This window comes from Agrobacterium sp. 22-226-1, assembly GCF_053522345.1.
On sequence record NZ_JBNWCP010000010.1, the window covers coordinates 57672 to 173014 of the forward strand.

Consider the following 115343-nt stretch of genomic DNA (forward strand, 5'->3'; position numbering starts at 1 on the left):
CGCGGTGCTGGCGTTTCTCGCGCTGCTTTGTGCGCTGTCCGTCGCGATCGGCACGCGTGACGTCTCTTCTGCGGATATTCTGGGCGGGCTCAGCGGTCGCGTCGAGACGGTTGCCGAGGCGGCGGTTGCCGTACGCTTGCCGCGCACGCTGCTTGCCCTGCTTTCCGGGGCGGCACTGGGGCTGGCCGGTGCCATCATGCAGGGTGTCACCCGCAATCCGGTTGCAGATCCCGGCATTCTCGGTGTGAACATGGGGGCGTCGCTTGCCGTCGTCATCGGCATCGTCTGGTTCGGCATCGCCTCGGCTCAGGCCTTCGTCGTCGCGGCAATTGCCGGGGCGGGGGCATCTGCGGTTTTCGTTTATGTTGTCGGCTCGCTCGGGCGAGGCGGGGCGACTCCGCTGAAACTCGCACTTGCGGGTGCCGCCAGCTCCGTCGCCTTTTCCTCGCTCGTCATCGCCGTCGTTCTGCCGCGCAGCGATATTGCCGGCGGCATCCGCTCCTGGCAGATCGGCGGCGTCGGCGGGGCGACTTTCGAGCGCATCGAGACCGTGCTGCCCTTTCTGGCCGCCGGCTTCATCATCAGCCTGCTTTCGGCGCGCAAGCTGAATTCTCTGGCGCTCGGAGATGAACTCGCCGCCGGGCTTGGCGAAAATGTTGCGGTGGCCAGAGCCGTGGCCTCCTTCGGCGCCATTCTGCTCTGCGGTGCGGCCACCGCCATCTGCGGGCCGATCGGTTTTGTCGGGCTGGTGGTGCCGCATCTCTGCCGTCTGCTCGTCGGTGTGGACAATCGCTGGCTGCTGCCGTTCTCGGCGCTTGGCGGGGCGTGCCTGCTGCTTGCCGCCGATATTGTCGGGCGCATCGTGGCGCGGCCGTCGGAACTCGATGTCGGCATCGTCACCGCCCTTGTCGGCGCGCCTTTCTTCATCTGGATTGTCAGACGCCAGAGGGTGCGTGAATTGTGACCATGTACGCTCCCGTCATCGAAAATCTCGTTTTCAATCGCCATGCCCGCCAGCGCCGGCGTCGCCTTGTCATCGCTGCCCTGTCGGCGCTTCTGATTGCCGCTTTCGCAACGACGCTGATGCTCGGGCAATCCTTCACGCCGCCCGGCGATGTCGTTCGCGTTCTGCTGGGGCAGGACATTGCCGGCGTCACCTTCACCGTCGGGCAGTTGCGCCTGCCGCGCGCGCTGCTTTCGATTCTGGCAGGCCTGAGCTTCGGGCTTGGCGGCGTCGCCTTCCAGATCATGCTGCGCAACCCGCTCGCCAGCCCCGATATTATCGGCATCAGTTCGGGCGCGAGTGCGGCAGCCGTTTTTGCCATCGTCGTCCTGCAGATGAACGGGCCGCTGGTCTCGGTCTTCGCCGTCGCGGCCGGTCTTGGCGTCGCGCTTCTCGTCTATCTCCTGTCCTTCCGCAACGGCGTGGCCGGAACGCGGCTGATCCTCGTCGGCATCGGCGTTTCAGCCGTGCTGGAAAGCTTTATCGCCTATATCCTCTCCGTCGCGCCAGCATGGACGCTGCAGGAGGCGATGCGCTGGCTGACCGGCAGCGTCAATGGCGCGAAAATCGCGCAGCTGCTGCCGCTCATCATCGCCCTCATCCTTTTCGGCGGCCTGCTCCTTAGCCGTGCGCGCGATCTGGAAGCGTTGAGACTGGGGGACGATGCCGCCGCAGCGCTTGGTGTGCGGGTGGGGCGAACGCGGATCATCGTCATCATCGCCGCCGTCGGCATGATCGCCTTTGCAACGGCGGTCTCGGGTCCCATCGCGTTCGTCGCTTTCCTCTCCGGGCCGATTGCGGCGCGCATCGTCGGCAGCAACGGCTCGCTGCTCCTTCCTGCGGCGCTGGTTGGGGCGGCGCTGGTGCTGGCGGGCGATTATTGCGGTCAGTTCCTGTTGCCGGGCCGTTATCCGGTCGGCGTCGTTACCGGCGCGCTCGGTGCGCCCTATCTGATTTACCTGATCGTGCGGGTCAACCGCAGCGGAGGCTCGTTATGACCGGCCACTCCCTTTCCGTGAACGGCCTGTCGGCCGGCTACGGCGAAAACCTCATCATCGAGGGACTGGATCTCACCGTTCCGCGCGGGAAGATCACCGTCATCGTCGGCGCCAATGCCTGCGGCAAGTCCACCCTGCTGCGCAGCATGTCGCGGCTCATTGCGCCGCGCGCCGGTCAGGTTCTGCTCGATGGGAAATCGATCCATCGTCTTCCCTCACGCGATCTCGCGCGGCGCATGGGCCTTTTGCCGCAATCGCCGATAGCGCCGGAGGGCATCGTGGTTGCCGATCTCGTCAGCCGTGGCCGGCACCCGCATCACGGCCTGTTCGCCCGCTGGTCGCGACAGGACGACGAGGCCGTCGCCGCAGCCCTTGTCGCCACCGATACGGTGGAACTGGCCGAGCGGCCGGTGGACGAGCTTTCCGGCGGCCAGCGGCAACGCGTCTGGATCGCCATGGCGCTTGCCCAGCAGACAGACATATTGCTGCTGGATGAACCGACCACCTTCCTCGATATCAGCCACCAGGTAGAGGTGCTGGATCTTCTGACCGACCTCAACCACGCCCGCGAGACCACCATCGTCATGGTGCTGCACGATCTCAATCTCGCAGCCCGTTATGCCGATCACCTCGTCGCCATGAGGGACGGGAAGCTGCATGTCTTCGGCACGCCGGAGGACGTATTGACAGAGGAGAATGTCCGCCACGTCTTCGGCATCGAAAGCCGGGTCATCGAAGATCCGACCTCTGGCAAGCCGATGATGCTGCCGATAGGGCGGCATCGAACGGTGGCGCGGTGGCAATAGGCGTATCTCTTTAAGATACGGTTCTGTTGACTTCTGTGGGTATCTGTTTATGATACCAGCATCACGAGGCCAGCAATGATCCGTTCTTTCAAAAACAAGCTGACCGCATCGATTGACGACGGATCTGTGAAGAAGGGCTTTCCCGCCGATCTGGTACGCCGCACCCGGCAGCTGCTCACGATCCTGGATGCGGCGACCACGGTAGAAGACCTTCGCTCACCGCCCGGCAATCGTTTGGAAAAGCTGTCCGGCGATCGTGAGGGCCAATATTCGATCCGGATCAACAAGCAGTGGCGCATCTGCTTCGTCTGGACGGAAGCAGGGCCGGAAAGTGTGGAAATAACCGACTATCACTAGTCTGGAATTCTCGTGGAGAGGCTCTTGAAAAATCGGCCAAGGAGGGCCAGCGAGCATGACAATCAGTAAATCGCCTCCGATCCATCCGGGCGAAATCCTGCGGGAACTCTATCTTGAGCCGCTGGGGATGTCGGCATACGCTCTTGCGAGGCACCTCAATATTCCGCGCACCCGCATAGAACGGATTGCGGGAGAGAAACTCGGCATCACCGCCGACACCGCCTTGCGCCTGGCAAAATTTTTCAAGACCACCCCGGAATATTGGCTGAACTTGCAGAACGCCTTTGACATTAAGGCGGCTGCTGCGAGGCTGGAAGCGGACCTTGCCAATATCAAGGAACTGGAAGCGGCCTAATTCTCAGCCGCCTGTCAGGTCACGGCCATGCCGCATAAGATGGCGGCTGCACGTTCTGCATTCGCGTTGCCGTTCTCCTGAACCGGCCGGGAGACGTGCCCTCGTTGCGGGTGAAGAAGCGATTGAAATAGCCGGGGTCCTGAAATCCCAATCGAAACGCGATTTCAGCAACTTGCAGCGATGAGTTCAGAAGAAGGTCACGCGCTTCGGACAGCAGTTCCCGGTGAATATAGGCCTGTGGCGAAAGCCCTGTCGCCTTGCTCACCGCAAATCCAAGACGTTCGCGGTTGACGCCGAGTTGCCTTGCGTAGTCTTCCACGCCCCATTGATCGCGTTTGTGCTGGCTGACCAGCAGCACAAAGCGCTCGGTGAGACTGCCTGGAGTGGAGACGGCTGCGGCAATATCGGCGATGGCGTGCTGGCAGATGCGGATGAGGGTGACGGAGAGCAGGCTGGCGATGATCGTGTCCGAACCGGTCGTTGCGCGGACATTCTCGCTGGCGATGGTCTCCAGATAACCCGCCAGCTCCTGCCGGTCCTTTTCCGCCGGCACTTGCGTCAGGACACGCTGCAATATGTTGCGCACGGCGCTGGCGCTCGTGCCGGTGGGCATCCCATGGGCAAGCCCGATTTCGCTCGTCCTCAGCAGCGATCCACGGCTTCCGGCATTCAGCCGCAGGCGGCCGGCGGGGCCTATGGGCAGCCAGACGAGCCCCGGTGCCGCGACGGGCAGCGTCTTTTCACCTTGGAGAATTTCCGCTTCACCGGCGGAAAGGAGAAGCAGATGGGCGCTGTCCGATTCCAGCCGCAACTCCGATACGCGCAATGACGAGGAGAGGTTGCGTGCGGTTATCTCAGCGCGATTGCCGGCAATCTGGCTGTGCAGCGGCATTCAGCCTCCAAAAGTACAATAATGCGCTACACTAGTGCATTTTATATGCGACTGTCATTGCTAAACTTTGGTCAGCGCAGGGGAAAGCCTTGAGGAGAACGGCAATCCCGGTAAGGCGCTTTGGGAGGAACATCATGAATAGTCTGAAGCGCAGAACGCTGTTCTGCCTGCTCTCCGGTGCTGCCCTGTCGGCGGTATCTTTCGGTTTTGCCAGTGCGCAGGACCGTACCTCGGTGAAGATCGGTTATGCCGTCTCAAAAAGCGGCGCCAACGCCACGGGTGCCGGCATAACCACCATTCCGAACTACAAATTATGGGTGAAAGAGGTCAACGATGCCGGTGGCCTCACTTTGCCGGATGGCAAGCGCCTGCCGGTGGAAGTGGTGGAATATGACGACCGGTCCTCGGCCGAGGATGCGGTGCGGTTTACCGAACGTCTGGCCAGCCAGGACAAGGTCGATTTCATTCTGCCGCCATGGGGCACGGGCTTCAATCTGGCCGTCGCACCGCTTTATGAGCGCTTCGGTTATCCGCAGCTAGCGGTTACCGGCGTGACCGACAAGGCGCCCAAATTTGCCGCGCGCTGGAAAAAGAGCTTCTGGATGCTGGGCGGCGGTCATGACTATGCCAATGCGCTCGCCGATGTTTTGAAAGCCGCACGCGATGCCGGCCAGATCAACGACAAGGTCGCGGTGATTTCCGTGGCTGACGGTTTCGGCATCGATCTCATCAAGGCTGCGCGACCGGCGCTGAAGGAAGCGGGTTTCACACTCGCCTACGACAAGACCTATCCGGTTGGCACTTCGGATTTCGCAGCACTTGTGAACGAGGCGGCGGCCAGCGGTGCCGACAGCTTTATCGCCTTTTCCTATCCGCCCGACAGTTTCGCGGTGACGAAACAGGCACAGACGGCCCGGTTTAACCCGAAGGTTCTTTATGTCGGCGTCGGCGGTGCTTTCCCGATCTTCCCGAAGGTCTCCGATGGCAAGCAGGAAGGCGTGATCAGCATCGGCGGCGTTGATGGCAGCAGCGACAGGATCGAGGATTATTTCAAGCGCCACGAGGCCTTTATCGGCGCCAAGCCGGACAGCTGGGCAAGCGCCATCACCTATGCGAGCCTCGAAATGCTGGCCCAGTCCGTTCAACGCGTCGGCCTCGACAAGGCGGCGGTCGCAAATGAACTTTCGACGGGAAGCTTCGACACCGTCATCGGCCCGGTCAAGCTTGAAGACAACCAGCTTCGCCAGCTCTGGTGGGCGGGACAATGGCAGGGTGACCGCTTTGTGGCGATTGCACCGGCGGACCGTTCAGGCGCGGCAAAGCCGGTCATTCCGAAGCCGCAATGGTGAGCCTTTGCCGGCCGGGGCCATGAACCCCGGCCGGCAGGCTTCGGCCATGTTCCAGACTGGAGACATTCCCTTGTTTTTATCCACCCTCATCTTCGGCTTGATGCTGGGAGGGACCTATGCGCTGATCGCGCTTGGACTTTCGCTGCAATATGGCATTGCCCGCATCATGAACCTTGCTTATGGCGAAGTGCTGATTGCGGCTGCCTTCATCGCCTTCGTGCTGTTTTCCAGCTATGGCCTGTCGCCGCTCTGGTCGCTTTTCATCATCGTGCCGCTCGGTTACGGCCTGTCTTTCGTGATCTATCGGGTCATGATGCGGCCGCTGGTACGCCGTTCGGGCGGCTCCGGCCGTCTGGAAGTCGATTCCATTCTGGCGACCTTCGGGCTGCTCTTCGTTATCCAGGGCATCATGCTTGTTGCGTTTGGCGGCAACTACCATTCCTATTCCTATCTCGCCGAAGGCATCGACATCTTCGGCACGACCGTGGCACTCAACCGGCTGCTGTCCTTCGGCCTGTCGGTCGCAATCGGCGGCGGGCTTTATCTGGCGCTCACCCACAGCCGCTGGGGCCTCAACCTGCGGGCGGTGGCGCTGGCGCCCCGGTCGGCTCCGCTGGTCGGCATCGATGTGAACCGCGTGGCCTCGATCGGCTTTGCCCTTGGCGGCGCACTCGCCGTGGCAGGTGGGGTGATGATCTCGATGTACCAGACCTTTTCCGCTTCCTATGGCGTGGTTTTCACCATGAAGGCGCTTGTCGTCGTCATCATGGGCGGTGTCGGCAATCTGCTTGGCGCGCTGGTGGCCGGCCTGCTGCTCGGCCTCGTGGAAACCTTCGTGCTCGTGTATGTCGATCCCGGCCTCACGCTTGCCGCCACCTATCTGCTTTTCCTCGTGGTGCTGCTCTGGCGTCCGGAAGGCATTTTCGCAAGGAGGGGCAAATGATCCCACTTCTCATCGGCCTTGCCGCAGCTGCACTGCTGGCGCTTTCCCCCTTCTTTTTCGATGCCTATGGCGTCGGCGTCATCATCGGCCTTCTCGGTTATGCGACGCTCGCCTCCGCCTGGGCGATGTTTTCCGGCCCGACCCGCTATATTTCGCTCGCCACCGTCGCCTTCTTCGGTGTCGGGGCCTACACGGCCGCGGTGCTGAGCGAGGTTTTGCCATGGCCGCTCGTGCTTCTGTGCGCGGCCCTTGTCGGCGCGGCGCTGGCGCTTGTCGTCGGGCTTTCCACACTGCGCGTCGCCGGCATTTATTTCGTGATCTTTTCCTTTGGCCTTGCCGAACTTATCCGCCAGCTCATCACCTGGTATGAGGTGAATGTGACCGGCACGCTCGGGCGTTACATCTTCCTGCCGCTGGAGCCGCAGCATGTGCTCTGGCAATTGCTGGCGCTGGCTGTCATCACCCTCCTGCTGGCGATCCTGATCGACCGCAGCAAGCTCGGACTGGCATTGAAGGCAATCGGTGACGACGAGGTCGTGGCCGCCCATGCGGGTATCAACTTGGCCCGCACCAAGCTGACGCTCTTCGTGCTTTCCGCCACGATCATCACGCTGGTCGGCGCCATTCAAGCCCCGCGCTGGGTCTATATCGAGCCGGCCATCGTCTTTAATCCGCAGGTCTCGTTCCTCACCGTCATCATGGCGCTGCTAGGTGGAGCCACACGCCGCTGGGGACCCATTCTCGGTGCGGTGCCGCTGTTCCTGCTGTTCGAGTGGCTGGGCGCTAACTTCCCCAACCATTTTTCCATCATTCTCGGCGCTCTCTTCATCCTCATCGTCTTTGTTCTGCCGGATGGCGTGCTGGCGGCACTGGAGAAGCTGCGCAAAAAGGAGAAAGCCGCATGAGCGCCGTTCTCGAAATCACCGATATCCGCAAGACCTTCGGCGGGTTGAAGGCGGTGGATGGCCTTGGCCTCACAATCGAGGCCGGCGAGGTCGTCGGGCTGCTCGGGCCGAACGGCTCCGGCAAGACGACGCTGATGAACCTGATCTCCGGGGCGCTGAAGCCGACCGAAGGGTCTATCCGGCTCAAAGGGCAGGAGATTGCAGGCCGGCGGCCGGATGTGATTGCGCGCGCCGGCGTGGCGCGCACCTTCCAGCTGGTGCGGCTTTTGCCGTCGCTTTCCCTGCTTGAAAACGTTGCCGTATCGGCCATGTTCGGGCCGAAGCGGCTTTCGCGTCCCGATGCGGAGAAGGTCGCGCGGGCCTGCCTCGAAAGAATAGGCCTTGCCGGGCGGGAAACCATGCCGGCCGGCGATCTCACCTATCTCGACCAGAAACGCCTTGAACTGGCGCGTGCGCTGGCGGGCGAACCGAAGCTTCTGCTTCTCGACGAATGGCTTGCGGGCCTCAACCCCACGGAGCTGCAGGAAGGAATAGCGTTGATCCGGCGGCTGGCATCCGAGGGTACGACGATCCTGCTGGTGGAACATATCATGGCCGCCGTACGCGCACTCTGCCCGCGATCCGTGGTCATGGCGGCCGGTCGCAAGATCGCCGATGGGCCGACGGCTGTGGTGCTTGATGATCCGCAGGTCATTTCCGCCTATCTGGGAGCGGCACATGCTTGAAATAGACGCACTGACAATCCGCTACGGCAAACATCTCGCGGTTGACGGCATATCGCTCAATGTCGCCAAGGGCGAAACGGTGGTGCTGCTTGGTGCCAATGGCGCTGGCAAGTCATCACTGCTGAAAGCGGTCGGCGGCATGGTCGCTCCGGCCTCCGGAGACGTGCGCGTCAACGGTTCGTCGCTTGCCGCTGTTCCTGCCCATCAGATCGTGGAGCGTGGCGTGGCGCTGGTGCCGGAGGGGCGCGGAATTTTCGCGGCGCTGACGGTGGAGGACAATCTCCGTCTCGGGGCCAATCCCCGCCATGCCCGTTCAGCGGAAAAGGCGACACGAGAGCATATTTTTGCACTGTTTCCCCGCCTTGCGGAGCGGCGGCAGCAGCTTGCCGGCACCATGTCCGGCGGCGAACAGCAGATGGTCGCCATCGGGCGTGCGCTGATGTCAGCGCCGGATTATCTATTGCTGGACGAGCCGAGCCTTGGCCTTGCGCCCATCGTCACGCAGGAGCTTTTTGCCGCTTTGGCGGAGATCAAGAAGAGCGGCTTTTCCATTCTGCTCGTGGAGCAGAATGTGCGCGAAAGCCTCGCACTTGCCGATCGCGGATATTTGCTGGAAGCAGGGCGGATTGTTGGGGCAGGCACGGCTGAGGCCCTGTCCGCCGATCCCGCCGTGCAACGGGCGTTTCTCGGCGGCACCACCGCCGCCATTGTCTGAACTCAGGAGAAAGACCATGCAGACTGTCAATCTTTTCATCGGCGGCGACCATTGCCCGGCCACAAACGGCAAGCGTTTTGAACGCAGCAACCCCATCACCGGCGATGTGGCGACCAGCGCGGCGGCAGCAACGGTGGAGGACGCCACCCGTGCGGCCGATGCCGCGGCCGCTGCCTTTCCCGTCTGGTCGGCAACGCCGCCCGGTGAACGCCGCCGCCTGCTTCTGGCTGCCGCGCAGGCGCTTCTCGCCGCCGGGCCTGATATCACCCAGGCGATGAAGGAAGAAATTGGCGCGACCGATGCCTGGGCCGGGTTCAACGTCAAACTGGCGAGCGACATGCTGGTCGAGGCGGCAAGCCTGACCACCCAGATCAAGGGCGAGGTCATTCCTTCCAACCGTCCCGGAACCATGGCGATGGCACTGCGCCAGCCGGCGGGTGTCGTGCTGTCGATCGCGCCGTGGAATGCGCCGGTCATTCTCGGCGTGCGCTCCATCGCCACGCCGCTCGCCTGCGGCAATACGGTGGTGATGAAGACCTCGGAACTTTGCCCGCGCACCCATGCGCTGATCATCGAAGCCGTCGCTTCGGCGGGTCTGCCGAAGGGCGTGCTCAACGCCGTCTCCAATGCACCGGAAGATGCGGCGAAGATCGTCGATACGCTGATCGCACACCCCGCCGTCAGACGCGTGAATTTCACCGGCTCGACCCGCGTTGGCCGGGTGATTGCCGAAACGGCCGGCCGTTATCTGAAACCCGCTTTGCTGGAGCTTGGCGGCAAGGCGCCGTTCATCGTGCTTGATGACGCCGATATCGATGCGGCTGTCGCGGCTGCCGCTTTCGGTGCCTATATGAACCAGGGCCAGATCTGCATGTCGACGGAGCGCATCATCGTACTCGACAGCGTTGCCGATGCATTTGTGGAGGCCTTCGCCAAAAAAGCGTCGAGCCTCACGGCCGGCGATCCGCGTGAGGGCAAAACACCGCTCGGCTCGCTGGTCAGTGCGGAGGCGACATCTCGCATTCGGTCGTTGGTGGATGACGCTGTCTCCAAGGGCGCGCGGCTGGTCGCGGGTGGCGGCGGCAACGGCACGATGCTCGATGCGATTGCCGTCGATGGCGTCACGCCCGCCATGCGGCTTTATGCAGAGGAAAGCTTCGGTCCCGTCGTCTCCATCATCAGGGCCGGCAGCATCGATGAGGCCGTGAGCATCGCCAACGAAACCGAGTTCGGTCTTTCCGCGGCGATTTTTGGCAGGGATCAGGCAAGGGCGCTTGCCATTGCCGCCCGCATCGAAAGCGGCATTTGCCACATCAACGGCCCGACTGTTCACGATGAGGCGCAGATGCCTTTCGGCGGCGTCAAGGCCTCCGGCTACGGCCGTTTTGGCGGCACGGCGGGTATTGCGGAATTCACCGAGCTGCGCTGGGTCACGTTGCAGGATGGGCCGCTGCATTATCCCATCTGAGCCGCAAACGGTACAGGCTGGCGGGCGGCGTCATCGTCGCTCGTCGATCAGCCAGCCGGTGAGTTTTCTCACCGCGCTGTCGCTGCTTTTCGGCCGCATCAGCCAGTAGCCGCGTCCCGGTGCATCGAGGCTCGGGCCGGCCGTCACCAGCACGCCTGCCTCGAGCAACGGATCGACCAGCCCGGCCCAGCCGAGCGCGAAACCCTGTTCGCCGATGGTTGCCTGCACCACCATGGTGTAATTGTTGAAGCTGATATCGCCGCCATCATGCTCGGCACCACGATGCACGCCGAAATGCTTGAAATAGGCAGCCCAGTCGAACCAGTGCGCCTGCGAGGTATTTTCGAGGTGGATGAGTTTACGCCGCGAAAAATCCGCAACGGTTGCGGGTGCCGGTGTCTCGGCCAGCAGGGCAGGCGAGCAGACCGGCGTGACCTTTTCCGAGAGGAGCAGCACGGCACCGTCGCCCGCCTCCTGCCGCGTTCCGAAAATTATCATCACGTCGCTATCGTGTTTGCCCTGGCCCAGCGGGTCCTGCGTTGCGACGATCTGGATATTGATGTCAGGATTGAGCGCGCGAAAACCATGCATGCGCGGGATGAGCCATAAGGAGGAGAAGGCATAGTCCGTGTGCAGGCGGATGGTCTGGCGCTCCTCCGTCCGGCGAAGCTGCTGTGCGAGAAGGTCGATGGCATCGACATTGCGCGAGACAATCTCGAACAGCCTCTGGCCCTCCGTCGTCAGTTCGATGCCGCGATGTTTACGGCGGATAAGGGTTACACCCAGTTCCTCCTCCAGCCGGCGAATCTGATAGCTGACGGCTGGCTGGGTCAGACGCAGGGATGCCGCCGCCGCCGTCAGGCTGCCGCGGCGGGCAACCTCGGTGAAAATGCGCATCCATCCCAGGTCAAGTGGCCGGTCTGACATTAAAATTCCTTATATCAACCATCGAAAAATACCCGCTTCACAGGCAAAAGCAACGTGGTGTTCAATAAACTGGATTGATAAAAGGGGAGCCGCAATGAAAACCGTTTCTCATCTGCATCGCATCGCCGCCGGTCTCATTCTGTCCGTGGCGGCCTTCTCCACCCCGCTTCAGGCGGCCGATGACGCGGCCTGCAAGACGATCCGTCTCAGCGATCCCGGCTGGACCGACATTACCGCCACCAATGGCGTCGCTTCCGTTTTGCTCGATGCCTTGGGTTATGAAGCCGACGTCAAGACGCTGTCGGTGCCGATCGGTTATCAGGCGATGAAAAACGGCGAAATCGACGTTTTCCTTGGCAACTGGATGCCGGCGCAGAAATCCTTCGTGGACGATCTGAACGCCGCCAAGGCGGCCGAGGTGATGACGAAGAATCTTGAAGGCGCAAAGTTTACGCTGGCAGTGCCTTCTTACATGGCGGAAAAGGGCGTGAAGGATTTCGCCGATCTCGCCAAACATGCCGATGAATTCGAAAGCAAGATTTACGGCATCGAGCCCGGTGCGCCAGCCAACCAGAATATCCAGAAGATCATCGACGCCAATGATTTCGGCCTGAAGGGCTGGCAGCTCGTCGAATCCGGCGAGCAGGCGATGCTGGCGCAGGTGGAGCGGGCGGGCAGGGACAAGAAGGCCGTGGTCTTCCTCGCCTGGGCGCCGCATCCGATGAATGAGAAGATCGATATTGCCTATCTCTCCGGCGGCGACGCCTATTTCGGCCCGAATTTCGGCGGCGCGGAAGTCTATACGCTCGCCCGCACCGGCTGGCCGCAGCAATGCCCGAATGCGGCGACGCTGTTCAAGAACCTGAAATTCGATATCGGCATGGAAAATACCCTGATGGGCTCCATTCTCGGTGGTGAGGATTCGAAGGTGGCGGCAGCGGCCTGGCTGAAGGCCAATCCGCAGGCGCTGGATGGCTGGCTGCAGGGCGTTACCACGCTGGACGGCAAGCCGGGTGTGGACGCCGTCAAAGGCAAGCTTGGTCTCTAAGCCGGAAAGTGGAAATGCCGCGTCCCAATATCCTGATCCTGATGGCCGACCAGTTCAACGGGACGTTTTTTCCCGACGGCCCGGCCGATTTTCTTCACGCACCCCATCTCAAAACACTGGCGAAGCGGTCCGTCCGCTTCGCCAACACCTATACGGCAAGCCCGCTTTGCGCGCCGGCCCGCGCCTCCTTCATGTCCGGGCAATTGCCGAGCCGGACACGGGTTTACGATAATGCCGCCGAATTTGCTTCCGATATCCCGACCTATGCCCACCACCTGCGGGCGGCGGGTTATTACACTGGCCTTTCGGGAAAGATGCATTTCGTCGGCCCGGACCAGCTGCATGGCTTCGAGGAGCGCCTGACGACGGATATCTATCCGGCGGATTTCGGCTGGACGCCCGACTATACCAAGCCCGGCGAGCGCATCGACTGGTGGTATCACAATCTCGGCTCGGTGACCGGCGCAGGTGTCGCCGAAATCACCAATCAGATGGAATATGATGACGAGGTCGCCTATCACGCCACCCGCAAGCTCTACGATCTGTCGCGCCGCCTCGATGACCGGCCGTGGTGCCTGACGGTCAGCTTCACCCACCCGCACGACCCCTATGTGGCGCGGCGCAAATTCTGGGATCTTTACGAGGACTGCGCGGCGCTCGATCCACAGACATCGGCAATTGCCTTCGACGAGCAGGACCCGCATTCGAAACGGTTGCTGGAAGCCTGCGATCACGAAGCTTTCGAGATTTCGCCTGAGCAGATACGCCGCGCACGGCGCGGCTATTTCGCCAATATCTCCTATATCGACGAGAAGATCGGCGAAATTCTCGACGTGCTGAAGGCGACGCGGATGGAGGAGGACACGATCATCCTCTTCCTGTCCGACCATGGCGATATGTTGGGCGAGCGCGGGCTGTGGTTCAAGATGTGTTTCTTCGAAGGTTCCGCCCGCGTGCCGCTGATGATCACCGCGCCGGGCTGGCAGCCGGCCCTGATCGACACGCCGGTTTCGACGCTGGATGTGACGCCGACGCTCTGCGGTCTGGCGGGGCTCGATATCACCTCGCTCAAACGCTGGACGGACGGCGAAGATCTGGCGGCGCTGGCAGCGGGAACTGGCGAGCGCGGTCCGGTGCCGATGGAATATGCCGCCGAAGGCTCGATAGCACCGCTCGTCGCCCTTCGCGACGGGCGCTACAAGCTGTCGGTCTGCGATGCCGATCCGCCGTTGCTCTATGATATCGAGGCGGACCCTGAGGAGCGGACGAACCTTGCCGGCGACCCTGCTTTCAGCGCCGTCCTCTCATCGCTTTCTGCCGAGATTGGCCGGCGTTGGCAATTGCCGGTCTTCGACGCCGCCGTTCGCGAAAGTCAGGCGCGGCGCTGGGTGGTCTACAAAGCGCTACGCAACGGCGCCTATTATCCGTGGGATTACCAGCCCCTGCAGAAAGCCTCGGAACGCTACATGCGCAACCACATGGACCTCAACGTGCTGGAGGAAAACCAGCGGTATCCGCGCGGGGAATGAAGCGGTAGGGCGGATCGCGCCGCATTTTTAGGTTCGTCGCCAATGGAAACGACCTGCTTTTCATCGCAGCGACGCGAGAAGCCGGAGCCTGACCCAGTTCAGCGCTGCAAGTTTGAAGCGATCGTAGAATGAACGCGCGAAACGCACATAGCGCATGATCCATGCGAGCCAGGGATAGGTGAGGAGCTTTTCCCGGCCGGCGTGATAAATGCGCTCGACGATCAGGAATGTCGCGAGATGGGCAAGGACCGTCAGAACCAGCCCCGCTTTGACGGCGCCATGGGCAATGAGGACGAGACCGATGATCTTCATCGGTTCGGCGATGGCGAAGGGCACCGCAAGGCAAAAGAGAATGGCAAGACGCGGCAATCGCGCAATCCGGCTTTCCAGTCGCTTGATGAATGTCAGCCCGGATATGGCCCTGATGACGGGCCGGTAGAGCGGGCGAAAAATGCCGTCGAGGATCAGGGCGAAAACGATGATCGCCCGAAGCGGAAAGACGAGGATCGTCCGGATTATGCTCTTCACTTCGGCGGGTCTCCAAATAGGGCGCAAGGCCCATCCTTAATCGCCTGAAACATGTCAAAACGAAGTCGTTTTGTCGTTCAGCTCTGCCGCACGCTCGCATACATGCCAGTGGTGCGGAATTCGCTCGGATTGGTGCCGTAGAGCCTGCGAAAGACCTTGGAGAAATAGTTCGGATCCTCGAAACCGCACAGCACCGACACCTCCTTGATGGGAAGGTTGGCAGCCGAGGTGAGAAGCTTGGCCGCCCGGCGCAGGCGTCGCTGCAGCACGAATTCCGCTGGCGAAAGGCCTTCGCTTGCCGCGAAGATGCGGGAAAAATGCGCGCGGCTGAGGCCTGCCACCGCCGCAAGGTCGCTGACCGAAAGCCGTTCGCCGAGATGGCTGTCGATGTAGCTCAGCACCTGTTGCATGGTGCGATATTCACCGCCGAAAGAAGGATGAGAACCGAAGACATCGTCATAAAGCGTCATCGCCGCCTCATAAGCGACGGCGGAGGCTGCGCCTGGCGTTTCCGCGCCATTGACGAGGCGCGAGCAGCATTCGGCAAGATGATCCACGGTCTCGGGCTGGAGCTTGAGGATCGGGCCGGTGACGGAGAGGATATTGCGGTGAATGCGCAGGGCTTCCTCGCCATTCATGGAAATCCAGAAGAATTCCCACTCCTTGCCTTCTTCCAGCCAGTAGCGGTGATTGTGCGGTATGAGCAGCAGCAGGGTTTCGCCCGGCCTCACCACATAATGGCGGTTCTCGTAACGCAGGTTGCCCTGTCCGGCGATGCAATATTGCAGCACGGTAAAAGGCGTCTGGCCGCGTTTGCGCCCATCCCAGTCATAATTGCCGCCACGGCGGATTTCATAACCGCTGCTGGTCGGCATGGTGTGCAGCGTCTGGCGGCCGCGCGGCAGCGAGACTGTTCGCATGCCGGGTCCCTGATCGATCAAATCCTGCAGCACAAAATTACCCATGAAAGCATAATCCTTCTCTGGTCCTTACCGATATTATACGCATAATCCCGATCCGAGGAGACAGCCAGCGGGATATTGCTGCTGAAAAATTGGGAGTAAGGCCGGTTTTCCGGGATTCTTACGGGTATTTTTCTGTGGTGCCATATTTACGATCCTGCGGCCCGTTTCACCCGTTCGATTTGCAACAGAGGTGGCGTTATGAGTTTCAAAATCGCTATTATTGGCGCAGGCAGCGTCGGTTTCACGAAAAAACTGTTCACCGATCTCCTGTGTGTGCCGGAGTTTCGCGATATTGAAGTCGCGCTCACGGATATCAGCCAGCACAATCTGGATATGATCAGGGCGATCCTCGAGAAGATCGTCGAGGCCAATGGTTTCCCCGTCAAGGTGACGGCCGATACCGACCGCAGGCGGGCGCTGGAGGGCGCGAAATATATCATCAGCTGCGTGCGGGTCGGCGGGCTGGAAGCCTATGCGGACGATATCCGCATTCCGCTGAAATACGGCATCGACCAGTGCGTGGGCGATACGATCTGCGCCGGCGGCATTCTCTACGGTCAGCGCAACATTCCCGTCATTCTGGATTTCTGCAAGGATATCCGCGAAGTCGCGGCACCGGGTGCAAAATTCCTGAACTATGCCAACCCCATGGCCATGAATACCTGGGCGGCCATTGAATATGGCAAGGTGGATACGGTCGGTCTCTGCCACGGCGTTCAGCACGGCGCGGAACAGATCGCGGAAATTCTCGGTGCGAAAAGCGTGTCCGAGCTGGATTACATCTGCTCCGGCATCAACCACCAGACGTGGTTCATCGATCTGAGGCTCAACGGTCGCAAGATCGGCAAGGACGAGCTGGTCGCCGCCTTCGAGGCGCATCCGGTCTTCTCGCAGCAGGAGAAGCTGCGCATCGACGTGCTGAAGCGGTTCGGCGTCTATTCGACCGAAAGCAACGGCCATCTGTCCGAATATCTGCCATGGTATCGCAAGCGGCCGGAAGAGATTGCCCGCTGGATCGACATGTCCGACTGGATTCACGGCGAAACCGGCGGTTATCTCCGCCACTCCACCGAAACGCGCAACTGGTTCGAGACCGAGTTTCCGCAATTCCTGGCATCCGCCGCCAAGCCCATCGACCCGGCCAAGCGCTCCAATGAACATGCGAGCCACATTCTGGAAGCGCTGGAAACCGGGCGTGTCTATCGCGGCCATTTCAACGTCAAGAACAATGGTGTCATCAGCAATCTGCCAGCGGATGCCATCATCGAATCCCCCGGTTTCGTCGACCGTTTCGGCATCAACATGGTCTCGGGCGTAACGCTGCCGGAAGCCTGTGCGGCCACCTGCATGGCCTCCATCAACGTGCAGCGCATGTCTGTCCATGCGGCGGTGAGCGGCGATATCGATCTTCTGAAGCTGGCCGTGCTGCATGATCCGCTGGTCGGCGCCGTCGCCACACCGGAGGAGGTCTGGCAGATGGTGGACGAGATGGTCGTCGCGCAGGCCCGCTGGCTGCCGCAATATGCCCATGCCGTGCCGGCGGCGAAGGAGCGGCTTGCGAAATCCAGCGTCAAGACCCGCGACTGGGCCGGTGCCGCCCGCCGCAATGTGCGTTCCATCGAGGAATTGCGGGCCGAAAAATCGGCGCTGAAAAAGGCTGTTTGAAGGAAAAGGCATGGGAACAGGCCGGGCGGCGGAAGGGAGTTCGCCGCCACGGCCAGAACGATCACAAAGGGTGGGCGGTCGAAGAGCCGCCATTTGGGAGGAATGACGATGTTACTTCAACGCAGGATCGGTATCATCTCGGCACTGGGTCTCGGTGTTTCGATGATCGCACTCAATGCGAATGCCTTCGAGACCGCCACGCCGCCCGAGCCGCCGCAATTTCCGGCCGAAGGCAAGATCAATTATGTCGCGCGCGACTCGATCCTCGAATTCAAGGCGCTGCCGAGCTACAGCGAGCCTGACTGGGTCCGCGAGAAATTCGAAAAGACCGGCAAGCTGCCGCCCTTGAAAGAGCGCCTGCCGGAAGAACCGCTGGTCTACAAAACCGGCAATATGCCCGACGGTATGGGCGTTTACGGCGATACGATGCGCCATGTGGTGGGCGGCAGGCCCGAGGGCTGGAACTATATTGCCGGCCAGAGCCAGGGCTGGGGCGGCATTGATATCGCCCTTTCCGAATGCCTGACGCGCACCGCACCGCTATTTCAGGTGGATGCCAAGGATACCGAACCGCTGCCCAATCTTGCCAAAAGCTGGGAATGGTCCGAGGATGGCCACAAGCTGACGATGCATCTCGTCAAGGGCGCCAAGTGGTCGGACGGCGAGCCCTTCAATGCCGATGATGTGATGTTCTACTGGGAAGACGCGGTCGTCGACCCCAATGTTTCACCGCTTGGCGGCGGCGCATCGCCCGAGGCTTTCGGTGAGGGAACGACGCTCACGAAGATCGATGATTACACCGTCGAATGGACCTTCAAGGCAGCTTTTCCCAAGCAATATCTCTATACCATGGCCTATCCGAGCTTCTGCCCCGGGCCGTCGCATATCCTGAAACCGCAGCATCCGAAATATTCCAAGAACACCTACAATCAGTTCAAGAACGCTTTCCCGCCGGAATATATGAACATGCCGGTCATGGGGGCATGGGTGCCGGTGGCTTATCGTCCCGATGATATCATCGTGCTGCGGCGCAACCCCTATTACTGGAAGGTCGATGAGAAGGGCCAGCAGCTTCCTTATCTCAACGAGGTCCATTACAAGCTTTCCACCTGGGCCGACCGTGATGTGCAGGCCGTGGCGGGATCGGGCGATTTCTCCAACCTCGAACAGCCGGAGAATTTCGTCGCCTCGCTGAAACGCGCTGCCGACCCCAATGCGCCGGCCCGCCTTGCCTTCGGGCCGCGGCTCATCGGCTATAATCTGCAGATGAATTTCTCCGCCAATGGCTGGGGCAATCCGGACGAGCGCGGGCAGGCCATTCGTGAACTGAACCGCAACGAGGTCTTCCGTCAGGCCGTCACATCGGCCATCGACCGCAAGGCAGTCGGCGACTCGCTGGTGAAGGGGCCGTTCACGGCGATCTATCCGGGCGGCATTTCGTCTGGCACCAGCTTCTACGACCGCGCCTCCACGGTTTATTACCCCTTCAACCTCGAGGCCGCCAAGGCCGCACTCGCCTCGATAGGCCTGAAGGATACGGACGGCGATGGTTTTCTGAATTTCCCGAAGGAAACGCTGGGTGGCCGCAATGTCGAGATTACCCTTCTCGTCAATAACGGTTACGCGACGGACAAGAGCCTCGCGGAAGGTCTTGTTGGCCAGATGGCGAAACTCGGCCTGCGCGTCGTCATCAACAGCCTCGATTCCAACCAACGCGATGCCGCCCATTATGGCGGGCAGTTCGACTGGCTGGTGCGCCGCAACTCCACCGAGCTTTCATCCGTGGTGCAGAATACCGAGCAGCTTGCCCCTGTCGGCCCACGCACCAGCTGGAACCACCGCTCGCCCGAAGGCAAGGAACTCGATCTGATGCCGTTCGAGAAGGAGATGGCCGATCTCGTGCGCAAGTTCATCTCCTCGCAGGACAATGCCGAGCGGGCCGAGCTGATGAAGCAATATCAGAAGGTCTATACGCAGAACCTCTATACGATCGGTCTCACCGAATATCCCGGTGCGCTGATCGTCAACAAGCGGTTCTCGAATGTGCCGCAGGGCACGCCGATCTTCATGTTCAACTGGGCCGAAGACTCCATCATCCGCGAACGCCTTTGGGTCGCGGCCGACAAGCAGGGCAAATACGAACTCTTCCCGCAGCAGCTTCCCGGCAAGCCGGGTGAGGGCGGGCCGATTAACTAGAACTCCTCCCGGAGAAAACCCGGTACCGGTCGCGCGTGAAGCGCGGCCGGAGATACACGGCCCATCCAAACCGAGGAAGACCGTTCGATGCTGAGATTTCTGACGATACGCGTTGCATCCGCCATTCCGGTGCTGTTGATCCTGAGCGTGGTAACCTTCGCCATCATTCAGGCGCCGCCCGGCGATTATGCCGACTACATCCGCTCGCAGCTGATGAACCAGGGCGGCGCGTCCTACGAGCAGGCGGAAGCGCAGGCGCAGGCTTACCGCATCGAGCACGGCCTCGATAAGCCGCTCGTCATTCAATATTTCAACTGGATCGGCGGCATCGTCACCCGCGGCGATTTCGGCTACAGCTTCTATTACAACAAGCCGGTCGCCGATGTGGTTGGCGAACGCCTGCCGCGCACCATTGCGCTGGCGCTGGTCTGCCACATCCTCGCGTCCGTTCTCGGTATCGCCTTCGGCATCTGGGCGGCCACACGGCAATATTCCTGGGTCGACAATCTTCTGTCGACCATTGCCTTCCTCGGCATGACGATCCCGCGCTTCCTGATGGCGCTGATCCTTGTCTACCTCATGGTGTTTCATTTCGATGTGTCTGAGATTGGCAGCTTCTTTTCGCCGCAATATGGCGGTGCGCCGTGGTCGTGGGCCAAGTTCGTCGATCTCGTCAGCCATGTCTGGCCGGTGGTCGCCATCGCCGTCTTCGGCGGGCTGGCCTATAATATGCGGGTGATGCGCGGCAATCTGCTGGATACGCTGAACGCGCAATATGTCGAGACGGCGCGCGCCAAGGGGCTTTCGGAAGGTGCGGTCATCATGCGCCATGCGGTGCCGAATGCCGTGCACCCGCTCGTCATGTATCAGGGCGTGGTGCTGCCTTACATGCTGAGCGGTGAGATCGAGACCGCGATCATCTTCGCGCTGCCGACCGTCGGCCCGGCCATTGTCGGCTCCATGGCGGTGGGCGATGTCTATGTCACCGCGACCTTCATGATGGTGCTGGCCGCCACGCTGATCGTCGGCAACATCATCGCCGATATGCTGCTCGCCATGCTCGACCCGCGCGTCCGCGAATTCGGGAGGGCCTGAGATGATGGCGTTTGACGAGATGAAGACCGAAACCGCCGCAGCAAAGCCCGACCGTTCCGCCCATGGCAACGAGACCTATCTCGCGCTGGTCTGGCGGCGTCTCAGACGTTCCTTCACCGGCATGGTCGGGCTGGTGCTGGTGGCGCTGTTGATCCTGATCGCCATCTTTGCGGATTTCTTCGCGCCGATGAACCCGCTCGAAACCCATGGCAGTTTCTCGCCGCCACAGGTGGTCCGTTTCACCGACAAGGACGGCAATGTCAGCCTTGCACCGCGCGTCTATGCCATCGCCGAAACGGAAGAGCTTGATCCTGTCACCTTCCAACCTATCGTCGGGCCGGATTACGACAATCCCGTTTATCTCGGCTTCTTCGTCAAAGGTGCGGAATACAGGCTGCTGGGCCTCATCCCGATGAGCCGTCACTTCTTCGGCTCGACCGATCGCCAGCCGGTGCATTTTCTCGGCACCGACAAGTTCGGACGCGACGTGCTGTCGCGCGCCATCTATGGCTCGCGCATCTCGCTTGCCATCGCGCTCAGCGTCGTCGCCATCGTCACCGTCATCGGCACCAGTGTCGGGCTGATATCAGGCTATTTCGGCGGGCCGCTGGATGCCTGGGTGCAGCGTTTCGTGGAGGTGGTGCTGGCCTTCCCGCAATTGCCGCTCTATCTCGCACTGACGTCGCTCATTCCCGTCACCGCGCCGACCACCGTGTTTCTCGTTTTCGTCGTCGGTGTCATGTCGGCGCTCGGCTGGGCGCAGATGTCACGCGAGGTGCGCGGCAAGACGCTGGCGCTGGCGCGTATCGATTATGTGCGGGCGGCTATTGCCGTCGGGGCGACCGATCGGCGCATCATCTTCCAGCACATCCTGCCGAACGTAATGAGCCATGTGATCGTCGCCGTGACCTTGCATATTCCAAGCGTCGTGCTGCTCGAATCCTTCCTCGGTTTCCTCGGCTTTGCGGTGAAGCCGCCGCTCATCTCCTGGGGGCTGATGCTGCAGGATACGGCGACCTATTCCGTCATCGGTTCCTATCCCTGGATTCTCGCGCCGGTCGGCTTTGTGCTGGTCACAGTCTTCGCCTTCAACGCGCTGGGCGACGGCCTGCGCGATGCCGTCGATCCCTATTGAGAGGAGCGTAATATGGTTGCTGCTGCACAGAACAACACTTACGCGCCCGCCATCCGTTTCGATGCCGATAACCGAAACGACGACGCCATCATCGATGCCCGCAACATCGCCGTGACCTTCAGGGTGGAGCACGGCACGGTGGAGGCGGTGAAGGACATCTCATTCCAGCTTTACCGGGGCGAGACGATTGCCATCGTCGGCGAATCCGGTTCGGGAAAATCCGTCACGGCCCGCACGATCATGGGGCTTCTGACGAAGCGGGCTTCCGTTTCGAAATCCGCGACCGTGCGTTTCAACGGCGACGACATTCTGAAGTTTTCCAGCCGCCAGCGGCGGGCGCTGCGCGGCAACCGTATCTCGATGATCTTTCAGGAGCCGATGAGTTCGCTGAACCCGATCTATACGATCGGCAGCCAGATCGTCGAGGCGATCCGCGTTCATTCCAAACTCAGCCGCAAAGAGGCCGAGGCGAGGGCGCTCGATCTTCTGCGGCAGGTGCAGATACCCGAACCGGAAGCGCGGCTGAAGCAATATCCGCACCAGCTTTCCGGCGGCCAGCGGCAGCGTGTGATGATCGCCATGGCTCTCTCCAACGATCCTGACGTGCTGATTGCCGATGAGCCTACCACCGCGCTCGATGTGACGGTGCAGGCGCAGATCCTCAACCTCATCCGCGACCTGCAAAAGAAGCGCGGCATGGCCGTGGTTCTCATCACCCATGATCTCACGATCGTGAAGCAGTTTTCCGATTACGTCTATGTCATGCAGCATGGTGAGATGCGTGAGCACAACACCACGGAAAATCTCTTCGAAGCGCCGCAGCACCCCTATACGAAAAAGCTGCTTGCCTCCGAACCGCATGGCACGGCAAAGCCGCTGCCGGAAAATTCCGGCGTGCTGCTGACGGCAAGCGGCGTGCGGGTCTCTTTCATGATGCGTTACGGCGGGCTGTTTAAACCCGAACTGAAGGAACTGATCGCCGTCGACAGTCTGGGGCTTACCCTCAATCGGCACGAGACGTTGGGGCTCGTCGGTGAATCCGGTTCCGGCAAGACGACCTTCGGCCAATCCCTGCTGCGGCTGAACGAGCCGGTGGCCGGCGAGGTGATCTTTGGCGGGGAGAGGGTCGATGGCCGCTCCCGCGCTGAAATGCGGCCTTTGCGTTCGCGTATGCAGATCGTCTTTCAGGATCCCTTCGCCTCGCTCAATCCGCGCATGACCATCGGCCAGATCATCGAGGAAGGGTTGATCATCAACGGTCTCGGCAAAACGAAAGCCGAGCGGCTGGATCGGGTGCGTGATGCACTGGAAGCGGCGGGCATGCCCGGCAACATCCTCTCACGGTTCCCGCACGAATTTTCCGGCGGCCAGCGGCAGCGCATCGCCATTGCCCGTGCCGTGGCGCTGGAGCCGGAATTCATCCTGCTCGATGAGCCGACCTCGGCGCTCGATCTTTCCGTGCAGGCGCAGATCATCGATCTCCTGCGCAAGCTGCAGGATGAGCGGGGCCTGAGCTACCTGTTCATCTCGCACGACCTGAAAGTGGTCCGCGCGCTCTGCCACCGCGTCATCGTCATGCAGCGCGGGCAGATCGTTGAGCAAGGGCCCGTCGAGGATGTGCTGACAAATCCGAAAACCGAATATACTCAGCGGCTTGTACGGGCCGCCTTCGAAATCGCTTGAATTCCCAATGCTGGAGGTAGACATGGCAAGAGATCCCAAGATCACATTCATCGGCGCAGGCTCCACGGTGTTTATGAAGAACATCATCGGCGACGTACTGCAGCGTCCGGCGCTTTCGGGCGCCACCATCGCGCTGATGGATATCAACCGCGAGAGGCTGGAAGAAAGCGCCATCGTCGTCAACAAGCTTATTTCGACGCTTGGCGCAAAGGCGAAGGCCGAGACCTATACGGACCAGAAAAAGGCGCTCGCCGGTGCGGATTTCGTCGTCGTCGCCTTCCAGATCGGCGGCTATGAGCCCTGCACGGTCACCGATTTCGAGGTGCCGCGTAAATATGGCCTGCGCCAGACCATCGCCGATACGCTCGGCGTCGGCGGCATCATGCGCGGCCTTCGCACCGTGCCGCATCTGTGGAAGATCTGCGAGGACATGCTGGCCGTCTGCCCCAACGCCATCATGCTGCAATATGTGAACCCCATGGCGATCAACACCTGGGCGATTGCGGAGAAATACCCGACGATCCGGCAGGTCGGCCTTTGCCATTCGGTTCAGGGCACGGCGATGGAACTCGCTCATGATCTCGATATACCCTACGAGGACATCCGTTATCGCTCGGCCGGCATTAACCACATGGCGTTCTTCCTGGAATTCGAACATCGTCAGCCGGATGGGAGCTACAAGAATCTCTACCCCGATCTCTTGCGCGCCTATCGCGAAGGTCGCGCGCCAAAACCCGGCTGGAACCCGCGCTGCCCCAACAAGGTGCGTTACGAAATGTTGACGCGGCTTGGTTATTTCGTCACCGAAAGTTCGGAGCATTTTGCCGAATATACGCCCTATTTCATCAAGGAAGGACGCGAGGACCTGATCGAGAAATTCGGCATCCCCCTCGATGAATATCCCAAGCGCTGCATCGAGCAGATCGAACGCTGGAAGGGGCAGGCGTCGGCCTATCGCTCGGCCGAGAAGATCGAGGTCAAGCAGTCAAAGGAATATGCCTCCTCCATCATCAACTCAGTCTGGACCGGCGAACCTTCGGTGATTTACGGCAACCAGCGCAACAATGGCTGCATCACCTCGCTGCCATCGGATTGCGCGGCGGAAGTGCCCTGCCTTGTCGATCATAACGGCGTGCAGCCCACCTTCATCGGCGAATTGCCGCCGCAGCTCACCGCCCTTATGCGCACCAACATCAATGTGCAGGAACTGACGGTGCGGGCGCTGATGAGCGAAAACCGCGAGCACATCTTCCACGCGGCGATGATGGACCCGCATACGGCGGCGGAACTGGATCTCGACCAGATATGGTCGCTGGTGGACGATCTGCTGCTGGCCCATCGCGACTGGTTGCCGGAATGGACGCAGGTGGAGGTGAAGCGGGCGCGGGCGGTGTAAGGCGCGGTTGCTGCGAAAAATGCGAGGCGTAGGGTTTTCGTCTGCGGTCGAGTTCACCGACACGCCTCTCTCCATATTCGACGTCATCCTCGGGCTTGTCCCGAGGAACCAACCACGTAGCGAAAATTGACAGGGAGCAGATGCTCGGGACAGGCCCGAGCATGACGGACGGGGATTGTCATGCCGCCCATTAATTTCGGCGGTGAGTCTCCATGGTGCTTCCAGCTTTGCCCTAAACCTCCCGCGCACTTGACTTGTGTCAAAGCCGCAAAGCACCCCCTCACGTAAACAGCCCTTAACCCGGCTCGTTCTCCTCAACATGAGAAGTGTCGGGTACGAATACTAAACGCAAAGGTGGCTGGCTTCTTCGGTTTCATCGTATTAGGGTTGAAATTCGAAGGGTTCATGGGGAAGACGGATGTCTAAAAAAGGCTTACTCGTTGGTCTGGTGATTCTGGTTCTTGCCGGTGTCGCCTATTTCTCCTGGTCAATGCTGAAGGGTGAGGGACTTCCCGCCGGTTTCGTGGCCAGTAACGGCCGGATCGAGGCCGTCGAGATCGATATTTCCACCAAAACCGCCGGTCGCCTTCAGGACATCATGGTGCGTGAAGGCGATTTCGTGAAGGCCGGGCAGGTGCTTGCCCAGATGGATACGGCGCAACTGGAGGCGAAGAAACGTCAGGCGGAAGCACAGTTTCGCCGCGCGAAAATAGCAATCGATACGGCCCACAGCCTTGTCGCCCAGCGGGAGGCGGAAAAGACCTCGGCGCTGGCGGTGGTGGAACAGCGCAAGGCCCAGTTCGATTCCGCCTCCAAGACCTATGCACGCTCGAAACAGCTGCTGACCGGCAACGCCGTCTCGCAGCAGATCGTCGATGACAGCGAGGCCGCCGAGCAGTCCGCCCGTGCCACGCTCGCCTCCGCCGAGGCCTCGCTTGCCGCCTCCGATGCCGCAATCAACGCCGCCAAGGCGCAGATCGTCGATGCTGAGGCGGCGGTGGATGCCGCACAGGCCGATATTGAAAGCATCGAGACTGATATCGCCGATGCGACGCTGAAATCGCCCCGCGATGGCCGCGTGCAATATCGGATCGCCCAGCCCGGCGAGGTGTTGTCCGCCGGCGGACGGGTTCTGAATCTGGTCGATCTCGGCGATGTCTATATGACGTTCTTCCTGCCGACCGCCGAGGCCGGCCGCATGTCCATGGGCTCGGATGTGCGCCTGATATTGGATGCCGCCCCGCAATATACCATCCCCGCCACGGTTTCCTTCGTCGCCGATGTCGCGCAGTTCACACCGAAAACGGTCGAAACCGAAGAAGAACGCCAGAAGCTGACATTCCGGGTGAGGGCGCAAATCCCGCAGGAGCTGCTGCAGAAATATATCCAATATGTCAAAACCGGGCTGCCCGGCATGGCCTATGTCCGGCTTGATCCGCAGGCCGCCTGGCCGGAAAACCTCGAACGCAATCTCGTCAAGTGACGGTGGCCACCATGGTCGCGCGCCCCGCAACGAATGAAAGGCATGCACCGGTCGCGCGATTGGCCGATGTGCGGTTGACCTTCGGAAGCACCATTGCGCTGGCCGACATATCGGTCGAGATCCCCGCCGGGCGGATGATCGGGCTTATCGGGCCTGACGGCGTGGGCAAATCGAGCCTGTTGTCGCTCGTATCCGGCGCGCGCGCCATCCAGAAAGGCAAGGTGGAGGTTTTGGGCGGCGACATGTCCGATCCCCGCCACCGCGAGGATACCTGCCCGCGTATCGCCTATATGCCGCAGGGTCTTGGCAAGAACCTCTATCCCACCCTGTCCGTCTTCGAGAATATCGATTTCTTCGGCAGGCTGTTCGGACAGGGCAGCAGGGAGCGGCAGGCGCGCATCGCCGAATTGCTGAAAAGTACCGGCCTCGAGCCCTTCGCCGACCGCCCCGCGATGAAACTTTCCGGCGGCATGAAGCAGAAGCTGGGGCTCTGCTGCGCGCTGATCCACGATCCCGACCTGCTCATTCTCGATGAGCCGACCACGGGCGTCGATCCGCTGTCGCGGCGGCAATTCTGGGAACTGATCGATTCCATCCGGGCCGGGCGTCCGGGCATGAGCGTTATCGTTGCCACGGCCTATATGGAAGAGGCCGCCGGTTTCGACTGGCTGGTCGCCATGGATGGCGGCAAGATTTTAGCCACCGGCTCGCCTGCCGAACTTCTCGAGCGCACCTCCGCACCCAATCTCGACGCCGCCTTTATCGCGCTCCTGCCCGAAGAAAAGCGCAAAGGTTACCACGAAGTCCATATCGCGCCGCGCAAGGTGGCGGGTGAGGGCGATTATGCCATCGAGGCGTCGCATCTCAGCATGCGCTTCGGCGACTTTACCGCCGTCGACAATGTCAGCTTCAAGATTCCGCGTGGCGAGATTTTCGGCTTTCTCGGCTCGAACGGCTGCGGAAAATCCACCACCATGAAGATGCTGACGGGGCTTCTGGCGGCCAGCGAAGGCGAGGCCAAGCTTTTCGGGCACAGGGTGGATGCCAGCGACATGGCGATCCGTCACCGCGTCGGCTATATGAGCCAGGCCTTCTCGCTCTATTCCGAGCTGACGGTGCGGCAGAACCTCGATCTTCACGCGCGGCTGTTCAAGCTGCCGGAAGAGACCATTCAGCCGCGTATCGCCGAAATGGCCGAGCGTTTCGATCTCGGCGCGGTCATGGAGACACTGCCGGACGACCTGCCGCTCGGCATCCGGCAGAGGCTGTCGCTGGCGGTGGCGATGATCCATTCGCCTGACATTCTCATCCTCGATGAGCCGACCTCCGGTGTCGATCCGGTGGCGCGGGACGGGTTCTGGCAAATCCTTGCCGATCTCTCCCGCAACGACAATGTCACCATCTTCATCTCCACCCATTTCATGAACGAGGCGGAGCGCTGCGACCGGATTTCGCTGATGCATGCCGGCAAGGTGCTGATCAGCGATACGCCTGACGCGATTACCAAAAGCCGCAATGCCGCAACGCTCGAAGAGGCTTTCGTCGCCTATCTCGAGGATGCTTCGGGCGTCAAGAAGGCGGAGCCTGCGGCAGCGCCCGTCGCGACAGCGCAGGTGCCGGCGACGCAACATGCTGCACCCAGTCGTAAGCGGTTTTTCGATTTCAGGCGCATGTTCAGCTATACGCGCCGTGAGGCGCTGGAACTGCAGCGGGATCCCATTCGCGGCACGCTGGCGGTGCTCGGCAGCGTCATCCTGATGTTCGTCATCGGATACGGTATCAATCTCGATGTCGAGGACCTGACCTTCGCGGTGCTGGATCGTGACGATTCCACCATCAGCCGCGATTATGTGCTCGACATTGCCGGCTCCCGTTATTTCATCGAGAAGGAACCGATCCGCGATTATGCCGATATGGACCGGCGGATGCGTGACGGGGAACTCAGCCTTGCCATTGAAATTCCCCCCGGTTTCGGCCGCGACGTGTTGCGCGGCAAGACGGTGGAGGTGGGCGCCTGGATCGACGGCGCCATGCCGCAGCGGGCGGAGACCGTGCGCGGTTACGTGCAGGGCATGCACCAGACATGGCTGGCGCGCAAGGCCGCCGAGATTTACGGCAGCGCGGCCACGCAAAGCAGTTTCAGCATCGAAACGCGCTATCGATACAATCCGGACGTCAAGAGCCTTGTCGCCATGGTGCCGGCGGTTATTCCGCTGCTGCTCATGCTCATTCCCGCCATGCTGGCGGCGCTCAGCGTCGTCAGGGAAAAGGAACTCGGCTCCATCGTCAATCTATACGTGACGCCGACCACGCGGCTGGAGTTCCTGATCGGCAAGCAGCTTCCTTATGTCGCCCTCGGCATGCTCAATTTCCTGCTTCTGACGGCCTTCGCCATCTTCATCTTTCAGGTACCCTTCACCGGAAGTTATCTCGCCTATGCGACGGGAGCGCTGCTCTATGTCATCATCGCCACCTCCATCGGCCTTCTCATGTCGTCCTTCATGAAGAGCCAGATCGCGGCGATCTTCGGCACGGCCCTGCTGACGCTCATTCCGGCAACGCAATATTCGGGCATGATCGATCCCGTTTCGTCGCTACAGGGGGCGGGCGCCTTTATCGGCAACATTTATCCAGCCACCTATTTCATGACCATTTCGCGCGGCACCTTCTCCAAGGGGCTGGATTTCGCCGGGCTCTCCGACTCGTTCCTGCCCCTTCTCATTGCCATTCCGCTGCTTCTCATTGCCGGCGCCGCACTTTTGAGGAAACAGGCGTCATGAAGCTGTTTTCGTCCAACATCTTCCAGCTCGGCATCAAGGAGCTGCGCGGCCTTGCGCGTGACGGCATGTTGCTGCTGCTCATCGTCTACGCCTTCACGCTGCAGATTTACACCGGCTCCAGCGCGCTGCCGGAGACGCTGAACAATGCCGCCATCGCCATCGTTGACGAGGATCAGTCGCCGCTTTCAGGCCGCATCAGCACGGCTTTTTATCCGCCCTATTTCTCCCCGCCGAAGCAGATTTCCATTGCGGAAATGGACAAGCGCATGGATGCGGGCCTCGATACCTTCGCGCTCAACATCCCGCCGGATTTCCAGCGCCGGCTGATGGCCGGGCAACAGCCGGCCATCCAGCTCAACATCGACGCAACCCGCATGAGCCAGGCTTTCAGTGGCGGGGGTTATGTGCAGAGCATCGTAACGAGCGAAGTTCAGGAATATATCAACCGCTATCGCGGTGCGACGTCGGTGCCGGTGGACCTGACGCTACGCTCCCGTTTCAACCCGGAACTGGACAAGTCGTGGTTCGGGTCGATCAACAACATCATCACCGCCATCACCATGCTGTCGATCGTGCTGACGGGGGCGGCGCTCATTCGCGAGCGCGAGCATGGCACGGTCGAGCATCTGCTGGTCATGCCGGTCACGCCGCTGGAAATCATGCTCAGCAAGGTCTGGTCCATGGGCCTTGTCGTGCTTGTGGCCTCGGCATTTTCCCTGTTCGTCGTCGTCAGGGGCCTGCTCGCCATTCCAATCGAAGGCTCGCTCTTGCTCTTCCTGCTCGGAACGGCGTTGCAGCTCTTCGCCATGACGTCGATGGGCATCTTCCTTGCGACCGTTGCAGGCTCCATGCCGCAATTCGGCATGCTGCTGATCCTGTTCCTGCTGCCGTTGCAGGTGCTCTCCGGCGCCATGACGCCGCGTGAAAGCATGCCTGATATCATCCAGTACATCATGCTTCTCGCACCCAACACCCATTTCGTCATTCTGGCTCAATCGGTGCTTTTCAGGGGGGCGGGGCTGGATGTGGTCTGGCCGCAATTGCTGGCGCTGCTGGCCATCGGCTCCGCGCTTTTCGTTTTCGCGCTTCGCCGTTTCAGACGTTTCCTGCGCTGATTCCGCCTGTTTCCGCGCAAGTTGAATTAATTGTGTTCGGTAACGGTATGTTCGCCTTCCGTGAATATGCCTATGAGGACGGCTGGGTAAGCGGGCTTTGTTCAGGAGTAGCAAAATGAATATTGCAGCACGTCTGTCACTGGCAGCCATGATCGCACTGGCGGCAACGCCATCTCTTGCGTCAGAAGATATGACGTCGGAGACGAGCGAAGCGATATTCGGTTTCGGCGGCGTCCTGACGAAAGAGGACATGCTGAAAAGTGCAGCCCTCATTCCGGTGGAATATGAGCGCAATGCCATTCTGGGCGGCGGCTATCAGTTCTACCCCTACCACATCGGCAACGTGAAACTCGGCGGCGAAATCGGCGTCGCCGCCAGATTTGGCAAGGGCTTTACCGGTGAAGTCTGGGCGGGTCCGGTTGCACGTTACGAGCAGATCAGGCTCGGAGAACGGCTGTTTATCACGCCGAGCTTCACGGCGGGCCTCAGCCTCGTGACGGATGCGCAGCCTGGCCGCGAGCGGGAGCAGGAAATCAAGGACAACGGCAATGCCAATGTCCTGTTTTATCTGGGACCGGAAATCAACGTGTCCTTCAGCGAGGATTCTTCGACGGAATTCTTCTGGCGTCTTCACCACCGTTCCGGCGGTGGCAAAACACTGGGCAATATGAAAGGCGCCACAAACGCCAACGTATTCGGCGTCCGCTACAAGTTCTGAGTGGCGGGGACGGTTCCAAGCCCGGCGAACCGTCTGAATTTTAGTCACGTTTCTTTTTCGTCGCAAACCGTCATGGGGAATCCTTGCGTCTGGCGCATGGGTGCATTGCCTTATTCTACCTGTTAATTCGTCATCGAAAAGCGCATATAGGGGGCATCAAAGGACGCCGGAACGAAAAACGTTGCTGACGTCACCTAAACCTCAGAAAGGGTAATGTCATGAACGTAGCACGCAGCTTCAATAACTGGCGCAAATATCGTCAGACCATCAACGAACTCGGCCGTATGAGCACCCGTGAACTGCACGATCTCGGTATCGATCGTAGCCAGATCACCAGCGTCGCCCGCGCCGCCGTTGGCAGGTAATCAAGGCGACGTCGCCTCTTTTGAATGTTCAAACGCCCGCTCAGCGGGCGTTTTTGTTTTGCGGATATTGGATGCTTCTACCGCAAGTATACGCCAGATAATCCCGGCAATGTCGAAGTCCGAGCCGAAGGGTGGGGTTTTCTCGACGTCAGGCGATGAATATCGCCATGCAATGAATGCATATCTGTACTGCAAGCTTATGCCTGTCAAATACGCAGAAAAATGCTATCTTCCAATCATCGAAAGGGATGTACCTCCTCCCACATCCTTTTGGTAAAGCGGGTGATCCTACTCCTCCTCCCAAAGGATTGCCCCGGGGACAGCGGTTTTCCTCCTCCCATATCGCTGTTCATCTTTTCAAAAAGCCTGCCGCACCTCCTCCCGCGGCAGGCTTTTTTGTTTTCAGAATTTTGCCTTTGTCTTCAGGAAACATCTCAGTCGAAAGCCATCATGCCGATGGGCGTCACGGCGTGGGCGCCTGCACGTTTGGCAAGGGCATAGGCGAGGCACTGCTCCACGGCATCCTGCGGCACGGGTTTGGCGATCACGCCGGCGCCGATGCCGAGATTGACGACGACTTCGGGGTTTGCCGTCATGAAGATCACCACCACGCCATGATCTTCGGAAAGCCGCCGTCCGATTTCCGGGCCGGTCTGTCCGTCGGCAAGGTTGACGTCGACGAAGGCGATATCGGCGCGGCTGCCAAGCGCCACGGCGTCTTCCAGCCGGTTGGCGATACCGATGACATCTGCCTCTTCTTCCGCCTGCAAAATGGAATCCTCTATATCCATGGCGATGAGGAATTCGTCTTCCACGATCAGCACACGCGGCTGTTCCGTGCGGAAACCCGGTTCGTTTTGCAAGACGTCTGCCAACATATGCCTGCCTCCATTCTGTGTTTCAGAGCAACGGATTGAAAACTGTATCGCGGTTGCCGATCATCCGAGGCTTCAACTAAACCCGGAGCGGCGGAACCGGTTCCGTTTTATTTCCCGCCGCTCCAGCGCGGTCGGCATGCAAACACTTCTCGGCGCAACTCGTTCCAAAGTGAGATAAACATAGTGAATGGAGTGTAAACGGTGTGCCTTTTCGGCTATCACCTTTCAAGAGCGAAGCAGTTGATTCGGTTCGGTTTTCATCCGGGGAAGGGGTCGGAGAACGTCGCCGTGGAGCATCTTTCGCCTCCTGGAACACCGTTCTTTCGCCATTATGGGGTGAAAGGCCGGCATGAAAATTCAAAGCGTTACAGCCTCTTTCCCCGTGGGGGAGGAAGCGCTGGAACCTTGCCGATCATTCGCGTACCGCAGTCAAAGAACGGCGCGGACCCTATGAGTTTAGAAAGAGAATAAGACGATGACCCAGTCTCCGCGCGTCACCATTGCCCGCAACACGCCCAATATCGCCGTCGTCGGCGTCGGTGGCGGTGGCGGCAACGCGATCAACAACATGATTGCCGAGGGCATCGGCGGCGTCGATTTCATCGCCGCCAATACGGATGCGCAGGCGCTGAAGAAGACCAACGCGCCGCGGCTCGTGCAGCTCAGCTCCGAGCTGACCGGCGGACTTGGCGCAGGCGCCGATCCCGAGGTCGGCCGGCAGGCGGCGATCGATTCCCTCGACGAGATCATGGATCACCTGAGCGGCTACGACATGTGTTTCATCACCGCCGGCATGGGCGGTGGCACCGGCACGGGCGCTGCCCCCGTCATCGCCGAAGCCTGCCGGGCGAAGAACATCCTGACCGTTGGTGTCGTCACGCTTCCCTTCAGCTTCGAGGGTGCGCGCCGTATGCGGGCTGCCGCATATGGCTTCGCCAACCTGCTCAACACGGCAGATACCGTCATCGTCATCCCCAACCAGAACCTGCTGCGCATTGCCGATGCCGGCACGACCTTCGAAAATGCGCTGAAGACGGCTGACAAGGTTCTGTCGCTTGGCGTGCGCTGCATCACCGATCTCATCCTGCGCGAAGGCCTGGTCAATCTCGATTTCGCCGATGTGCGCTATGTCATGAAGAATGGCGGCCGGGCGCTGATGGGTACGGCGCAGGCCAAGGGTGAAAAGCGCGCCTCGGAAGCGGCGGCCGCAGCCATTGCCAACCCGCTGCTCGGCGAACCGTCGCTGAAGGAAGCGCGGGGCGCTCTTGTTTCCATTTCCGGTGGCAACGATCTGACGCTCTATGAAATCGATGAGGCAATGACGCTGGTGCGCGAGGCGGTCAGCGAAGAAACCGATGTGGTGATGGGCGCTTCCTTCGACCCGACGCTGGACGGCGCTTTCAAGATTTCGGTCGTTGCCACCGGCCTGCGCAACTAAGGCTTGCCTGAGGAGCGGCGTACTCTTCGCTTCCCAGGGAAATAGCCTTCCTTAGTCGGCGATGCCCTATAAACAGCGTCCACGCCACAAACTGAACGATCAAAAGCCGTCGCGGGCAATTTTCGCGACGGCTTTTTGTTGTTTTTGAACAATTATTCCGCCATTCGAAGAGGCTGCGGTGCTGCGCAGCGTTGATCGGAAAAAAATATAATAGTACTCTTTATGTCGACAAGAGGGATTTGATAATGACGGATGTAATTGCTTCTGCCGAGCGCAAGCGCGGCTCCGGCGTGAAGATGGTCTATGATCTGCTGCGCGACGAGATTCTCGATCTGGTTCTGCCGCCGGGCAGCCCCATCGACGAGGTGCAGCTTGCCGAAAGGTTCAAGATGTCGCGCACGCCGATCCGCGAGGCGCTGGTGCGGCTTTCGGGCGAGGGGCTGATCGATACGCTGCCAAACCGTTCGACCATGGTGTCGAATATCGATTTCCTCAACATGCACACCTATTTCGATGCGCTGGTGCTGATGTATCGGGTAACGACGCAGCTTGCCGCGCAATATCACCGTCCGGAAGATCTGGCCGGAATCCGCGCCCACAATGCGGAGTTCGCCATTGCGGTGGAGGAGCAGGATGCGCTGGCGATGATTTCCACCAATGCCGCCCTTCATCTCTCCATCGCCGAGGCCGGGCGCAATCCCTATTTTACCAGCCTGTTCAAGCGGCTGCTGGATGAGGGACGACGCATCCTCAGGCTTTATTACCAGTCCTATGACGATCGTTTGCCGAAGCGCTTCGTCGACGATCATGATGAGATCATCGCGGCGATCGCCGCGCGCGATACCGTTCTTTCCGAGAAACTGGCCCGCGAGCACGCCGAGCAGATCGTGCGGCAGGTGCAGAAACTGCTGGTGCGAAACGAGCGTCTGGAAATAAATCTGTAGCTTGTCGATTTCTTGTCGACAAATAAAATACAAGATTGTAATGTCCTTGTCGAAAGGGTGGCGCGGAGGTGCGTCCATTCCTGAAAAACATGTCCCTTAGGAGCTTGAAATGACGGCCAGCATTTTTTCCGGCGTGATTCCCGCCTTGATGACCCCCTGCAAGGATGATCGCACCCCTGATTTCGATGCGCTTGTTCGCAAGGGCAAGGAACTGATCGCCGATGGCATGTCGGCCGTCGTTTATTGCGGCTCCATGGGCGACTGGCCGCTCCTGACGGATGAGCAGCGCATGGAAGGCGTGGAGCGCCTGGTGAAAGCCGGCATTCCGGTTATCGTCGGCACCGGCGCGGTCAACACGGCATCTGCCGTTGCCCATGCCGCCCACGCCCAGAAGGTTGGCGCCAAGGGCCTGATGGTCATTCCGCGCGTCCTGTCGCGCGGTTCGGTCATCGCTGCCCAGAAGGCGCATTTCAAGGCCATCCTCTCGGCTGCACCGGAGATCCCGGCCGTCATCTACAACAGCCCCTATTACGGCTTCGCCACCCGCGCCGATCTCTTCTTCGCGCTGCGCGCCGAGCACAAGAACCTCGTCGGCTTCAAGGAATTCGGCGGCCCGGCCGATATGCGTTACGCCGCTGAAAACATCACCAGCCGCGATGACGAGGTGACCCTGATGATCGGTGTCGATACCGCCGTCTTCCACGGCTTCGTCAATTGCGGCGCCACCGGCGCCATCACTGGCATCGGCAATGTCCTGCCGAAGGAAGTCATTCATCTCTGCAAGCTGTCGCAGGCCGCCGCCACGGGCGATGCCGATGCCCGCGCCCGCGCGCTGGAGCTGGAACAGGCGCTCGCCGTTCTCTCGTCCTTCGATGAAGGCCCGGATCTGGTTCTCTATTTCAAACACATGATGGTGCTGAAGGGAGACAAGGAATACACGCTGCATTTCAACGAAACCGACGCCCTGACCGACAGCCAGCGCGGCTATGTCGAGGCGCAGTTCAAGCTGTTCAACAGCTGGTATGCCGACTGGAGCAAGCTTCCGGGCGCCGTGCAGGCCTGCAAGGCTGCCTGAGCAGTCGCTGACGTGAAGACAAAAGGCCCGCAACTGCGGGCCTTTTTTGCATTTATGAGGTTTGATGCCTCTCGTCCGTCATGCCGGACTAGATCCGGCATCCAGCCGCGGCGCGTCTGCGCCGTGAAAGGACTCTTCCGCGATCAAGGACTTGATCGCGCTGGACCCCGGATCTAGTCCGGGGTGACGGAGAGGGGATGCTATGCAGTCGCAAAGAAAGCTGAGTGACGCTGTCGTTATGAGAAAGCCCGCGATCGCGGGCTTTTTTTATTTCCACATCCAAACGCGGTCAGGAAACCGCGTCCAGCCCCTTTTTCAACAGCCGGTCGAGCCCGGCCATTTCGGCGGCGGTGAGGGTAATGCCTTCGCTTTCGGACTTCGCGCGTGCAGTGAAGCGGCGGCCCGAGGGAAGGCGGGCGCCCTGGCCGATGATAGCGTCGAACAGCACTTCCGCGCGCTGAAAAGGATCGCCGGGGCGGCCTTTGGCGAAGGCTTCGGGAGAGAAGGCGACGATCAGCTCGCCATGGGTGGGGGCAAGCGTGGTGGTGCCGAGAAATTCGAGCGCTTCGGGGCTGGTGAGATCGCCGATCATGATGCCGGCGAGAAGCTCGATCATCGTGCCGATGGCCGATCCCTTGTGGCCGCCAAAGGGCAGCATGGAGCCGGCAAGGGCCGCTTCCGGGTCAGTCGTCGGCTTGCCGTCGGCATCCAGAGCCCAGCCTTCCGGCAGGGGCTTTCCGGCCCGCCGGTGTAGTTCTATTTCACCGCGGGCGGCAACCGAGGTCGCGAAATCAAAGACATAAGGGGAGGTGTCCTTGCGCGGCCAGCCGAAGGCGAAGGGGTTGGTGCCAAGCAGAGGCTTGGTTCCGCCGGTGGGCGCAACGGTGGAATAGCTCGGGCACATGACCAGCCCGGCGAGACCATTCGAGGTAAGGCCCTCGACTTCCGGCCAGAGCGCCGAGAAATGCGTGCAGTCATTGATGACGAGTGCAGCGATTCCCGCACGTTTCGCTCGCTCCACCAGAACCGGCAGACCAAGTTCGAAGGCGGGGTTGGCGAAGCCGCCACGGGCATTGACCTTGACGATGGCCGTGCCGTCGTCTTCAGCCACTTCAGGTATGGCGTCGGGCTTCACCTTGCCGGCCTTGACGGTGCGGAGCGCGCCTTCGATACGGTAGATGCCGTGGGACTTGCAGGCGTCCCGCTCACCGGCAGTAATGACGCGCGCCAGCGCTCCCGACTGTACATCATTCACCCCGGCCCTCAAAAAAATCGACTCGACCCGCTGGAAAAGTGCCTCAATTGTCAAGGTGGTCGTGTCGCTCATCATAGTCCTCCGATAGGGCTCGCACATTTTGAATACATAAAGTATACAAAGGCGTGCGTATTGCAACGTGTCTTTTCGATGAAGCTCAGTCAGAGCAGAAGGCCACCCTCTCAAAACGCGAAGACGCCTTAAGCCTCCATTCCTGTGCTTGTCACAGAAATCCGGGTCGGCGCGTCTGCGCGTCGGAAAGCCTCTTTCAGCCCAAAGATTTGGGCTGGCCAGATTCCTGTGACAAGTACAGGAAGGAGGGATTCTGGATGTCTCGCCCATCTTGTCGCTCCCCCCGCGCTGGCTTGCGTAATCATCCGCGATACCTCATCAGTTCGCACATGAAAAAATTCTTTTTGTATACTCGTTGTATTTTTATATTGATTTATCGCCGCCATAGGGAAATAGTGACGGCGCCTTCAAGGGCAGACCAATTGTGGGAGCAAATAAAGAATGAAAAAATCGGTCATCGTCGCCGGCCTCTTGGCCGCCACTTTCGCTATTACGCCGGCCAAAGCCGACAAACTTGACGACATCATTTCGTCCGGCACGCTGCGTTGCGCCGTCGTGCTCGATTTCCCGCCCATGGGCGCGCGTGATGACGCCAACAACCCAATCGGCTTTGATGTCGATTATTGCAACGATCTTGCCAAGGCGCTTGGCGTCACCGCTGAAATCGTCGAAACGCCTTTCCCCGAGCGCATTCCGGCGCTGATGTCCGGCCGCGTTGATGTCGGCGTCGCTTCCACTTCGGATACGCTGGAGCGCGCCAAGACGGTCGGCATGACCGTGCCGTACTTCGCTTTCGAAATGGCCGTTACCGCCAACGACAAGTCTGGCATCAAGTCCTTCGAGGACATGAAGGGCAAGACGGTCGGCGCGACTGCCGGCACGTTCGAAGCCATCGCGCTCGAAAAGACGGTCAAGGAATGGGGCACTGGCGAATTCCGTCCTTACCAGACGCAGGCCGATGTGTTCCTCGCGCTCAGCCAGGGCCAGATCGACGCCACCGTCTCCACCTCGACGGTTGCGCAGTCCAACGTCAAGGGCGGCAAGTTCGCCGGCATCTCCGTGGTCGGCAAGGCGCCCTATGACATTGACTATGTCGCGCTCTTCACCAACCGTGACGAATACGGCTTCATCAACTACCTGAACCTCTTCATCAACCAGCAGGTTCGCACCGGCCGTTACGCCGAACTCTATGAAAAATGGGTTGGCGGCGAAGTTCCTTCGCTCACCGTCAACGGCGTTTATCGCTGATCAGGACTTTTCGTAAACGGCGCGGTCAAGATGATCGCGCCGTTGATCGTTTCTGAAAAGGCGGGACGCTTAATGTTCAATTATACATTCCACTGGAATCAGGCGCTGAAGGCTCTGCCGCAGCTTCTGGACGGTGCGGTGGTGACGCTGCAGATCGCCATTCTGTCGATGGTGATCGGTCTTTCCTGCGCCATCGTGCTGACGCTGTTCCGGCTCTCCGGCAACCGCATTCTCGGCGCTTTCGCCGCCGTCTGGGTGGAAGTCGCCCGCAACACGCCGGCGCTGTTCCAGATTTACATGGCCCATTTCGGCCTTGGCAATTTCGGCATTCACCTCAGCCCCTATACCGCGCTTCTGGTCGGTATCGCCTTCAACAATGCCGGTTATCTCGCGGAAAATTTCCGCGGCGCGCTAAAGGCCATTCCCGATACGCAGACGCGCTCCGGCCGTTCGCTCGGCATGACCTCGATGCAGACCTTCCGGCTGATCATCCTGCCGCAGATGCTGCGCGTTGCGTTCCTGCCTGCCACAAACCAGATGGTCTGGGCGATCCTGATGACCTCGCTCGGCGTCACGGTCGGCATGAATACGGATCTCGCCGGTGTCACCCAGGCGTTGAACGCCCGTTCGTTCCGCACCTTCGAATTCTTCGCGCTCGCCGCGGTCATCTATTACGTGATCGCCAAGATCGTCACGCTCGCCGCCCGTCTGCTGGCCGCGCGTCTGTTCCGTTATTGAGAGAGGTGAGCCATGTTTGAAACCGCTCTCACCTGGAGTGATCTCGCCTTCCTGGCCAAGGGTGCCGGCATGACGCTTGCCGTCACCGCTGTCGCCGTCACGGCAGGCACCATCATGGGGATCATCTTCGGTATCATCCGTTTCCAGTTCGGCCCCTATTGGTCGCTGCCGCTGACCTTCGTGCTGGATATTTTCCGTTCCGTGCCGCTGCTCATCCAGCTGGTCCTCGGCAATGCTTTCCAGTCGATCGCAAAGCTCGGCTGGCCGCCTTTCACCACCTCCTGCGTGGTGCTGTCGCTTTATACGGCGGCCTATTGCACCGAGATCGTGCGCGGCGGCATCGATGCCGTACCCTCGAACACCCGCCGCGCCTGCCGGTCGCTGGGCATGACCTGGTCGCAGGACATGCGCTACATTGTGCTGCCGCTCGCCACCCGCGTGTCGCTGCCCGCATGGATCGGGCTCACGCTCGGCGTCATGAAGGATTCGGCGCTCGTCCTTTGGCTCGGCCTCATCGAGCTTCTGCGTGCCTCGCAGATTCTCGTGACCCGCCTGCAGGAACCGCTGACGATCTTGATGATCTGCGGCGCCATCTACTTCCTTATCAGCTTCCCCATCGCCCGTTTCGGCGGGTATCTCGAAAGACGGTGGTCCCCCAATGATTGAGATCGAAAACGTCCGCAAATCCTTCGGCCCGCTGGAGGTTCTGAAAGGGATCAACCTCACCGTCAACAAGGGCGAGGTGGTCACCATCATCGGCGGTTCCGGTTCCGGCAAATCGACGCTGCTCACCTGCATCAACGGCCTGGAGCCGATCGACAGCGGCAAGATCGTCATCGACGGCACGGAAGTGCACGCCAAATCGACCGACCTCAACAAGCTGCGCCGCAAGGTCGGCATCGTCTTCCAGCAATGGAATGCTTTCCCGCATCTGACGGTGCTCGAAAACGTCATGCTCGCGCCCCGCAAGGTGCTCGGTATTTCCAAGGAGCAGGCCGAGGAAATCGCGGTGAAGCAACTGACCCATGTGGGCCTTGCCGAAAAGCTGAAGGTCTATCCGAACCGCATGTCGGGTGGTCAGCAGCAGCGTATGGCGATTGCCCGTGCGCTTGCCATGTCGCCGGAATATATGCTGTTCGACGAAGTCACCTCGGCGCTGGACCCGATGCTGGTGGGCGAAGTGCTCGATACGCTCAAGATGCTGGCGGATGAGGGCATGACGATGATCTGCGTCACCCATGAAATGGCCTTCGCGCGTGATGTCTCGAACCGCGTTGCCTTCTTCCATCAGGGTGTGATGGCGGAAATCGGCACGCCGGACCAGCTGTTCGGCGCGCCGCAGCACGCTGAAACGCAGAAATTCCTGGCGAGCGTGCGGTAATGCCAGCCAATGATGTCATCGTCATCGGGGCCGGCGTCGTCGGCCTCTCGGCGGCAATTGCGGCGCAGGGCCGTGGCCTTTCGGTCACGGTCATCGACCGCGAGGGACCGGCGGCGGGCGCGTCCGCCGGCAATGCCGGTGCCTTCGCCTTCACCGATATCCTGCCGCTGGCATCGCCAGGCATTCTATGGAAGGCGCCGAAGTGGCTTCTCGATCCGCTCGGTCCGCTCAGCGTGCCGCCTTCCTATGCACTGAAGATCGCGCCGTGGATGTTCCGGTTCTGGCGGGCCTGCGCCGCTTCGAAGGTGGAGCATTCCACCGCCGCCCAGACCGCGCTGATGGATCTCGCGAAGGCCGAGTTGGAGCCGTTCCTGAAAAAGACCGATACCATCGCCATGCTGCGCAAGGAGGGCAACCTCCAGGTCTATGAAAGCGAGGCGGAATTCGAAGCCTCGCTTCCCGGCTGGAAGGCGCGCGAGCGGCACGGCATTGAGTTCCGGCATCTCAATGCCGAACAGATGGCTGAGATACAGCCCGGCATCGCGCCGCGTTTCACCTGCGGCACGTTCACGCCCGGCTGGTATTCCATCGCCGATCCCAAGCTTTATACGCTGGCGCTGGCCGAGCATTTCCGCACCATTGGCGGCCGTATCGAATGCCTCGATATCGCTTCGCTCAGGCCGCTGGAAGACGGTGTGGAGGCGGTGAGCCATGATGGGCGCACCCGCAAGGCCGCCAGGGTGGTGCTGGCAGCCGGCGCCTTTTCGCATCGCATCGCCCGTTCGCTCGGGGAAAAAATTCCGCTGGAAACCGAACGGGGGTATAATACAACCCTGCCGTCCGGCGCTTTCGATCTGCGCACGCAGGTGACCTTCGGCGGCCATGGTTTCGTCGTCACGCGGCTTTCCTCCGGCATCCGCGTTGGTGGCGCGGTTGAATTGGGCGGGCTGGAGCTCCCTGCCAATTTCGCCCGTTCCGAAGCGCTGCTGACCAAGGCGAAAGCCTTCCTGCCGGGCCTGAAAACCGAAGGCGGCAAGCAGTGGATGGGCTTTCGCCCCTCGCTGCCGGACAGCCTGCCGGCCATCGGGCAAGCACGGCACACGGCGCGGGTGGTTTATGCTTTCGGCCACGGGCATCTGGGGTTGACGCAATCGGCGGGCACGGCCCGCATCGTCGCCGATCTTCTGACGGGGCAAAAACCCGCCATCGATACAAGGGCATTTTCGCCGCAACGTTTCTGACGGGGATTTCCGATGTCTTCTTCCCTCTCGACAGCAGCCGTTCCTGAAGCCCGCAGCATTTTGGCCGGTTCGGCCGAAGGTCCCGTGATTGCGACGACCGAAGCGCTGAGTTTCTGGGGCGGGGTCGATCCCGCCACCGGCAGGGTGATCGACGTGCACCACCCGTTGCATGGTATCTGTCTCACCGGCGGCGTGCTGTTCATGCCCACCAGCCGTGGCTCCTGTACCGGTTCGGGCGTCTTGCTCGATCTTATCCTGACGGGCCGCGCGCCCTCGGCGCTGGTCTTCTGCGAGGCCGAAGACGTGCTGACGCTGGGCGCGCTGGTCGCCGCCGAAATGTTCGGCAAGCCTTTGCCGGTGCTGCGCCTGGACGCGGAAAATTTCGCCCGGTTCTCCAAAGCCGTTCATGTCCGTATCGATGAGACGGCTATCGAAGCCGATGGCGTTTCCCTTGCCATCACGCCGCCGGCGACGGCGCATCTCGATCTTAGAGATGACGACCGGGCCATGCTCGAAGGGCGCGATGGCATCGCCGTGCAGCAGGCCATGCGCATCACCGTCGCCATGGCCGCCCAGCAGGGGGCATCGGCGCTTGTCGATGTGACGCAGGGCCACATTGACGGTTGCATCTATGCCAGCCCCGCCAATCTCACCTTCGCGGAAAAAATGGCGGAGATGGGCGCGAAGGTACGGGTGCCGACGACCATGAACGCCATTTCGGTGGACAAGGCGCATTGGCGTTCGCAGGGTATGCCGGAGGATTTCGGCGACCCGGCCGCAAGGCTGGCGGATGCCTATGTGCGCATGGGCTGTCGCCCGACTTTCACCTGTTCGCCTTACCTGCTCGACAGCGCGCCGCAGGCGGGCGACATGATCGCCTGGGCCGAATCGAACGCGGTGATCTTCGCCAATACGGTTCTTGGCGCGCGCACGGCCAAACATCCGGATTTTCTCGATCTCTGCATCGCGCTGACGGGCAGGGCGCCACTTGCCGGCGTCTATCTGGAGGAAAATCGCCGTCCTCAGCGCATCGTCAATGTGGAGCTGCCGCAGGGTGTGGATGATGCCTTCTGGCCGCTCGTCGGTTATCTGGCGGGCAAGGCCGCGCCGGATTGCATTCCGCTGCTGCGCGGCCTTGGCCCTGCAAAGCCGTCACGGGATGATCTAAAGGCGCTTTGCGCCGCTTTCGGCACCACATCCGCTGCGCCCATGCTTCATATAGAGGGCGTAACACCGGAAGCCGGTCTTCCGCCTCTCGAAACGGCCGATATCGTCACCGTCTCACTCTCCGATATGGCCGCCGGCTGGTCGCTTCTCAATGAGGGACCGGAAGAGGTGCAACTTGTCGCCATCGGCAGTCCGCATGCCTCGCTGGATGAGTGTCACGCGCTTGCGGCTGAATTTGCCGGCCGCCGGCGTCACGCGGATGTCGCCGTCATCGTTACAGCCGGCCAGCAGGTCATCGATGCGGCCGGGCAGGACGGCACCCTGCAAAGCCTGCACGACAGCGGTGTGCAGGTGCTGCCTGATCTTTGCTGGTGCTCCATTTCCGAACCGGTCTTCCCGACGAAGACCCGTGCCCTGATGACCAATTCCGGCAAATACGCCCATTACGGACCCGGCCTCAGCGGTCGCGCAGTGCGCTTCGGCAGCCTTGCCGATTGCGTGGAAAGCGCGCTGACCGGCCGTGCTCCATCCCTTCTTCCTTCATGGCTTTCCTAAGGAGTTTTGAATGCGCAGTATCAAGACCGTTCATGTGATTTCCGCCCATGCGGAAGGGGAAGTCGGTGACGTGATCGTCGGCGGTGTCAGGCCGCCGCCGGGCGAAACGATCTGGGAGCAGAGCCGCTTCATCGCCCGCGATGAGACCCTGCGCAATTTCGTGCTCAACGAGCCGCGTGGCGGCGTGTTCCGGCACGTCAACCTGCTGGTGCCGCCGAAACATCCCGATGCGGATGCCGCCTTCATCATCATGGAACCGGAAGATACGCCGCCCATGTCCGGCTCCAACTCCATCTGCGTTTCTACCGTACTTCTGGATGGCGGCATCGTACCGATGCAGGAGCCGGAAACCCATATGCTGCTGGAAGCGCCGGGCGGGCTGGTGAAGGTTCGCGCAGAATGCCGCAACGGCAAGGCCGAGCGCATTTTCGTGCAGAATCTGCCGAGCTTTGCCGCAAAGCTCGATGTCGAACTCGAGGTTGAAGGCCTCGGTACGCTGAAAGTGGACACCGCCTATGGCGGCGACAGCTTCGTCATCGTCGATGCCGAGGCGATGGGCTTTAGCCTGAAGCCGGAAGAGGCGCATGAGATTGCCCGCCTCGGCGTGCGCATCACAAATGCCGCCAACAAGGCTTTGGGCTTCGACCATCCCGAAAACCCGGACTGGCGGCATTTTTCCTTCTGCCTGTTCGCTGGCAAGGTAGAACGCACGGCCGAAGGCCTGCGGGCAGGGGCGGCCGTTGCCATCCAGCCGGGCAAGGTGGACCGTTCGCCGACCGGCACGGCACTTTCGGCCCGCATGGCGGTGCTGCATGCGCGTGGCGAAATGAAGGAGGGCGAAACCCTGACGGCGGTGTCGCTGATCGGCTCTACCTTCACCGGCCGTATTCTTGGAACGACAACGGTCGGCGACCGTCCAGCCATCCTGCCGGAAATCTCCGGTCGCGGCTGGATCACCGGTATCCACCAGCACATGCTCGACCCGTCCGATCCGTGGCCGGAAGGGTATCGCCTGACGGATACGTGGGGTGCGCGGTAAAGAGGACCCGTCTCGTCTCCCTCATCCCTGTGACAAGCACAGGAATGAGGGAAGAGAGTGGATCACCCACCCAGCCGCTTCGTCGTCTCCCGCACGATCAGCTCGAAGCCGACATCCACCCTTGCGCCCTCGGGAACAATGGCATCCTTTTCCGCCTCCAGTATCGAAAGCAGCAACTCGCCCGCCCTGCGGCCGATCATCTGGGCATCGACGCGGATCGTTGAAATTGCAGGGTAACATTGCCGGCCGATATCGAAGTCGCCGAAGCCGAGGATGGAAATGCGGTCAGGGACACTGATTCCCCGTCGATGACATTCCATCAGTGCGCCGACGGCGGAAATATCCGATACGGCGAAGATGGCCTCGACATCTCGGGCCTTGGCCAGTAGCGAGCCGAGGGTCTTTGCCCCGTGGTCATAGGAGACCGGGGCGCTGCCTTCGCGGATGATGAGATCGTCGGCAATGCCGGCTTCCCGCAGGGCCGCGCCGAAACCGAGCAGGCGGCTTTCACCGCGCCAGTCCTTCACATCGCCATCGGCCCTCGATCCGAGCGCACCGATTTTCTTGAAACCAAGCGATATCAGATGCTTGGCGGCGGTTCTTCCCACTTCGTAGTTGGAAAAACCGACCGCATGGTCAATGGGGTGTTCGGGAACGTCCCAGATTTCCACGATCGGGATACCGGCGCGCATCAGCACCTCGCTCGCCATCTTGGTATGCACTGTGCCGGCGACGACGATGGCATCGGGGCGGCGCTCCATCATGGTGCGGATGACGCGTTCTTCCTCCTGCAGATCGTACATGGTGTAGCCGATCAGCAACTGGTAATCGGCGGCGCGCAGCGCATTGGCAAGCCCCTGTGCGCTATCGGCGAAGTTGGAGTTGGTGAGCGTCGGCAGGATGGCGGTGATGAAATTGGTACGGCGGGAGGACAGCGAACCGGCGATCCGGTCTGGCACATAGCCAAGCTTCTCGATGGCTTTCATCACCTTCTGGCGGGTCTCTTCGGACACCAGGGCGGGATCGGCCAGCACCCGCGAAACGGTCATCTTGGAGACGCCCGCGAGTTTCGAGACATCGCTCATGGTAGCTTTTTTTGACGTGACTAACGCTGCGGCCAAGGGCGTGCGCTCCACCAAAGCATGTCTCCCTAAATTCGAACCGGTTCAGGACAAGACATACACGAAGACAATAAGGGAAAGCACGCCGTATGATTGCTGATCGATGCGGCGTGCACCGGATTTATGCGACGCGGCTATAGACCAGATGATAAAAACGTCCGTCGCACATGCTCATCATCTCATCCGTCAGCACCCGGCCTTCCAGCCGGACGGGGGAAACCAGCGCTTCCTCCACTGCTTCCATCGACGGATAGTCGATTTCCTGCACCATGATGATCGAGGCGGCGTCCGGGTCCGTGCGCTCGGTGCGCATCACCCGCACGGCCTGCGCATTCGGCATGCGTTTCCAGACCGGCAGCAATTTTTCCTCGACGATGCGGAAAAACTCCTCCTCCCGACCGGGGTGAATCCTGCCTTCGAAAATTGCCGAGCGTGTGTACATGTTTCCCTCCCGAATGAATGCCGACCAAAACAGTTCTGTAGATCGGACTTGCAATGATACCGATAACATGCATTATTGATCCTGCCAAGAACGTGAAGCGGTGTCGAATAGAGGAAAATCGATAACCAGCCGGAAACATTGAATTTCATGGGAAATTCATCTGGTTTTGTGCTTTCGCAGTTTCTTGGGAGGAGTTTTTAGTCAATCGCGTTAAAATGTTATCGAGAACATTTTCCGGTTTGCGCAAGGCCGCTGTTCCATTCTGGGCAGTCACTATAAGGTTGGAGGAGAAACCATGAGCATATCCAGATTTCTGAAGAACATGACCGTCGCCGTCGGTGTTGCAGCAGCAACGCTTGCCGCCACCACGTCTGCCCAAGCCCTCTCGCTCAGCGAGATCACCGCGCGCGGCAAGGTCAAAATTGGTGTTCTGACCGGTGCGCCGCCGATGGGCATGGTGGATGAGAAAGGCAATCCCTCTGGTTACGACGTCGATGTCGCCAATCTCATTGGTTCTTACCTGTCGCTGCCGGTGGAACTGGTGCCGCTGACGCCGCCTGCGCGTATTCCCGCACTTCAGACCGGCAAGGTCGATTTCCTTGTTGCCACGCTTGCGCCGACCGGCGAGCGCGCCAAGACCGTGATGTTCACGCAGCCTTACAGCGCCTTCAACATGGACATCATTTCCGGCAAGGACCAGAAGTTCGAAAATCTCGACAGCCTCAAGGGCAAGCGGGTTTCGGTCAATCGCGGTTCCTCGCAGGAAACCGCGCTGCGCAAGGCCAATGTCGAAGGTCTTGAAATCGTCGTTTACGAAGACGATTCCACCAGCGCCCAGGCACTGCTCGCCGGTCAGGTGGATGCTGTCGCCTTGCCGTCCACGGTTGGCGAAGCGATCATCAAGCAGCGTCCCGAAGCCGGTCTGCAGGTTGGTTTCACCTTCTTCCAGCAGGGCAATTCCATGGCGACCAAGCTTGAGGACTTCGAGCTGCGCCAGTGGCTGAACACCTCCATCTACCTCATGAAGATGTCCGGCGATCTCGACCGCATCTCGGTCAAGTGGACCGGCCGTCCGCTGCCGCAATTGCCAAGCTTCTGATTGAGCCTTTCAACGCGCCCGCCGGGAAGACTTCCGGCGGGCCCGGGAAATGTCAACGGAGTGACGCATGTCCTATACATTCCAATTCGGCGCGCTCGCCCAGTATCAGAACGAGATTCTGAACGGCATATGGCTGACGATCAAGCTGTCTGTCCTGTCCATCGTGCTCGGCTGCGCTTTCGGCATTCTTTTGGCCTCGCTGCGGTCCATCAATGGCGGCATCGTCCGCATCATCGTGGACGGTTATGTGGAAGTCATCCGCAATACGCCGTTTCTCGTGCAGCTTTTCATCGTCTATTTCGGCCTGCCGGGCCTCGGCTTCAGGGTAGGGGCGGATACGGCGGCGCTGATCGGCATGACGATCAATCTCGCCGCCTATTCGACGGAAATCATCCGCGCCGGCATCGAGGCGGTGCACAAGTCGCAGATCGAGGCGGGCGAGGCGCTGGGTTTCACCAAGTACCAGATCTATCGCCACGTCATCATCGTGCCGGCCATCGCCAAGGTCTATCCCTCGCTGTGCAGCCAGTTCGTGCTGATGATGCTGGCATCGAGCATATGTTCGGCCATTTCCACCCATGAGCTTGCGGCTGCCGCAGCCTTCGTGGAATCGCAGACCTATCGCTCCTTCGAGGTCTATATCGTCGTCACGCTCATCTATCTTGCGCTGGCGCTCAGCCTGCGGCTCATCCTTGCCCTCGTCGGCATGTGGCTGTTCGGCCGCCGCGTTGCCCGCAAGACGATGACCGCCATGCCGGAGGTGCAGTCATGACTCTTCGAACTTTCGGCTGGAACGAATTCGGCTTCCTGCTGACCGCCCTGCAATGGACCGTGCTTCTGACGATCATTGCGCTTATCGGCGGCGGCATCGTCGGCTTCTTCGTGGCGCTCGCCCGCACCTCGAATTTCAAGGCGCTGCGCATTGCCGCCGGCACCTATATCCAGGTGATCCAGGGCATTCCGGTGCTGATGATCCTGTTCCTGTCCTATTACGGCCTCAGCCTTGCCGGGCTGGAACTGCCGCCGCTTTTTGCCGCCGGCGCCTCGATGACGATCTATACATCGGGTTACCTCGCGGAAATCTGGCGCGGCTGCATCCAGGCGGTGCCGAAGCAGCAATGGGAAGCGTCGGAATCGCTGGCGCTGACCCGCGCCCAGCAATATCGCTACGTCATCCTGCCGCAGGCGATCCGCATTTCGCTACCGCCGACCGTCGGCTTCGCCGTTCAGGTCGTCAAGAATACGTCCATCGCATCGATCATCGGTTTCGTCGAACTGGCGAGAGCGGGGCAGCTCATCAACAATGCCACGTTCCAGCCGTTCCGCGTCTTCGTCGCCGTGGCCGTGCTTTATTTCATCGTCTGCTACCCGTTGTCCCAGCTGTCGCGTTGGCTGGAAAGGAGGCTTCATGCCGGAAGTAATCGTTGAAAACGTTCACAAGAGCTTTGGCGCTCTGGAAGTCCTCAAAGGCGTGTCGCTGACGGTCGGCCGCGGTGAAGTCTTCGCCCTCATCGGCCGCTCGGGTTCGGGCAAGAGCACGCTGCTGCGCTGCATGAACGGGCTGGAGAAGATCAATTCGGGCCGTATCGAAATCGCCGGTCACGCCATCGGGGAAGATGCCAAGGCGCTGCGCAAGCTGCGCACTGATGTCGGCATCGTGTTCCAGAGCTACAACCTTTTCCCGCATCTGACGGTCGGCGAAAACATCATGCTCGCGCCGCGTATCGTCAAGGATGTGGCGAAATCGGAAACGAAGGATATTGCCCGCGAAGTTCTGCAACTCGTCGGCCTGTCGGAGAAATTCGATTCCTATCCCGATCAGCTTTCCGGCGGCCAGCAGCAGCGCGTGGCGATTGCCCGCTCGCTCGCCATGCGGCCGAAGGTGATGCTGTTCGATGAGGTGACCTCGGCGCTCGACCCAGAACTCACCGAGGAAGTGCTGACTGTCATGGAAAACCTCGCCAAAGACGGCATGACCATGATCCTCGTCACCCATGAAATGGCCTTTGCGCGCCGCGTCGCGACCGAAACCATCTTCATGCACAAGGGCAAGATCTGGGAGCAGGGTCGTTCATCCGAACTCTTCGCCAACCCACAAACGCCGGAACTCCGGCAATTCGTCAAGGCCGATGTGAAGTAGTTCACCGGCGCAAAGGAAACTTCATGACCACTGAAATCGTGCAATTGTGCCCGCTCATCCCGGCACTGGAACAGGAACTTGCGGAGCGCTTCACCGTGCATCGGCTGTTCGAGACTGCTGACAAGGCGGCGTTCCTTGCTGAAAAGGGGGCTTCAATCCGCGGCGTTGTCACCGGCGGCCATATCGGCCTGCCGGCGGATATCAGCGCCGCACTTCCCAATCTTGAAATCGTCGCCATCAACGGTGTCGGTTTCGACAAGGTCGATCTCGCCGAAGCCAAGCGACGCGGTTTCCGCGTTTCCAACACGCCTGACGTGCTGACGGCCGATGTCGCCGACCTAGCGCTCGGTCTGGTTCTGGCGCAGGCGCGCAAGCTGCCGCAGGCCGACCAGCATGTGCGCACCGGCCAATGGCTGAAGGGCGATATGGGGCTTTCCACCCGCGTCGCCGGCCGCCGTTATGGAATTTTCGGCCTCGGCCGCATCGGTCAGGCAATCGCAAAGCGGCTGGAAGGTTTCGATGCGCGCATTTCCTACACCGCCAGAAACCGCCGCGATGTCGCCTATGATTATTATGACAGCATCGAGGCGCTTGCCGCCAATTGCGACGTACTGATCATCGCCGCCGCCGCAACCGCTGAAACCCGCCATATCGTCAATGCGGATGTGCTGAAGGCCCTCGGGCCCCAAGGTGTGCTCGTCAATGTGGCGCGCGGTTCGCTGGTGGATGAAAAGGCGCTTGTCGAGGCGCTTTCGAGCGGCACGATCGCAGGTGCGGCGCTGGATGTCTTCGAGGATGAGCCGCGCGTGCCGGAAGCGCTTTTCGCCTTCGACAACGTCACGCTCGCGCCGCATGTCGGCAGCGGCACGCACCAGACGCGGCGCGCCATGGCCGATCTCGTTCTCGCCAATCTCGATGCCCATTTTGCCGGCAAAGAACTGCCGACGCCGGTGGTGTGACCGTCAACGAATTGCCGCCTGTCGTTTTGACGGCGCAGCTTCGGCTGCGCCGTTTTGATTCAAGCCGGCAGGGCTTCGGGGAGGCTGCTGCAAAAGGCGGGTTTCCCGGCAATCTCACGTCGTTGTTCATATTTATATAAGACGTATAATCCTACTATTCTGCTTCCTTATAAAATGATGAGGCGGAGAGGTGCGTTCCAAAGGCCCGAAGACACCCGAAGAGAACCGGATGTCGCGAAAAGAGCGCGATCTCACCCCATCCGCCACTCGTGACATGAGCGAAAACAGCAATCCTTCCGACCGGCACGCGCTTCTGGAAGCGATGATCGACCACGTGCCGGATTTTATCTATGCCAAGGATCTGGAAGGGCGCTTTCTTTTTGCCAATCGCGCCATCGTCACCGAAAACGGCTTTGACACGGTCGAGCAACTGATCGGGCTCACCGACTACGATATTCACGGCGAAGCGGCGCGGCGTGCCGGCATTCCCGATACCGAGGCGCGGGTGATGCGCACCGGCGAACCGGATCTCGGTTACGAAGAGCGCGCCATGCGCGGCGATATTGACCGCTGGCTCATGATGTCGCGCGTGCCGCTGAAGGACAAGGCCGGTAACATCATCGGCGTGGTCGGCGCCTCGCGGGACATAACCCAGAAAAAGGCCTCGGAAAGACTGCTTCAGGCGCAGGCGCATATTCTGGAAATGATAGTCGCGGCAGCGCGTATCGAGGATTTTCTTGAGGAATTCGTCAAGGCCATCGAAAATCTCGCGACCGGACTGGCCTGCGCGGTGCGGGTGTTCGATGCGGCGGAAGGGGAACCTTCCGTTTACGCCTCGCCGGCGCTTGCGCAGCAGGAGGGGCTGGCCGCGCTGGTTTCCAGCGTCAGCGACCCTGAGAGCCTTATCCATCCGGCAGAACACATGGCCTTCAGTTTCGATATTCCCGCCAGCGAAGGCAAGGCGCACGGTTTCGTCTGGTGCATGCTGGCCGGCCGCCAGCCGGATGCGGCGCTGGTGGAATTCATAGGCGCGGCGGCGCGCATGGCGGGGCTGGCGATCGACCGCAAAAGGGCGGCGGAGCATATTGCCTTCCTGGCGGACCACGACATGCTGACCCGGCTGCCGAACCGCCGTTTCCTCGATACGAGGCTGCCGGAAATACTGGCGGCGGCGGCAAAGGCGAACCGAAGGGTCGGTATCGGTTTTCTCGATCTCGACAATTTCAAGCAGATCAACGATACGCTCGGCCACAGCATCGGCGACGCGTTGCTGTCAAAAACCGCCGAGCGCATTGCGAAAAGCCTCCGGAAGAACGATCTCGTTCTCAGGGTCGGCGGCGACGAGTTCGTTATCATTCTCGAAGAGCGCAGGGACGATGTCGAAAACCGCCTGCAGCGCATCCGCGCCGCTGTCTCGCAGCCCTTGCGTATCGGCAATTACGATATCAAGGTCACATGCAGCATCGGCATGGCCTTTTTCCCGGAGCATGGGGAAACCACGGCGGAAATCGTCGCGGCGGCCGATCTCGCCATGTATGAGGCCAAACATACCGGGCGCGACAGTATCGCCACCTTCACCCCCAATATGGCGGATGATCTGAGAAAGAAGTTCACCCGCATCGAGGAATTGCGAAAGGCAGTAAAGAGGGACGAGTTCGTCCTGCACTTCCAGCCGCAGGTCGATCTTGTCAGCGGCCGGATCAGCGGCGTGGAGGCGCTGGTGCGCTGGCAGCACCCCACGGAAGGTCTGCTCGGTCCCGCGGAGTTCATCGGGCTTGCGGAAGAGACCGGCCTGATCGTCGAACTCGGAGGAAGCATTCTCGAAAAGGCCTGTCGTCAGGCACAGGCATGGGCCGCCGCCGGCCTGTCGCCCGTCAAAATGGCGGTCAATATCTCTCCGCGGCAGTTTCAGGGCGGGCTGGTGCAGCAGATCAGGTCGGTGCTCAAGGAAACCGGCCTTGCGCCATCCCTGCTGGAAATCGAAATCACAGAGACGCTCATCATTCAGGATGTTGAAACATCGGTGCGGATCATGAGGGCCATCAAACAGATGGGTGTCAGCCTGGCGCTGGATGATTTCGGTATCGGTTATTCCTGCCTCGGCATGCTCAAGACATTCCCGCTCTCGTGCATGAAGATAGACCGCTCGTTCCTTACCCATCTGCCGGAAAAGACCAAAGACAGCGCCATCGTCTCGATCATGATCCAGCTTGCCGGGTCTCTGGGCATCGATGTCATTGCCGAAGGTGTGGAAGCCGGCGAGCAGGCGACATTTCTGCGGGATGCCGGCTGCCCCTACGGTCAGGGCTATTACTTCAGCCGCCCGGTGCCGGCAGAAGCGATCGAAGACATGCTGGCGAAGACGACGATATTCGCGACCGGCTTAACCGAAGGCCGCCTATAGGCTGCCTCGGGCGACCGGTTGTTTCAGATCGTCCAGATATGGTTCCCCGGGAGAGGCCGGGCGGACGTTTGGCCGCCTGCGTCCTTTCCTTTTCCTCGACGAAAACCATTTTGCTTCCCCATGCCCGCGAGTGCTGACGCCTCCCGATCCGGACGGGACGGGAGCGTTTGTTGTTTTGGTGTCTTGTAATTTAGTAATTGAAGACAATATTTAAAAGTAATAAATTCTATTATTTTTAAATGATAATAAGAAATATTATATTTTAAACTATTAAATTGTTGTAATTTTACTACGAAATTGAATTGAGTACTTTGTCTGTATTTGTATTCCGTCGATTTAAATTGCGAGTCTGCGGCAACTTCTGTCATTTGCTGAATCAGCGCAGGGAATCGGGTGGCAGGGAAAAACCAGCCCTCAAATTTGCGCATTCGTTCAAAAATTTTTGACTGGAGATTACAAATGAACATCAAGAGCCTTCTTATCGGCTCCGCTGCGGCTCTCGCAGCAGTATCCGGCGCACAGGCCGCTGACGCTATCGTCGCTGCCGAGCCGGAAGCCATGGAATATGTTCGCGTCTGCGACGCTTTCGGCACCGGCTTCTTCTACATCCCCGGCACCGAAACCTGCCTGAAGTTCGACGGTTACGTCCGCTTCCAGACGGACTTCGGTCGCAACCAGTCCGGCACTTCCGACTGGGATGCTACGACGCGCGGTCAGTTCAACATCGACACTCGCACCGACACTGAACTCGGCGCTCTGCGCGGCTACATCGGTCTGCGCGGCCAGGCCGACAACGACACCGACCGTAACATCGTTCTCGATCAGGCTTTCATCGAACTCAGCGGCCTGAAGGTCGGTTTTTACTACAACTGGTGGGATGACGGTCTCTCTGGTGAGTATGACCAGCTAAGCTCCAACCGCACCCGTCTGAACGCTGTCCGTTACACCTACGACGCCGGCTCCTTCTACGTTGGTGCCGCTGCTGAAGAGCTGGAAGGCTCGCGCAAGGGTACGTCAGAGCTTGGCGTTTCAAAGGGTGGCAAGTTCAAGACCAACACGAACGATGTCGGCGTCAGTGCTATCATCGGCGGCAAGTTCGGCGGCGTTAAGGCCAACCTGCTAGGCGCGTACGACACCGACCAGGAAAACGGTGCAATCCGTGCAATCCTCACGGCTGACATCGGTCCGGGCACTCTCGGCCTCTCCGGCGTATGGGCTTCCGGCGCCAACCACTACTACGAAGAATCCGAATGGTCCGTTGCAGCTGAATACGCCATCAAGGCAACCGACAAGCTGACAATCACCCCCGGCTTCCAGTATTTTGGCACGATCGACATCGGCGCAAACAACGACTTCGTGGGCAACCGCGATGCATGGCGTGCTGGCGTAGCTGCTGGCTACAAGATTACTTCCGGCCTCTCCACGAAGGTTGCGGTGACCTATCAGGACGTCGACGGCCGCGAAGGTCGCGACAGTGGTGCTGGCGACAGCTGGACCGGTTTCGTTCGTCTCGAGCGCGCGTTCTAATAGTCTACAAAAAGCATAGTAGGGTTAGACAACTCAGATCCACCCCGTTTCCGAACGGGTGAGTCACTAGCTCCAGTCAAAGTTCCTGACATGATGTCAGGTTTGCTCCCCGGACCCCTCCAGGCCGGGGAGTTTTTGCGCTTATAGTCGATGCGTGGATGGCGGCTCCGTCCATTTGGTTGGAGAATGCGTGCGGGCTTGCTGCTCCTCTGCTTCCAAATGTGATACAGCAAAATCGGCTATCCCGTGAGGAGAGTGATTGAGTAATTGTCTTCAATATGAAATATTATTGTATACAATAAATCAGGTACTCCCATGGAATTCGATTTTACCGCGCTTGAGCCGCAGAGCCGTTATCGTTTGCTGACCAATTTTATCGGTCCACGGCCGATAGCGCTTGTCACGACGCGCTCGGCCGCTGGTCACAACAATGCCGCGCCGATGAGCTTTTTCAATGTTTTCTCCCATGATCCGCCGATCGTTGTTCTCGGCATCCAGCCGCGTGTGACGGGCGAGGAGAAGGATACGATGGCCAATATTCGTCGCACCGGCGAATTCGTCATCAACATGGTCGATATGGCTCTGTCCGAACAGATGCTCGTCTGCGGCCTGGGTTTCGAGAGCGAGGTCGATGAACTTTCGATTGCCGGATTGACGGCCACGCCCTGCAGCAAGATCGATGCAAGCTTTGCGGCGGAATCGCCCTGCGCCTTCGAATGCCGTGTGGAGCGTTTGATCGATTATCCGCGCCGTACTCTGGTATTGGGCGAAGTCGTGCACATGCATGTCCACAAGGATTGCCTCGATGCGGAAGGGCGTTATGTCGATCCGGACCGATATCAGCCCATCGCGCGCCTGCATGCCGATAATTACATCAGCTCGGATCGCCAGTTCGTCCTCAAGGCGCCCGCGATGACCGACTTCATCAAGCCGGATGGCGAGTGAAGGTTCCAGCGACTGAAGCGCCGGATACCTTTTGCCTGCCGCCGCAAACTCGAGAAAATGAGAGGGCAGGGCATCGGGGCGGCGATGACGATTGGTTTCGTTTCCCGGCGTTGTGCGGCAGGTCAGGCGAAACGACGGATGGGTCAATGCCGCGATAAAGCTGCGTCCAGTGCGGTTGGAGTGGTTGACCGAACGTTGCGCCCATGACTGCCCGTGCCTGACGGAATCCAGTCTTGTCACCCGACACGGTTTTCAGGAAAACAACGGCATCCATTTGCGGGCTTCCCCGCCTCGTTCTAGTGTTCTCCTGCTCGCACCATCCGCAGGGTCGCGAGCGACGCGGGAGGACGCATGATCGACAAGCTGGAATTTTTCATTGCATTGGCGCGCGCAGGGCATTTTGGCCGCGCAGCGGAGGAGTGCGGCGTTTCCCAACCAAGTCTCTCGGCCGCGATCCGGCAGCTGGAGGACCAGCTTGGTGTCGTTCTTGTGGTGCGTGCGGCGCGTTATCAGGGGCTGACACCGGAAGGCCAGCGTGTTCTCGAATGGGCGCGTCGCATCGTCGCCGATACGCGCACCATGCGTGAGGAAATGCGGGCGGCGCGCAAGGGTCTGGCGGGCCACATCCGCCTTGCGGTCATTCCGACGGCGCTTGCGATGGTGCCGCGATTGACGGAATCCTTTCAGGCGCGGCATCCCGACGTGACCTTTTCCGTGACGTCACGCACCTCGCTTCAGGTCCTGAGCCAGATCGAAAACCTCGAGATCGACGCGGGAATCAGCTATCTCGACAATGAACCTCTTGGCCGAGTGACCACGGTACCGCTCTATTCGGAGCGATATCACCTGATTGCAGCAGCCGGAACGCCGCTCGCCGATCAGGAAAGCGTTACCTGGAAGCAGGTTTCCGGTCTTAGGTTATGCCTATTGACTTCGGATATGCAGAACCGCCGCATCATCAACAAGCATATGGCTGAAGCGGGCGTAGAGGTGAAGCCGACATTGGAGTCCAACTCCATGATTGTGCTGTTTTCGCATATCCGAACCGGACAATGGGCTTCAATAATGCCACGTAACATAGCGGAATCATTCGGTTTTCCAAAGCAGATCAGAATGATACCGATTACCGAGCCGGATGCGGAGCATCTGGTGGGGCTGATCGCGACCTATCGTGAACCGCACACGCCACTCGTTTCTGCGCTTCTTCATGAGGCGCGTCAGCGCGCAGCGGCGATGGCTTTTGATAGGAATTTCCTATCGGTTGACGAAAACACATTATTGACCTGATCCAGCCGACCTCGCCATTCTCCAGAACCATGCAGGGGCTGCGCCGGGACTGAAAAACATGTGCCGCTCGCCATACCTGCCCCCTGTCGGTTTGGGAGGACTGGCTTATGAATATCCGTGCGGTTGCCGCAGATGAGGCGGCTCGTGTTTCCGCCATCATTGACGAACTTCTCCACCTGGAGGGGCCATTGCTGCCCATTCTGCACGCGGTGCAGGAAGAATTCGGCTACATACCGGAAAGCGCCAAGCAGATCGTCGCATCCGCGCTGAATATTTCGCGCGCCGAGGTCCATGGCGTCGTGACCTTCTATCCCGATTTTCGAGATCATCCGTCCGGCCGGCATGTGCTGAAGCTCTGTCGCGCCGAGGCTTGCCAGTCGATGGGTGGCGAGCCTCTTGCGGAAGCCATCAAGAACCGGCTCGGCCTCGACTGGCACGAAACCGCAGGCGACGGTTCCGTCACGCTGGAGCCGGTCTTCTGTCTCGGGCTTTGCGCACAGGCGCCCGCGCTGATGCTGGATGGCGAGCTTCATGCGCGACTGGATGAGCACTGTCTTGGCGACATTCTGGCGGAGGCGCGCCGATGAGTGTCACCGTTTTTGTTCCAGGCGATTCCGCCGCGCTTGCCGTTGGCGCGGACCGTGTCGCCGAAGCAATCGGCCGCGAGGCGGCCAGCCGCAACCTCGAGGTTCATATTGTCCGCAATGGCTCGCGCGGCATGCTCTGGCTTGAAGTGCTGGTGGAAGTGCGCACCGAACATGGCCGTATTGCCTACGGGCCGGTCAAGGCCAGCGACGTTGCCTCGCTTTTCGATACGGGTTTTCTCACCGGCGGCGAGCATCGTCTCTGTCTCGGGCCGACGAAGGACATTCCGTTCCTGAAAAGCCAGACGCGCCTGACATTTGCCCGCTGCGGCGTTACCGATCCATTGTCGCTTGCGGATTACCGCGCCTATCAGGGCTTGAAAGGCCTCGAAAAAGCCGTCGCCATGGCGCCGGCCGATATCGTTGCGCAAGTGACCGAAAGCGGCCTGCGCGGACGCGGCGGTGCAGGTTTCCCGACCGGTATCAAATGGAAGACCGTCGCCGATGCGGTGGCCGACCAGAAATATATCGTCTGCAATGCCGATGAGGGCGATAGCGGCACCTTCGCCGACCGCATGATCATGGAAGGCGATCCCTTCGTGCTGATCGAAGGCATGGCGATTGCCGGCCTCGCCGTCGGCGCGACAAAAGGTTTCATCTATACGCGCTCGGAATATCCTTACGCCATCAAGGTCATGGAGCAGGCAATCGCAATCGCCCGCCGCGAAGGCATCATCGGCCCATCCGTGCTTGGTTCCGGGCGAGCCTTCGATCTCGAAGTGCGCATGGGTGCCGGCGCCTATGTCTGCGGCGAGGAAACCTCGCTTCTGAACAGTCTGGAAGGCAAGCGCGGCACCGTGCGCGCCAAGCCGCCGCTTCCTGCTTTGCAGGGCCTGTTCGGCAGGCCCACCGTCGTCAACAATGTGATTTCGCTCGCCTCTATTCCGGTCATCATGGATCGCGGCGCGGCGTTTTATCGCGATTTCGGCGTCGGCCGCTCGCATGGCACCATTCCCATCCAGCTTGCCGGAAACATCCGGCATGGCGGGCTTTATGAGACCGCCTTCGGCCTGCCGCTCGGGCAGCTGATCAATGATATCGGTGGCGGCACGATCACCGGCCGCCCGGTCAAGGCGGTGCAGGTGGGTGGTCCGCTCGGGGCCTATTTCCCGGTTTCGCTGTTCGACACGATCTTCGACTATGAAGCCTTCACCGCCGCCGGTGGCCTGATCGGCCATGCCGGCATCGTGGTTTTCGACGATACCGCCGATATGCTGCATCAGGCCCGGTTCGCGCTCGAATTCTGCGCCGTCGAAAGCTGCGGCAAGTGCACGCCCTGTCGCATCGGCTCCACACGCGGCGTCGAGACGGTGGACAGGATCGCGCTCGGCATCCAGCGGGAAAAAAATACGGCACTCCTCGCAGACCTCTGCGAAACCATGAAATTCGGTTCGCTCTGTGCGCTCGGCGGTTTCACGCCCTATCCCGTCATGAGCGCACTCCGGCATTTCCCTGATGATTTTGCCCCCACCCCACGTGTTGAAGCGGCGGAGTAAGACCATGGCCCTTGTAACAGAATTCGACTATGGAACCCCCAAATCCCACGCAACGGACATGGTGACGCTCACCATCGACGGCAGGCAGGTGACTGTGCCTGCGGGAACCTCGATCATGCGCGCCTCGCGCGAAGCGGGTATCGATGTTCCAAAACTCTGCGCCACCGACATGGTGGATGCCTTCGGTTCCTGCCGCCTCTGTCTGATCGAGGTGGAGGGCCGCAATGGCACCCCCGCCTCCTGCACCACGCCTGTCGCCCCCGGTCTCGTCGTGCACACGCAGACGGAGCGGCTGAAGCAGATCCGTAAGGGCGTGATGGAGCTTTATATCTCCGATCACCCGCTCGACTGTCTGACCTGCGCCGCCAATGGCGATTGCGAACTGCAGGATATGGCCGGCGCCGTGGGCCTGCGCGATGTTCGCTACGGTTACGAAGGCGACAACCACGTCAAGGCCCGCACTGGCGATGGCGATCTTAACGCGCGCTGGATACCGAAGGATGAAAGCAATCCCTATTTCACCTACGATCCTTCCAAATGCATCGTCTGCTCCCGTTGCGTGCGGGCCTGCGAGGAAGTGCAGGGCACTTTCGCGCTGACGATCGAAGGCCGCGGTTTTGAAAGCCGTGTGTCGCCCGGCGCGCATGAGACGTTCCTCGATTCCGACTGCGTTTCCTGCGGCGCCTGCGTGCAGGCCTGTCCGACGGCGACGCTGACGGAGAAATCGGTGATCGAGATCGGCCAGCCGGAACATTCGCTGGTCACGACCTGCGCCTATTGCGGCGTCGGCTGCTCCTTCAAGGCGGAAATGCGCGGTGAAGAGCTGGTGCGCATGGTACCGTGGAAGGACGGGCAGGCCAATCGCGGCCATTCCTGCGTCAAGGGCCGCTTCGCTTATGGTTATGCCACCCACAGGGACCGCATTCTCAACCCGATGATCCGCGAAAAGATCAGCGATCCATGGCGGGAAGTCACGTGGGAAGAAGCCTTCTCCCATGTCGCGTCGGAGTTCCGGCGTATCCAGGGTCAATATGGCCGGGAATCCATCGGCGGCATCACCTCGTCCCGCTGCACGAACGAAGAAACCTTCCTCGTCCAGAAACTCATCCGCGCCGGCTTCGGCAATAACAACGTCGATACCTGCGCCCGCGTCTGCCATTCGCCGACGGGCTACGGTCTCGGCCAGGCCTTCGGCACTTCCGCCGGCACGCAGAATTTCGATAGCGTCGAGCAGTCCGATGTGGTGCTGGTGATCGGCGCCAATCCGACCGATGGGCATCCTGTTTTCGGCTCGCGGCTGAAGAAGCGGCTGCGCCAGGGCGCGAAGCTGATCGTCATCGATCCGCGCCGTATCGATCTCGTCCGCACGCCGCATGTGGAGGCGTCCTTCCACCTGCCGCTGAAGCCCGGAACGAATGTTGCGGTGCTGACGGCGTTTGCGCATGTCATCGTCACGGAAGGTCTGTTCAACGAAGCCTTCATTCGCGAGCGCTGCGACTGGTCGGAATTCGAGGATTGGGCCGCTTTCGTCGCCGAGCCTCAGCATAGCCCGGAAGAAACCGAAAGCTTCACCGGTGTGCCGGCGGAAGAGGTGCGCGGCGCTGCACGTCTTTATGCCAGGGGTGGCAATGGCGCCATCTATTACGGGCTCGGTGTCACCGAACACAGCCAGGGGTCTACCACGGTGATGGCGATCGCCAATCTGGCCATGGCGACCGGCAATATCGGCCGCCCCGGTGTAGGCGTTAATCCGCTGCGTGGGCAGAACAACGTTCAGGGCTCCTGCGACATGGGGTCTTTCCCGCACGAGCTTCCGGGCTACCGGCATATTTCCGACGATGCCACGCGCGACATCTTCGAGAAACTCTGGGGCGTGAAGCTCAACAACGAGCCGGGGCTGCGTATTCCCAACATGCTCGATGCGGCCGTGGATGGCAGCTTCAAGGGCATCTATATTCAGGGCGAGGATATTCTCCAGTCCGATCCGGATACGAAGCACGTCTCGGCCGGTCTCGCCGCGATGGAATGTGTCGTGGTGCACGATCTCTTCCTGAACGAGACGGCAAATTACGCCCATGTCTTCCTGCCGGGGTCCACGTTCCTCGAAAAGGACGGCACCTTCACCAATGCCGAGCGCCGCATCAACCGCGCCCGCAAGGTCATGTCCCCGAAGAACGGTTATGCCGACTGGGAAGTGACGCAGAAGCTGGCGCAGGCCATGGGTCTTGCGTGGAATTACGCGCATCCGTCCGAGATCATGGACGAGATCGCGGCGACGACACCGAGCTTTGCCAGTGTTTCCTACGACTATCTGGAGGAGAAGGGCTCGGTGCAGTGGCCCTGCAACGAGAAATTCCCGGATGGTTCGCCGATCATGCATGTGGATGGTTTCGTGCGCGGCAAGGGCAAGTTCATCCGCACCGAATATGTGGCGACGGACGAACGCACCGGTCCGCGTTTCCCGCTGCTGCTCACCACCGGCCGCATCCTGTCGCAATACAATGTCGGCGCGCAGACACGGCGCACCGAAAACGTCGTCTGGCATGAGGAAGATCGTCTCGAAATCCATCCGCACGATGCCGAACAGCGCGGCGTGAAGGATGGCGACTGGATCAAGCTCGCCAGCCGGTCGGGCGATACGACGCTGCGGGCGCTGATCACCGACCGTGTGGCGCCCGGCGTGGTCTATACGACCTTCCACCATCCCGGCACGCAGGCGAATGTCATCACTACCGACTTCTCCGACTGGGCGACCAACTGTCCCGAATACAAGGTGACCGCCGTGCAGGTATCGCCTTCCAACGGGCCGACGGAATGGCAGGAGGAATATGATGCGCTTGGCCGCCGTTCGCGGCGGATCAGCGGCAAGCTCGAAGCGGCGGAATAAGGAGGCCGGGTGCGCCCGGCCTTGTCACACACACAGAGGCGTCGGCTGGCAGCCGGCGCGGGGGAAGAGGTCATGTTGCTCAACCACACCGATGAAAAGCTGGTGAGAATGGCGAACCAGATCGCGACGTTCTTTCTGTCGCAGCCGGAAGATATTCGCATCGAAGGTGTCGCCACCCACATCAACAAGTTCTGGGAACCGCGCATGCGACGCCGGTTCTTCGAGATGGTGGATGCCGGGGCAGGTGATTTTCTGCCGCTTGTGCTTGCCGCGTCGAAGAAGATCAAGCGGCCCGACGATCCGGCGGCCGATGCCGTGGGCCTCGCCGACGATGCCAAGGGCGCGTCGGGCGGCAAAGGACCAATTGCGGGTGAGTCTCTTTCGGAACCGAGCGTACCGGAAAGCACAGAGGCTTGAGCGGCGCGACCGCAAAATCACATTTTCGGCCGGACGGGGGACGTCCGGCGATATCGGTGTTCGCCCGGCGGGGCGAACGTGACATGTCCAGACATCCACGAGGGAGGTAATGTCAATGGCAGTAGCAGGTGCGACAGCGGGAGAGGCGGCGCAAGCCGGGTTTTTGGACCGCGAACGAATAATCGCAAGACCGGGTTTCAATCGCTGGCTGGTGCCGCCGGCGGCCCTTGCCATTCATCTATGCATCGGCATGGCCTATGGCTTCAGCGTGTTCTGGCTGCCGCTGTCGAAGGCGCTGCCGGCCACGGACCCCAGTTGCTCCAGCCTCACCCTTCTGGGTGCGCTGTTCACCACTGAGTGCAACTGGCGCGTGGCCGACCTTGGTTGGATCTATACGCTTTTCTTCGTTCTTCTCGGCTGCTCGGCGGCCATCTGGGGCGGCTGGCTGGAAAGAGTGGGGCCACGCAAGGCCGGCTTCGTTTCCGCCTGCTGCTGGTGCGGCGGCATTCTGGTGGCGGCAATCGGCGTCATCACGCATCAGCTGTGGCTGATGTGGCTGGGGGCCGGTGTCATCGGTGGTATCGGCCTCGGCCTTGGCTATATTTCGCCCGTATCGACGCTGATCAAATGGTTCCCGGACCGTCGCGGCATGGCGACGGGCATGGCGATCATGGGATTTGGCGGTGGTGCGATGATTGGCGCGCCGCTCGCCAATCTGTTGATGAACAACTTCAAGACGGATGTTTCGGTCGGCGTCTGGCAGACTTTCGTCGTCATGGCCATGATCTATTTCGTCTTCATGATGGCGGGCGCTTTTGGTTACCGCATTCCGCCATCGGGCTGGCGTCCGGAAGGCTGGACGGCGCCTTCTGCCAAAAGCGCCATGATAACCCATCGCCATGTGCATCTGCGCGATGCGCACAAGACGCCGCAGTTCTGGCTAATCTGGGCGGTGCTGTGCCTGAACGTTTCGGCGGGTATCGGCGTCATCGGCATGGCCTCGCCCATGCTGCAGGAAATCTTCGCAGGATCGCTGATCGGCTTACCCGGCGTGGGCTTTGCCGATCTCGATGCCGGGCAGAAGGCGCAGATCGCGGCGATTGCTGCCGGTTTCACCGGGCTGCTTTCTCTGTTTAACATCGGCGGCCGTTTCTTCTGGGCGTCGATGTCTGACAAGATCGGCCGCAAGAACACTTATTTTTGCTTCTTCATTCTCGGCATCATTCTTTATGCGCTGGCGCCGACGCTTGCGACGATGGGCAACAAGGCGCTCTTCGTTCTGGCCTTCGGTATCATCCTGTCGATGTATGGCGGTGGTTTTGCGACCATTCCCGCTTATCTTGCGGATATTTTCGGCACGCAGTTCGTCGGCGCAATCCACGGCCGCCTGCTGACGGCGTGGGCGACTGCGGGCATCGCCGGCCCGGTCGTCGTCAACTACATCCGTGAGGCGCAGATCGCGGCGGGCGTGGCGCCAGGACCCGCGCTCTACACCAGCACCATGTATATTCTGGCGGGCATGCTGGCGATCGGCCTCGTGGCTAATGCTTTCGTGCGGCCGCTTTCGGACAGGTGGTTCATGTCGGATGCGGAGGTCGCGACGCTGCAGGCAAAGACGGCGGCCGCCAATGCCGGTCCGACAGGCTCCTTCGGCATCGGTCGTGGCGGGCTGGACACCAAGGCGGCACTTGCCTGGGTTGCTGTCGGTATTCCGCTTCTGTGGGGCGTATGGGTCACCGTGAAAAGCAGCCTTGCACTGTTCGGCTGAGCATCCATCGGCCCGGAAAGCATATGCCGGCTCATGGCCGGCATATGATCTGATCAAAGCGAAAACGTGCAGCTTGCCGGCAAGGCGTCCATCAACGCCAGCTGGCAAGCAGTCCTTCGAGTGTTGCGCGGTCCTCTTTGTCCAGACGGGCAAGTCCCGGGGCGCGAACGGAGCCAACCTTCATCCCCAGAATTTCCATGGCTTCCTTCACCACGGTCACGTTTGCGCCGTTGCGATATCGTGTCCGCAGCCGTTCGAACAATTCGATCTTTTCGATGATCTTCCGTGCGGCCGGGAAATCGCCGGCCGTCAGGGCATCATGAACCTGCAGGGAAAATTGCGGCGCGGCATTGACGAGACCGGATGTGAAGCCGCGCGCGCCAACCGCCGCGAAGGCAGGCGCCCAGCTTTCGGCCAGTCCGCAGACATATAGAGCGCCGTTCGGATCGGAAGCGGCAATCGCGCGCGACAGAAGCATGATGTCGGTCGTCGCGAACTTGATTCCGGCGACATTCGGGTGGCTCGCAAGCCTTACCATGTCATCGACCGAAAAGCCGTCCGCCCGGACATAGGCGACCAGCGGCAATTCGCTGCCCTCCGCAAGACCGATAAAATAGTCGATCTGCGATTGCGGGGCTGCAAAAGGGTCGACCGGCTGATGCGACATGACGGCGGATGCGCCCATTTCTTTTGCCTGACGCGCCATGGAGAGCGCTTCGCGCTGCGAGCGTCCAATCGCCGCCGTAACCGGGGCTTTGCCGCTGACGCCTTTTATCGCGGCCTCATAAACCTTCAGAATTTCCGCGGGCGTCAAGGCGTAGAATTCGCCCGTATTGCCCGCCGCGACGATATTATGGATGCCCGCTTTTGCGACACGGGCGTAAACCTCGGCGGTAACACCGGTCTCCACTTCGCCGCTTGCATCGTAAGCCGTTACCGGAACGCCGGAGATGCCCTGCAGGGCCTGGTGAAAATCGAATGTCGTCATCAACTGGGTTCCTTAGGATCAAAAGTCATCTTCAGATGGAGAATTTGTGAACGGGCGTGCCGGCGACCGGGGCATCGAATGCGGCAACCGTGCCTGCGGTGGTTATTCCGTCCGTCTCGGTGACGAGACTTGTGAGGTATATCGTCTTGAGGTCGGGACCGCCGAAACACGGCATGGTCGGCCCCTTGAACGGCAGCCTGTAGACCTCGAACAATTCGCCGTCCGGTGAAAAGCGGTTGAGACGTCCCGCCTGAACGCCGGCGCTCCAGTAACAGCCTTCGCAATCGGTCGCAGCACCGTCCGGCCTGCCTTCATCCGGTGCGAAATCGTGAAGGCGTTCGGCCGGGCCGATCCTGCCGGTCGCGGGGTCAAAATCGAATACCTGATACATGAGACCACTGCTGTCGGAATGGTACATGCGTCTGCCGTCCGGGCTCCAGGCAAGCCCGTTCGATGTGAACATGTCGCCATCGATGATGCATTCGATGCCGCCATCCGGGGCGACGCGATAGAGGCGTGCATTGCCTGTCTGTATCGCGGCCTCGTCGCGGGTCCCCACCCAGAAATGCCCGTCCGGACCGACCTTCCCGTCGTTGAGGCGGCTGTCGGGACGCCCGTCGTCCGGGTCGCAGAGAAGGTCGAGCTTGCCGCTCGCGGGATCGAGAAGATGCACGCCGGTCTTGAGGCCGGCCACGATCAAGCCATTGTCGCAAAGGCCGAGACAGCCCACCTGGGCGGGCATGTCGTATCTGTCGAGTTTTCCGCCGGGATGCAGGCGGAAAATGGCGGGCGCGAGAATATCGACGAACCACAGATCGCCGGTTCGCTCGTCCCAGGCAGGCGATTCACCCACCTTCAGCGGGGTATCGATCAGGGAACGGAGCTTCGGTTCTATGATGTGCGGCTGGCTCACTGGTTCCTCTCCCTCATCCGCCCTTTATGATTCTGTTTTCGACATTGCAGGGTGCGGCCTAGCTGCCGACGCCCTGAAACATGCGGGCGCGCGCCTTCAATATGTGGTCTTTCATCGCGTCATGCGCGGCCTGCTCCCGTCGCGCAAAAATCGCCTCCACGATGGCCGTGTGCTCGTTCTGGACTTCGCGCACATGCTGCGGCGTCCGCTTGAGGCTGAGGCTGCGTGTCACCGACTGGCCGATGGCGAAATGGGGCTTGAACCAGATCCGCACCGTGATGTGGAACTGGTTATGGCTCGCCTTCGCGATGGCTTCGTGCAGGGCGAAGTCTTCCTCAGCACCGAGATCGTTGCGCTCGAGACACTGTTCCAGCGCGGCAATCGCCTGCTCGATCCGCACCCTGTCAGCGGCCTGCCAGTTGCGCGCCGCAAGCTCAGCCGCGGAAGCCTCCAAGCCGGCCCTGAACTCAAAAAAACGCTGCACGTCGGCCAGCGAGCCGACCGGCACCTGTTGCAACACGGAAGAATCCGGCTGCTGGCGTACATAGGAGCCGGATCCCTTTTGCGAAACGATAAGCTCGTCGTTCCGAAGCCGCTCCAGCGCTTCCCGCACAACCGGCCGCGACGCGCCGAACAGCGACGCCAGATTCTGTTCCGATGGCAGCCGCTCGTTCACGGGAAACCGCCCGTCCGAAATCATGCCGACGATTTTTTCGTAGATGATGTCGCTCAGCCGAGTTTCGCCTCGAGCGGCGGCAGATGCAGTGTGATTGTCCATCAGCAGCCCTTCCGTTGCAAATCGCTGAAGTTAATGGGTTTCCTGCATTTCAATCGCAACAGAAATACCGGGGTTTTTGTGAGCGAGGGGGCTGTCCTGTCGATTTTTTCTTCAAGCCTGATCCTGAAAACCGGCCTACAAATAAAAAAGATGTAAAAATCTGTCAATACTTGTAATAATCTGAAAACGCCCATATGGTCTGCCCCTGCCGATGGAGGATCGGCGTGCTGGCTGGCCGGGAGGGCCGTCGCGGTTCGGTGAAAGCCGTCTCGCTGCCGGTGATTTTTTGGGAGGATTGTCGATGCGCGATGGCGAAGCATTTTCACTGGGCGTAACGCGCCGAACCTTTATGGCGGGTGTTGGCGGCGTGGCCGCCCTTTCCGTCATCGGGACCTCGGCGCGGGCTGCTGCCGGCAAGCAGGCGCCGGAACTGGAGGCGCTGGTAAAGGACGGCAAATTGCCGCCTTTGGCCGAACGTCTGCCAAAAAATCCGATGGTGGTGACGCCGCACGAGAAAATCGGCACCTATGGCGGCACATTGCGCCGTGGCCTGCGCGGTTCGTCGGACCATAACGGCATCCTGCGCATGGTCGGCAATCAGGGCCTTGTCCGCTGGAACATGGATTTTACAGAGGTTCTGCCGAACCTTGCGGTGAAATGGGAAGTCAACGACGATGCCTCGCAATTCACCTTCCATTTGCTGGAGGGCGCAAAATGGTCGGACGGCCACCCCTTCACAGCCGATGACGTGGTGTTCGCCATCGAGGACTGCATCAAGAACAAGGAGCTTTACAGCGCCACGCCCGCGCAGCTTTCCGTGGCCGGCAAGGCGGTCGATGTCGAAAAAGTCGACGATTTCACGGTAAAGTTCAAATTCGCCGCGCCGAATGCGCTTTATCTCGAAAACCTCGCCACGCCGCTCGGCCAGCATCCGACGCTGTTTCCAAAGCACTATTGCAGCAAGTTCCTGCCGAAATACAACACGTCGCTGGATGCCGATGTGAAGGCGGCGGGTGTCTCCAGCTGGACCGAACTGTTCCGCGCCAAATGCGGCGATATCGAAATTCCGTCCCGCTGGTCGAATGTCGACAAGCCGACGCTTGATCCGTGGGTGGTGAAGGAGCCCTATTCCGGCGGTGCGACACGGGTGGTCATGACCCGCAACCCTTATTTCTGGCAGGTCGATACCGAAGGCAACCAGTTGCCCTATATCGATGAAATCAATTTCGGCATTTCGCAGGATGTCGAATCGCTGATGCTGAACGTCATTTCCGGCAAGATCGACATTCAGGAGCGCCATATCAGCGTTCTCGCCAACAAGCCGACCCTGTCTCAGAACATGAAAAAGGGTGACTACCGCCTGCTGACGCTGGTGCCGTCTGCCGCACAGCAGTGCCAGATTTACCTGAACATCACCCACAAAGACCCGGCGATGCGCAAGATGTTTGCCGACAAGTCTTTCCGTCAGGCGTTGTCCATTGCGCTCAACCGGCAGGAAATCATCGACATCGTCTATTTCGGTCAAAGCGAAGGCTATCAGGCCGGGCCACGCCCGACACACCCCTGGTACAATGAAAAGCTGGCACGGCAATTCACCGAATATGACGCCGACAAAGCGAACGAGCTTCTCGACAAGGCCGGTTACGACAAGAAGAACGGCAATGGCATGCGGTTGCGGCCCGACGGCCAGCCCGTCTTCTTCTCGATTGACGTCATCCCGACGCTCTATCCCGATCTGGTCGATGCGCTGGAACTGGTGAAGGCGCAATGGGCGCAGATCGGCGTCGACATCAAGGTCAACACCATCGAACGCGCGCTCTATTATACGCGCGGCGATGACAACGCCCATGATGCCGCCGTCTGGCCCGGTCCCGGTGGTCTCGATCCGATGCTCGACCCGCGCGATTTCTTCGCCTTTCATCCGCAGGGGTCGCGTTACGCCATTCCGTGGGCGCTCTGGTACACCTCGAATGGCCAGAAGGGCGAAGAGCCGCCGGAAAGCCAGAAGCAACGCTTCAAGCTGTTCGATGAGGCGCGCTCGACGGCCGACCTTGCCAAGCGCGGCGAGAAGATGAAGCAGATTTTCGACATTGCGGCGGAAGAGTTCGAGACAATCGGCCTCTGCCTTGCGGTGGGCGGTTTCGGCATCATCCGCAACAATCTGCGCAATGTGCCGGAAACGGAACCCGACAGCTGGACCTGGCCCAATCCCGGCCCGGCGCTGCCGCAACAGTTCACCTTCACAAGCTGATATCGCCACATGGGCGTCGCTGCCGTAACGCGGCGACGCCTCTCAGGTTGTTTCGACCACCCACAGCCGTCTCCTTAGTGGAAGGCGGCGCGTGCGGCACAATGTGATTGCGAGAACGACATGCTGCTTTTTATCGTAAAACGCCTGCTGTGGATGATACCGTCCCTGTTTGCCGTCAGTTTCCTTGCCTTTGTCCTGATCCAACTGCCGCCTGGCGACTATGTGACGACCTATATCGCCACACTGGCCGCCTCCAACGAGGTCATCGACCACAATACGGCGGCGCAGCTGCGCGAACGTTTCGGCCTCGATGACCCGATGATCGTGCAATATCTGAAATGGATATGGGGCATCGTCAGCCGCGGCGATTTCGGTATTTCGTTCGAGTGGCAGCAGCCGGTTTCAGGCCTCATCTGGGAGCGCATGGCGCTGACGCTGGTTCTGGCCATTGCAAGCCTTCTTGCAACCTGGGCCATCGCACTTCCCATCGGCGTCTTCTCTGCCGTGCGCAAATATTCGATAGGCGATTATCTCTTCACCGCCTTTTCTTTCTTCGGCCTTTCCATACCCTCGTTCCTGTTGGCGCTGGTGCTGATGTATGTGGCGGCGGTGGAGTTCGGGGCCGATGTCGGCGGGCTGTTTTCCGCAGAATACGAGACCGCCTCGTGGAGCATCGCCAAGATGATGGACCTCATGGCCCATATCTGGCTGCCGGTCGCCATTCTTGCCGTGTCTTCCACCGCAAGCCTCATCCGTGTCATGCGCGCCAATATGCTGGACGAGTTGCCCAAGCCCTATGTCACCACCGCGCGGGCGAAGGGACTGTCGGAGTTCAAGCTGCTGACGAAATATCCGCTCAGAATTGCGCTCAATCCGTTCATCTCCACCATTGCATGGCTGTTGCCCAACCTCATTTCGGGCTCCGTGGTCGTCGCCATCGTGCTCAATCTGCCGACGGCCGCGCCGCTGCTTCTGCAGTCGCTGATGGCGCAGGACATGTATCTCGCCGGCGCTTTCGTGCTGCTGATCTGCGCGCTGACGCTGATCGGATCGCTTATAAGCGACATCCTGCTTGCGCTGGTCGATCCGCGCATCCGTCTCGAATAGGAGGGCGCCATGAGCGATATCACCATGACCACCAATGCCCGGCAGGACCGCGCCGCTGTCGCCTCGCAGTGGCAGCTCATCTGGTGGGCCTTCAAGCGCCACAAGCTGGCCATGGCCGCCCTGTTCATCACCATCGTCATGTATATCGTCGCGCTGGTGCCCGGCTTCTTCGCCATCAACGATCCGGTGCTCCAGAATGCGCGGGCGACCTTCCATCCGCCGCAGCGCGTTCATTTCATCGATACGACCGAGGGTTTCTCGCTCGGGCTGCATTATTATCCGCTGAAGCTGACCCGCAATCCTGAAACGCTGGCGGCGGTCTTCGTTGAAGATACGGCGAAGAAAATCCCGGTCCAGCTTTTCGGTCGCGGTTACGAATATTCCGTATTTGGCCTGTTCACCACGGATATCCACCTGCTGGCGTCTACCGATAAAACGCGCCCGCTCTTCCTCTTCGGCGCGGATCGTCTCGGGCGCGATGTCTTCAGCCGCGTGGTGCAGGGGGCGCAGGTCTCCCTGTCCATCGGTCTCGTCGGCGTGTTCTTCTCGTTGCTGCTCGGCGTCGTTCTGGGAGGCATTTCGGGATATTACGGCGGCCGCATCGATTTCGTCATGCAGCGCGTGATCGACTTCGTGCTATCGCTGCCCACCATTCCCATCTGGCTGGCGCTGGCCGCCGCCCTGCCGCAGGGCTGGCCTGCCACGCTGCAATATATGATGATCACCATCATCCTGTCGCTGACCGGCTGGGCGCAGCTTGCCCGCGTCGTGCGCGGCCGGTTCCTGTCGCTCAGGACTGAAGAATTCGTGGCCGCAGCGCGGCTGGATGGCGTGCCGGAAGGGCGCATCATCTTCCGCCATATGCTGCCGAGCTTTTCGAGCCACATCATCGCTTCTGTCACGCTTGCGGTGCCGGCGATGATCCTTGCGGAAACATCGCTCTCCTTCCTTGGTCTCGGACTCCAGCCGCCCACCATTTCCTGGGGAGTGCTGCTTCGCGAGGCGCAGAATATCCGCTCGATAGCGACAGCACCCTGGCTGTTCCTGCCCGGTGTGGCGGTCGTCATTGCCGTCATGGCGCTCAATCTGCTCGGCGACGGCCTGCGCGATGCAGCCGACCCCTATAACAAGTGAGGCCCGGATGAGCGACATTCTCTCCATGAAGCCAGCCAAGCCGCTGCTTGAAGTCCGCAATCTGGTTACTGAATTTCCGGTCAGAAACGGCGTTTTCCGGGCGGTCAACGATCTGTCTTTCTCCATCGATCCCGGCAAGACGCTCTGCGTCGTCGGCGAAAGCGGCTCCGGCAAATCCGTCACCGCCCGTTCGATCCTGCAGATCATCGACAGTCCCGGCCGCATTGCGTCCGGATCGATCATCCTCAACCGCGCCGACGGCACCTCTCTCGATCTGGCAAAGCTCGATCCGCGCAGCCGGGCCATCCGCTCGGTGCGCGGCGCTGATATCGCGATGATCTTTCAGGAGCCGATGTCGTCGCTTTCACCCGTGCACACGGTCGGTGACCAGATCACCGAGGTCCTGCGTCTGCATCTGAAGATGAGCAAGGCTGAGGCGCGGGCCGAGGCCATCGAACTGTTGCGGCAGGTGGAAATCCCTAACCCTGAAAAGGCGCTGGATCGTTACGCCTTCCAATATTCCGGCGGCATGCGCCAGCGCGCGATGATCGCCATGGCGCTGGCCTGCAAGCCGCAGCTTCTGATCGCCGACGAACCGACGACGGCGCTCGATGTCACCACACAGGCCGAAATCCTAGACCTGATATCGCGGCTGCAAAAGGCGCATGGTATGGCTGTGCTGTTCATTACCCACGACATGGGCGTGGTGGCGCAGATTGCCGATGACGTGCTGGTCATGCATCACGGCGTCGCCAAGGAATATGGTACGGTCGACGAGATATTCCACAATCCGAAAGATCCCTATACCCGCATGCTGATCGGCTCCGTGCTGAAGCTGGAGCAGAAGGCGGAAATCCGGCTGGCCCGCCCGCCGCTCGATCTTGCGGCCGCGCCCATCCTCGAGGTCAACGACCTCTCCATGCATTTCGGCGAGATGAAGGCGCTGGACGGCGTATCGATCCGGCTGCTTCCCGGCGAAACGCTCGGCATCGTCGGCGAAAGCGGCTCCGGCAAGACGACGATGGGCCGCTCCATCATGCGTCTCTACGATTCCACCGGCGGCGCGATGCTTTATCGCCGTGCGGATGGCACGGTGGTCGATTTGGCCAAAATCGAGGGGGCGGAGCTGAAAGCGGCGCGGCGCGAATTGCGCATGGTTTTCCAGGATCCTTTCGGCTCGCTCAATCCCCGCATGACGGTGGCGCAGGTCATCGGCGAGCCGTTGCTGGTCAATGGCATTGCCAAGGGCAGGGAACTGGATGAACGCGTCTGCGCGCTGATGGAGCAGGTGGGACTGGACCCTGCCGGGCGCGAGCGTTATCCGCACGCCTTTTCCGGCGGCCAGCGCCAGCGTATCGGCATCGCCCGCGCCATAACCCTGAAGCCGCGCATCATCGTGGCGGATGAGGCGACCTCGGCGCTCGATGTTTCGGTTCGGTTCCAGGTGCTGGATCTTCTGATGCGGCTGCAGGACGAGCTGGGGCTCGCCTATATCTTCATCAGCCACGACATCGGCGTCATCCGCTATATGTGCGACCGCGTCGGGGTGATGTATCGCGGCAAGCTGGTGGAAGTGGGAGACGCCGAAAAGGTCTGCAATGCGCCGGATCATCCCTACACGCAGGCGCTTCTTTCCGCCATTCCGCGCCCGGACCCGCGCGACCGGGATCGCACCCGCAGATTCCGCTACGTCGAACCATCCGAAGTCAAGAACGGGGCCGTCGCGCGATAGTGCCGGGCCTGTTGCACGCTGCAATTCATGAGGAAGACTGAAGCATGAAAATCGATCGCATGCGGGTATTCGTCACCCGCGACAAGGACCGCCCCCGCGTCATCGTCGCTCTCGATACCGATGACGGTTTGACCGGTTGGGGTGAATGTTACAATCACGGCCCCGATCTCGCCCTGCCGCCGGTGCTGGACTATCTCTACAGCTTCCTCGCCGGTCGGGATCCGACACGGGTGGAATATCTCTACAATCTCCTGCTCCAGCAGAACCGCTTTCCGCCCGGCGCGCTCGGCCTGTCGGCAATCTCGGCGCTCGATCATTGCCTCTGGGACCTCGCGGCCAAGGCGGCGGGCGTGCCGGTCTACAAGCTGCTGGGCGGCGAAGTGCGCGACCGTATCAAGGTCTACGCCGGTGTCTATACGGCCCCGGATGCGCCGGCGGCGAAGGAGGAATTCGACCGTCTCAACGAGGACTGGGGCTTCACGGCCTTCAAGCTCAGCCCCTGGCGCGTCGATATTCACGCCCATCGCTGGGGGGAGGTGGTGCGCAGTTCGGCCGAATATTTCCGCTCGCTTCGCGAAACCGTGCGGCCCGACTACGACATCGCCTTCGACGCCCATGCCAAGATTTTCGAGCCAGCGGCCGCCCGCCAGCTCGGCAACGCGCTTGCCCCTTACGATCCGCTGTTCTTCGAAGAGCCTTTGCGTCCCGAAAACATCGAAATGTGGGGAGACCTGAAGCAGGGGCTGAACTGCACGCTGGCGACGGGTGAAAGTCTCTATAATCGCAATGAGTTCCTACGCCTTCTTCAAGTAAAAGGTGCGGATATCATCCAGCCCGACATCTGCGTTGTCGGCGGCATTTCGGAAATGCGCCGCATCGCCACGCTTGCGGAAGCGCATTTCGTCAGCATCGCGCCGCATAATCCGATGGGACCGCTCGCCACCGCCGTCAATGTGCACTTCTCCGCCGCCCAGCAGAATTTCCGCATTCTCGAATACCGGCTGCCGAAAGGGCAATGCTACGTCTATGGCGGCACCGATCTCGAAAAACGCGAGGATGAAACCCGCTATGTCGTCGACCCCTATCTGCCGAAGGACGGATATCTGGAACTGAGGCCGGACCGCCCCGGCTGGGGTGTGGAGATGAATGAAAAAGCCATGCAGGAGGATGGCTATGTTCATTGGCAAAGACGGGTGCCGAAACGGCCTGACGGCTCCTATGCCTTCGCCTGAAACGGTTGCGATTGCCTGCGGGCGGCTCTCCGCCGACCTGCGCCCCGCCTGGGGTGGCAGAATGACCCATCTGCGGCACGCGGACTACGGCGATATTCTGGTGCCGACAACGAAGCAGGAGTTCGAGCCGTTCAACTGGCCAAGGGCCGGCGCATACCCGCTGTTTCCCTATCACAACCGGCTCTATGGCGGCTCCTTCGTCCATGCGGGTATCCGCCATGACCTGCTGCCGCATCCGGCGCTTGCGCGTGACGCCATGCATGGCCCGGCTCACCGCCGGCCGTGGGAGATTTCAGATCTGTCTTCGGATCGGGTCTCACTGCTACTGGACTACGAGGCTGACCGGGAGTGGCCTTTTTCCTTCCGCGCCGAGCAGTCTTTTCTGCTGGAAGACGACAGCCTCACCGTGGAACTGTCGATAACCAATTTGGCGGACACACCAGCGCCGATGTCGCTGGGTTGGCATCCCTATCTGGCAGCCGGGCTCGGTTGCGATGCGCGGACGGACGCCAAACTGCAATATCCGCTGGATGCGCAGAACGTGCCAACCGGCCAGCCGCCGGCACATCGCCCGAAACCCGCCATTCCCGCCGCAACGGGATACACATTGCATTTCGCCGATTGGTCAAGCGCGCAGGTCGACTTCGACAGGTTTTCACTACGGCTTAAGGCCGATCCCGTTTTCGGCCATCTCGCCGTGCACCGCATGGAGCGCTATCTATGTCTTGAGCCCGTTTCCATGGCCGCCGGAGCGCTTGGTTTGCCGCAGGCACAGCGGGAAGGGCAGGGTCTCGGGACGGTTGCTCCCGGCGAGCGCCTGTCGGGGCGCATCAGGCTCTCCATCGATCTTTAGGAGAGGCGGTGCGTCTATGACGCCCACCCTTCACCTTCAAAAAAAGCCATATGCCCATATTTTGAGCGCCAGTTATTGCCGCTCAAAAATAAGCTTGACGACGGCAAAAATTTCTCAACAAATGAACCAATGTAAGATTGGTTCAGTAAATGGTGCGACTTGACGGTGAACCCTAACGATAACTCCAACTACGCGCTGGCGAAGTTGCGGGAGTACATTCAGACGCAGGATCTTGCGAAAGACCGTCGTCTGCCGACAGAGCGGGCCTTCGCGGAAACCTTCAATGTCGGCCGGCGTGCGGTTCGTCGTGCTCTTGAGGTTCTGGAAGCCGAAGGTCTGATCTGGCGACGGCAGGGGGCGGGAACCTTTGTGGGTGAAAAGCCGGACGATTGGTCCGCTCAGGTCACAGAACTGGTCGCCGGCACGGATATCATGGAAATCATGGAAGTGCGCCTGCGCATCGAGCCGCAACTGGCGCAGCTTGCGGCCATGCGCGCCAAGCCTGCCGAGGTGGAGCGCATGCGCGCCCTTGTCCAGAAGACCGGCCAGAGCACGGATGCCGACGCCAAGGAATTGTGGGATGGTTCGCTTCACCGCCAGATCGCCCAAAGCGCCGGCAACAAATTGTTCCTGTCCATCTTCGATGTCGTCAACCGCATTCGCCAGGACGATGCATGGCAGTCGATACGGGAATTGGCGCGCCGCAGTGGCACGAACGGCAAGGCTTCCTTCGAGCAGCACATAGCGATCGTCGATGCCATCGCCGACCGCGACCCCGCAAGAGCCGGCGAAGCGATGCGCCAGCACCTTCTCATGCATCAGGAAAGGCTGATCCGTGCCACTTCGTTCGGCTTTCTGGAGGAGGAAACCGCGGAAGAGATTGCCGCCCGCAGCACGGGCGATGCCGAGAATCCGCTCACGCCGGCCTCATAGGCAGCAGGGCAGACCTGCCGACCTTTCAGGGCCGGCCAATGAAAAACAAAGATAACCGTACCAGAGGATAGAACATGAAGAAAATCAAGACATTGACTGCGGCCTTATTGGCCGGCGCATTCCTGTCCACGCCGGCCATCTCGTCCGAATTGCGCATCGGCCTTAACGATGACGCCGACGTTCTCGACCCCGCGCAATCGCGCACTTTCGTCGGGCGTATCGTTTACACCGCCATGTGCGACAAGCTCGTCGACATCTCGCAGGACATGAAGATCGTTCCCCAGCTTGCCACCGAATGGGCCTGGTCCGAGGGTGGCAAGGTGCTGACGATGAAGATCCGCGACGGCGTGAAATTCCACGACGGCGAGACACTGGATGCGGCGGCTGTGGTCGCCACCATCGAGCGCAACATGACCCTGCCGGAATCCCGCCGCAAGAGCGAGCTTTCCTCGGTCGAAAAGGTCGAAGCCACCGGGCCGCTGGACGTCAAATTTACGCTGAAGACGCCTGACGTCACGCTGCTTGCGCAGCTTTCCGACCGCGCCGGCATGATCGTCGCGCCGAAGGCGGCCAAGGAACTGGGCGCGAATTTCGGTTCGAAGCCGGTCTGCGCCGGACCGTTCAAATTCGTCGAGCGTATTCAGCAGGACCGTATCGTGCTCGAGAAATTCGCCGATTATTGGGACAAGGACAAAATTCTGGTCGACAGGGTCGTTTATCTGCCGATCCCCGATACGACCGTGAAGCTTGCAAATCTTCGCTCGGGAGACCTCGATATCGCCGAACGCATCGCAGCCTCCGATGCCGAGTCCGTCAAGAACGACGCCAATCTGACCTATGCGGATGTCATCGGTCCGGGCTACATGGCCATGTATGTCAACATCAACAACGGCCCCCGCGCGGATAATCCGCTCGGCAAGGACAAGCGTCTGCGTCAGGCCTTTTCTTATGCGATAGACCGGGAGGCGATCGGCCAGATCGTCTTCGAGGGCACATCAAAGGCGGGAAATCAGGCCTTCCCGCCCACAAGCCCGTGGTTCAACCAGAATCTGCCGGTGCCGGCGCGCGATATCGACAAGGCCAAAGAGCTGATGAAGGAGGCGGGTTACGAAAAGCTCGACATCGAGCTTCAGCACGCCAACAACACGACGCAGACGCAGATGATGCAGGTCATCCAGTCCATGGTGGCGGAAGCCGGCTTCAACGTCACCCTGAAGGCCACGGAATTCGCGACGCTTCTGTCCGAGCAGACCGCCGGCAATTACCAGCTCAGCCGTTCCGACTGGTCGGGACGTATCGATCCGGACGGCAACCTGCATCAGTTCGTTACCTGCAAGGGCGGCATCAACGATGTGAAATATTGCAATCCCGAGGTCGACAAGCTGCTGAACGAGGCCCGCGCCTCGACCGAGGATGCGGTGCGCAAGGAAAAATACGATGCCGCAAGCGTCATCCTCAACGATGACATGCCGATCATCTATCTCGGTCACCAGCCCTATGCCTATGCCATTTCCAACAAGGTCAAGGGCTGGGCGCCGTCGCCGGATGGCATGATCCGCCTTCTCGGCGTCTCCAAGGACTGAACGCTTCGCATGCGCCGCACGGCCTTGCCGTGCGGCCCTCACGAATTGGCACGAACGAGGGCCACGCCATGCCTGTTTATATCGGCAAGCGACTGCTGGTCGCTATCCCGACGCTTCTGATCATCTCGATCTTCGTCTTTTCGCTGCAGAAGCTGCTGCCGGGCGATCCGGTTCTCGCCATGGCGGGCGAGGAGCGCGATCCGGCGACGATTGAATTCCTGCGGGAGAAATATCGCCTGAACGACCCTGTGCCGCTGCAATATGTCAACTGGCTGGGCGGCGTGGTGACGGGCGATTTCGGTATTTCGCTGCGCACCAACCAGCCGGTGCTGGAGCTTATCGGCCAGAAGCTGCCGGTCACCATTCAGCTTGCGGTGATGGCGATGTTCTTTGCCATGGTCATCGGCATTCCCATCGGTATTCTCGCTGCCGTCAAGAAGAACACCTGGATCGATTACGCGGCCAATATCGTTGCGCTTTCCGGCCTCTCCATCCCGAACTTCTGGCTCGGCATCATGTTGATCCTGCTGGTGTCGGTCAAACTCGGCTGGTTGCCGGCATCCGGTTATGAATCGATTTTTGTCGATCCCGTCCGCTCCATCGAAACCATGATCATGCCCGCCTTCGTGCTGGGCAACGCGCTTGCGGCAACGCTGATGCGCCATACCCGTTCGGCGATGGTGGCGGTGCTCAGTTCCGACTATATCCGCACCGCCCGCGCAAAGGGGCTTTCGCCGCGCGAGATCGTTCTGTCGCATAGTTTCCGCAATGCGCTTCTGCCCGTTATCACGCTGCTGGCGCTGCTCTTCGGCGAATTGCTGGCCGGGGCGGTGCTGACGGAGCAGATTTTCACCATTCCCGGCTTCGGCAAGATGACGGTCGATGCGGTGTTCACCCGCGATTACGCCGTCGTGCAGGGCATCGTTCTTTGCACCGCCGTCGGCTTCATCCTCATGAACCTTCTGGCCGACATTGCCTATGTCCTGCTCAACCCCCGCCTCAGGGCGACGATCTGAGGCCCAGATATCATGACCGTTCTCGATCAAAACCTCTCCGTAGCGGTAACGCGGCAGGAAAGCCGCGCCTGGAAGAAGATGAAGCGCAACAAATCGGCGCTTGTCGGCATGGTTATCGTGCTGTTTTTCGCCGTTCTTGCCATCGCCGCGCCGATCCTGCCGATTGCCGATCCGGTGGCGACCAGCTGGTCGGCCATCCGCAAGGCGCCCTCGGCCGCCCATTGGCTCGGCACCGACGATCTCGGCCGAGATATCCTTTCCCGCATGATCTATGGCGCGCGCGCCTCGCTGATGGCGGGCGTGGTCTCGGTGATGATCGCCGTGGTCATCGGCGTGCCCTTTGGCCTGATTTCAGGTTATTTCGGCGGCTGGGTGGATATGGTCATATCCCGCATCACCGAAGCGTTGCTGGCCATGCCGTTTCTCATCATGGCGATTGCGCTTGCCGCCTTCCTCGGCCCGAGCCTCACCAATGCGATGATCGCCATCGGCCTTTCCGCCATGCCGATCTTCGTGCGGCTGACGCGCGGGCAGGTGCTGGCGGTCAAGACCGAAGATTATGTCGAAGGCGCAAGGTCCATCGGCCTCAACCACATCGACATCATGACGCGTTACATCCTGCCGAATGTCTTCGCCCCCATCATCGTCCAGGCGACGCTGACGGTGGCGACCGCCATCATCGCGGAGGCGAGCCTTTCTTTCCTCGGCCTCGGCCAGCAGGCGCCGGCGCCCTCCTGGGGTTCGATGCTGAATACCGCGAAGAATTTCCTCAGCCAGGCGCCGTGGATGACGATGTGGCCCGGCATCGCCATCTTCCTCTGCGTCATCGGCTTCAATCTTCTGGGCGACGGCCTGCGCGACGCGCTCGATCCGCGCGAAGCATGATCTTTTACAAGGAAATATCCGAATGAATGAATTCACCACACGCCCTGAAATCCTTGGCACCTTCGGCGTCGTCACTTCAACCCACTGGATCGCGTCGGCCGTTGGCATGGCGATCCTCGAAAAAGGCGGCAATGCTTTCGACGCGGCCGTCGCCACCGGTTTCGTCCTGCAGATTGTCGAGCCGCATCTGTGCGGTCCGGGCGGAGATATGCCCGCCGTGTTTTATTCGAAGCAGAAGGACAAGGTGGAAGTCATCTGCGCACAGGGCCCGGCCCCGAGCGGTGCGACGATTGAGCATTACACGTCGGAAGGGCTGAAGCTGATCCCCGGGGACGGGCTGCTCGCCACCGTCATTCCCGGCGCTTTCGATGGCTGGATGCTGATGTTGCGCGACTATGGCACGATGAGCGTGCGCGAAGTGCTGGAACCCGCCATCTACTATGCCGAACACGGGCATCCGACATTGCCGCGCGTCTCCGCCACCATCAAGGGTCTGGCCGATTTCTTCGAGAAGGAATGGCCGACATCCCACGAGACGTGGCTGCCGGGTGGCGCGGCACCCGAGCCGCACGCCAATTTCCGAAATCCGGTTCTGGCCGCGACCTATCAGCGGATCGTCACCGAAGCCGAAGCGCGCTCCGGCCGTGAAAACCAGATCGAGGCGGCACGCGATGCCTTTTATCGGGGTTTCGTAGCGGAAGCTATCCACGGTTACGTAAGGACTGCGGAAGTCATGGATGCCAGCGGTGCTAAGCACAAGGGTGTGCTGACGGCGCAGGATATGGCGGACTGGAGCGCGACCGTCGAAGCGCCGCAGACACTCGACTATCACGACTGGACGATTGCCAAAACGCCCGCCTGGGGGCAGGGTCCGGTTCTGCTGCAATCGCTTGCGCTTCTGAAAGGCTTCGACATTGCGGCCATGGACCCCTCCGGTCCCGATTTCATCCACACCATCGTCGAAGCCATGAAGCTCGCTTATGCCGACCGCGAGGTCTATTACGGCGATCCGGAATTCGGCCAGATCCCGACGGAATATCTCCTGTCGGAAGGTTACAATGCCGGACGTCGCGCGCTGATAAGCGGCGAGGCCTCGCTGGAGCTGCGTCCCGGCACCGTGCCGGGTTATGAAAAGCAGGTGGACGCCACCATGGCCATGCTGGCCGAGATGAGCGGCACCGGCACGGTCTACGAGCCGACCATGTCGCATCTGACGGAGAAGCGTGGCGATACGGTGCATATCGATGTCATCGACCGCTGGGGCAACATGGTCTCCACCACGCCTTCGGGCGGCTGGCTGCAATCCTCGCCCATCGTGCCCGGCCTCGGTTTCGCGCTCAATTCCCGCGCCCAGATGTTCTGGCTGAAGGAAGGCCTGCCGACCTCGCTTGCACCGGGCAAACGCCCGCGCACCACGCTGACGCCTTCGCTTGCGCTGCATCAGGGGCGTCCCGCGATGGTTTTCGGCACGCCGGGCGGCGATCAGCAGGACCAATGGCAACTGCCTTTCTTCCTGCGTTATGCCCATCACGGCAAGAACCTGCAGGCCGCGATCGATATGCCGCTGTTCCACACCGCGCATTTTCCGGGCTCGTTTTATCCGCGCACCAGTTCGCCGGGTGAGATCACCGTGGAAAGCACCGTGGGCGAAGCGACCCTGCAGGAGCTTCGTCGTCGCGGGCACCGCGTCACGGTTGCCGATGCATGGTCGGTCGGGCGGCTCACCGCCGCGCGTCGCGATGCGGACGGCCTGCTGCGCGCCGCCGCAACACCGCGGCTGATGCAGGCCTATGCGGTAGGGCGGTGACACGATGGAGACAAACCCCGTCCTTTCCGTCCGTAACCTCACCACCTCCTTCCTCGTCGATGGCGCGTGGAAGAGCGTCGTGCGCAACGTGTCCTTCGATGTCGCGCCCGGCGAAACCGTCGCGATTGTCGGCGAATCCGGCTCCGGTAAATCGGTAACGTCGCTGTCTCTCATGCGCCTGCTTGCCCCGGCCTCCAGCCGGATCGAGGGTGAAGTGCTGCTCAACGGGCGCGATCTTCTTGCGCTTTCCGAAAGAGAAATGCGCGGCGTGCGCGGCAACGATATCTCGATGATCTTTCAGGAGCCGATGACCTCGCTCAATCCGATCTTCACCATCGGCCGCCAGATTTCCGAAGTCCTCATCCGGCACAAGGGGCTTTCGAAGCAGGAGGCACGGGCGGAGACGGTGCGGCTTCTGGAAAAGGTTCGCATTCCGAATGCCTCCGGGCGTTTCGACGAATATCCGCACCAGTTCTCCGGCGGCATGCGCCAGCGCGTGATGATCGCCATGGCGCTCGCCTCCAGGCCGAAACTGCTGATCGCCGACGAGCCGACGACGGCGCTCGACGTCACCATTCAGGGCCAGATACTCGATCTGATCAAGCTGCTGCAGGAAGAGGAGGGCATGTCCGTCCTCTTCATCACCCATGATATGGGCGTCGTGGCCGAAATCGCCGACCGGACGATCGTGATGTATCGCGGCGATGAAGTCGAGACCGGACCGACCGAGGACATTTTCCGGTGCGGCAAGCACCCCTATACACGGGCGCTGCTTTCAGCGGTGCCGAAGCTCGGCTCGATGCGTGACCGGCAATGGCCGACACGGTTTCCAGTGCTCGACATGAAAACCGGCCTTTCGAGCGAGCCGCAGGAGGTGGCGGGGACGGTTGCGAGCGGGCAGACGCCGGTTCTGTCGGTCAGGAACCTTGTGACGCGTTTTGCCGTCCGCTCCGGCCTCCTGGCACGCCAGACGGGCGCAGTCCATGCGGTGGAAAACGTCTCCTTCGATCTGTTTCAGGGGGAAACGCTGTCGCTGGTGGGTGAATCCGGCTGCGGAAAATCCACCACCGGCCGCTCGATCATGCGGCTTGTGGAGCCGACGGCCGGCGACGTGTCGCTCGACGGTTACGACGTGATGCGGCTCGATACGGTCGGCCTTCGCAATATGCGCAAATCCGTGCAGATGATCTTTCAGGACCCGTTCTCGTCGCTCAATCCGCGTATGACGGTAGGCACGGCTATTTCCGAGCCCTTCATCAAGCACAAACTCGGCAGCACCAGACAGGCGAAGGAAAAGACTGCCGATCTTCTCGAAAAGGTGGGCCTGTCCGCCGATATGGCCAGCCGCTACCCCCATGAATTTTCGGGCGGTCAGCGTCAGCGCATCGCCATTGCCCGCGCGCTTGCGCTCGATCCAAAGGTTATCGTTGCCGATGAGAGCGTCTCGGCGCTCGATGTTTCCATCAAGGCGCAGGTCTGCAACCTGCTGCTCGACCTGCAACAGAGCCTCAACCTCGCCTTCCTGTTCATCAGCCATGACATGGCGGTGGTGGAGCGCGTCAGCCATCGTGTGGCGGTGATGTATCTCGGGGAGATTGTCGAAATCGGGCCGCGTGCGGCGGTTTTCGACAATCCGCAGCATCCCTATACGAAAAAGCTGATGGCCGCCGTGCCGGTGCCGGACCCGGCCAGGCGCGGGATAAGGCGTGGCATATCCAATGATGAGCTGAAAAGCCCGATACGGGCCATGGGATATGAAACGCCAACGCGAAACTACAGGACGGTGTCGCCAGGCCACCTGGTGCAGGTGGCCTGAGACGATTGTTGCGGCATGGATGCTCCGAAGAGGAAGCCGTTATGCGGGGTTCTTCGGCGGAACGCCGCGCAGGTGCTCCATAAGATAGGCATGGGTCGCGGCATTGGCGACGATCAGCGTACCGGTCTTTTCATAGAATTCCGGTCCGCGTCCCCACCAGTCGGTCACGATGCCGCCGGCCTCCTGCACCAGCAGAATGCCGGCTGCCGTGTCCACGAAGCCCGTTTCCTCGTAATAGCCGGTCAGCCGGCCGCAGGCGACGTAAGCGCAGGAATTGGCGGCGCTGCCGACCACGCGGACCGCGCCGATGGGCGCACGAATGGCGTCGAGGCGCTGATAGGCGCCGGGATAGAGCTGGAGATTGGGCGTGGGCAGGCCCGTGCCGACGCACATCAGGGCGACATCGGTGCTGGCATTGACCCGCAGGCGCTCGCCGTTGAAATAGGCGCCGTCTCCCTTGATCGCGGTGAACATCTCGTCGGAGACGGGATTGTAGACCAGCCCGCAGATCGTTTCATTGCCACGGCGAAGCGCAATGGTGATTGTATAGTGCTGGCCGAAGATGAAATTGGTGGTGCCGTCGATGGGGTCGACCAGCCAGCGGTGATCCCGATCCGCCCCTTCGACGGGCGCGAATTCCTCGCCGGTCAGTCCCCACGGATATTGCCCGAGCAGACGGTTGCGGATCAGTGTTTCGGAATCCCTGTCCGCGTCGGAAACGAAGTCCCCCGGTCCCTTGACGCCGATTTCAATCTCGCGGAAGCGTCTGAAATGGTCGAGCGTCAATGCGCCGGCTTCGCGGGCGGTGGCGACCATGTGGTCGAGGATGGCGCTGTAATTGACTGTCATCGGCTGAAAACCTCGGCGAGCCCTTCCGGATCGTCGGTGGTGATCTGGTCCACCTTGAGCCGCAAGAGACGTTTCACCTGTTCTATGGATTGCGGTATGACGCTGTTGATCGTCCAGGCGTCGACACGGCGACCGGCGGCATGGATGGGGGCGATGATATCGACACCCGCATCCTCGGCGGCAAGCACGATCTCGTAGGCGAGGTAGATCATGTCGGCATCGGGTGCCGTGGCAAGGGCGTCTGCGATGAAGCCCGGATAGTTTCCGCTTGCCTTCAGGGCGGCTAGCGTGCCGCGATGGCAGGGATCATAGCCGGTGCGAAGTCCGGGGGCTGAGCCGGCCAGCGTGGTGATGGCGTCGAAATCGCCGCCCGACAGGATCACGGACTTCGCCAAGGGCGAAACGCTCGCCCCGAAGCCGGCGACCACCTGCGGGGTAAGCGCCTGCCGGTCTTCCTTGAAATCGAGCTGAAGCAGGGCGTCGGGATGAACGGCGCCCTCGGCAAGCAGGGCGCAAAGGTCTTCGAGCAGCATTACCTTCGCATGGATGGGCTGGCCGTCATTGTCGCGCAGATGGAGCTGACGCAGGGTGGCGGCGGATGTGTCGCGCACCCGGCCGGTGCCGGTGGTCTCCCGCTCCAGCGTCCGGTCATGCAAAACGGCGCAGCCGTGATCGGCATGGATGACAAGATCGACCTCGATGCTTGCACCGAGCCGCATCGCCTCGATGATACGCTCGCCGGTAAAGACCGGATCGCCAGCGCGGCGGCGGGCGCGATGCCATTTGAGCCATGTTCTGTGGCCGTCGCGGTCGATAAGGATCGGCTGGTTCATGTCAGCTCCGGTAGATTGGGCGGTTGTCGCGATAGGCCGTGACGGCGCGGGGCGAAATCTGTACGCCCTGTCCCGTCTGGAACATATCCGGGTGGGCGACCATGGATTTGATCCTTGTACCATCGGCGAGATCAAGGTCGACAAGGCCGTGGGTGCCATAATCCGTCACCCGGTGCACACTTGCTTCCGGCGTTTCGGAAATCGTCAGATCGATGGCTTCCGGGCGGACGGCGAGAATGGCCGGTCCGTCGGAGACGGGGAGCGGCAGGCTGAAGTCAGCCCGCATGAAATTTCCGTCTGAAACCGCGCCCTCTATCAGGTTCATGGTGCCGATGAAGCTGGCGACGAATGGGGTCTGCGGTTCGCGGTAGATGATATTCGGCCGGTCGATCTGTTCGGTCTTGCCGTTCGCCATCACGACGATGCGGTCTGCCATGGAGAGGGCCTCATCCTGACCGTGGGTGACGAACAGCGTGGTGATGCCGAGACGCTGCTGAATATCGCGCACCTCTTCCCGCAGCCGCTCGCGCAGATGCTGGTCGAGGCTGGCGAAGGGCTCGTCAAGCAGGAGTATTTTCGGTTCGAGAACCAGCGAGCGGGCGAGCGCTACGCGCTGCTGCTGGCCGCCGGAAAGCTGGCTGGTGGCGCGTTCGCCATAACCGGAAAGCCCGACGAGTTCGAGCACCGCCTCCACTTTCTCTCTGATGACGGCAGCCGGCATGCGGCGCAGCTTGAGGCCGAAAGCGAGGTTTTTGAAGACGTTCATGTGGCTCCAGAGCGCGTGGCTTTGAAACACCATGCCGGTCGGCCGCCGCTCCGGCGGCAGGTGGGTGACATCTTCGCCATCGATGGTGATCTGCCCGCCCGTCGGCTGCTCGAAGCCGCCGACCATGCGCAGCAGCGTCGATTTGCCCGAACCGGAGGGGCCGAGAAGGCAGACGAGTTCACCATCGGCGACATCTAGCGAGAAGCTGTCGACTGCCTTTGTCCCGCCGGAATAGGTTTTCGTGACCTGGCGGATGTGAAGTACGGACATGATGATTTCCTAACCGCCGAAACCGCGGGCGAATGCGCCGCCACCGATGACGCGGCGGGCGAACATGAGGGCAATGAAGGACGGCACCCAGAGCAGGACGGAGAGGACCGCGCCATACTGGATGACCATCTGGTTGTTGATGTAGCTGATCATCAGCACCGGCATCGTGCGAATGCCGGGCGCACCGATCAGCCATGCGCCTTCCGTCTCGTAAAAAGTGCCGACAAAGCTCAGCAGCACGGCGGCGGCGATGGTCGGTCCCGCCTGCGGCAGCGTAATCGACCAGAAGACCCTGAGCGGACTGGCGCCGACATCGCGGGCGGCCTCTTCCATGCGCCGGTCGACGGCCTGAAATGCCGCCACGGGAATCCAGATCATGAACATCAGCGTGCCGACGAGTTGGATGAGAACGACGCCCCAGAACGTGCCGATGAGGTTGAGCTGCAGGAAAATGGCGGCAATCGCCACCAGAAGCCCGAATTTCGGGAAGGCGTGGCCGGCAAGGAAGGAGAAGAACAGCAGGTTGCGGCCGGGAAAGCTCATGCGCGCAAAGGCATAGGCGGCGGGAAGGCAGATCACCGCCGAAAGCAGCGTTACCACCGTTGTCAGCCGCAGGCTCAGCATCAGCGCGTTCCACACATCGGCGCGGCCGAGCGTCTGGCCCCAGAAGCGGAAACCGAACTGCTGGGGAATGACGTTGGGAAAACGCCAGACCTCGGTGAATGCCCAGGTGCCCACCACAAGCAGCGGCCCGACGATGGCGACGGTGAGAAGGGTGGCGAAAAATATGCCGGGCCAGTCCATGCGCGTTCGCGCCGGCGTGAGGGTCGTCATGTCATTTCCCCTGGTTGCGTGCGACCGAACGCACGTAGAACAGGCCGAATGCGATGCAGAAACCGAAAGCGATGACGGCCTGGGTCATGGCGCCGATGGGATCCTGCACTTCGCGCAGCGTGCGCTGCATGAAGGGGCCGAGCATTTCGGGAGAGGCCGGTCCGAGAAGATAGGGCAGGGTGAAGGAGGAAAAAATGCCGAGCACCGAAAAGGAAAGCGCCACGAGAATGGAATTGGAAATGCGCGGCAGGATGATGTGCCAGAAGACCTGAAGCGCATTTGCGCCCACATCCCGCGCCGCCTCCACCGACTGGTTGGCGACGCTGCCAAGCCCCGCAAGCAGGATGAGGACGGTCAGCGGAATATTGTCCCAGACAAGACCGATGACCGGCCCCCACGGGGTGAGATAGGGCGTGCGGATTTTCGGCAGGTCGACCGCATTGAACAATATGTCCACCATGCCGTTGGGTCCGAGAACGCGGATGAAGGCGAAGGCGAGGATGATCGAGGGCACGAACATCGGGAATATGGCGAGCGCCTGTACATAAGCCGAAAGGCGGCCTTGCGAAAAGCGCAGGTAGAGCGCGATCGGCAGGCAGATCGCCAGCAGGAGGATCGCGCAGACCATGGTCGTCCACAACGTCACGGCAAGATTGTCGAGGCTGTAGCGGTCCGAGAAGAAGAAGCCGTAGCTCGAAAGGTCGAAACCAGTCTCGCCGCTCGCCCCGGTGCGCCAGACGGTGCGGCCGATGGCGTTGATGGCAGGCCAGATAACCAGCCAGATCATCAGGAACACGGGGATGGCGACGAGCAGGAGGCCGACTGGCCTCCTGCCTGCCGTATTGTCGATGAGCGGGCGAACCGCTCCTTCCGCAACCTCGGTCACGACTTGCGGTCGACGTTGGGAGCGACGTTGCGATACCAGCCATCATTGATGGCGGTTTCCCATTTGCCGGCCGGGAAGGTCGGAATGGTCTGCGGGATGATGTCGGCGAAACGCTTGCGCAGTTCGGCCGGCACATAGTCCCAGGAAACGCCGGGGAAACCGCCGAGTTCGGTGAGGATCGCGCCCTGGATTTCTTCCGACAGCACGAAATTGGCGAGCTTCAGGGCGGCATCGCGATTGGCGCCGTTGGCAAGCACCACGGCGCGCGAAAAATCACCGCAAAGCGCCAGATCCTGAAGCTGGACGAGGCCGGTTTCTTGCGGCAGAACGCCCTGATCGATGGCCTTCAGCACCTGATCGGACCAGACAGGGGTCATGGTGACGACGCCCTGCGAAAGCAGCTGCAGCGACTGTGTGTTGCCGGAGGAATATGCGCCCTTGTCATAGAGCGACGGGGCGATGTCGTTCAGCAGCGCCCATGCCTTGCCGAGAGCCTTGTCGCCGGCTTTCTGGGTGTAATTGTCGACCGTGAAGGCCTTGGGGTCGAGGCCGTTGGCCTGATGGATGGCGCGGCGGACGAAGTTACCGCCGGAGCCGCCCTTGTCGGGACGGTTATAGACGAACTGGCCGGGATTGGCCTTGATCCACTTGACGAGCTCATCCCAGGTCTTCGGTGCATCCGCCGGCTTGAGCTTGCTGGTGTCATAGGCGAGCAGAACCTGGCTGCCGCGATAGGGCAGGCTGTATTCGCTGCGGATGGCGAGCGGATTGACGCGCGAATAGTTGGAGAGGCCGGCTTTCGCCATGTTCACATAGATGCCGGCATCGATGCCGCCGGTGGGCAGCAGCGGATCGGCCGTTTCGAAATAATCGGCCTGCGGATCGGTGCCCGTCTGCTTTGCGGCGATGGCGCGCTCGCCGATGGCGGTGATGCCCGCGCTGTCGCCGGCATCGACGAGGTTGAGCTTCAGGCCGGGATTGGCGGCTTCAAAGGCGGGCTTAATCGTATTGGACCAGAAATCGAGGATATTCGTATCCGAACTGGTGTACCAGTCGATCGTGCCCGGAGCGGCGAAGCTCATGCGCGGTGCAAGGGCGAGACCGGCGGCGGCGCCTGCGGCGGACATCATAAAGGTGCGGCGTTTCATCTATGTCTCCGATGTTTTCGGCGCGAGTGGAACTGCTGAGCGCTGACCCCGGGGAAGATGGGGATGGCTCTGGCCGGTCGTTGCACAGCCGTGCATTTTTTGAACGGGCCGGCGGCGGTTCTAATGTCTTTCCATAACGCTTTCGTGACGGTTGCTGCCGACAGCATCGCCGGCGCACACTGTCCGGGTGGCCGTTCGAAAGCGGGCCCTACTCAAGGCGTCGCCGGGCAGGTAGAGTGATCGCGATTGGATTGGAGGGAGGGGAGCGATGATTGCAGCCTATATCGACGAATTTATCATGTTCTGTGCCGGCCTGTGGATGACATGTGTCGGCTTCGGTTATCTGCCGCTGTCAAAAAACACGGTCAGTCAGCCGCCGGTTGTTCGTCACTTCAGATGGATGGGGCCTCTGCTGATCGTTATTGCTGCCGTTCTGGCCGCGGCCAGCTAACCGAAGAATCTTTCCCAAAGAAAAACCCCGCCGAAGCGGGGTCTCGTCTTACCAGGGCTGACGTCCATACCAGTCGTCGATGTCTTTCCTGGCCCGGTCCTTTTCGTAACCGTAGCGCTCCTGAATCTTGCCTTCGAGCTGTTCGCGCTTGCCGTTGATGACGTCGAGGTCGTCGTCGGTGAGTTTACCCCACTGCTCCTTGGCCTTGCCCTTCATCTGCTTCCAGTTGCCTTCAACGCGGTTCCAATCCATTGGTGCTCTCCCTTTTTTTGGCCTGCACTGGTAAATGTCCGAACCTCCGCAGGGTTCCGCCCAGAGGTCGGAATGTTCGGCGTAACTGTGGCCTGCTGCCACGAAAAGATCACGATTCATTCAGCCGCAGTTCACCCGGCGGGGCGCTAAATCCTCTCATCCCACAAGGAGGGAGATAAGATGCGCAAGATGATTCTAACCGCCGGACTAATTCTCGGCGCCCTGTTCGGCACCGGCGCCAACGCCATGCCTGTCGGTCAACCGTCTGCACCTTCGGCATCCCACATTCAAAAGGTGGATTATGCCTGCGGACGCGGCTTCCATTTGACTCCGCGCGGCTATTGCCGTCCGAACGGACCGCGTTATGAGCGCGGCTGGGACCGGCGCGACCGCTGGGAAGCTCGCCGTGAATGGCGCGAGCGTCAGGCCAGACGGGAATGGCGTGAGTGGCGCGACCGCAGAGATTATCGCGACTACCGCGATCGTCGCGATTATTATCGATACTGATCGGCAAGGCCCTCTCCACGTCGGGAGGGCCTTTCTCATATGGGCCGGTGAGGTCCATCGACCCCCGGGGAGGGTGTGAATACAGCGTCCCTGCTGCAAATCAGCATGGACTTAGACAGAATTGCCTTCAATGTGAGGAAACCCGGACGGCAGTTCGGGGTTAGTCCCGTATCACCGTTCATAAGGAGGATACGATGGACATCACCAGACGCACGATTCTCACCGCCGGCGCAGCAACTGCCGCCGCTGCAATCTTTCCCCGCCCGCACGTCGCACGTGCTGCATTGCCCTTGATGCAGCCCAAACTTCCTTTCGCCGAGGCCGATCTCGCGCCAGTGATTTCGGCGAAAACAGTGGGTCTTCATTACGGAAAACACCACAAGGCCTATTACGACAAGCTGAATGCGCTTGCCGCCGGCACGCCCTATGCCGACATGGAGCTGGCGGATATCGTGACGACATCCGCCAAGTCGAAAGAGGCGGCGGACGTCAAGATCTTCAACAATGCCGCACAGGCGTGGAACCATGTCGCCTATTGGGATCAGTTCGTACCGGGCGGGCCGAACCGGCCGCCGGGCGATCTCGCCGCTTCGGTAGACGAGACCTTCGGTGGCTATGATGGTTTCATCAAACGCGCGGTCGATGTCTCCGATACGGTCTTCGGCACCGGCTGGGTGTGGCTGACGCGCGGCGACGACGACCGGCTCGCGCTGATCGGATATGAGGACGGCAAAAATCCCGTCGCTGTGGGTCGCCCGGCCTATCTCGGCATCGACATATGGGAGCATGCCTATTACGTCGATTATGAAAATCGCAAGGCCGACCATATTCGCGCCGTGCTAGACAAGCTGGTCAACTGGCGGGTCGTCGAAGAACGCCTGAAATCATAACGATCCTCTTTCTCCTGAAACCTGCCGGCAGCGGCCGGCCGCCTGCGGGTTGCCCTGAGGTGCATTTTAGCTACTATGCGCCCATGGCGAGGAGGCCATGTTACAGGAGGGTTCATGATTTACCGGTCTTCAAAACGGCGCACGGTGCTGAAACTTGCAGCTGCGGCGGTTTCTTTCGGCATGCTGGGAACGGCTGCGCTCGCGCAGGGCTTCCCCGATCGAACGATTACTCTGGTCGTTCCTTTCGCGGCGGGCGGCTCCACCGATGTGGTCGCGCGTGTTATCGCACAGAAGATGGGTGATGAGCTCGGCCAGCAGATCGTCGTTGAAAATGTCGCCGGGGCCGGCGGCAATCTCGGTGCCGACCGCGTGGCCCGCGCCGATCCCGACGGCTATACGATCCTGATGGGAACGGTTGCCACCCACGCCCTCAACCCGCTCATTCTCAAGACCAAGCCTTACGACCCGGAAAAGGATTTCACGCCGGTTTCGCTTCTCGTGGTGGTGCCGAACGTGCTGGTCGTCAATCCGAAGCTCAACGTCAACAGCGTGGCGGAACTGATTGCCCTCTTGAAGGCCGAGCCGGACAAACACGCCTATGCTTCTTCCGGCAATGGCACTCCGCTGCATCTTTCCGGCGAGCTGTTCAAGAGCATGGCCGGCGTCAGCATGCAGCATGTTCCCTACAAGGGCGCAGGCCCGGCGCTCAACGATCTGCTCGGCAACCAGATTTCCATCATGTTCGACAATCTGCCGTCTTCGTCCGGACATATCAAATCCGGCACGTTGCGGGCGCTCGGCGTCACGACCAAGGAGCGCGCGTCGTCCTTCCCGGATCTGCCGACAATCGCCGAGACGGTGCCGGGGTATGAGACCTACACCTGGAATGCGCTCTTCGCCCCGGCCGGCACGCCGGCCGAGGTGGTCGACAAGCTGAATGCCGCGGCCAAAAAGGCGCTTGCCGATCCGGGAGTTGCCGCACGCATGGCGGAATTCAGCGCCAAGATCGTCGCCTCTTCGCCGGATGAGCTGAAAACCCACGTTGCGGCGGAAATCGCCAAGTGGGGACCGGTCGTCAAGGACGCGAATGTGCAGATGGACTGACCGGTAACGGCAGATACCATCCCGATTTTCCGCCGCACATCCTGCCGGTTGCGGACGGAAATAAGGACCTGACAAAGCCGTGGCCGATGCCGCTGTCGCATCGGCCACGATTTATGTTGTCGCACCCAGCCGGTGTGGCCTTTCCGCATCACTCGCCAGCCGGTTGCAAAAAACCGCTTGGCAAGCTCCGACGGCTGAGTTACAAATCTCGCTACCGCGTCAGATCGAACAAAGGGAGGCGTTGCATGACACCAGCATTCTTCGAAACCCTCCCGCAGGGAATGACCCGACACTAGGTCATATCCATTCGCGGCCCGCCCATCGCGCGCCCGACATGCGGTTTTACTTCCCCCATAGCCCGATTGATCTGACGGGATCACTTCGTCTCCCGCCCGGGCTGTGCCATCCAACTTCCGTTTTGAGGACCGGTCGCCGATTATAGGGCGCTGGGCTGGTAAAAATGACTCGCAAGAAGCTCGATTTCCGCGCCGATGCCTATCGACATGTGCTCGGCTTTGTTTTCAACCATTGGCGTCATCGGCCGGCGCTGGTGGGTTTCATCATCGTTCTGGTGATTGCCAGCACGCTGGCCGAAGTGATGGTGCCGGTCTTTTCCGGCCAGATCGTCGATGCCATTGCCGGTGGCGCCGGGGTGGGCAATGGGGCGGATAAGGCGCTGCGCGCCTTCGTCATCGTGGTGGCGCTGGGGCTGGTGAGCGTTGTGCTGCGCTGGTTCATATTCAACGGCATCATCCGGTTGACGCTGAAAATCATGGCGGATGTCGCCAATAACGGCTTCCACAAGGTGCAGCGCTTCTCCACCGACTGGCATGCCAACAGCTTCGCCGGCTCCACGGTCCGCAAGATCACGCGCGGCATGTGGGCGCTGGATTCGCTCAATGACCTGTTGCTCGTCGCGCTTTTGCCGTCCATCGTCATGCTGGTGGGCGCCACCATCGTGCTCGGCAGCTACTGGCCGGTCATGGGCCTGATCGTCGGTCTCGGATCGCTGATCTATATCGGCGTCACGGTCGGCCTTTCCATGGGGTATGTGTCGCCGGCGGCAAGGCTTGCCAATGCCTGGGATACCAGACTTGGCGGCGCGCTGGCGGATGCCATCAGCTGCAATTCGGTGGTCAAGGCCTTCGGTGCCGAGACCCGCGAAGAAACGCGGCTGGGCCATGTGCTGGTGAAGTGGGACAACCGCACGCGCAGGACATGGAAGCGTGGCACGCTGAACGGCACGATCCAAAGCTTCATGATGGTCTCCATGCAGGCCGGCATTCTGGGTACGGGCCTCATCATGTGGCAGAAGGGGCTGGCGACGCCGGGCGACATTACCTTCGTGCTGGCGATGTTCTTCGTGTTGCAGGGTTATCTGCGCGATGTGGGGCAGGATATCCGCAACCTGCAACGCGCCGTCAATGACATGGAAGAGCTGGTGCTGCTGGACAAGATGCCGCTCGGCATCGAGGACAGGCCGGATGCAGGGCCTATCAAAATTGGAAAGGGCGAGATCGTCTTCGATCACGTCACCTTCCAGTATGGCGCGCATCCCACGCCGCTTTACGATGACTTTTCGGTCACCATCAAGGCGGGTGAACGGGTGGGTCTGGTCGGCCATTCCGGTTCGGGCAAGACAACCTTCGTCAAGCTCATCCAGCGGCTTTACGACATCAAGTCGGGCGCGATCCGCATCGACGGCCAGAATATCGCAGGCGTCACGCAATCGAGCCTGCGCGGCCAGATCGCCATCGTGCAGCAGGAGCCCATCCTGTTCCACCGCACGCTGGCGGAAAACATCGCTTACGGCCGGCCCGACGCCACGCGGCGTCAGATCGAGCAGGCGGCGAAACAGGCCAGCGCCCACGATTTCATCATGTCCCTTCCCAAGGGTTATGAGACGATGGTGGGTGAACGCGGTGTCAAGCTGTCCGGCGGTGAGCGTCAGCGTGTCGCCATCGCCCGTGCATTCCTTGCGGATGCGCCGGTGCTGATACTGGACGAGGCCACTTCCAGCCTCGACAGCGAGAGCGAAGTGCAAATCCAGCAGGCGATGGAGCGGCTGATGGTCGGCCGCACCACGCTCGTCATCGCCCATCGGCTTTCCACCGTCAGGGCGCTGGACCGGCTGCTGGTCTTCGACAAGGGCAGGATTGTCGAAGAGGGTGACCATCAGGCGCTGATCCGCCTCAACGACGGCATCTACCGCCGGCTGTTCGAACGGCAGGCGCTGGAGCTGACCAAGGGCCTGGTGGCCTGAAAAAAAACGAAACGCCGGGGGGGTATACTCCCGGCGTTCCCTTCCCGAACATTGACCCCGCGCCACGAACACGCCGCTTTTTTCGCGTATGGGCGTGTTCTGCGCAACACCAACAGGACGGTGAACCATGGATTTCCACCCGATCACAAAGCCGCAACGCCTTGTCATCAGGGGAACCCATATCCATGCCGCATTCCATCACTCTCTCGGACCTCTCGTGGTCGACACCTGACGGTCATTCGCTCTTTTCTAACATCAATCTTCGCTTCGGACCCGAACGCACCGGTCTCGTCGGGCGTAACGGTGTCGGCAAGACGACGCTTCTGAAACTGATCGCCGGCGAACTGTCGCCGTCCGCGGGCACGGTTTCCGTATCGGGCAGCGTCAATCTTCTGCGCCAGAGCGTGCAGGTCGTGTCCGATGAGACCGTCGCCGACCTGTTCGAAGCGGGCGAGGCGCTGGAGGCACTTGCCCGTGCGCAGGCGGGAACGGCCACTCTGGAAGAGCTTGAAGACATCGACTGGATGCTGGAGGAGAAAATTGCCGGGGCACTCGCGCAGGTCGGGTTGGACGCCTTGCCCTCCACACCGCTTTCGGCGCTGTCCGGCGGACAGCGCACGCGGGCCGCACTTGCGGCTCAAATTCATGCCGCGCCGGATTTCCTGATCCTCGACGAACCGACCAACAATCTCGACCGGGACGGACGCATTTTCGTTGCCGATTTTCTGGCGGGCTGGCGCGGCGGAGCGATCGTCGCCAGCCATGATCGAGAGCTTCTCGAAACCCTCGATGCGATTGTGGAAATGACCACGCTCGGCGCCACCCGTTACGGCGGCAACTGGAGCCACTACCGCGCACAAAAAGCGCTGGAACTGGCCGCCGCCGAACAGGACTTTGCGAATGCGGAAAAGCGTCTGTCGGATGTCAAGCGCCTGTCGCAGGAAGCCCTGGAGCGCAAGGCCCGCCGTGATAGCAGGGGTGCTGCAAAAGCGGCGAGGGGAGACATGCCCCGTATCCTTGTCGGTGCGATGAAAAGGCGTGCCGAAAAGACGAGCGGCGACAACGCCAATCTGGCCAGCCGCCTGACAGCCGAGGCGACGGAAGACCTAAAGACGGCGCGTGAGCGGATCGAAATCCTGCAGGGCGCCAGTGTCACATTGCCGCCCAGCGGGCTGCACGCGACAAAAACCGTGCTCAGCCTGCAAAATCTGACTGCGGGGTATCAGGCCGAACACCGCGTGCTTCGCGACCTGTCCTTCGAGATCATCGGGCCGCAACGCGTTGCCGTCACCGGTCCGAACGGATCGGGAAAAACGACGCTGCTTTCGGTGATCACCGGGGACTTGCCGCCGTTCGAAGGGGCGGTGCATGTCGGGGTGAAGTCCGTGTTTCTCGATCAGCAGGTCAGCCTGCTCGATGCGAGCCTGTCCATCCGTGATAACTTCCTTCGGCTTAACCCTAAGGCCGGGGAGAATGCCTGCCGCTCCGCGCTTGCGCGCTTCATGTTTCGTGCCGATGCCGCCTTGCAGATCGTTTCAACGCTCTCGGGCGGGCAGATGCTCAGGGCCGGGCTCGCCTGTGTTCTGGGAGGCCCGCAGCCTCCGCAATTGTTGATCCTCGACGAGCCGACCAACCATCTGGATATCGATTCCATTGCGGCGGTGGAGGCTGGCCTTCAGGCCTATGACGGCGCCTTGCTGGTCGTTAGCCACGACGAGGCGTTCCTCGCCGCCATTGGCATCGAAAGGCGGCTGGAACTTGGGAAGTCAGAGATGCGTTCGGGCGCTCAGTAGTTCACCGTCACGACGACCGTATCGGAGTAGTTTCCCGGCGCTGGCGTGTTCTGCGCCGGGACGCGGCCATAGACGGTCAATGTCTGCAGGCTGCCCGTTCCGGTGCCGGTGGCGATCTCGCCCGCCGCACTTCCCCAGACATTCGTGCGGTTCACATCGCGGTAGAGACCATAGGTTATCGATCCGCCCGCCTGCACCATCTGGCGCGCGGCGGGCGGGCTGTTGCTCAGGCCGCCATTGAGCGCCACACTGTAGTTCAGATTGGTGGTGCAGGTCAGATTGATCGCTCCAGTCGCATTGACTGCCGTGTTCAGCACGCCGTGACTGCCGAAATCGATGTTCTGGGCCGAGATGATGCATGTCGGCGCCACTGCGGCCGACACGTTGAACGGCACCTGCGTGGGGTTCTGGTTCACGGAAGAGCAGCTCGGTGCAAGCAGGGTAAAGGTCGTATAGGTGAAGCTCGTTTCCGCGCCGGCGAAGCTGGAAAGATAAAGGCCGCGCGCTGCCGAGGCCTGACCGGCGTTGATCCGGCCATAGACCGTGCGGCTCGTGGTGTTGATCAGGAGCGGCAGCGCCATATCGATTGGCGGAGGCGAGCCGAGTGCGGGCTGCGTGACCGATCCCCATGAGGTTGTCCGCGCCGAGTTCTGGTAGAGCTGGTAATTGAGGATGTTGCTGCCCTGAAGCATGCGACGGATGCCGCCCGACTGCCCGCCGCTTCCGGCATTGATGTTAGGGCAGATGCGGATGGAAAGCGCCAGCGACAGGGGGTTGGAGCAGGTGACTGACAATGTCGCCGTCGTGTCCACGGCGCTGCCGCTTGCCAGATTGACGAAGCCGAAATTCATGTCCGACATGCTGAAGGTGCAGCTTTGCGCCAGTGCCGGTGAAGCCGAGAGGAAAGCGGCGATGGCAAGGGCGGTACGGGTCAGGACCTTCATGGAATGCTCCTGCATAGGGTTTCGAAAGTTGCGCGTGAATGGCCGGCAGAGGGGAGGGTGATCTGCGCTTCGCATTCGCCCTTCGTCGGCTGCATGACGCGGAGCCGATGCGTCTCGCTGATATTGTCGAGATAGGCCTGTCCGTCATAACCGACGATGAAATCGCGCTTGCCGTCGATTTTGCCGGTCGATCCGGTTTCGATGAATTCGCCGCTCTCGTCTTTCAGCGTCACCAGCGCCACCTGACCCTCGGTTTCCACCTTGAAGTTGACCACCGCGCCGGCCTTTTGTGTCGGCCTGACGGTCTGTTTCGTCCGGTCGATGCGGGCGTCGACCGGAAGATTGCTCGGGTCGAGCGTGATGTTGTTGACGTCATAGGAACGCAGGTTCGGGAGCAATATCTTGCCGCGGCGGTTGGTCTGGCCGATGGGGCGGTTTTCCAAAAGGATATCGACACCGGGCGCGCCCGCATCCACCACGGCGAAAGCGTCGTCGATCCGGTTGCCGACAAAGACATCGCCGCCGGCGAGCGCTATCGATCCTTCGATCTGCGCATAGGCCTGTGTCGTGCGGTTGAATTGGTCGACGCCGGCCGAAACGCGCGCGGCGCTGCCGCGGTAACTGCCGGAAACGGAGGCGATGTCGTTGCCGCCGGTCGAGCCGCGCAAACGCCAGCCATAACTTCCCTCGGCCTGCTCTTCGGATTTGCCGACCTCAGCCGTCAGCGAATATCCATCCGCATCCGACGACATGCCGGCCGAGCCGGAGACGCCGCCGCCGAACGACCAGGAGAGGCCTGCGAAGATGCCGTAGGATTTGTTGTCCTCGAGGTCCTTGTAGGCGGTGATGAAGATATTGCCGTTCTCGCCAAACGGCCGCGTGGCGGAAAGGCCGAGCAGCCGGGATCGCCTTTCATCGAAGGTTTCGAGTTCCGTATAGGAGAAATTGAGGCTGGTCTCATCGAAACCGAGCTGGGTGGAAACGGAAATCTGGTCGAGGGCACGCGGCGGCCGCGCGGTCAGCAGCCCGGATACCGTGCGGATATCGGACAGGTCGGCGGAGACGGAGGCCATATCGTGATAATCGCCGAATGTCCTTTGCGACCGTGCGTGAAATTTTACCCCCAGCAATTCCGCTTCGACGCTTGCGGAAAGCTGATAACCGCTTTCCGCGCCAAAGCGGCTCGATGTGCCCGAAACCGCCGCCAGTCCCTGCGCTCCAAGGGTGAAGACGCCGCCAAAGCCGATATTGTAGAAATTCTCACCGCCTTCCGCATGGCCTTCCAGCGTCAGACTGTCCGACACGCCATAACGCAGCGTCGCAGAGCCCAGCGGTTTGTCATCGTAATCGAAAGACGAGGTTCCGTAATTGCGCCGGGCAAAACCAAGTTCGGCCGAAAAATCGATGAGGCCCTGCGCCAGCAGATCCGGTGAAGCATAAAAGGGCGTTTCGGACACGGTTTCGCGCCCCAGCGCATCCCGCACCACCAGCCGCGCATTGCCCGCGCCGCTGATGACAGGGAGATTGGTGATCGAGAACGGCCCTTCGGGAACATCCTGCGACAGGCGGCGGACATTGTTGACATAGACGTCGACGGTGGAGGGCACGGCAGCGGAGCCGGCAAATTCCGGCATCGGCATGGTGACGATATCCGGCCGCAGGTCGAAATTGCGGCGTATCTGCAGGCCGCCCAGCCGTGTCGGGCGTGTCCAGCTCAGCCCGCCGGTGATGAGATCGCCGGCCCGATAGCTCGTCAGCGTGTCCTCGTCCGAATAGCTCCAGGTGGTATCGAGACGCTGGGTATCGAACTCCGACAGGCGCGATGTGCTCAGAACCTGCGACGAGGAGAGCACGCCGAGCGGACCGAAGGCCCTGCTTTCCAAAAGGGCCGAGACACCGTTGAAATCGGCGATATCCGACCATTTGTTACCGCCAGAGGAACCGTAGATCGTGTAATTCACCAGACCTCCAAAATCGCTCGTGGCCTTTTCCCGGGTCTCCTCGTCTTGCTTCTGCGCAATCTTGCCGGAGGCGTCGATCACCCTGTTTGCCCGCGCCGCCATCGGCAGGGTGAAATGCATGGACTGGGTGCCTTCATCGTAACGCGCCACCACATCCGGCAGCCGGGAAATATCGATCCAGCCATCATCGCCGGCAGCGCTTTCAACCGGGGAAATCCCGATATTCGTGAGCTGTTCCGGCTCGATGAGAAACGATCCGGCGTCGTTTTGACGAAATGTGGCGATCAGTTCTGTCGAAACATCGTTGATGTAGACTTCGAGCTGCAACTGTCCCGCTTCTTTTGCGGCAAAAGAGGCCGGTTGCGCCGCAGGGGGAATATCCTGCGCCACGGAGAAACTGCCCGATGAAATGACCGTCAGAGCGGCAATCGTCAAAACGGCGAGATCAGCCGCCCGAGACGCGCGCCGTCGCATTGACGGGGCCGCCTTCGCTGTCTGCCGAAATCTTCAGCGTGCCGCCGCCTTTTTTGCCGCCCGTTGCCGGAACCACAAAGCTTGCGGCGGATCCGCCAAGCACATATCCCACCAGCCCCTGTTGCCGGGCAAGCGCCTGCCCGTTGCTACCGGAAAGCATCAGGTTGGCGATCCTTATCCGCTTTGCGCCCGTGTTGGATACAGACACCCGGTAGCCATTGCCCTGCGGCGTTACCTTCCAGGCCGGTTCCGCATCGCCTGTGGAGGCGGGTGAGAAGAAAACGGGTATGGAGTGGCGCACCACCAGATTGACCGTGCCGGATTGCGGTCTTCCCGCCGGCGGCAATTCGTCGACGATGACGCGGTAACTCTCTTCGGCCCTGAGCGGCGCCTTGGAAAGCCGAACGATGCGGATGAGGTTTTCCGCGCCTCCCTTCAGCTGCGTCATCGGCGGGCTGGCGACGACGTCCTGCGCCGCCGTATAGACGTCCTGCCCATTCTGCTGGGTCCAGCGGAATATCCTGACCTGAACGTTGATCGGGGTTTTCGCATCGTTCCAGATGCGGAGGCTGGAGGCCGCCGTGGGCGCTTTAAGATCCAGAAGAACGGGTGCGACCCGTAGCGAGGCAGACTGTGAAGGTGAAACACTCAAACCGGCAAAAAACGCAGCCGCTAAGGTAAAAACACGCATGCGCGATCCTCCCTGTGGCGATCAGTAGTTGAGCGTGGCCGTCACCGTATCGGTATAGACGCCGACCGCGGGTGTCGTCTGGGCAGGTACACGCCCATAGACAGTGAATGTCTGCGGCGCGCCGGTACCGGTTCCCGTTTGCCGGTCCGTTCCCACGGTGTTCCCCCAAACCGTGCTATGTGCCGCAGTCGTATAAAGCGAGTAGGAAATGGTCGCGCCCGCAGGCGACGTCATCAGACGGTTGGCGACCGTCGCCCCCGAGCCGGCGCCGGCGCTGAGACCGAGGCTGAAGGGAGTGCTTGCCGTGCATTGCACGACAATATCGCTGGTCGCATCGATATTGCTGCCGATCACACCATTGGTGCCGAAATTGAGATTGCCGGCGGAATTGATCTGGCACGCCGCCTGAATGGTGATCTGGACGTTGAAATTCGTCGTGGCGACCTGCGCGACGCCCGATGCCGGCGTGAGGAGCAGTGCCGCAAATGACAATAAATAGCCTGATGCTGCAAACTTCATGCTGCCTCCCCAAGCTGCTGCGTTGCTGATTTTTCGATGCGCAACATGGAATTACGCCAATAACGGGTAATTAGAATAATCTAATACTCGTACCGATTTGGTTAATAAATCCTTAATGAGGGTGGCTGAAAAACCACTGGCTGAAATGCAGCGGCCGCCACAATCAAAAGTGTCGCGACGTGGTTGCAAAGCGCAGGATCGACGCTAAATCCCGTCCACGAGTTTTTTACTGAAATGCGACATCTTGTCAGCCGGCCCCGGTTGGCGTACTCGAAATCGATAGAAACCCGGGCCGATCAACAGTACCGTTCGGTGACGCTGTGTTCGGCCCCATAGACATCATGACGTTGGGATTGCGATGAACCTTTACTTGGATTACCTGGCTGAAATCAAAAGCAGAGAACCACAGGGTCTCGCGCCCAAGCCGATCGATGACGGTGCACTGACGGCCGAGATTATCGAACTGATCAAGGATGCGGGCAGCGAGCACCGCGCTGATGCCCTGAAATTCTTCATCTACAACACGCTGCCGGGCACCACGAGCGCCGCTGGCGTCAAGGCGGCCTTCCTGAAGCAGATCATCCTCGGCGAAGTCGTCGTGCCGGAGATCGCGCCTTCCTTCGCGCTGGAGCTGCTGTCGCACATGAAGGGCGGCCCGTCGATCAAGGTGCTGCTCGATATCGCGCTCGGCAACGATGCTGCGATTGCCACCAAGGCTGGCGAAGTGCTGAAGACGCAGGTGTTCCTTTACGATGCCGACATGTTCCGCCTGCGCGACGCCTACAAGGCGGGCAATGCCATCGCCAGGGACGTGCTGGAAAGCTACGCCAAGGCCGAATTCTTCACCAAGCTCCCCGACGTTGAAGACGAGATCAAGATCGTCACCTTCATCGCCGCCGAAGGCGATATTTCCACCGACCTCCTGTCTCCCGGCAATCAGGCGCATTCGCGCTCCGACCGCCAACTGCACGGCCAGTGTATGATCTCGCCGGAAGCGCAGGCGCAAATCGTCGCGCTGCAGAAGCAGCATCCGGACAAGCGGGTGATGATGATCGCCGAAAAGGGCACGATGGGCGTTGGCTCCTCGCGCATGTCTGGCGTCAATAACGTGGCGCTGTGGACCGGCAAGCAGGCCAGCCCCTACGTGCCCTTCGTCAACTATGCCCCCATCGTTGCGGGCACCAACGGCATTTCGCCGATTTTCGCCACCACCGTCGATGTGACGGGCGGCATCGGCATCAACCTGAAGAACTGGGTGAAGAAGCTCGGCGAAGACGGCAAGCCGATCCTCAACAATGACGGCAACCCCATCCTTGAGCAGAAATATTCGGTCGAGACCGGCACGGTCCTCAAGATCGACGCCAAGAATCGCAAGCTGCGGGACGAAAACGGCACCGAGCTGGTCGACCTCGCTTCGTCCTTCACGCCCCAGAAGATGGAATTCATGAAGGCGGGCAGCTCCTACGCCATCGTCTTCGGCAAGAAGCTGCAGACTTTTGCCGCTGAAACGCTTGGCGTCGAGGCGACCCCTGTCTTTGCACCGAACAAGGAAATTTCGACCGAAGGCCAGGGCCTCACGGCCGTCGAGAAGATTTTCAACCGCAACGCCGTTGGCGTGACGCCTGGCAAGGTGTTGCACGCCGGCTCCGACGTTCGCGTCAAGGTCAACATCGTCGGCTCGCAGGATACGACCGGTCTGATGACCGCGCAGGAACTGGAAGCGATGGCGGCCACCGTCATTTCGCCGCTGGTGGACGGCGCCTATCAGTCGGGCTGCCACACCGCCTCCGTCTGGGACAAGAAGGCGCAGGCGAATATTCCGAAGCTCATGTCCTTCATGCATAATTTCGGCGTCATCACCGCGCGCGACCCGAAGGGCGTGTATCATTCGATGACGGACGTGATCCACAAGGTGCTGAACGACATAACCGTGGATGACTGGGCGATCATCATCGGTGGCGACAGCCACACGCGCATGTCCAAGGGCGTCGCCTTCGGCGCGGACTCCGGCACCGTCGCACTGGCGCTGGCGACGGGCGAGGCGACCATGCCGATCCCGCAATCGGTCAAGGTCACCTTCAAGGGAACGATGCAGCCCTACATGGACTTCCGCGACGTTGTGCACGCAACGCAGGCGCAGATGCTGCAGCAGCACGGCGATAACGTGTTCCAGGGCCGTATCATCGAAGTCCATCTCGGAACGCTGCTTGCCGACCAGGCTTTCACCTTCACCGACTGGACGGCCGAAATGAAGGCCAAGGCCTCGATCTGCATTTCCGAAGACGAAACGCTGATCGAGTCGCTGGAGATCGCCAAGTCGCGCATCCAGATCATGATCGACAAGGGCATGGACAATGCCGCACAGACGCTTAAAGGCCTGATTGCGAAGGCGGATCAGCGCATTGCGGAGATCCGTTCCGGTGAAGTTCCAGCATTGAAGCCTGACGCGAATGCGAAATATTTCGCTGAAGTCGTCGTCGATCTCGATGTCATCAACGAACCGATGATCGCCGATCCAGACGTCAACAACAACGACGTTTCGAGGCGCTACACGCACGATACGATCCGTCCGGTTTCCTATTATGGCGCTACCAAGAAGGTCGATCTCGGCTTCGTCGGCTCGTGCATGGTGCACAAGGGCGACGTGAAGATCGTCGCGCAGATGCTGCGCAACATCGAAAAGACCGAAGGCAAGGTCGAATTCAAGGCTCCGCTCGTCGTTGCCGCGCCGACCTACAACATCATCGACGAGCTGAAGGCGGAAGGGGATTGGGAAATCCTGCAGAAATATTCCGGCTTCGAATTCGATGATATCAATCCGAAGACAACGAACCGGACCGAATACGAAAACATCCTCTATCTGGAACGCCCGGGCTGCAACCTGTGCATGGGCAACCAGGAAAAGGCGGCGAAGGGTGACACGGTTCTGGCAACCTCGACGCGTCTCTTCCAGGGCCGTGTCGTTGAAGACAGTGCCGAAAAGAAAGGTGAATCGCTTCTGGCCTCGACCCCGGTCGTGGTGCTGTCCGCCATTCTCGGCCGTACGCCGAGCATCGAGGAGTATCGTTCCGCCGTCGAGGGCATCGACCTGACGAAGTTCGCTCCGCCGAAGACGACGCCGATCGATTCCCAGTCGGTGCATTACTGAAATCGTGATTATCGCCGTGCTTGGGCTAAAGGCTCCGCGATGGCGATGCACTGAAAACGCCGATGAACGTGGACAGCGGGGAGAAATCCCCGCTGTTTTTTATGGGTGGCGGTGCTCCGATCAGACCATTGGAGACTGGCGACATGTCTCGGCTTGGCCTTCGCCTCTTTTCGCGGTAACCAGACTGAATGATAAAAGCATCGAGTATCACCTGCATCTAGCTCCCGCCGCCGCGCGAGGAGCATCGAGCGAGAAGCCGACAGGCTTGGCGCTCGGCGTCGGCTTGTCTGAAGGCAAGCGAATGCGAACATTTGCAGTGAGATTACTCCAATGGAAAATTACTTCGAAAGCCCGTTCCGGGGCATCACGCTTGACAAGCAGGTCAGAAACCCGAACCTCGTGGTCGGGAAATACAGCTATTATTCCGGCTATTATCACGGCCACAGTTTTGAGGATTGCGCCCGTTATCTGCTGCCGGATGAAGGCGCGGACAGGCTGGTGATCGGAAGCTTCTGCTCGATCGGTTCGGGCGCCGCCTTCATCATGGCCGGCAATCAGGGCCATCGCAACGAGTGGATCAGCACCTTCCCGTTCTTCTTCATGCCGGAGGTGCCGGAATTCGAGAATGCCGGCAACGGCTATCTGCCAGCGGGCGATACCGTCATCGGCAACGATGTCTGGATAGGCTCGGAAGCGATCATCATGCCCGGCATCACGGTCGGCGATGGCGCGGTGATCGGAACGCGGGCGCTGGTGACGAAGAATGTCGAACCCTATGCCATCGTCGGCGGCAATCCCGCAAAAACGATCCGCAAGCGGTTCGATGACGACAGCATCGCCATGCTGCTCGAGATGAAATGGTGGGACTGGCCGGTGGCGCTGCTGAAGGCGGCAATGCCGCTCATGACCAGCGGCAATGTCGCTGAGCTTTATCGATTCTGGCGATCCGATAAGCCGCAGTCGTAAAAATGCCCGGCCCGTCTTATCGAGGCGGGCCGGAACTCCCTCCGGGTCAGGACAGATGATGCGGCTTCTGAAGGCCGTAAACGGGTGTTCTCAGGCCCACCTGTCTCGCCTTGAGCTGGAGCGCGAGATATTGCGAGTAATGCCGCGATTGATGCAGGTTGCCGCCGTGGAACCACAGCGCCTGCTGTTGTGTCGGCTTCCACATGTTGCGCTGCTCGCCTTCCCATGGGCCGGGATCCTTGGTGGTGTCGGAGCCGAGGCCCCAGCATTTGCCCACCTTGTCCGCTACCTCACGCGAAATGAGGTCGGCCGCCCAGCCATTCATCGAACCATAGCCGGTCGCATAGACAACCAGATCGGCAGGCAATTCCGTGCCATCCTTCAGCACCACGGCATTCTCTCTCAGGTGCGAGACATCCACCCCGGATTTCAGCTTGATCGAGCCGTCGATCACGAGATCACAGGCCCCGACATCGATGTAATAACCCGATCCACGCCGCAGATATTTCATGAACAGGCCGGATTCGTCGTCGCCGAAATCGAGCATGAAACCGGCTTTCTCGAGCGCGGCATAAAAATCGGCGTCCTGTTCGCGAATGCGATCGTATACCGGAACCTGGAATTCATGCATGATCCTGTAGGGCAGGGAGGCGAAGATGAGGTCGGCCTTGCGCGTGGTCATGCCGTTTGCCACTGCCCGCTCGGAATAGAGGTCGCCGAGACCGATATCCATCAGCGAGTTCGATTTGACGATATGGGTGGAGGACCGCTGAAGCATGGTGACGTCAGCGCCCGCTTCCCAGAGCGCTGCGCAGATATCATGCGCCGAGTTGTTGGAGCCGATCACTACGACCTTCCTGCCGGCATAGGCGTCCGGACCCGGATGCTGCGAGGAGTGCTGTTGCTCACCCTTGAAGACATCCTGTCCGGGGAATTTCGGGATATTCGCCTTGCCCGACATGCCGGTCGCCAGTACCAGCTGTTTCGGCCGCAGCACGACCTCCTTGCCGGCGCGGTCGGCAACCACCGTCCATTCGCCAGTCGTCTCGTCATATTGGGCGGACTTGCAGGTGGTGAAGCCCCAGTAATTCAGCTCCATGACTTTTGTGTACATTTCCAGCCAGTCACCCATCTTGTCCTTCGGCGTGAAGACGGGCCAGTTTTCCGGGAACGGAATGTAGGGCAGGTGGTCGTACCAGACGGGGTCGTGCAGGCAGAGCGATTTGTAGCGCTTGCGCCAGCTGTCGCCGGGCCGTTCATTTTTTTCGATGATGATCGCCGGCACACCAAGCTGGCGAAGACGCGCGCCAAGTGCAATGCCTCCCTGTCCGCCACCGATGATGACGACATAGGGCTGCTCCGAATAGCCGAGTTCGGCGGCTTCGGCCTCGCGTTTTTCCTTCCAGGTCCGGCGGTTGCGGTCGTGGCCGTGCTCCGCGCCCATCGGGCGACGGATACCCTTCGGCTCTTCATGGCCCTTCAGTTCGCTCATGGTGGTGAGCAGGGTCCAGATCAGCCCGTCCTTCAGGCGGATATGGCCGTAACCACGGGCAACCTTGGTCTCGAACTCGAACCAGCCTTGGGTGACGCCATTGCCTTCCGAGGCCTGCTCCTTCACATCCTGCACCAAGCCCGAGGGTTTGATGGCGGAAAGCTGGTTTGTCAGCATGTCGCGGATCTGCTCCCGCCCTTCCAGCGTTTTCAGGTTCCAGGTAAAGGTCACGAGGTCGCGCCAGTAACAATCAGCCTGAAACAGGTTGACGGTGGCGTCTATGTCTCCATTTTCCAGCGCATTGCCGAGCTTGGAAAGAACGGTGTCGATTTTGGTGGCGGGACTGACATCAAGCATATTTATCTCCTCCATGGTGCTTGGTCTGATGGTGGAGCGGCGAATCGCCGCCCCTGAAGCCAGTGGCCTCCGTATGTTGGGCTCCTCTTCCCGGCATACCGGAGGCAACAGGCTATCTCGAAAGATCGATCAGGATCTTCAGATGGGTGCCGGCGGGGTCGAGCAGGGCATCGAATCCCTCCGGCACTGCCGTATCGAGCGTGATGCGTCTGGTAACGATCTTCGTCGCCGGCAGCAGCCCGGAGGCGATGAGCCGGATGACCCGGGGCCAGTAGTGGGTCGGATAGGCCCACGAGCCCTTGATCTCCAGGTCGCGGAATGTCACCTGGAACCAGTCGATCGGGTTTTCATGCGGATGCAGGCCGGTTTGGACGACAACGCCCTGTTTGCGCACAGCATCGACGCAGGCCTTGAGCGCATGTTCATTGCCCACGCATTCGATTGCCACATCGCAGCCGACCTTGCCCTCCGTTGCTGCGCGCACGACATCACCGACATCGTCACGCTTCGGATTGATGGTGATGACGTCGGGGACGATACTGCAGGCAAGCTCAAGGCGAGCGTCATTGAGGTCCGATACGAAAAGTTGCGCAGCGCCTGCCGCGCGCGCGGCAAGAAGCGTGAGCATGCCGATCGGACCGGCGCCGGTGACCAGGACGCTGTTGCCGGCGGTGACGCCGCCACGGTCACAGGCATAAACGGCAACCGCCGAGGGTTCGACGAGTGCGGCCTCTTCATCCGTCATCTCGTCGGGAATTTTCTGGACATTATATTCGTTGACGAGCGCTGCCTGCGCCATGCCGCCGCCTTCCCAGCTGAGACCGACCAGCGCGAGTTGTGTGCTGAGATGGAAAAGGCCACGGTCAGCGAAATAGTCACCGGATCGCGGCATGATGAGCGGCTGGATCGACACCCGATCACCGACGTTAACGGAGGTGACGCCTTCGCCGACCGCCTCTATGACACCGCCGAATTCGTGACCGAGAACTTGCGGGCCGTGAGCCCCGGTGAAGGGATGCGGTTCGGTGGGTATGAAGATCGGACCGTAACTATACTCATGCAGATCGGTGCCGCAGATGCCGACAAACCGGTTGCGGACGAGAACCTGTCCCGGTCCCGGCCGTTTCGGCTCGGAAATGTCTTCAACCCGCAGGTCCCTGGCTGCATGAAATCTGAGCGCGCGCATGTTTTCTCCTCGATGGCTCCTGATGCCGGAGAAGGTGCAATGCCCGTGCCAGCAAGGTTTGCCATGCCGGAAGCCCGAAATTGCGGGGGTTTACCAGAGTGACGGTTTTATACAGCGCCACAGCTGTGGCGCGACAGCCGTGGCGCATGCCTCACTTTTTCTAGTGAGGCCTTCCGATGCCGAGGCGTCGCATTCGCCGGTGCATGGTCGTGCGGTCGATGCCAAGCCGGCGCGCGGCCTCCGACACATTGCCGTTGCAGGCGGCCAGAAGCGCGCCGAGATCGGCACCGCGACTGTCGATCATGGGGGCTGGCGTTGCGGAGACAAGATGATCGGGAAGGTCTTCCGCCGTAATCACCCCGTCATCACAAAGGGCGGCGGCAAAGGCTATCGCATTGTCCAGCTCGCGGATATTGCCGGGCCAGCGATGGCCAAGGATCGACATCCGGGCGGCGTTGGAGAGCGTCAGGGGACGACCCGGCAGCCCATGTTTTTCCAGAAGCCTATCGAGGAGCCAAGGGAAGTCGTCGCGCTCGCAAAGCGCCGGCAAGGTCAGCACGGCCCCGTTCAGGCGGTAGTAGAGATCTTCACGGAAATTGCCTGTCCGTACCATGTCGCTCAACGGGCGGTGCGATGCGGAAATCACCCTGAAATTCACCTTCTGGGGGGTGGAGCCACCAACGGGCAGGATCTCGCCTTCGGCCAGCACCCGCAAAAGGCGGCTTTGTGCCGCAAACGGCATGTCGCCGATCTCGTCGAGGAAAAGCGTCCCGCCCTTTGCCTCTTCCACGAGCCCCTTGCGTCCTTTCGCCAGCGCACCCGTGAAGGCTCCCGGCAGATAGCCGAATAATTCGCTCTCGATCAGCTGTTCGGGAATGGCGGCGCAATTGACGGCGACGAAGCGGCCGGAAACGCCGCTGACGTCATGAATGATGCGGGCGAGATGTTCCTTGCCGGTTCCGGTCTGTCCCTGCAGCAGGATTGGCAGTTTTGCGGGCGCCAGTTTTTCCACCTTGCGCCTGAGGTTTCGAACCGTCGGCCCATCGCCGCCGAGCTCTTTCACAGGCTGGGATTTTGGACGGGCAAGCGGCAGGGTCGACCGGCGCTGCTGCGGTTCGATCGCGTGCGCATAAAGCACCGTGCCGTCCTTCACGACGATGCGCCGCTCCTGCGGCAGGCTTGACCGGGTGAGGGAGGCAAGCTCGTCAAAGCCGGCCTCGAAAAACTCCTCTACCCGCTCCCCGAGAAGGCGCTCGGGCAAGCGCCAGTCAAGCCCGCGCGATGCGGCGAGAAGGCGTGCGGCGGCATGCGTCATGCCCGTTATCCGGCCGGAGCCATCGACGGACAGGGCCGCTTCGGGGTCGACATCCAGAAATTCGGGCGCGCCCGCAAAGCGCAGTACAAGATCATGGCGGCTGCTGGCCATCAGATTTGCCAGTTCGATCCTTCGCACGGTCGAGGAAACCAGATGGCGCGCCATGTTCTGGCTGGTCTTAAGGACGGGGGAACTCAGAAGTGAAATATCGAGTACAGCAGTGAGCGCGCCCTGGGTATCGTAGATCGGTGCTGCGGTGCAGGAAAGCGGTGTATGCGTCACATCAAAATGATCGGTCTGATGGATCGTCAGTGCTTCGCCGGTGGCGATGCAGGCGCCGACGGCGCAGGTGCCGGCGCGCGGCTCCGACCATTCAGAGCCCAGGTAAAGCCCGGCCTTGCGCAGATTGTTGTTGAATGACGGGTCGCCCAGAAACTCGACCGTCACCCCCTGTTGATCCGACAAAAGAAGAACGTAATTCTGCTCGGCCACCTGCCGATACAGCCGCTCCAGGCCGGAACGGGCGATGTGGACGAGGTCTTCAGCCCGCTGGCGATGCTCGCGCAGGCATGTTTCGGAAACGATGACGGCTTCGCGGGCCTTGGCCGGATCAAGCTGATAGGTGTCGAGACAACGTCGCCAGGATTCAAGCACCACCGCATCCCGGCCGGTATTCCTGCCCTGTCCGACGTGCTCGATTTCCTTGATGTGATCCGAAAAACCCATAAATCACCGGCCCTCGACAGCCGCCTCCCGTGATTTTTCCGGCGATCATAGCCAGTTTTATGAAATCTGGCTAACCTTCCGGCGATTTTTTGCGCATGGGCTCGATTGCGCTGGCAACGACGCGACCGGTTGCACCGCTAATGCGGGTCTCATCAACCGGCACCCTTCGGGGCGCGCGACCGCAAACGTCGCAGCCGGACCTCCATCTGCCTTTTGGCCTGAATGTCGCCACGCCTGATGGCCACCGACATTCCTTCCACCCACGCCGCAATGGCGCCGTCGTCATCCCCCAACCGTGCGCGGCATTCTCCGAGTTCGGCCCAGACCGCCGAATAGTCTGGGTCCTGCCGGATGGCCTCCTGCAGATGATGTGCGGCATCTTCGAATTGCCCTGCGGTCGTCAAAGTCTTCGCGATTGAAAAGCGCAGCAGCGGACTGTCCCGTCCGTCTTCCAGCATCCTCATGAGTTTTTCGATCATCATCATCCCGTTGCAATGGTGAAGCGCCATGCAATCGGTACGACCTCAAGCGCAGTTGAGGTCAAGCGGGAATTCGCGCAGTCACTTCGCCATGCGAGGCAATGCAACCGGGTCCCATATGTCGTCGAGCGGGCCTTCGAGAGCGGTTCGCGGGGGAATGAGCTTCGGTTCGATGATGGTGACTTCCGGCTCGGTCCGATTCTCTTCCAGCAGTTCGAAACCCTTTTCGAGCATCTGCGCGATATCGGGTTTGATCATATAGACCGGGAAGGGAAGGAAGGATGCGAAAGGGTCGTAGTCGAAGCAGCCGACAACGATGTCGCCGAAGGCCTCGCCATCATGACGCCCCATGAAACGAAGCAGGCCTTCGAAATTTATCGATGAATTGACGAAGAAGCAGCGGGGCAGGCGGCCCCTGCGCTCGAAGAAACGTTCGAATGCCAGCTCCGTCATATGCGGTGAATAACCGGTGATCTCGATATCGTCTCCGCTCACCGCGCCGAAATAAGCGGCCTTGGCGGCGTGGAAGCCGTCGATACGCTCGCGGCTGGCGTGGTCGTCGTGACCGCCGAACAGGATGACATCGTCAGGGCCGAGAGGCCCGCCTTTTTCCGCATGGGCAAGGATCGCCGATGTCAGTATCTCCGCACCGTGCCTGTTGTCGGAAATGACCGAGGGTACGAATTTGCCGGGAAGGTCGATATTGACATGCGGCAGTGCTGCGCGGGCGCAGACCTGGTGCACGCCGTCAGGATCGGTCGCGCCTGCAATGAAGAGGGCATCGATGGAATAGGCGATCAGGGTCTCCACGGTGCGGCGTTCTTCCTCGGGATCGCGCCGCCCGGAGACCACCATGGGCGACAGGCCGCGTTTGCGGGCCTGCCCCTCGAACGTCTGCGCCATGGATGAAAAGAACCGGTTGTCATAAATGGGCACCAGAAGCCCGATGAGACCGGATTTTGAACTCCTCAGGCCGCGGGCCTGCAGGTTGGTGGTGTAGCGATGCGCCTTGGCGAGCGAGAGAATCTTGTCGGCAGTCTCCTCCGAAATCCGCCGTTTGCGCCACGATCCGTTCAACACGGCGCTCACTGTCGAGGCTGATGCACCCGACAATATCGACAAGTCATAAATGGTGGCTTTCTTGGAACTTATACCCGTCACTGCGACCTCCCCAACTGATTCCAATTATTAGAGTACACATCCCCTTGACGGAAGGGCGCTTCATGTTATGGTTATTGCACCATCGATTGTGCACATTGGCAATATCGATTGTGCAGGATGGTTGCTGTGGGAGTGGCAAGGGAGAGTCTCGAATAAGCGAGATGAGAAATTTTGAACGCGCCAGATAAAAAATGGCTGCGGCGGGTTTCGTTTGCCGATTTTTTGAGGAGGAACATCATGAAGAAAATTATTGCTGCAGCGGTCGGCCTGTCGCTCGCGTTGCTCTCGTCCACCGCCTTTGCCGAAGGGCCGAAGGTGGGCGTCGTCGTCAAGATCGGCGGCATTCCGTGGTTCAACGCCATGGAGGCCGGTATCAAGGAACAGAGCAAGAAGCTCGGTGTCGACGGTTTCATGGTCGGCCCGACCAGCGCCGATCCCGCCCTGCAGGTCCGCGCCATCGAAGACCTGATCGCCCAGAAGGTCGATTTCATCGGCGTTGTGCCGAATGATGCGAAGGTGCTGGAGCCGGTGCTGAAAAAGGCCCAGGCCGCTGGTATCAAGGTCATCACCCATGAATCGCCCAAGCAGCTCGGCGCTGACTGGGATTTCGAACTGGCATCCGCCAAGGGTTTCGGCGAAGCGCATGGCAAGCTCTTGGCGGAAAAGATGGGCGGCAAGGGCTCCTATGCCGTCTTCGTCGGTTCGCTTACGGTTCCGCTTCATAATGCCTGGGCGGATGCCGCCATCGCTTACATCAAGGCCAATTATCCGGACATGAAGCTCGTCGGCGATCGCTACGGTGTCGCCGAAGATCTCGACAAGAGCCGTTCGACGGCGCTTGACCTGATGTCCGCCAATGCTGACCTGAGCGGTTTCCTCGCCTTCGGTTCGCAGGGGCCGATCGGTGCCGGGCGTGCCGTCGAAGAGCGGCGCAAGGATGGCAAGGTCTTCGTCATCGGCCCGTTCTCTCCGGGGCAGGGCGCCAAGCTGATCAAATCAGGCGCGCTGACGGGCGGCTTCATGTGGAACCCGAAACAGGCCGGTGAAGTCTTCATCACCCTCGCCGACCGTATCGCCAAGGGCGAGACACCCAAGGCCGGCGACACTATCGAAGGTCTCGGCACCATCAATCCCGAGGGCAACACCATCGTCGTCGACCAGCTTTTGAAGATCGACAAGGAAAGCATCGACAAGCTCGTTTCCATGGGCCTCTGATCCTCCCCAAGGCCAAGGGCGTCGCGCGGGTGTAATACGCGCGCGACGTCCCATCTGGAAAACATGCCGAGCGCCACGTCTGCAATGCTGCCGCGGCGAAGGAGATTTACGTTATCATGAGCGCAGAACCGCTCCTGTCCCTCAAAAATGTCAAAGTCACCTTCGGCGGCGTCCGCGCGCTGAAAGGTGTTTCTTTCGAGGTCAATCCGGGTGAAGTGCATTGCCTTGCCGGTGAAAACGGCTGCGGTAAAAGCACGCTGATCAAGGTCATCACAGGCGTTTACACGCCCGAGAGTGACGCCGAGCTCTATTTCGACGGCAAATCCATCGCTGCGATGACCCCGACGCTTGCGCAATCGCTTGGCATCCAGGTGATCTGGCAGGATCTGGCGCTTTTCGATGAAATGACGGTGGCTGAGAATATCGGCTTCCAGTACGCGGTGAATGGAAAATACGGGCTGGTCGACAAGCGCGCCATCGAGCAGGCGGCCGAAAAGGCGCTGGCCCGGCTCGGCGTCGAGATCGATCTTGATAAGCCGCTCAAGGAACTGCCCATCGCCCAGCGTCAGATCGTGGCGATTGCCCGCGCACTGGTCGGGGAAGCGCGGCTCGTTTTCATGGACGAACCGACCGCGTCGCTCACGCAGTCTGAAACGGATTACCTGATCGACATCGTCCGCAACCTGTCGGCCTCAGGTGTCGCGGTTGTCTTCGTCTCGCATCGCCTTGCGGAAGTACTTGAGATTTCAGACCGCATCACCGTGCTGCGAGACGGCTCGCTTGTCGGTGTCTTTCCCGTTGAAGGCATGACCCAGTCACGGGTGACCGAGCTGATGACCGGCCGCAATTTCGACAACGCCGTCATCGCCGCCGATCACGATGACAAGCCCGTCGTTCTCTCGGTGCGCGGGCTGAGCCGGGCCGGCGAGTTCGTGGACGTTTCGTTCGATCTGCGGCGGGGCGAAACGCTTGGCATAACCGGCCTCTTGGGAGCCGGCCGCACGGAACTGGCTTTGACGCTGTTCGGCATGCATCGGCCGCAATCGGGTGAAATCCTGATTGACGGCAAGAGGGTGGATTTTCATTCCAACCGCGATGCGATCCGGGCGGGCGTCGCCTATCTTTCCGAAGACCGGCTATCGCTCGGTCTCAACCAGCCGCAATCCATTGCCGACAATCTCGTCATGGCCTCGCTCGACCGGCTGCTGAGCGGCGGCCTCATCTCACCCTCTAAAAAGGCGGATGTCGTTTCCCGGTGGATTTCGGCGCTTGGGGTGAAGATCGGCCTGCCCGAAGATCCGATCCGCACGCTTTCGGGCGGCAACCAGCAGCGCGTGGCAATTGCCAAGTGGCTGGCAATCGGGCCGAAAATCCTCATCCTCGATGCGCCGACCGTGGGGGTCGATGTCGGCGCCCGCGCCGGCATCTTCGAAATCGTCCGCAAGCTCGCCGCAGAAGGTCTCTCGATCATCGTGATCTCCGACGAAGCCCCGGAAGTTTATTTCAATACAGACAGGGTCATCCACATGGTCGAAGGCCGGTTCCACGCCACCTATGATCCGCGACGGCTGTCGCTGACCGAACTGGAGTCCGCCATCTATGCGTAGGCTCATCCTCGGACATACAACCGAATTCACGCTGCTGGTCGTCATGGTGCTGCTCTGCACGGGACTGTCTTTTGCCACCGACCGGTTCCTCACCATTTCCAACGCCTTCGATGTGCTGAATGTCTCGGCGGTCAACATCATCTTTGCGGTCGGCCTGCTTGTGGTGCTGATCTCGGGCGGTATCGACATTTCCTTCGCGGTCGCGGCCTCCGTCGTCCAATATGTCACGGTGCTGGCGCTCAATGCGCTCGGCGGCGGCAACTGGGCGGAAGGTTTCATCATCGCCGGCGCGGTTGGCCTTAGTCTCGGTTTCGTCAACGCCTTCCTCGTCTGGCGGCTCAATATCATTTCCATCGTCGCGACCATCTCCACCTTCAACATCTTCTTCGGGCTGTTGATGTTCTTCACCAAGGGCGTGTCGATCTACGATCTGCCGGAATGGCTGTCCACGCGCGTGGTGTTTTACGAGCGCGAGATGTCCGATGGTTCCTGGGTAGAGCTGACGCTGCCCGTCGTGGTCATGATCCTCTGCTGCTTTGCCACCTGGTTCATGATTTCGCGCACTACCGTCGGTCGCAAGCTCTACGCCTTTGGTGACAATCCTGAAGGCGCACGCCGCTTCGGCATCAATATCGGCGCCATGCACTATATTTCCTTCGGCTGGCTCGGCCTGATGGCGGGCATTGCCGGGCTCATGCAGGCGCATTACGCGCAGGAGGTGGTGCCGAACGCGCTTTATGGCCGCGAGCTGGATGTTCTTGCCGCCACCGTCCTCGGCGGTGCCCGGCTCGGTGGCGGCAAGGGGTCGGTCATCGGCTGCGTGCTCGGGGTGCTGATGGTGTCGATCACCCAGAACGGTCTCAACCTGATGGGCGTTTCTCCCTTTGCCTTCAAGATGATCGTGGGGGCCATCATCCTCATCGCCATCACGCTCTCTTCCACCCGCTTCGACAAGCTTTTGCCGAGTGCGCTTCGCACATCCACGAAAAAGGGGAGCGCACAGCGATGAACAGTCTCGTTCGGAAATTCAACGCGATTTTCGGTGCCGACATGGCCGGGCCGGTGATTGCCTTTATTGCGGTTATGCTCATCTTCGGAACCTTTGCCGATAACTTTCTCTCGCTCGCGACATTCGGTTCGGTTGCCTTCCAGCTGCCGGAACTCGGCCTGCTGACACTGGCGATGCTGTTGCCGCTGCTGACGGGCGGCATCAATCTGTCCGTTACCTTCGCAGCCAATCTGTCGGGTCTCGCCGCAGCCTGGGTGTTGCAGGCTCATGGCGGGGTGGATGCGCCGCCGAGTGCCTTCCTGTTCGCCTGCCTTGTCGCACTTGTCACCGGCGGTGCTGCCGGCGCGATGACGGGGGCGGCGATTGCCTACACCCGCGCGCACCCCATTCTGGTGACGTTGTCGATGATGATTTTCCTGCGCGGCCTTGGCGAGTTTCTCACCCGTGGCGGAGACGTTTCCGGTTTCCCCGCCTATATGGCGCCGCTCGGTCACGGCACGCTTCTCGGTCTGCCGATCCCGCTTCTGATATTCATCGTCTGCGTCGGCCTCTGGCATGTGCTGCTGACACGAACCAAGCTCGGCTTCGGCCTGTTGATGATCGGCTCGAACATCGAAGCCGCGCGTTATTCCGGTCTCAATACGCGCAAGATTCAGGTTCTCGTCTACACGCTCTCGGGCCTGATGTGTGCGGTTGCCGGCATCATCATGCTTGCCCGTTTCAACTCCGTCCGTGTCGGCCACGGGGAATCCTATCTGCTGATCACGGTGCTGGCGGCCTTTCTCGGCGGCATCAATCCGTTCGGCGGTTTCGGTCGGGTGCTGCCCGTCTTCGTCGCGCTCATCGTTTTGCAGCTCCTGTCGTCCGGCCTCAATCTTCTCGGCGCCAACCAGCATCTGGCAACGGCG

Annotated in this window: 100 protein-coding genes (2 of these 100 cut by a window edge); 72 read left to right on the forward strand and 28 right to left on the reverse strand. The window is 60.6% G+C overall.

Going from position 1 to position 115343, the window contains the following annotated elements; translation table 11 throughout:
* From ACQZ5K_RS17605 to ACQZ5K_RS17625, 5 genes are all read left to right on the forward strand, one after another.
* Positions 1-964, forward strand: the 3' portion of a protein-coding gene (locus ACQZ5K_RS17605; RefSeq protein WP_448740975.1) for a FecCD family ABC transporter permease. 80 nt of this gene lie to the left of the window's left edge; 964 of the gene's 1044 nt are visible here — the last part of the coding sequence; the start codon falls outside the window, past its left edge; its stop codon occupies positions 962-964.
* Between the two features lie 2 nt (positions 965-966).
* Positions 967-2001, forward strand: coding sequence for a FecCD family ABC transporter permease (locus ACQZ5K_RS17610; RefSeq protein WP_137005690.1), 1035 nt, complete (start codon positions 967-969; stop codon positions 1999-2001).
* Entirely contained in the window at positions 1998-2807 is an 810-nt protein-coding gene (locus ACQZ5K_RS17615) for an ABC transporter ATP-binding protein (RefSeq protein ID WP_137005691.1), read from the forward strand. Before ACQZ5K_RS17610 ends, ACQZ5K_RS17615 begins: the two co-directional genes overlap by 4 nt.
* Positions 2808-2882: 75 nt before the next feature.
* On the forward strand, positions 2883-3164 hold the full coding sequence (locus ACQZ5K_RS17620) for a type II toxin-antitoxin system RelE/ParE family toxin (RefSeq protein WP_137005692.1): 282 nt from the start codon (positions 2883-2885) through the stop codon (positions 3162-3164).
* Between the two features lie 55 nt (positions 3165-3219).
* The gene (locus ACQZ5K_RS17625; protein WP_035264270.1) at positions 3220-3519 is read left to right on the forward strand and encodes a HigA family addiction module antitoxin; all 300 of its coding nucleotides are present in this window, start codon (positions 3220-3222) and stop codon (positions 3517-3519) included.
* Positions 3520-3538: 19 nt separating this feature from the next.
* Here ACQZ5K_RS17625 and ACQZ5K_RS17630 read toward each other — a convergent pair whose 3' ends face one another.
* On the reverse strand, positions 3539-4411 hold the full coding sequence (locus ACQZ5K_RS17630; protein ID WP_137005693.1) for a helix-turn-helix transcriptional regulator: 873 nt from the start codon (positions 4409-4411) through the stop codon (positions 3539-3541).
* A gap of 134 nt (positions 4412-4545) precedes the next feature.
* On the opposite strand from ACQZ5K_RS17630, the gene ACQZ5K_RS17635 reads away from it, so the two are divergent.
* From ACQZ5K_RS17635 to ACQZ5K_RS17660, 6 genes are all read left to right on the forward strand, one after another.
* On the forward strand, positions 4546-5760 hold the full coding sequence (locus ACQZ5K_RS17635) for an amino acid ABC transporter substrate-binding protein (RefSeq protein WP_137005694.1): 1215 nt from the start codon (positions 4546-4548) through the stop codon (positions 5758-5760).
* Positions 5761-5830: 70 nt separating this feature from the next.
* Positions 5831-6703, forward strand: a complete 873-nt coding sequence (locus ACQZ5K_RS17640; RefSeq protein ID WP_137005695.1) for a branched-chain amino acid ABC transporter permease — start codon at positions 5831-5833, stop codon at positions 6701-6703.
* A complete protein-coding gene (locus tag ACQZ5K_RS17645) occupies positions 6700-7608 on the forward strand; it encodes a branched-chain amino acid ABC transporter permease (RefSeq protein WP_137005696.1) in 909 nt (302 codons plus the stop codon). Before ACQZ5K_RS17640 ends, ACQZ5K_RS17645 begins: the two co-directional genes overlap by 4 nt.
* Entirely contained in the window at positions 7605-8333 is a 729-nt protein-coding gene (locus ACQZ5K_RS17650) for an ABC transporter ATP-binding protein (RefSeq protein ID WP_137005697.1), read from the forward strand. Before ACQZ5K_RS17645 ends, ACQZ5K_RS17650 begins: the two co-directional genes overlap by 4 nt.
* Positions 8326-9048, forward strand: a complete 723-nt coding sequence (locus ACQZ5K_RS17655) for an ABC transporter ATP-binding protein (protein ID WP_137005698.1) — start codon at positions 8326-8328, stop codon at positions 9046-9048. Before ACQZ5K_RS17650 ends, ACQZ5K_RS17655 begins: the two co-directional genes overlap by 8 nt.
* A 16-nt stretch (positions 9049-9064) precedes the next feature.
* Positions 9065-10516, forward strand: a complete 1452-nt coding sequence (locus ACQZ5K_RS17660; RefSeq protein ID WP_137005699.1) for an aldehyde dehydrogenase — start codon at positions 9065-9067, stop codon at positions 10514-10516.
* 30 nt (positions 10517-10546) lie between these two features.
* On the opposite strand, the gene ACQZ5K_RS17665 is transcribed toward ACQZ5K_RS17660, so the two are convergent.
* The gene (locus ACQZ5K_RS17665; RefSeq protein ID WP_448740976.1) at positions 10547-11443 is read right to left on the reverse strand and encodes a choline sulfate utilization transcriptional regulator; all 897 of its coding nucleotides are present in this window, start codon (positions 11441-11443) and stop codon (positions 10547-10549) included.
* 94 nt (positions 11444-11537) lie between these two features.
* Between ACQZ5K_RS17665 and ACQZ5K_RS17670 the strand changes: the two genes are divergently transcribed.
* Complete coding sequence (locus ACQZ5K_RS17670) at positions 11538-12491, forward strand: choline ABC transporter substrate-binding protein (protein ID WP_448740977.1); 954 nt, start codon at positions 11538-11540, stop codon at positions 12489-12491.
* Between the two features lie 14 nt (positions 12492-12505).
* Positions 12506-14020 (forward strand): choline-sulfatase, encoded by a 1515-nt coding sequence (gene betC / locus ACQZ5K_RS17675; RefSeq protein ID WP_137005702.1) that lies wholly within the window; start codon positions 12506-12508, stop codon positions 14018-14020.
* A 60-nt stretch (positions 14021-14080) separates the two neighbouring features.
* On the opposite strand, the gene ACQZ5K_RS17680 is transcribed toward betC, so the two are convergent.
* Both ACQZ5K_RS17680 and ACQZ5K_RS17685 read right to left on the reverse strand, forming a co-directional pair.
* Positions 14081-14548 (reverse strand): hypothetical protein, encoded by a 468-nt coding sequence (locus tag ACQZ5K_RS17680; RefSeq protein ID WP_080858039.1) that lies wholly within the window; start codon positions 14546-14548, stop codon positions 14081-14083.
* Positions 14549-14625: 77 nt separating this feature from the next.
* Positions 14626-15513 carry an AraC family transcriptional regulator gene (locus tag ACQZ5K_RS17685; protein WP_137005703.1) on the reverse strand — a complete coding sequence of 296 codons (888 nt, stop codon included), beginning with the start codon at positions 15511-15513 and terminating at the stop codon, positions 14626-14628.
* Between the two features lie 198 nt (positions 15514-15711).
* Between ACQZ5K_RS17685 and melA (ACQZ5K_RS17690) the strand changes: the two genes are divergently transcribed.
* The 11 genes from melA (ACQZ5K_RS17690) (at position 15712) to ACQZ5K_RS17740 (ending at position 31144) form a co-directional block, all read left to right on the forward strand.
* Positions 15712-17178, forward strand: coding sequence for an alpha-glucosidase/alpha-galactosidase (gene melA / locus ACQZ5K_RS17690; RefSeq protein WP_137005704.1), 1467 nt, complete (start codon positions 15712-15714; stop codon positions 17176-17178).
* 108 nt (positions 17179-17286) lie between these two features.
* On the forward strand, positions 17287-19374 hold the full coding sequence (locus ACQZ5K_RS17695) for an ABC transporter substrate-binding protein (protein WP_448740978.1): 2088 nt from the start codon (positions 17287-17289) through the stop codon (positions 19372-19374).
* An 87-nt stretch (positions 19375-19461) separates the two neighbouring features.
* Positions 19462-20469: an ABC transporter permease gene (locus tag ACQZ5K_RS17700; RefSeq protein WP_448740979.1), complete on the forward strand. Its 1008-nt coding sequence runs from the start codon at positions 19462-19464 to the stop codon at positions 20467-20469.
* 1 nt (position 20470) lies between these two features.
* Positions 20471-21604, forward strand: a complete 1134-nt coding sequence (locus ACQZ5K_RS17705; protein ID WP_448740980.1) for an ABC transporter permease — start codon at positions 20471-20473, stop codon at positions 21602-21604.
* 12 nt (positions 21605-21616) lie between these two features.
* A complete protein-coding gene (locus tag ACQZ5K_RS17710) occupies positions 21617-23287 on the forward strand; it encodes an ABC transporter ATP-binding protein (protein WP_448740981.1) in 1671 nt (556 codons plus the stop codon).
* Positions 23288-23309: 22 nt separating this feature from the next.
* Positions 23310-24683, forward strand: a complete 1374-nt coding sequence (melA, locus tag ACQZ5K_RS17715) for an alpha-galactosidase (protein ID WP_448740982.1) — start codon at positions 23310-23312, stop codon at positions 24681-24683.
* 418 nt (positions 24684-25101) lie between these two features.
* Positions 25102-26166 (forward strand): HlyD family secretion protein, encoded by a 1065-nt coding sequence (locus ACQZ5K_RS17720; protein ID WP_448740983.1) that lies wholly within the window; start codon positions 25102-25104, stop codon positions 26164-26166.
* 11 nt (positions 26167-26177) lie between these two features.
* The gene (gene rbbA, locus ACQZ5K_RS17725; protein ID WP_448740984.1) at positions 26178-28946 is read left to right on the forward strand and encodes a ribosome-associated ATPase/putative transporter RbbA; all 2769 of its coding nucleotides are present in this window, start codon (positions 26178-26180) and stop codon (positions 28944-28946) included.
* Positions 28943-30061 (forward strand): ABC transporter permease, encoded by a 1119-nt coding sequence (locus ACQZ5K_RS17730; RefSeq protein WP_059756311.1) that lies wholly within the window; start codon positions 28943-28945, stop codon positions 30059-30061. The genes rbbA and ACQZ5K_RS17730 overlap by 4 nt, the downstream gene beginning before the upstream one ends.
* A gap of 115 nt (positions 30062-30176) precedes the next feature.
* Positions 30177-30779 carry a hypothetical protein gene (locus ACQZ5K_RS17735; RefSeq protein WP_375021503.1) on the forward strand — a complete coding sequence of 201 codons (603 nt, stop codon included), beginning with the start codon at positions 30177-30179 and terminating at the stop codon, positions 30777-30779.
* Between the two features lie 218 nt (positions 30780-30997).
* The gene (locus ACQZ5K_RS17740; protein ID WP_003521716.1) at positions 30998-31144 is read left to right on the forward strand and encodes a DUF1127 domain-containing protein; all 147 of its coding nucleotides are present in this window, start codon (positions 30998-31000) and stop codon (positions 31142-31144) included.
* A 434-nt stretch (positions 31145-31578) separates the two neighbouring features.
* On the opposite strand, the gene ACQZ5K_RS17745 is transcribed toward ACQZ5K_RS17740, so the two are convergent.
* A complete protein-coding gene (locus tag ACQZ5K_RS17745; RefSeq protein WP_020811653.1) occupies positions 31579-32022 on the reverse strand; it encodes a response regulator in 444 nt (147 codons plus the stop codon).
* A 475-nt stretch (positions 32023-32497) separates the two neighbouring features.
* Between ACQZ5K_RS17745 and ftsZ the strand changes: the two genes are divergently transcribed.
* From ftsZ to ACQZ5K_RS17760, 3 genes are all read left to right on the forward strand, one after another.
* On the forward strand, positions 32498-33460 hold the full coding sequence (gene ftsZ / locus ACQZ5K_RS17750; protein ID WP_448740985.1) for a cell division protein FtsZ: 963 nt from the start codon (positions 32498-32500) through the stop codon (positions 33458-33460).
* 245 nt (positions 33461-33705) lie between these two features.
* Entirely contained in the window at positions 33706-34404 is a 699-nt protein-coding gene (locus ACQZ5K_RS17755; protein ID WP_448740986.1) for a GntR family transcriptional regulator, read from the forward strand.
* Between the two features lie 109 nt (positions 34405-34513).
* Complete coding sequence (locus ACQZ5K_RS17760) at positions 34514-35479, forward strand: dihydrodipicolinate synthase family protein (protein WP_448740987.1); 966 nt, start codon at positions 34514-34516, stop codon at positions 35477-35479.
* Positions 35480-35768: 289 nt separating this feature from the next.
* Here ACQZ5K_RS17760 and ACQZ5K_RS17765 read toward each other — a convergent pair whose 3' ends face one another.
* The gene (locus ACQZ5K_RS17765) at positions 35769-36806 is read right to left on the reverse strand and encodes an Ldh family oxidoreductase (protein ID WP_448740988.1); all 1038 of its coding nucleotides are present in this window, start codon (positions 36804-36806) and stop codon (positions 35769-35771) included.
* Positions 36807-37247: 441 nt separating this feature from the next.
* Here ACQZ5K_RS17765 and ACQZ5K_RS17770 point away from each other — a divergent pair, with 441 nt between their 5' ends.
* The 7 genes from ACQZ5K_RS17770 (at position 37248) to ACQZ5K_RS17800 (ending at position 44175) form a co-directional block, all read left to right on the forward strand.
* Entirely contained in the window at positions 37248-38054 is an 807-nt protein-coding gene (locus ACQZ5K_RS17770; protein WP_003521709.1) for an ABC transporter substrate-binding protein, read from the forward strand.
* Between the two features lie 72 nt (positions 38055-38126).
* A complete protein-coding gene (locus ACQZ5K_RS17775; protein WP_078053901.1) occupies positions 38127-38792 on the forward strand; it encodes an amino acid ABC transporter permease in 666 nt (221 codons plus the stop codon).
* 12 nt (positions 38793-38804) lie between these two features.
* Positions 38805-39458: an amino acid ABC transporter permease gene (locus ACQZ5K_RS17780; protein WP_065657686.1), complete on the forward strand. Its 654-nt coding sequence runs from the start codon at positions 38805-38807 to the stop codon at positions 39456-39458.
* Entirely contained in the window at positions 39451-40173 is a 723-nt protein-coding gene (locus ACQZ5K_RS17785; protein ID WP_020811659.1) for an amino acid ABC transporter ATP-binding protein, read from the forward strand. Before ACQZ5K_RS17780 ends, ACQZ5K_RS17785 begins: the two co-directional genes overlap by 8 nt.
* Positions 40173-41414, forward strand: a complete 1242-nt coding sequence (locus ACQZ5K_RS17790; protein ID WP_448740989.1) for an NAD(P)/FAD-dependent oxidoreductase — start codon at positions 40173-40175, stop codon at positions 41412-41414. The genes ACQZ5K_RS17785 and ACQZ5K_RS17790 overlap by 1 nt, the downstream gene beginning before the upstream one ends.
* Positions 41415-41426: 12 nt before the next feature.
* Entirely contained in the window at positions 41427-43136 is a 1710-nt protein-coding gene (gene lhpI / locus ACQZ5K_RS17795) for a cis-3-hydroxy-L-proline dehydratase (protein ID WP_448740990.1), read from the forward strand.
* Between the two features lie 10 nt (positions 43137-43146).
* Positions 43147-44175 carry a trans-3-hydroxy-L-proline dehydratase gene (locus ACQZ5K_RS17800; RefSeq protein ID WP_127757129.1) on the forward strand — a complete coding sequence of 343 codons (1029 nt, stop codon included), beginning with the start codon at positions 43147-43149 and terminating at the stop codon, positions 44173-44175.
* A 62-nt stretch (positions 44176-44237) separates the two neighbouring features.
* Here the strand turns inward: ACQZ5K_RS17800 and ACQZ5K_RS17805 are convergent, their stop codons facing one another.
* Positions 44238-45260, reverse strand: coding sequence for a LacI family DNA-binding transcriptional regulator (locus ACQZ5K_RS17805; RefSeq protein WP_448740991.1), 1023 nt, complete (start codon positions 45258-45260; stop codon positions 44238-44240).
* Between the two features lie 157 nt (positions 45261-45417).
* Positions 45418-45738: a hypothetical protein gene (locus tag ACQZ5K_RS17810; RefSeq protein WP_003505663.1), complete on the reverse strand. Its 321-nt coding sequence runs from the start codon at positions 45736-45738 to the stop codon at positions 45418-45420.
* 295 nt (positions 45739-46033) lie between these two features.
* On the opposite strand from ACQZ5K_RS17810, the gene ACQZ5K_RS17815 reads away from it, so the two are divergent.
* The 6 genes from ACQZ5K_RS17815 (at position 46034) to ACQZ5K_RS17840 (ending at position 52340) form a co-directional block, all read left to right on the forward strand.
* Complete coding sequence (locus ACQZ5K_RS17815) at positions 46034-46837, forward strand: transporter substrate-binding domain-containing protein (RefSeq protein ID WP_448740992.1); 804 nt, start codon at positions 46034-46036, stop codon at positions 46835-46837.
* Positions 46838-46904: 67 nt separating this feature from the next.
* On the forward strand, positions 46905-47609 hold the full coding sequence (locus tag ACQZ5K_RS17820) for an amino acid ABC transporter permease (protein ID WP_003505665.1): 705 nt from the start codon (positions 46905-46907) through the stop codon (positions 47607-47609).
* Positions 47606-48265: an amino acid ABC transporter permease gene (locus ACQZ5K_RS17825; protein WP_003521700.1), complete on the forward strand. Its 660-nt coding sequence runs from the start codon at positions 47606-47608 to the stop codon at positions 48263-48265. Before ACQZ5K_RS17820 ends, ACQZ5K_RS17825 begins: the two co-directional genes overlap by 4 nt.
* Positions 48246-48977, forward strand: coding sequence for an amino acid ABC transporter ATP-binding protein (locus ACQZ5K_RS17830; RefSeq protein ID WP_003521699.1), 732 nt, complete (start codon positions 48246-48248; stop codon positions 48975-48977). The genes ACQZ5K_RS17825 and ACQZ5K_RS17830 overlap by 20 nt, the downstream gene beginning before the upstream one ends.
* Positions 48978-49000: 23 nt before the next feature.
* Positions 49001-49936 (forward strand): 2-hydroxyacid dehydrogenase, encoded by a 936-nt coding sequence (locus ACQZ5K_RS17835; RefSeq protein WP_448740993.1) that lies wholly within the window; start codon positions 49001-49003, stop codon positions 49934-49936.
* 229 nt (positions 49937-50165) lie between these two features.
* On the forward strand, positions 50166-52340 hold the full coding sequence (locus ACQZ5K_RS17840; protein WP_448740994.1) for a putative bifunctional diguanylate cyclase/phosphodiesterase: 2175 nt from the start codon (positions 50166-50168) through the stop codon (positions 52338-52340).
* Between the two features lie 23 nt (positions 52341-52363).
* Here ACQZ5K_RS17840 and ACQZ5K_RS17845 read toward each other — a convergent pair whose 3' ends face one another.
* Positions 52364-52807 (reverse strand): hypothetical protein, encoded by a 444-nt coding sequence (locus ACQZ5K_RS17845; protein WP_448740995.1) that lies wholly within the window; start codon positions 52805-52807, stop codon positions 52364-52366.
* Here ACQZ5K_RS17845 and ACQZ5K_RS17850 point away from each other — a divergent pair.
* The 8 genes from ACQZ5K_RS17850 (at position 52800) to ACQZ5K_RS17885 (ending at position 63311) form a co-directional block, all read left to right on the forward strand.
* The gene (locus tag ACQZ5K_RS17850) at positions 52800-53867 is read left to right on the forward strand and encodes a porin (RefSeq protein WP_448740996.1); all 1068 of its coding nucleotides are present in this window, start codon (positions 52800-52802) and stop codon (positions 53865-53867) included. The two genes, ACQZ5K_RS17845 and ACQZ5K_RS17850, sit on opposite strands and share 8 nt — an antisense overlap.
* Before the next feature lie 315 nt (positions 53868-54182).
* On the forward strand, positions 54183-54812 hold the full coding sequence (locus ACQZ5K_RS17855) for a flavin reductase family protein (RefSeq protein ID WP_174040634.1): 630 nt from the start codon (positions 54183-54185) through the stop codon (positions 54810-54812).
* Positions 54813-55163: 351 nt separating this feature from the next.
* Positions 55164-56099 carry a LysR family transcriptional regulator gene (locus ACQZ5K_RS17860; RefSeq protein ID WP_003521693.1) on the forward strand — a complete coding sequence of 312 codons (936 nt, stop codon included), beginning with the start codon at positions 55164-55166 and terminating at the stop codon, positions 56097-56099.
* A gap of 107 nt (positions 56100-56206) precedes the next feature.
* A complete protein-coding gene (locus tag ACQZ5K_RS17865) occupies positions 56207-56686 on the forward strand; it encodes a formate dehydrogenase subunit gamma (RefSeq protein ID WP_448740997.1) in 480 nt (159 codons plus the stop codon).
* Positions 56683-58239: a formate dehydrogenase beta subunit gene (locus ACQZ5K_RS17870; protein ID WP_448740998.1), complete on the forward strand. Its 1557-nt coding sequence runs from the start codon at positions 56683-56685 to the stop codon at positions 58237-58239. The genes ACQZ5K_RS17865 and ACQZ5K_RS17870 overlap by 4 nt, the downstream gene beginning before the upstream one ends.
* Before the next feature lie 4 nt (positions 58240-58243).
* Positions 58244-61126: a formate dehydrogenase subunit alpha gene (gene fdhF, locus ACQZ5K_RS17875; protein ID WP_448740999.1), complete on the forward strand. Its 2883-nt coding sequence runs from the start codon at positions 58244-58246 to the stop codon at positions 61124-61126.
* 72 nt (positions 61127-61198) lie between these two features.
* On the forward strand, positions 61199-61543 hold the full coding sequence (locus ACQZ5K_RS17880; protein WP_448741000.1) for a formate dehydrogenase subunit delta: 345 nt from the start codon (positions 61199-61201) through the stop codon (positions 61541-61543).
* Positions 61544-61658: 115 nt separating this feature from the next.
* Positions 61659-63311: an OFA family MFS transporter gene (locus tag ACQZ5K_RS17885; protein ID WP_174025088.1), complete on the forward strand. Its 1653-nt coding sequence runs from the start codon at positions 61659-61661 to the stop codon at positions 63309-63311.
* Positions 63312-63402: 91 nt separating this feature from the next.
* On the opposite strand, the gene ACQZ5K_RS17890 is transcribed toward ACQZ5K_RS17885, so the two are convergent.
* Genes ACQZ5K_RS17890 through ACQZ5K_RS17900 form a run of 3 tightly spaced genes read right to left on the reverse strand, consistent with a single transcriptional unit; the run spans position 63403 to position 65990 of the window.
* A complete protein-coding gene (locus ACQZ5K_RS17890; protein ID WP_448741001.1) occupies positions 63403-64299 on the reverse strand; it encodes a dihydrodipicolinate synthase family protein in 897 nt (298 codons plus the stop codon).
* Between the two features lie 31 nt (positions 64300-64330).
* A complete protein-coding gene (locus ACQZ5K_RS17895) occupies positions 64331-65212 on the reverse strand; it encodes an SMP-30/gluconolactonase/LRE family protein (RefSeq protein ID WP_448741002.1) in 882 nt (293 codons plus the stop codon).
* Positions 65213-65270: 58 nt separating this feature from the next.
* Positions 65271-65990: a FadR/GntR family transcriptional regulator gene (locus ACQZ5K_RS17900; RefSeq protein ID WP_003521683.1), complete on the reverse strand. Its 720-nt coding sequence runs from the start codon at positions 65988-65990 to the stop codon at positions 65271-65273.
* 301 nt (positions 65991-66291) lie between these two features.
* Here ACQZ5K_RS17900 and ACQZ5K_RS17905 point away from each other — a divergent pair, with 301 nt between their 5' ends.
* The 12 genes from ACQZ5K_RS17905 (at position 66292) to ACQZ5K_RS17960 (ending at position 82339) form a co-directional block, all read left to right on the forward strand.
* Complete coding sequence (locus tag ACQZ5K_RS17905; RefSeq protein ID WP_078053887.1) at positions 66292-68241, forward strand: ABC transporter substrate-binding protein; 1950 nt, start codon at positions 66292-66294, stop codon at positions 68239-68241.
* A gap of 120 nt (positions 68242-68361) precedes the next feature.
* Entirely contained in the window at positions 68362-69348 is a 987-nt protein-coding gene (locus ACQZ5K_RS17910) for an ABC transporter permease (RefSeq protein ID WP_003521681.1), read from the forward strand.
* Between the two features lie 9 nt (positions 69349-69357).
* The gene (locus tag ACQZ5K_RS17915; protein WP_448741003.1) at positions 69358-70482 is read left to right on the forward strand and encodes an ABC transporter permease; all 1125 of its coding nucleotides are present in this window, start codon (positions 69358-69360) and stop codon (positions 70480-70482) included.
* A 7-nt stretch (positions 70483-70489) separates the two neighbouring features.
* The gene (locus tag ACQZ5K_RS17920) at positions 70490-72214 is read left to right on the forward strand and encodes an ABC transporter ATP-binding protein (protein ID WP_448741004.1); all 1725 of its coding nucleotides are present in this window, start codon (positions 70490-70492) and stop codon (positions 72212-72214) included.
* A gap of 44 nt (positions 72215-72258) precedes the next feature.
* On the forward strand, positions 72259-73446 hold the full coding sequence (locus ACQZ5K_RS17925) for a galactarate dehydratase (protein WP_448741005.1): 1188 nt from the start codon (positions 72259-72261) through the stop codon (positions 73444-73446).
* Positions 73433-74299 carry an aldose epimerase family protein gene (locus ACQZ5K_RS17930; RefSeq protein ID WP_448741006.1) on the forward strand — a complete coding sequence of 289 codons (867 nt, stop codon included), beginning with the start codon at positions 73433-73435 and terminating at the stop codon, positions 74297-74299. Before ACQZ5K_RS17925 ends, ACQZ5K_RS17930 begins: the two co-directional genes overlap by 14 nt.
* 159 nt (positions 74300-74458) lie before the next feature.
* Positions 74459-75232, forward strand: coding sequence for a FadR/GntR family transcriptional regulator (locus ACQZ5K_RS17935; RefSeq protein WP_448741007.1), 774 nt, complete (start codon positions 74459-74461; stop codon positions 75230-75232).
* A gap of 74 nt (positions 75233-75306) precedes the next feature.
* Entirely contained in the window at positions 75307-76815 is a 1509-nt protein-coding gene (locus ACQZ5K_RS17940) for an ABC transporter substrate-binding protein (protein ID WP_448741008.1), read from the forward strand.
* Between the two features lie 68 nt (positions 76816-76883).
* The gene (locus tag ACQZ5K_RS17945; RefSeq protein WP_448741009.1) at positions 76884-77831 is read left to right on the forward strand and encodes an ABC transporter permease; all 948 of its coding nucleotides are present in this window, start codon (positions 76884-76886) and stop codon (positions 77829-77831) included.
* A 12-nt stretch (positions 77832-77843) separates the two neighbouring features.
* Entirely contained in the window at positions 77844-78716 is an 873-nt protein-coding gene (locus ACQZ5K_RS17950) for an ABC transporter permease (protein ID WP_448741010.1), read from the forward strand.
* Positions 78717-78738: 22 nt separating this feature from the next.
* Complete coding sequence (locus tag ACQZ5K_RS17955; RefSeq protein ID WP_448741011.1) at positions 78739-80523, forward strand: gamma-glutamyltransferase family protein; 1785 nt, start codon at positions 78739-78741, stop codon at positions 80521-80523.
* Between the two features lie 4 nt (positions 80524-80527).
* Positions 80528-82339, forward strand: coding sequence for an ABC transporter ATP-binding protein (locus ACQZ5K_RS17960; protein WP_448741012.1), 1812 nt, complete (start codon positions 80528-80530; stop codon positions 82337-82339).
* 39 nt (positions 82340-82378) lie between these two features.
* On the opposite strand, the gene ACQZ5K_RS17965 is transcribed toward ACQZ5K_RS17960, so the two are convergent.
* The 6 genes from ACQZ5K_RS17965 to ACQZ5K_RS17990 are packed head-to-tail and all read right to left on the reverse strand — an operon-like array spanning position 82379 to position 87925.
* Positions 82379-83188 (reverse strand): inositol monophosphatase family protein, encoded by an 810-nt coding sequence (locus ACQZ5K_RS17965; RefSeq protein ID WP_448741013.1) that lies wholly within the window; start codon positions 83186-83188, stop codon positions 82379-82381.
* Positions 83185-84021, reverse strand: a complete 837-nt coding sequence (locus ACQZ5K_RS17970) for a glycerophosphodiester phosphodiesterase (RefSeq protein WP_448741014.1) — start codon at positions 84019-84021, stop codon at positions 83185-83187. Before ACQZ5K_RS17970 ends, ACQZ5K_RS17965 begins: the two co-directional genes overlap by 4 nt.
* Before the next feature lies 1 nt (position 84022).
* Positions 84023-85057 carry an ABC transporter ATP-binding protein gene (locus ACQZ5K_RS17975; RefSeq protein WP_448741015.1) on the reverse strand — a complete coding sequence of 345 codons (1035 nt, stop codon included), beginning with the start codon at positions 85055-85057 and terminating at the stop codon, positions 84023-84025.
* Between the two features lie 9 nt (positions 85058-85066).
* Complete coding sequence (locus ACQZ5K_RS17980; RefSeq protein WP_003521664.1) at positions 85067-85891, reverse strand: ABC transporter permease; 825 nt, start codon at positions 85889-85891, stop codon at positions 85067-85069.
* A gap of 1 nt (position 85892) precedes the next feature.
* Entirely contained in the window at positions 85893-86777 is an 885-nt protein-coding gene (locus tag ACQZ5K_RS17985; RefSeq protein WP_448741016.1) for an ABC transporter permease, read from the reverse strand.
* A complete protein-coding gene (locus tag ACQZ5K_RS17990) occupies positions 86774-87925 on the reverse strand; it encodes an extracellular solute-binding protein (RefSeq protein ID WP_448741017.1) in 1152 nt (383 codons plus the stop codon). Before ACQZ5K_RS17990 ends, ACQZ5K_RS17985 begins: the two co-directional genes overlap by 4 nt.
* Positions 87926-88193: 268 nt before the next feature.
* Between ACQZ5K_RS17990 and ACQZ5K_RS17995 the strand changes: the two genes are divergently transcribed.
* Positions 88194-88376 carry a hypothetical protein gene (locus ACQZ5K_RS17995; protein ID WP_065657718.1) on the forward strand — a complete coding sequence of 61 codons (183 nt, stop codon included), beginning with the start codon at positions 88194-88196 and terminating at the stop codon, positions 88374-88376.
* Positions 88377-88424: 48 nt separating this feature from the next.
* On the opposite strand, the gene ACQZ5K_RS18000 is transcribed toward ACQZ5K_RS17995, so the two are convergent.
* On the reverse strand, positions 88425-88628 hold the full coding sequence (locus tag ACQZ5K_RS18000; protein WP_448741018.1) for a CsbD family protein: 204 nt from the start codon (positions 88626-88628) through the stop codon (positions 88425-88427).
* 180 nt (positions 88629-88808) lie between these two features.
* Here ACQZ5K_RS18000 and ACQZ5K_RS18005 point away from each other — a divergent pair, with 180 nt between their 5' ends.
* The 5 genes from ACQZ5K_RS18005 (at position 88809) to ACQZ5K_RS18025 (ending at position 95185) form a co-directional block, all read left to right on the forward strand.
* Complete coding sequence (locus ACQZ5K_RS18005; RefSeq protein ID WP_020810616.1) at positions 88809-89135, forward strand: GCG_CRPN prefix-to-repeats domain-containing protein; 327 nt, start codon at positions 88809-88811, stop codon at positions 89133-89135.
* A gap of 194 nt (positions 89136-89329) precedes the next feature.
* Entirely contained in the window at positions 89330-90025 is a 696-nt protein-coding gene (locus ACQZ5K_RS18010; RefSeq protein WP_448741019.1) for a superoxide dismutase, read from the forward strand.
* Between the two features lie 114 nt (positions 90026-90139).
* Positions 90140-91129 carry a Bug family tripartite tricarboxylate transporter substrate binding protein gene (locus ACQZ5K_RS18015; RefSeq protein WP_448741020.1) on the forward strand — a complete coding sequence of 330 codons (990 nt, stop codon included), beginning with the start codon at positions 90140-90142 and terminating at the stop codon, positions 91127-91129.
* Positions 91130-91589: 460 nt separating this feature from the next.
* Entirely contained in the window at positions 91590-93392 is a 1803-nt protein-coding gene (locus ACQZ5K_RS18020) for an ABC transporter ATP-binding protein (protein ID WP_448741021.1), read from the forward strand.
* 185 nt (positions 93393-93577) lie between these two features.
* A complete protein-coding gene (locus ACQZ5K_RS18025; protein ID WP_448741022.1) occupies positions 93578-95185 on the forward strand; it encodes an ABC-F family ATP-binding cassette domain-containing protein in 1608 nt (535 codons plus the stop codon).
* Here the strand turns inward: ACQZ5K_RS18025 and ACQZ5K_RS18030 are convergent.
* Genes ACQZ5K_RS18030 through ACQZ5K_RS18045 form a run of 4 tightly spaced genes read right to left on the reverse strand, consistent with a single transcriptional unit; the run spans position 95179 to position 99774 of the window.
* Positions 95179-96129, reverse strand: a complete 951-nt coding sequence (locus tag ACQZ5K_RS18030) for a Csu type fimbrial protein (protein WP_448741023.1) — start codon at positions 96127-96129, stop codon at positions 95179-95181. The genes ACQZ5K_RS18025 and ACQZ5K_RS18030 overlap by 7 nt on opposite strands.
* A complete protein-coding gene (locus ACQZ5K_RS18035; RefSeq protein ID WP_448741024.1) occupies positions 96126-98564 on the reverse strand; it encodes a fimbria/pilus outer membrane usher protein in 2439 nt (812 codons plus the stop codon). The genes ACQZ5K_RS18030 and ACQZ5K_RS18035 overlap by 4 nt, the downstream gene beginning before the upstream one ends.
* Positions 98536-99255 (reverse strand): fimbrial biogenesis chaperone, encoded by a 720-nt coding sequence (locus ACQZ5K_RS18040; RefSeq protein ID WP_026363542.1) that lies wholly within the window; start codon positions 99253-99255, stop codon positions 98536-98538. The genes ACQZ5K_RS18035 and ACQZ5K_RS18040 overlap by 29 nt, the downstream gene beginning before the upstream one ends.
* A 21-nt stretch (positions 99256-99276) precedes the next feature.
* Entirely contained in the window at positions 99277-99774 is a 498-nt protein-coding gene (locus ACQZ5K_RS18045) for a Csu type fimbrial protein (RefSeq protein ID WP_374997149.1), read from the reverse strand.
* A gap of 358 nt (positions 99775-100132) precedes the next feature.
* Between ACQZ5K_RS18045 and ACQZ5K_RS18050 the strand changes: the two genes are divergently transcribed.
* Positions 100133-102922, forward strand: coding sequence for a bifunctional aconitate hydratase 2/2-methylisocitrate dehydratase (locus ACQZ5K_RS18050; RefSeq protein WP_448741025.1), 2790 nt, complete (start codon positions 100133-100135; stop codon positions 102920-102922).
* 330 nt (positions 102923-103252) lie between these two features.
* Positions 103253-103888 carry a type B chloramphenicol O-acetyltransferase gene (catB, locus tag ACQZ5K_RS18055; protein ID WP_374997147.1) on the forward strand — a complete coding sequence of 212 codons (636 nt, stop codon included), beginning with the start codon at positions 103253-103255 and terminating at the stop codon, positions 103886-103888.
* 46 nt (positions 103889-103934) lie between these two features.
* Here catB and ACQZ5K_RS18060 read toward each other — a convergent pair whose 3' ends face one another.
* The 5 genes from ACQZ5K_RS18060 to ACQZ5K_RS18080 all read right to left on the reverse strand — a co-directional run bounded on the left by ACQZ5K_RS18060 (position 103935) and on the right by ACQZ5K_RS18080 (position 110604).
* Positions 103935-105737, reverse strand: coding sequence for an NAD(P)/FAD-dependent oxidoreductase (locus tag ACQZ5K_RS18060; RefSeq protein ID WP_448741026.1), 1803 nt, complete (start codon positions 105735-105737; stop codon positions 103935-103937).
* Positions 105738-105849: 112 nt separating this feature from the next.
* A complete protein-coding gene (locus ACQZ5K_RS18065; RefSeq protein WP_448741027.1) occupies positions 105850-106923 on the reverse strand; it encodes a 2,3-butanediol dehydrogenase in 1074 nt (357 codons plus the stop codon).
* Between the two features lie 160 nt (positions 106924-107083).
* Positions 107084-108964, reverse strand: coding sequence for a sigma-54-dependent Fis family transcriptional regulator (locus tag ACQZ5K_RS18070; protein WP_448741028.1), 1881 nt, complete (start codon positions 108962-108964; stop codon positions 107084-107086).
* A gap of 152 nt (positions 108965-109116) precedes the next feature.
* The gene (locus ACQZ5K_RS18075; protein WP_374997143.1) at positions 109117-109449 is read right to left on the reverse strand and encodes a tetratricopeptide repeat protein; all 333 of its coding nucleotides are present in this window, start codon (positions 109447-109449) and stop codon (positions 109117-109119) included.
* Positions 109450-109524: 75 nt separating this feature from the next.
* The gene (locus tag ACQZ5K_RS18080) at positions 109525-110604 is read right to left on the reverse strand and encodes a LacI family DNA-binding transcriptional regulator (RefSeq protein ID WP_374997142.1); all 1080 of its coding nucleotides are present in this window, start codon (positions 110602-110604) and stop codon (positions 109525-109527) included.
* A gap of 237 nt (positions 110605-110841) precedes the next feature.
* On the opposite strand from ACQZ5K_RS18080, the gene ACQZ5K_RS18085 reads away from it, so the two are divergent.
* The 4 genes from ACQZ5K_RS18085 to ACQZ5K_RS18100 form a co-directional block, all read left to right on the forward strand.
* The gene (locus ACQZ5K_RS18085; protein WP_174025129.1) at positions 110842-111819 is read left to right on the forward strand and encodes a substrate-binding domain-containing protein; all 978 of its coding nucleotides are present in this window, start codon (positions 110842-110844) and stop codon (positions 111817-111819) included.
* A gap of 116 nt (positions 111820-111935) precedes the next feature.
* Positions 111936-113426, forward strand: a complete 1491-nt coding sequence (locus tag ACQZ5K_RS18090; protein WP_374997141.1) for a sugar ABC transporter ATP-binding protein — start codon at positions 111936-111938, stop codon at positions 113424-113426.
* Entirely contained in the window at positions 113419-114435 is a 1017-nt protein-coding gene (locus ACQZ5K_RS18095) for an ABC transporter permease (RefSeq protein ID WP_374997140.1), read from the forward strand. Before ACQZ5K_RS18090 ends, ACQZ5K_RS18095 begins: the two co-directional genes overlap by 8 nt.
* Positions 114432-115343: the 5' portion of an ABC transporter permease gene (locus tag ACQZ5K_RS18100; RefSeq protein ID WP_374997139.1), read on the forward strand. Its footprint extends 84 nt past the window's final position; only the first 912 of its 996 coding nucleotides appear in the window; it begins with the start codon at positions 114432-114434; the stop codon falls past the right edge of the window. Before ACQZ5K_RS18095 ends, ACQZ5K_RS18100 begins: the two co-directional genes overlap by 4 nt.

Bases quoted from the DNA above. Each gene is read 5' to 3' on its own strand.
- ACQZ5K_RS17610 (WP_137005690.1), top strand. From the start codon at position 967: ATGTACGCTCCCGTCATCGAAAATCTCGTTTTCAATCGCCATGCCCGC.
- ACQZ5K_RS17615 (WP_137005691.1), top strand. From the start codon at position 1,998: ATGACCGGCCACTCCCTTTCCGTGAACGGCCTGTCGGCCGGCTACGGC.
- ACQZ5K_RS17620 (WP_137005692.1), top strand. From the start codon at position 2,883: ATGATCCGTTCTTTCAAAAACAAGCTGACCGCATCGATTGACGACGGA.
- ACQZ5K_RS17625 (WP_035264270.1), top strand. From the start codon at position 3,220: ATGACAATCAGTAAATCGCCTCCGATCCATCCGGGCGAAATCCTGCGG.
- ACQZ5K_RS17630 (WP_137005693.1), bottom strand. From the start codon at position 4,411: ATGCCGCTGCACAGCCAGATTGCCGGCAATCGCGCTGAGATAACCGCA.
- ACQZ5K_RS17635 (WP_137005694.1), top strand. From the start codon at position 4,546: ATGAATAGTCTGAAGCGCAGAACGCTGTTCTGCCTGCTCTCCGGTGCT.
- ACQZ5K_RS17645 (WP_137005696.1), top strand. From the start codon at position 6,700: ATGATCCCACTTCTCATCGGCCTTGCCGCAGCTGCACTGCTGGCGCTT.
- ACQZ5K_RS17650 (WP_137005697.1), top strand. From the start codon at position 7,605: ATGAGCGCCGTTCTCGAAATCACCGATATCCGCAAGACCTTCGGCGGG.
- ACQZ5K_RS17655 (WP_137005698.1), top strand. From the start codon at position 8,326: ATGCTTGAAATAGACGCACTGACAATCCGCTACGGCAAACATCTCGCG.
- ACQZ5K_RS17660 (WP_137005699.1), top strand. From the start codon at position 9,065: ATGCAGACTGTCAATCTTTTCATCGGCGGCGACCATTGCCCGGCCACA.
- ACQZ5K_RS17665 (WP_448740976.1), bottom strand. From the start codon at position 11,443: ATGTCAGACCGGCCACTTGACCTGGGATGGATGCGCATTTTCACCGAG.
- ACQZ5K_RS17670 (WP_448740977.1), top strand. From the start codon at position 11,538: ATGAAAACCGTTTCTCATCTGCATCGCATCGCCGCCGGTCTCATTCTG.
- betC (WP_137005702.1), top strand. From the start codon at position 12,506: ATGCCGCGTCCCAATATCCTGATCCTGATGGCCGACCAGTTCAACGGG.
- ACQZ5K_RS17685 (WP_137005703.1), bottom strand. From the start codon at position 15,513: ATGGGTAATTTTGTGCTGCAGGATTTGATCGATCAGGGACCCGGCATG.
- melA (WP_137005704.1), top strand. From the start codon at position 15,712: ATGAGTTTCAAAATCGCTATTATTGGCGCAGGCAGCGTCGGTTTCACG.
- ACQZ5K_RS17695 (WP_448740978.1), top strand. From the start codon at position 17,287: ATGTTACTTCAACGCAGGATCGGTATCATCTCGGCACTGGGTCTCGGT.
- ACQZ5K_RS17700 (WP_448740979.1), top strand. From the start codon at position 19,462: ATGCTGAGATTTCTGACGATACGCGTTGCATCCGCCATTCCGGTGCTG.
- ACQZ5K_RS17705 (WP_448740980.1), top strand. From the start codon at position 20,471: ATGATGGCGTTTGACGAGATGAAGACCGAAACCGCCGCAGCAAAGCCC.
- ACQZ5K_RS17710 (WP_448740981.1), top strand. From the start codon at position 21,617: ATGGTTGCTGCTGCACAGAACAACACTTACGCGCCCGCCATCCGTTTC.
- melA (WP_448740982.1), top strand. From the start codon at position 23,310: ATGGCAAGAGATCCCAAGATCACATTCATCGGCGCAGGCTCCACGGTG.
- ACQZ5K_RS17720 (WP_448740983.1), top strand. From the start codon at position 25,102: ATGTCTAAAAAAGGCTTACTCGTTGGTCTGGTGATTCTGGTTCTTGCC.
- rbbA (WP_448740984.1), top strand. From the start codon at position 26,178: ATGGTCGCGCGCCCCGCAACGAATGAAAGGCATGCACCGGTCGCGCGA.
- ACQZ5K_RS17730 (WP_059756311.1), top strand. From the start codon at position 28,943: ATGAAGCTGTTTTCGTCCAACATCTTCCAGCTCGGCATCAAGGAGCTG.
- ACQZ5K_RS17735 (WP_375021503.1), top strand. From the start codon at position 30,177: ATGAATATTGCAGCACGTCTGTCACTGGCAGCCATGATCGCACTGGCG.
- ACQZ5K_RS17740 (WP_003521716.1), top strand. From the start codon at position 30,998: ATGAACGTAGCACGCAGCTTCAATAACTGGCGCAAATATCGTCAGACC.
- ACQZ5K_RS17745 (WP_020811653.1), bottom strand. From the start codon at position 32,022: ATGTTGGCAGACGTCTTGCAAAACGAACCGGGTTTCCGCACGGAACAG.
- ftsZ (WP_448740985.1), top strand. From the start codon at position 32,498: ATGACCCAGTCTCCGCGCGTCACCATTGCCCGCAACACGCCCAATATC.
- ACQZ5K_RS17755 (WP_448740986.1), top strand. From the start codon at position 33,706: ATGACGGATGTAATTGCTTCTGCCGAGCGCAAGCGCGGCTCCGGCGTG.
- ACQZ5K_RS17760 (WP_448740987.1), top strand. From the start codon at position 34,514: ATGACGGCCAGCATTTTTTCCGGCGTGATTCCCGCCTTGATGACCCCC.
- ACQZ5K_RS17765 (WP_448740988.1), bottom strand. From the start codon at position 36,806: ATGAGCGACACGACCACCTTGACAATTGAGGCACTTTTCCAGCGGGTC.
- ACQZ5K_RS17770 (WP_003521709.1), top strand. From the start codon at position 37,248: ATGAAAAAATCGGTCATCGTCGCCGGCCTCTTGGCCGCCACTTTCGCT.
- ACQZ5K_RS17775 (WP_078053901.1), top strand. From the start codon at position 38,127: ATGTTCAATTATACATTCCACTGGAATCAGGCGCTGAAGGCTCTGCCG.
- ACQZ5K_RS17780 (WP_065657686.1), top strand. From the start codon at position 38,805: ATGTTTGAAACCGCTCTCACCTGGAGTGATCTCGCCTTCCTGGCCAAG.
- ACQZ5K_RS17785 (WP_020811659.1), top strand. From the start codon at position 39,451: ATGATTGAGATCGAAAACGTCCGCAAATCCTTCGGCCCGCTGGAGGTT.
- ACQZ5K_RS17790 (WP_448740989.1), top strand. From the start codon at position 40,173: ATGCCAGCCAATGATGTCATCGTCATCGGGGCCGGCGTCGTCGGCCTC.
- lhpI (WP_448740990.1), top strand. From the start codon at position 41,427: ATGTCTTCTTCCCTCTCGACAGCAGCCGTTCCTGAAGCCCGCAGCATT.
- ACQZ5K_RS17800 (WP_127757129.1), top strand. From the start codon at position 43,147: ATGCGCAGTATCAAGACCGTTCATGTGATTTCCGCCCATGCGGAAGGG.
- ACQZ5K_RS17805 (WP_448740991.1), bottom strand. From the start codon at position 45,260: ATGAGCGATGTCTCGAAACTCGCGGGCGTCTCCAAGATGACCGTTTCG.
- ACQZ5K_RS17810 (WP_003505663.1), bottom strand. From the start codon at position 45,738: ATGTACACACGCTCGGCAATTTTCGAAGGCAGGATTCACCCCGGTCGG.
- ACQZ5K_RS17815 (WP_448740992.1), top strand. From the start codon at position 46,034: ATGAGCATATCCAGATTTCTGAAGAACATGACCGTCGCCGTCGGTGTT.
- ACQZ5K_RS17820 (WP_003505665.1), top strand. From the start codon at position 46,905: ATGTCCTATACATTCCAATTCGGCGCGCTCGCCCAGTATCAGAACGAG.
- ACQZ5K_RS17825 (WP_003521700.1), top strand. From the start codon at position 47,606: ATGACTCTTCGAACTTTCGGCTGGAACGAATTCGGCTTCCTGCTGACC.
- ACQZ5K_RS17830 (WP_003521699.1), top strand. From the start codon at position 48,246: ATGCCGGAAGTAATCGTTGAAAACGTTCACAAGAGCTTTGGCGCTCTG.
- ACQZ5K_RS17835 (WP_448740993.1), top strand. From the start codon at position 49,001: ATGACCACTGAAATCGTGCAATTGTGCCCGCTCATCCCGGCACTGGAA.
- ACQZ5K_RS17840 (WP_448740994.1), top strand. From the start codon at position 50,166: ATGTCGCGAAAAGAGCGCGATCTCACCCCATCCGCCACTCGTGACATG.
- ACQZ5K_RS17850 (WP_448740996.1), top strand. From the start codon at position 52,800: ATGAACATCAAGAGCCTTCTTATCGGCTCCGCTGCGGCTCTCGCAGCA.
- ACQZ5K_RS17845 (WP_448740995.1), bottom strand. From the start codon at position 52,807: ATGTTCATTTGTAATCTCCAGTCAAAAATTTTTGAACGAATGCGCAAA.
- ACQZ5K_RS17855 (WP_174040634.1), top strand. From the start codon at position 54,183: ATGGAATTCGATTTTACCGCGCTTGAGCCGCAGAGCCGTTATCGTTTG.
- ACQZ5K_RS17860 (WP_003521693.1), top strand. From the start codon at position 55,164: ATGATCGACAAGCTGGAATTTTTCATTGCATTGGCGCGCGCAGGGCAT.
- ACQZ5K_RS17865 (WP_448740997.1), top strand. From the start codon at position 56,207: ATGAATATCCGTGCGGTTGCCGCAGATGAGGCGGCTCGTGTTTCCGCC.
- ACQZ5K_RS17870 (WP_448740998.1), top strand. From the start codon at position 56,683: ATGAGTGTCACCGTTTTTGTTCCAGGCGATTCCGCCGCGCTTGCCGTT.
- fdhF (WP_448740999.1), top strand. From the start codon at position 58,244: ATGGCCCTTGTAACAGAATTCGACTATGGAACCCCCAAATCCCACGCA.
- ACQZ5K_RS17880 (WP_448741000.1), top strand. From the start codon at position 61,199: ATGTTGCTCAACCACACCGATGAAAAGCTGGTGAGAATGGCGAACCAG.
- ACQZ5K_RS17885 (WP_174025088.1), top strand. From the start codon at position 61,659: ATGGCAGTAGCAGGTGCGACAGCGGGAGAGGCGGCGCAAGCCGGGTTT.
- ACQZ5K_RS17890 (WP_448741001.1), bottom strand. From the start codon at position 64,299: ATGACGACATTCGATTTTCACCAGGCCCTGCAGGGCATCTCCGGCGTT.
- ACQZ5K_RS17900 (WP_003521683.1), bottom strand. From the start codon at position 65,990: ATGGACAATCACACTGCATCTGCCGCCGCTCGAGGCGAAACTCGGCTG.
- ACQZ5K_RS17905 (WP_078053887.1), top strand. From the start codon at position 66,292: ATGCGCGATGGCGAAGCATTTTCACTGGGCGTAACGCGCCGAACCTTT.
- ACQZ5K_RS17910 (WP_003521681.1), top strand. From the start codon at position 68,362: ATGCTGCTTTTTATCGTAAAACGCCTGCTGTGGATGATACCGTCCCTG.
- ACQZ5K_RS17915 (WP_448741003.1), top strand. From the start codon at position 69,358: ATGAGCGATATCACCATGACCACCAATGCCCGGCAGGACCGCGCCGCT.
- ACQZ5K_RS17920 (WP_448741004.1), top strand. From the start codon at position 70,490: ATGAGCGACATTCTCTCCATGAAGCCAGCCAAGCCGCTGCTTGAAGTC.
- ACQZ5K_RS17925 (WP_448741005.1), top strand. From the start codon at position 72,259: ATGAAAATCGATCGCATGCGGGTATTCGTCACCCGCGACAAGGACCGC.
- ACQZ5K_RS17930 (WP_448741006.1), top strand. From the start codon at position 73,433: ATGCCTTCGCCTGAAACGGTTGCGATTGCCTGCGGGCGGCTCTCCGCC.
- ACQZ5K_RS17940 (WP_448741008.1), top strand. From the start codon at position 75,307: ATGAAGAAAATCAAGACATTGACTGCGGCCTTATTGGCCGGCGCATTC.
- ACQZ5K_RS17945 (WP_448741009.1), top strand. From the start codon at position 76,884: ATGCCTGTTTATATCGGCAAGCGACTGCTGGTCGCTATCCCGACGCTT.
- ACQZ5K_RS17950 (WP_448741010.1), top strand. From the start codon at position 77,844: ATGACCGTTCTCGATCAAAACCTCTCCGTAGCGGTAACGCGGCAGGAA.
- ACQZ5K_RS17955 (WP_448741011.1), top strand. From the start codon at position 78,739: ATGAATGAATTCACCACACGCCCTGAAATCCTTGGCACCTTCGGCGTC.
- ACQZ5K_RS17960 (WP_448741012.1), top strand. From the start codon at position 80,528: ATGGAGACAAACCCCGTCCTTTCCGTCCGTAACCTCACCACCTCCTTC.
- ACQZ5K_RS17965 (WP_448741013.1), bottom strand. From the start codon at position 83,188: ATGACAGTCAATTACAGCGCCATCCTCGACCACATGGTCGCCACCGCC.
- ACQZ5K_RS17970 (WP_448741014.1), bottom strand. From the start codon at position 84,021: ATGAACCAGCCGATCCTTATCGACCGCGACGGCCACAGAACATGGCTC.
- ACQZ5K_RS17975 (WP_448741015.1), bottom strand. From the start codon at position 85,057: ATGTCCGTACTTCACATCCGCCAGGTCACGAAAACCTATTCCGGCGGG.
- ACQZ5K_RS17980 (WP_003521664.1), bottom strand. From the start codon at position 85,891: ATGACGACCCTCACGCCGGCGCGAACGCGCATGGACTGGCCCGGCATA.
- ACQZ5K_RS17990 (WP_448741017.1), bottom strand. From the start codon at position 87,925: ATGAAACGCCGCACCTTTATGATGTCCGCCGCAGGCGCCGCCGCCGGT.
- ACQZ5K_RS17995 (WP_065657718.1), top strand. From the start codon at position 88,194: ATGATTGCAGCCTATATCGACGAATTTATCATGTTCTGTGCCGGCCTG.
- ACQZ5K_RS18000 (WP_448741018.1), bottom strand. From the start codon at position 88,628: ATGGATTGGAACCGCGTTGAAGGCAACTGGAAGCAGATGAAGGGCAAG.
- ACQZ5K_RS18005 (WP_020810616.1), top strand. From the start codon at position 88,809: ATGCGCAAGATGATTCTAACCGCCGGACTAATTCTCGGCGCCCTGTTC.
- ACQZ5K_RS18010 (WP_448741019.1), top strand. From the start codon at position 89,330: ATGGACATCACCAGACGCACGATTCTCACCGCCGGCGCAGCAACTGCC.
- ACQZ5K_RS18015 (WP_448741020.1), top strand. From the start codon at position 90,140: ATGATTTACCGGTCTTCAAAACGGCGCACGGTGCTGAAACTTGCAGCT.
- ACQZ5K_RS18020 (WP_448741021.1), top strand. From the start codon at position 91,590: ATGACTCGCAAGAAGCTCGATTTCCGCGCCGATGCCTATCGACATGTG.
- ACQZ5K_RS18025 (WP_448741022.1), top strand. From the start codon at position 93,578: ATGCCGCATTCCATCACTCTCTCGGACCTCTCGTGGTCGACACCTGAC.
- ACQZ5K_RS18030 (WP_448741023.1), bottom strand. From the start codon at position 96,129: ATGAAGGTCCTGACCCGTACCGCCCTTGCCATCGCCGCTTTCCTCTCG.
- ACQZ5K_RS18035 (WP_448741024.1), bottom strand. From the start codon at position 98,564: ATGCGACGGCGCGCGTCTCGGGCGGCTGATCTCGCCGTTTTGACGATT.
- ACQZ5K_RS18040 (WP_026363542.1), bottom strand. From the start codon at position 99,255: ATGCGTGTTTTTACCTTAGCGGCTGCGTTTTTTGCCGGTTTGAGTGTT.
- ACQZ5K_RS18045 (WP_374997149.1), bottom strand. From the start codon at position 99,774: ATGAAGTTTGCAGCATCAGGCTATTTATTGTCATTTGCGGCACTGCTC.
- ACQZ5K_RS18050 (WP_448741025.1), top strand. From the start codon at position 100,133: ATGAACCTTTACTTGGATTACCTGGCTGAAATCAAAAGCAGAGAACCA.
- catB (WP_374997147.1), top strand. From the start codon at position 103,253: ATGGAAAATTACTTCGAAAGCCCGTTCCGGGGCATCACGCTTGACAAG.
- ACQZ5K_RS18060 (WP_448741026.1), bottom strand. From the start codon at position 105,737: ATGCTTGATGTCAGTCCCGCCACCAAAATCGACACCGTTCTTTCCAAG.
- ACQZ5K_RS18065 (WP_448741027.1), bottom strand. From the start codon at position 106,923: ATGCGCGCGCTCAGATTTCATGCAGCCAGGGACCTGCGGGTTGAAGAC.
- ACQZ5K_RS18070 (WP_448741028.1), bottom strand. From the start codon at position 108,964: ATGGGTTTTTCGGATCACATCAAGGAAATCGAGCACGTCGGACAGGGC.
- ACQZ5K_RS18075 (WP_374997143.1), bottom strand. From the start codon at position 109,449: ATGATGATGATCGAAAAACTCATGAGGATGCTGGAAGACGGACGGGAC.
- ACQZ5K_RS18085 (WP_174025129.1), top strand. From the start codon at position 110,842: ATGAAGAAAATTATTGCTGCAGCGGTCGGCCTGTCGCTCGCGTTGCTC.
- ACQZ5K_RS18090 (WP_374997141.1), top strand. From the start codon at position 111,936: ATGAGCGCAGAACCGCTCCTGTCCCTCAAAAATGTCAAAGTCACCTTC.
- ACQZ5K_RS18095 (WP_374997140.1), top strand. From the start codon at position 113,419: ATGCGTAGGCTCATCCTCGGACATACAACCGAATTCACGCTGCTGGTC.